The 115,343-nt window shown below is 70.4% G+C and carries 81 protein-coding genes, 1 tRNA gene, 6 pseudogenes and 1 riboswitch (1 of these 89 running past the window's edge); of the genes and pseudogenes, 38 read left to right on the top strand and 50 right to left on the bottom strand.

Annotated features, from left to right (window positions below; translation table 11 throughout):
* Window positions 1-770: the start of an aldehyde dehydrogenase family protein gene (locus IF11_RS0101775; RefSeq protein WP_078490320.1), read on the bottom strand. Its footprint begins 940 nt before the window's first position; the window shows 770 of its 1,710 coding nt (coding positions 1-770); it begins with the start codon at window positions 768-770; its stop codon lies off the left edge, out of view.
* Window positions 771-955: 185 nt separating this feature from the next.
* Here IF11_RS0101775 and IF11_RS0101770 point away from each other — a divergent pair, with 185 nt between their 5' ends.
* Window positions 956-1,963: a bifunctional lysylphosphatidylglycerol flippase/synthetase MprF gene (locus tag IF11_RS0101770; protein WP_030349569.1), complete on the top strand. Its 1,008-nt coding sequence runs from the start codon at window positions 956-958 to the stop codon at window positions 1,961-1,963.
* Here IF11_RS0101770 and IF11_RS0101765 read toward each other — a convergent pair.
* The 3 genes from IF11_RS0101765 to IF11_RS37595 all read right to left on the bottom strand — a co-directional run bounded on the left by IF11_RS0101765 (window position 1,947) and on the right by IF11_RS37595 (window position 4,184).
* Window positions 1,947-2,789, bottom strand: coding sequence for an AfsR/SARP family transcriptional regulator (locus IF11_RS0101765; protein ID WP_240627600.1), 843 nt, complete (start codon window positions 2,787-2,789; stop codon window positions 1,947-1,949). The genes IF11_RS0101770 and IF11_RS0101765 overlap by 17 nt on opposite strands.
* Before the next feature lie 424 nt (window positions 2,790-3,213).
* On the bottom strand, window positions 3,214-3,894 hold the full coding sequence (locus tag IF11_RS0101760; protein ID WP_030349567.1) for a response regulator: 681 nt from the start codon (window positions 3,892-3,894) through the stop codon (window positions 3,214-3,216).
* Window positions 3,891-4,184, bottom strand: a complete 294-nt coding sequence (locus IF11_RS37595) for a sensor histidine kinase (RefSeq protein ID WP_030349566.1) — start codon at window positions 4,182-4,184, stop codon at window positions 3,891-3,893. The genes IF11_RS0101760 and IF11_RS37595 overlap by 4 nt, the downstream gene beginning before the upstream one ends.
* Before the next feature lie 270 nt (window positions 4,185-4,454).
* On the opposite strand from IF11_RS37595, the gene IF11_RS0101750 reads away from it, so the two are divergent.
* On the top strand, window positions 4,455-4,814 hold the full coding sequence (locus IF11_RS0101750) for a hypothetical protein (RefSeq protein ID WP_051745334.1): 360 nt from the start codon (window positions 4,455-4,457) through the stop codon (window positions 4,812-4,814).
* Between the two features lie 24 nt (window positions 4,815-4,838).
* Here the strand turns inward: IF11_RS0101750 and IF11_RS0101745 are convergent, their stop codons facing one another.
* The 4 genes from IF11_RS0101745 to manD all read right to left on the bottom strand — a co-directional run bounded on the left by IF11_RS0101745 (window position 4,839) and on the right by manD (window position 10,086).
* Window positions 4,839-5,876, bottom strand: coding sequence for an L-idonate 5-dehydrogenase (locus IF11_RS0101745; RefSeq protein ID WP_030349564.1), 1,038 nt, complete (start codon window positions 5,874-5,876; stop codon window positions 4,839-4,841).
* Complete coding sequence (locus IF11_RS0101740; RefSeq protein WP_030349563.1) at window positions 5,873-7,300, bottom strand: MFS transporter; 1,428 nt, start codon at window positions 7,298-7,300, stop codon at window positions 5,873-5,875. Before IF11_RS0101740 ends, IF11_RS0101745 begins: the two co-directional genes overlap by 4 nt.
* Window positions 7,301-7,378: 78 nt before the next feature.
* Window positions 7,379-8,815: a mannitol dehydrogenase family protein gene (locus tag IF11_RS0101735; RefSeq protein WP_240627599.1), complete on the bottom strand. Its 1,437-nt coding sequence runs from the start codon at window positions 8,813-8,815 to the stop codon at window positions 7,379-7,381.
* A 62-nt stretch (window positions 8,816-8,877) separates the two neighbouring features.
* Complete coding sequence (manD, locus tag IF11_RS0101730) at window positions 8,878-10,086, bottom strand: D-mannonate dehydratase ManD (RefSeq protein WP_030349561.1); 1,209 nt, start codon at window positions 10,084-10,086, stop codon at window positions 8,878-8,880.
* A 309-nt stretch (window positions 10,087-10,395) separates the two neighbouring features.
* Between manD and IF11_RS0101725 the strand changes: the two genes are divergently transcribed.
* Window positions 10,396-11,118 carry a GntR family transcriptional regulator gene (locus IF11_RS0101725; RefSeq protein WP_030349560.1) on the top strand — a complete coding sequence of 241 codons (723 nt, stop codon included), beginning with the start codon at window positions 10,396-10,398 and terminating at the stop codon, window positions 11,116-11,118.
* Between the two features lie 121 nt (window positions 11,119-11,239).
* On the opposite strand, the gene IF11_RS0101720 is transcribed toward IF11_RS0101725, so the two are convergent.
* The 4 genes from IF11_RS0101720 to IF11_RS0101705 form a co-directional block, all read right to left on the bottom strand.
* Window positions 11,240-12,019 carry an ABC transporter ATP-binding protein gene (locus IF11_RS0101720; protein WP_030349559.1) on the bottom strand — a complete coding sequence of 260 codons (780 nt, stop codon included), beginning with the start codon at window positions 12,017-12,019 and terminating at the stop codon, window positions 11,240-11,242.
* Entirely contained in the window at window positions 12,016-13,029 is a 1,014-nt protein-coding gene (locus tag IF11_RS0101715) for a FecCD family ABC transporter permease (protein ID WP_037726793.1), read from the bottom strand. The genes IF11_RS0101720 and IF11_RS0101715 overlap by 4 nt, the downstream gene beginning before the upstream one ends.
* Complete coding sequence (locus IF11_RS0101710) at window positions 13,026-14,024, bottom strand: ABC transporter substrate-binding protein (RefSeq protein ID WP_051745418.1); 999 nt, start codon at window positions 14,022-14,024, stop codon at window positions 13,026-13,028. Before IF11_RS0101710 ends, IF11_RS0101715 begins: the two co-directional genes overlap by 4 nt.
* Window positions 14,025-14,096: 72 nt before the next feature.
* Window positions 14,097-14,290, bottom strand: a riboswitch (cobalamin riboswitch).
* Between the two features lie 36 nt (window positions 14,291-14,326).
* The gene (locus IF11_RS0101705) at window positions 14,327-15,064 is read right to left on the bottom strand and encodes a class I SAM-dependent methyltransferase (protein ID WP_030349556.1); all 738 of its coding nucleotides are present in this window, start codon (window positions 15,062-15,064) and stop codon (window positions 14,327-14,329) included.
* Between the two features lie 567 nt (window positions 15,065-15,631).
* On the opposite strand from IF11_RS0101705, the gene IF11_RS0101695 reads away from it, so the two are divergent.
* From IF11_RS0101695 to IF11_RS0101665, 6 genes are all read left to right on the top strand, one after another.
* Window positions 15,632-15,994, top strand: a complete 363-nt coding sequence (locus IF11_RS0101695; RefSeq protein ID WP_063759107.1) for a hypothetical protein — start codon at window positions 15,632-15,634, stop codon at window positions 15,992-15,994.
* Window positions 15,995-16,209: 215 nt separating this feature from the next.
* On the top strand, window positions 16,210-17,043 hold the full coding sequence (locus IF11_RS0101685; RefSeq protein ID WP_037726791.1) for a nucleotidyltransferase domain-containing protein: 834 nt from the start codon (window positions 16,210-16,212) through the stop codon (window positions 17,041-17,043).
* A 154-nt stretch (window positions 17,044-17,197) separates the two neighbouring features.
* Complete coding sequence (locus IF11_RS0101680; protein ID WP_037726838.1) at window positions 17,198-18,253, top strand: amidohydrolase family protein; 1,056 nt, start codon at window positions 17,198-17,200, stop codon at window positions 18,251-18,253.
* A 78-nt stretch (window positions 18,254-18,331) separates the two neighbouring features.
* Window positions 18,332-18,991 (top strand): class I SAM-dependent methyltransferase, encoded by a 660-nt coding sequence (locus IF11_RS0101675; protein WP_030349551.1) that lies wholly within the window; start codon window positions 18,332-18,334, stop codon window positions 18,989-18,991.
* A gap of 81 nt (window positions 18,992-19,072) precedes the next feature.
* Window positions 19,073-20,644, top strand: a complete 1,572-nt coding sequence (gene mptB, locus IF11_RS36265) for a polyprenol phosphomannose-dependent alpha 1,6 mannosyltransferase MptB (protein WP_051745332.1) — start codon at window positions 19,073-19,075, stop codon at window positions 20,642-20,644.
* A 274-nt stretch (window positions 20,645-20,918) separates the two neighbouring features.
* A complete protein-coding gene (locus tag IF11_RS0101665) occupies window positions 20,919-21,296 on the top strand; it encodes a hypothetical protein (protein WP_407706496.1) in 378 nt (125 codons plus the stop codon).
* Window positions 21,297-21,486: 190 nt separating this feature from the next.
* Here the strand turns inward: IF11_RS0101665 and IF11_RS0101660 are convergent, their stop codons facing one another.
* The 5 genes from IF11_RS0101660 to IF11_RS0101640 form a co-directional block, all read right to left on the bottom strand.
* Entirely contained in the window at window positions 21,487-23,676 is a 2,190-nt protein-coding gene (locus IF11_RS0101660) for an FUSC family protein (RefSeq protein ID WP_078490379.1), read from the bottom strand.
* 217 nt (window positions 23,677-23,893) lie between these two features.
* Window positions 23,894-25,186 (bottom strand): geranylgeranyl reductase family protein, encoded by a 1,293-nt coding sequence (locus IF11_RS0101655; RefSeq protein ID WP_030349547.1) that lies wholly within the window; start codon window positions 25,184-25,186, stop codon window positions 23,894-23,896.
* A 328-nt stretch (window positions 25,187-25,514) separates the two neighbouring features.
* A complete protein-coding gene (locus IF11_RS0101650) occupies window positions 25,515-26,387 on the bottom strand; it encodes a TauD/TfdA dioxygenase family protein (protein ID WP_030349546.1) in 873 nt (290 codons plus the stop codon).
* A gap of 209 nt (window positions 26,388-26,596) precedes the next feature.
* The gene (locus IF11_RS0101645) at window positions 26,597-35,959 is read right to left on the bottom strand and encodes a non-ribosomal peptide synthetase (protein WP_030349545.1); all 9,363 of its coding nucleotides are present in this window, start codon (window positions 35,957-35,959) and stop codon (window positions 26,597-26,599) included.
* Window positions 35,956-40,020, bottom strand: a complete 4,065-nt coding sequence (locus IF11_RS0101640) for a non-ribosomal peptide synthetase (protein ID WP_078490319.1) — start codon at window positions 40,018-40,020, stop codon at window positions 35,956-35,958. Before IF11_RS0101640 ends, IF11_RS0101645 begins: the two co-directional genes overlap by 4 nt.
* Window positions 40,021-40,636: 616 nt before the next feature.
* Between IF11_RS0101640 and IF11_RS0101635 the strand changes: the two genes are divergently transcribed.
* Window positions 40,637-41,095, top strand: coding sequence for a VOC family protein (locus IF11_RS0101635; protein WP_030349543.1), 459 nt, complete (start codon window positions 40,637-40,639; stop codon window positions 41,093-41,095).
* A 130-nt stretch (window positions 41,096-41,225) separates the two neighbouring features.
* Here the strand turns inward: IF11_RS0101635 and IF11_RS0101630 are convergent.
* A pseudogene (locus IF11_RS0101630) lies at window positions 41,226-41,855 on the bottom strand (aminotransferase class V-fold PLP-dependent enzyme); the annotation flags it as partial.
* Between the two features lie 178 nt (window positions 41,856-42,033).
* Between IF11_RS0101630 and IF11_RS0101625 the strand changes: the two are divergent.
* On the top strand, window positions 42,034-42,333 hold the full coding sequence (locus tag IF11_RS0101625) for a hypothetical protein (protein ID WP_030349541.1): 300 nt from the start codon (window positions 42,034-42,036) through the stop codon (window positions 42,331-42,333).
* Between the two features lie 34 nt (window positions 42,334-42,367).
* Here the strand turns inward: IF11_RS0101625 and IF11_RS0101620 are convergent, their stop codons facing one another.
* The 9 genes from IF11_RS0101620 to cseB all read right to left on the bottom strand — a co-directional run bounded on the left by IF11_RS0101620 (window position 42,368) and on the right by cseB (window position 53,190).
* Complete coding sequence (locus IF11_RS0101620; RefSeq protein WP_030349540.1) at window positions 42,368-43,408, bottom strand: glycosyltransferase family protein; 1,041 nt, start codon at window positions 43,406-43,408, stop codon at window positions 42,368-42,370.
* A 77-nt stretch (window positions 43,409-43,485) separates the two neighbouring features.
* Window positions 43,486-44,424 (bottom strand): hypothetical protein, encoded by a 939-nt coding sequence (locus IF11_RS0101615; protein WP_030349539.1) that lies wholly within the window; start codon window positions 44,422-44,424, stop codon window positions 43,486-43,488.
* The gene (locus tag IF11_RS0101610) at window positions 44,421-47,111 is read right to left on the bottom strand and encodes a PEP/pyruvate-binding domain-containing protein (protein WP_051745327.1); all 2,691 of its coding nucleotides are present in this window, start codon (window positions 47,109-47,111) and stop codon (window positions 44,421-44,423) included. Before IF11_RS0101610 ends, IF11_RS0101615 begins: the two co-directional genes overlap by 4 nt.
* Complete coding sequence (locus IF11_RS0101605; protein WP_157848399.1) at window positions 47,108-48,106, bottom strand: NAD-dependent epimerase/dehydratase family protein; 999 nt, start codon at window positions 48,104-48,106, stop codon at window positions 47,108-47,110. The genes IF11_RS0101610 and IF11_RS0101605 overlap by 4 nt, the downstream gene beginning before the upstream one ends.
* Window positions 48,103-48,750, bottom strand: a complete 648-nt coding sequence (locus IF11_RS0101600; RefSeq protein ID WP_051745325.1) for a methyltransferase family protein — start codon at window positions 48,748-48,750, stop codon at window positions 48,103-48,105. Before IF11_RS0101600 ends, IF11_RS0101605 begins: the two co-directional genes overlap by 4 nt.
* Window positions 48,747-49,616: an AfsA-related hotdog domain-containing protein gene (locus IF11_RS0101595; RefSeq protein WP_030349535.1), complete on the bottom strand. Its 870-nt coding sequence runs from the start codon at window positions 49,614-49,616 to the stop codon at window positions 48,747-48,749. The genes IF11_RS0101600 and IF11_RS0101595 overlap by 4 nt, the downstream gene beginning before the upstream one ends.
* 83 nt (window positions 49,617-49,699) lie before the next feature.
* Complete coding sequence (locus IF11_RS0101590) at window positions 49,700-50,926, bottom strand: cytochrome P450 family protein (protein WP_030349534.1); 1,227 nt, start codon at window positions 50,924-50,926, stop codon at window positions 49,700-49,702.
* 198 nt (window positions 50,927-51,124) lie between these two features.
* Entirely contained in the window at window positions 51,125-52,435 is a 1,311-nt protein-coding gene (locus IF11_RS0101585; protein WP_051745324.1) for a sensor histidine kinase, read from the bottom strand.
* Between the two features lie 2 nt (window positions 52,436-52,437).
* Complete coding sequence (cseB, locus tag IF11_RS0101580) at window positions 52,438-53,190, bottom strand: two-component system response regulator CseB (RefSeq protein WP_030349532.1); 753 nt, start codon at window positions 53,188-53,190, stop codon at window positions 52,438-52,440.
* Window positions 53,191-53,820: 630 nt separating this feature from the next.
* On the opposite strand from cseB, the gene IF11_RS0101575 reads away from it, so the two are divergent.
* Both IF11_RS0101575 and IF11_RS43080 read left to right on the top strand, forming a co-directional pair.
* A complete protein-coding gene (locus IF11_RS0101575; RefSeq protein WP_051745322.1) occupies window positions 53,821-54,402 on the top strand; it encodes a superoxide dismutase family protein in 582 nt (193 codons plus the stop codon).
* A gap of 217 nt (window positions 54,403-54,619) precedes the next feature.
* Window positions 54,620-55,177 (top strand): annotated as a pseudogene (locus IF11_RS43080) (DUF418 domain-containing protein); the annotation flags it as partial.
* A gap of 57 nt (window positions 55,178-55,234) precedes the next feature.
* Here IF11_RS43080 and IF11_RS0101565 read toward each other — a convergent pair.
* Complete coding sequence (locus IF11_RS0101565; RefSeq protein ID WP_030349529.1) at window positions 55,235-56,668, bottom strand: M20/M25/M40 family metallo-hydrolase; 1,434 nt, start codon at window positions 56,666-56,668, stop codon at window positions 55,235-55,237.
* Between the two features lie 115 nt (window positions 56,669-56,783).
* On the bottom strand, window positions 56,784-57,470 hold the full coding sequence (locus IF11_RS0101560; protein WP_030349528.1) for a TetR/AcrR family transcriptional regulator: 687 nt from the start codon (window positions 57,468-57,470) through the stop codon (window positions 56,784-56,786).
* 128 nt (window positions 57,471-57,598) lie between these two features.
* Between IF11_RS0101560 and IF11_RS0101555 the strand changes: the two genes are divergently transcribed.
* Window positions 57,599-58,549, top strand: a complete 951-nt coding sequence (locus IF11_RS0101555; protein ID WP_030349527.1) for an NAD(P)-dependent alcohol dehydrogenase — start codon at window positions 57,599-57,601, stop codon at window positions 58,547-58,549.
* Here IF11_RS0101555 and IF11_RS40645 read toward each other — a convergent pair.
* Window positions 58,537-58,701 (bottom strand): alpha/beta hydrolase, encoded by a 165-nt coding sequence (locus tag IF11_RS40645; protein WP_157848397.1) that lies wholly within the window; start codon window positions 58,699-58,701, stop codon window positions 58,537-58,539. The two genes, IF11_RS0101555 and IF11_RS40645, sit on opposite strands and share 13 nt — an antisense overlap.
* Here IF11_RS40645 and IF11_RS41815 point away from each other — a divergent pair.
* The 7 genes from IF11_RS41815 (at window position 58,639) to IF11_RS0101520 (ending at window position 66,789) form a co-directional block, all read left to right on the top strand.
* Window positions 58,639-58,884, top strand: coding sequence for an alpha/beta hydrolase (locus IF11_RS41815; protein ID WP_420894577.1), 246 nt, complete (start codon window positions 58,639-58,641; stop codon window positions 58,882-58,884). The genes IF11_RS40645 and IF11_RS41815 overlap by 63 nt on opposite strands.
* Before the next feature lie 93 nt (window positions 58,885-58,977).
* Complete coding sequence (locus IF11_RS0101545) at window positions 58,978-60,180, top strand: cytochrome P450 (RefSeq protein ID WP_030349526.1); 1,203 nt, start codon at window positions 58,978-58,980, stop codon at window positions 60,178-60,180.
* 82 nt (window positions 60,181-60,262) lie between these two features.
* The gene (locus tag IF11_RS0101540; protein ID WP_030349525.1) at window positions 60,263-60,529 is read left to right on the top strand and encodes a hypothetical protein; all 267 of its coding nucleotides are present in this window, start codon (window positions 60,263-60,265) and stop codon (window positions 60,527-60,529) included.
* A gap of 204 nt (window positions 60,530-60,733) precedes the next feature.
* A complete protein-coding gene (locus IF11_RS42865; RefSeq protein WP_157848396.1) occupies window positions 60,734-60,883 on the top strand; it encodes a hypothetical protein in 150 nt (49 codons plus the stop codon).
* 429 nt (window positions 60,884-61,312) lie between these two features.
* Window positions 61,313-65,209: a CHAT domain-containing protein gene (locus tag IF11_RS37590; RefSeq protein ID WP_051745321.1), complete on the top strand. Its 3,897-nt coding sequence runs from the start codon at window positions 61,313-61,315 to the stop codon at window positions 65,207-65,209.
* 31 nt (window positions 65,210-65,240) lie between these two features.
* Window positions 65,241-66,080 (top strand): hypothetical protein, encoded by an 840-nt coding sequence (locus IF11_RS37585; RefSeq protein WP_051745319.1) that lies wholly within the window; start codon window positions 65,241-65,243, stop codon window positions 66,078-66,080.
* A gap of 1 nt (window position 66,081) precedes the next feature.
* Entirely contained in the window at window positions 66,082-66,789 is a 708-nt protein-coding gene (locus tag IF11_RS0101520) for an RES family NAD+ phosphorylase (protein ID WP_051745317.1), read from the top strand.
* On the opposite strand, the gene IF11_RS0101515 is transcribed toward IF11_RS0101520, so the two are convergent.
* The 5 genes from IF11_RS0101515 to IF11_RS36260 form a co-directional block, all read right to left on the bottom strand.
* Window positions 66,774-67,106, bottom strand: a complete 333-nt coding sequence (locus IF11_RS0101515) for a hypothetical protein (protein ID WP_030349520.1) — start codon at window positions 67,104-67,106, stop codon at window positions 66,774-66,776. The two genes, IF11_RS0101520 and IF11_RS0101515, sit on opposite strands and share 16 nt — an antisense overlap.
* A gap of 184 nt (window positions 67,107-67,290) precedes the next feature.
* Window positions 67,291-68,457: a CaiB/BaiF CoA transferase family protein gene (locus tag IF11_RS0101510; protein WP_030349519.1), complete on the bottom strand. Its 1,167-nt coding sequence runs from the start codon at window positions 68,455-68,457 to the stop codon at window positions 67,291-67,293.
* Between the two features lie 129 nt (window positions 68,458-68,586).
* The gene (locus tag IF11_RS42685) at window positions 68,587-68,823 is read right to left on the bottom strand and encodes a DUF4387 family protein (RefSeq protein WP_063759106.1); all 237 of its coding nucleotides are present in this window, start codon (window positions 68,821-68,823) and stop codon (window positions 68,587-68,589) included.
* Window positions 68,824-68,905: 82 nt separating this feature from the next.
* Window positions 68,906-73,408: a caspase, EACC1-associated type gene (locus tag IF11_RS0101500; protein ID WP_030349518.1), complete on the bottom strand. Its 4,503-nt coding sequence runs from the start codon at window positions 73,406-73,408 to the stop codon at window positions 68,906-68,908.
* Window positions 73,409-73,432: 24 nt separating this feature from the next.
* Complete coding sequence (locus tag IF11_RS36260; protein ID WP_037726786.1) at window positions 73,433-73,876, bottom strand: effector-associated constant component EACC1; 444 nt, start codon at window positions 73,874-73,876, stop codon at window positions 73,433-73,435.
* Window positions 73,877-74,081: 205 nt separating this feature from the next.
* On the opposite strand from IF11_RS36260, the gene nhaA reads away from it, so the two are divergent.
* Window positions 74,082-75,917: a Na+/H+ antiporter NhaA gene (gene nhaA / locus IF11_RS0101490; RefSeq protein WP_051745416.1), complete on the top strand. Its 1,836-nt coding sequence runs from the start codon at window positions 74,082-74,084 to the stop codon at window positions 75,915-75,917.
* A 10-nt stretch (window positions 75,918-75,927) separates the two neighbouring features.
* Here the strand turns inward: nhaA and IF11_RS0101485 are convergent, their stop codons facing one another.
* Window positions 75,928-76,761, bottom strand: coding sequence for an alpha/beta fold hydrolase (locus IF11_RS0101485; RefSeq protein ID WP_030349516.1), 834 nt, complete (start codon window positions 76,759-76,761; stop codon window positions 75,928-75,930).
* A gap of 165 nt (window positions 76,762-76,926) precedes the next feature.
* Window positions 76,927-77,235, bottom strand: coding sequence for an STAS domain-containing protein (locus tag IF11_RS0101480; RefSeq protein WP_030349515.1), 309 nt, complete (start codon window positions 77,233-77,235; stop codon window positions 76,927-76,929).
* Window positions 77,236-77,568: 333 nt separating this feature from the next.
* On the opposite strand from IF11_RS0101480, the gene IF11_RS0101475 reads away from it, so the two are divergent.
* From IF11_RS0101475 to IF11_RS0101460, 4 genes are all read left to right on the top strand, one after another.
* The gene (locus IF11_RS0101475; protein WP_030349514.1) at window positions 77,569-78,036 is read left to right on the top strand and encodes an ATP-binding protein; all 468 of its coding nucleotides are present in this window, start codon (window positions 77,569-77,571) and stop codon (window positions 78,034-78,036) included.
* Window positions 78,037-78,221: 185 nt separating this feature from the next.
* Complete coding sequence (locus tag IF11_RS0101470) at window positions 78,222-79,421, top strand: Gfo/Idh/MocA family protein (RefSeq protein ID WP_037726783.1); 1,200 nt, start codon at window positions 78,222-78,224, stop codon at window positions 79,419-79,421.
* The gene (locus tag IF11_RS0101465) at window positions 79,418-80,398 is read left to right on the top strand and encodes a DUF6807 domain-containing protein (protein WP_106979076.1); all 981 of its coding nucleotides are present in this window, start codon (window positions 79,418-79,420) and stop codon (window positions 80,396-80,398) included. Before IF11_RS0101470 ends, IF11_RS0101465 begins: the two co-directional genes overlap by 4 nt.
* Window positions 80,392-81,141 (top strand): cupin domain-containing protein, encoded by a 750-nt coding sequence (locus IF11_RS0101460; RefSeq protein ID WP_030349511.1) that lies wholly within the window; start codon window positions 80,392-80,394, stop codon window positions 81,139-81,141. The genes IF11_RS0101465 and IF11_RS0101460 overlap by 7 nt, the downstream gene beginning before the upstream one ends.
* 89 nt (window positions 81,142-81,230) lie before the next feature.
* Here the strand turns inward: IF11_RS0101460 and IF11_RS0101455 are convergent, their stop codons facing one another.
* Window positions 81,231-83,582: a galactose-binding domain-containing protein gene (locus IF11_RS0101455; RefSeq protein WP_037726781.1), complete on the bottom strand. Its 2,352-nt coding sequence runs from the start codon at window positions 83,580-83,582 to the stop codon at window positions 81,231-81,233.
* Between the two features lie 242 nt (window positions 83,583-83,824).
* On the opposite strand from IF11_RS0101455, the gene IF11_RS0101450 reads away from it, so the two are divergent.
* Window positions 83,825-87,181, top strand: coding sequence for a family 78 glycoside hydrolase catalytic domain (locus IF11_RS0101450; RefSeq protein WP_078490313.1), 3,357 nt, complete (start codon window positions 83,825-83,827; stop codon window positions 87,179-87,181).
* Window positions 87,182-87,355: 174 nt separating this feature from the next.
* Here IF11_RS0101450 and cobF read toward each other — a convergent pair whose 3' ends face one another.
* Window positions 87,356-88,201 carry a precorrin-6A synthase (deacetylating) gene (gene cobF, locus IF11_RS0101445; protein ID WP_030349508.1) on the bottom strand — a complete coding sequence of 282 codons (846 nt, stop codon included), beginning with the start codon at window positions 88,199-88,201 and terminating at the stop codon, window positions 87,356-87,358.
* 187 nt (window positions 88,202-88,388) lie between these two features.
* On the opposite strand from cobF, the gene IF11_RS0101440 reads away from it, so the two are divergent.
* Genes IF11_RS0101440 through IF11_RS0101430 form a run of 3 tightly spaced genes read left to right on the top strand, consistent with a single transcriptional unit; the run spans window position 88,389 to window position 91,251 of the window.
* The gene (locus IF11_RS0101440) at window positions 88,389-89,108 is read left to right on the top strand and encodes a (Fe-S)-binding protein (RefSeq protein WP_030349507.1); all 720 of its coding nucleotides are present in this window, start codon (window positions 88,389-88,391) and stop codon (window positions 89,106-89,108) included.
* Window positions 89,105-90,544 carry a LutB/LldF family L-lactate oxidation iron-sulfur protein gene (locus IF11_RS0101435; protein ID WP_030349506.1) on the top strand — a complete coding sequence of 480 codons (1,440 nt, stop codon included), beginning with the start codon at window positions 89,105-89,107 and terminating at the stop codon, window positions 90,542-90,544. The genes IF11_RS0101440 and IF11_RS0101435 overlap by 4 nt, the downstream gene beginning before the upstream one ends.
* Window positions 90,541-91,251, top strand: a complete 711-nt coding sequence (locus IF11_RS0101430) for a LutC/YkgG family protein (protein WP_078490311.1) — start codon at window positions 90,541-90,543, stop codon at window positions 91,249-91,251. The genes IF11_RS0101435 and IF11_RS0101430 overlap by 4 nt, the downstream gene beginning before the upstream one ends.
* Here IF11_RS0101430 and IF11_RS0101425 read toward each other — a convergent pair.
* Entirely contained in the window at window positions 91,241-91,624 is a 384-nt protein-coding gene (locus IF11_RS0101425) for a DUF309 domain-containing protein (protein ID WP_157848395.1), read from the bottom strand. The genes IF11_RS0101430 and IF11_RS0101425 overlap by 11 nt on opposite strands.
* A gap of 202 nt (window positions 91,625-91,826) precedes the next feature.
* Here IF11_RS0101425 and IF11_RS0101420 point away from each other — a divergent pair.
* The 3 genes from IF11_RS0101420 to IF11_RS41515 all read left to right on the top strand — a co-directional run bounded on the left by IF11_RS0101420 (window position 91,827) and on the right by IF11_RS41515 (window position 94,294).
* Window positions 91,827-91,900: transfer RNA gene (locus tag IF11_RS0101420), tRNA-Pro, on the top strand.
* Window positions 91,901-92,558: 658 nt separating this feature from the next.
* Window positions 92,559-93,367 (top strand): IS5 family transposase gene (locus tag IF11_RS38325; RefSeq protein WP_106979086.1). Its coding sequence is split into 2 segments (ribosomal slippage): window positions 92,559-92,898 and window positions 92,898-93,367, totalling 810 coding nucleotides; the frame shifts between segments, so codons are not numbered across the junction.
* A gap of 549 nt (window positions 93,368-93,916) precedes the next feature.
* Window positions 93,917-94,294 carry a nuclear transport factor 2 family protein gene (locus IF11_RS41515; protein ID WP_030349501.1) on the top strand — a complete coding sequence of 126 codons (378 nt, stop codon included), beginning with the start codon at window positions 93,917-93,919 and terminating at the stop codon, window positions 94,292-94,294.
* Between the two features lie 154 nt (window positions 94,295-94,448).
* Here the strand turns inward: IF11_RS41515 and IF11_RS36255 are convergent.
* From IF11_RS36255 to IF11_RS0101385, 5 genes and pseudogenes are all read right to left on the bottom strand, one after another.
* Window positions 94,449-95,545, bottom strand: a pseudogene (locus tag IF11_RS36255) (IS630 family transposase).
* Between the two features lie 75 nt (window positions 95,546-95,620).
* Window positions 95,621-95,914, bottom strand: a pseudogene (locus IF11_RS38320) (IS30 family transposase); the annotation flags it as partial.
* Between the two features lie 274 nt (window positions 95,915-96,188).
* Window positions 96,189-96,473, bottom strand: a complete 285-nt coding sequence (locus IF11_RS40635) for a hypothetical protein (protein WP_133243345.1) — start codon at window positions 96,471-96,473, stop codon at window positions 96,189-96,191.
* A gap of 638 nt (window positions 96,474-97,111) precedes the next feature.
* The gene (locus IF11_RS0101390) at window positions 97,112-97,582 is read right to left on the bottom strand and encodes an NUDIX domain-containing protein (RefSeq protein WP_030349500.1); all 471 of its coding nucleotides are present in this window, start codon (window positions 97,580-97,582) and stop codon (window positions 97,112-97,114) included.
* Between the two features lie 2 nt (window positions 97,583-97,584).
* Window positions 97,585-98,304, bottom strand: coding sequence for a helix-turn-helix domain-containing protein (locus IF11_RS0101385; protein WP_030349499.1), 720 nt, complete (start codon window positions 98,302-98,304; stop codon window positions 97,585-97,587).
* Between the two features lie 283 nt (window positions 98,305-98,587).
* On the opposite strand from IF11_RS0101385, the gene IF11_RS0101380 reads away from it, so the two are divergent.
* From IF11_RS0101380 to IF11_RS36245, 5 genes and pseudogenes are all read left to right on the top strand, one after another.
* Window positions 98,588-98,830: a hypothetical protein gene (locus IF11_RS0101380; protein WP_051745414.1), complete on the top strand. Its 243-nt coding sequence runs from the start codon at window positions 98,588-98,590 to the stop codon at window positions 98,828-98,830.
* Window positions 98,818-99,063 carry a DUF7848 domain-containing protein gene (locus tag IF11_RS0101375; RefSeq protein ID WP_030349497.1) on the top strand — a complete coding sequence of 82 codons (246 nt, stop codon included), beginning with the start codon at window positions 98,818-98,820 and terminating at the stop codon, window positions 99,061-99,063. Before IF11_RS0101380 ends, IF11_RS0101375 begins: the two co-directional genes overlap by 13 nt.
* A gap of 128 nt (window positions 99,064-99,191) precedes the next feature.
* Window positions 99,192-100,562, top strand: coding sequence for a replication initiator (locus IF11_RS0101370; RefSeq protein WP_240627969.1), 1,371 nt, complete (start codon window positions 99,192-99,194; stop codon window positions 100,560-100,562).
* Window positions 100,562-100,786 carry a helix-turn-helix domain-containing protein gene (locus IF11_RS0101365; RefSeq protein WP_030349495.1) on the top strand — a complete coding sequence of 75 codons (225 nt, stop codon included), beginning with the start codon at window positions 100,562-100,564 and terminating at the stop codon, window positions 100,784-100,786. The genes IF11_RS0101370 and IF11_RS0101365 overlap by 1 nt, the downstream gene beginning before the upstream one ends.
* A pseudogene (locus IF11_RS36245) lies at window positions 100,786-102,069 on the top strand (tyrosine-type recombinase/integrase). The gene IF11_RS0101365 and the pseudogene IF11_RS36245 overlap by 1 nt, the downstream one beginning before the upstream one ends.
* Before the next feature lie 106 nt (window positions 102,070-102,175).
* On the opposite strand, the gene IF11_RS38310 reads toward IF11_RS36245, so the two are convergent.
* From IF11_RS38310 to IF11_RS41510, 5 genes and pseudogenes are all read right to left on the bottom strand, one after another.
* A complete protein-coding gene (locus IF11_RS38310; protein ID WP_078490308.1) occupies window positions 102,176-102,613 on the bottom strand; it encodes a DUF4259 domain-containing protein in 438 nt (145 codons plus the stop codon).
* A gap of 20 nt (window positions 102,614-102,633) precedes the next feature.
* Entirely contained in the window at window positions 102,634-113,202 is a 10,569-nt protein-coding gene (locus IF11_RS0101355) for a LamG-like jellyroll fold domain-containing protein (RefSeq protein WP_157848394.1), read from the bottom strand.
* A gap of 256 nt (window positions 113,203-113,458) precedes the next feature.
* Window positions 113,459-113,941, bottom strand: a complete 483-nt coding sequence (locus tag IF11_RS0101350) for a type 1 periplasmic-binding domain-containing protein (RefSeq protein ID WP_051745313.1) — start codon at window positions 113,939-113,941, stop codon at window positions 113,459-113,461.
* A gap of 116 nt (window positions 113,942-114,057) precedes the next feature.
* On the bottom strand, window positions 114,058-114,540 hold the full coding sequence (locus IF11_RS40630; protein WP_133243216.1) for a hypothetical protein: 483 nt from the start codon (window positions 114,538-114,540) through the stop codon (window positions 114,058-114,060).
* Window positions 114,541-115,178: 638 nt separating this feature from the next.
* Window positions 115,179-115,343 (bottom strand): annotated as a pseudogene (locus tag IF11_RS41510) (transposase); the annotation flags it as partial.

The following is a 115,343-nucleotide window of genomic DNA, read 5'->3' as shown; positions in this document are numbered from 1 at the left end:
AGGGTGCCCGGGGGAGCCCCCAGCTCCGCCAGTACCGGCGCCACCACCTCCTGCAGTACGTACATGACGCCGAGCGGGGCGCTGCGCGGCGCCCGTACGACCAGGGAGTTGCCCGCCATGATCGCGGTCACGCCGAGCAGCGCGCTGGAGAGCGGGGCGTTCTGCGGGGGATTGAGGCAGACCACACCGTCGGGGCGGCGGCGCACCGAGATCCGCCGCTCGCCGTGCCGGTACTCCTGGAGCATCTGGCTCCGGTAGAAGCCCAGCGACTCGGGCCCGAAGACCTCCAGCGCGCCGGACACCTGCCAGCGGGCCAGAGCCAGCGGGTGCCCCTCCTGGACGAGGACTTCGGTGATCCGCTCGGCCTGCTCGGCGAGCCTGCGGTACAGCAGCGTGCCGAACTGTTCGATCCGGGTCTCCGGGGGGAACGCCGCCCAGGGCGCGGCGGCCGCGGCCGCCGCTTCGAGCGCCAGATCCGTCGTCCGGCGGTCCGCCCTCGCCACCCGGCCCACGATGGTGGCCGGCAGATTCTCGGCGGGAATGCGGCCGCTCTCCAGCTTCCGCTTCATGGTGAGCGTGGAGAACGCGTCGTCGAGCAGGGCGTCCGAGTCGACCACGTACCCCCAGGTCCCGCTCGGAACGGCCTTTCCGTCAATGAGGGAAAGGTAGGTGGGGACTTCCGGACGAGGCGCTCCGGAATCTTCTTCTTCTGACGCCGAAGGCGTCGCGATATCGCTGCTCACGCAGCCCCTCCGCTCTCCATTTCCCATCAGCCGACGGGAATGTCCGCAGTTCCAAGTGGTGGCTTCGACCTTCACAGACCGCCCTGAAAATCCCCGGAGACGGCGCTGAGACGGCGCTGAGACGGCCGTTTCAGGGAAATGGAAGAGAGTCTGAGGAGCATGTCTCCGGGCACCCGGCCCGGAAACTCGACGCCTCAGGCAACGGGAGTGAGATGACCACGCGCAGCGGAGAGGTATCCGACGAAGAAGTGCTCGGAGTGCTGGAAAAGCTTCGCAAGGACGGCGATAACCCCAGCGCCTTCCTCGCGCTCAACTCCGGTAACGCGTACTTCACCGATCCGTCGGCGGACGGAGTCGTCGCCTATCGCGAGGCGGGCTCGTATCTGATCCAGTTCGGGGGCGTCTACGCCCCGCCGGAACAGCAGGAGACGCTGCTGCGGGCCTTCCTCGCGCACGCGCGCCGGCGGCGCCGCAAGGTCGTCGCCGTACAGGTCCTCTCGTCGGACGTCGAGCTGTACGTCCGGTGCGGTTTCACGGTCAATCAGGTGGGCTCGTCGTACTCGGTGCACCTGCCCGACTTCGCCCTGCGCGGAACGCGCTTCATGAAACTCCGCAACAAGATCTCGCGGGCCCGGCGCAGTGGTCTGGAGGTGACGGAGGTCTCCTATGAGGAGTGCGCGGCGGACATAGCCGGTATCGACGGCGCCTGGCTGCGGAGCAAGGGCCGTCATGTCAAGGAGATCGAGTTCCTGGTCGGCGAGTTGGGCGGGCCCGTACAGCACGCGCGCCGGCTGATGCTCGGGCGGCTCGACGGGGTGCCCATCGCCTATATCTCGTACTCACCCGCGTACGGATCGCGTCCCGGGTGGTTGCACGACCTCAGCCGCCGGCTCCCGGACGCGCCTCCCGGGGTGATGGAGGCGATCAACCTGACCGCGCTGGAGACGTTCCGTCAGGAGGGCGCGGAGTGGCTGCACTTCGGATTCACGCCGTTCACCGGGCTGTCCGCCGAGCACGATCCGGCCGAAGCCAGCGGCGCCACCCGCAGGATCATGCGGCTGCTGGCCGACCACGGCGACAAGGTCTATCCCGCGGCCAGCCAGCTCGCCTACAAGGAGAAGTGGGGCCCCCAGCTGGTGCTTCCCGAGTATCTGGCCTTCCACGGGCGGGCGCGGCTGGGTGCCATCTGGCAGATCCTGCGGGTCACGAAATCGGTATGACCTCTTCCCCGGCCCCCGATATGGACAGGTGGGGAGACTGCCGGAGGATGGCCTGGAATTTGTCTCTCAGTCCGTGTCCGGGCTGAAGTCCCAGATGCTGCGACAGGTACTCGCGGGTGCGGTGGTAGGTGTTGAGGGCATCGGCCTGCCGTCCTGACAGGTAGAGCGCGGTGATGAGCTGTTCGCAGAAGCGCTCGTGCAGCGGGTACCTGGCGTGCAGTTGCTCCAGCCCGGGGATGACGGCCCGGGGCTGGTCCAGCCGGAGCCGGATGTCGAAGAGCCTTTCGTACGCTCCCAGTCTGACCTCTTCCAGCTGGGTGTACGCCACTTGACAGATCATTCCGTGGCCGGCGTCGATCAGCGCCGGGCCTCGCCAGAGCGATACCGCCTCGTTCAGCAGATCAACGGCGCCTTTGGGGTTGTGCGCGCTCGCCGCTTCGGCGCGGGCCACCAGTTGGAGGAGCCGGGAAGCGTCGACATCCTCTTCGGTCAGTTCCAGTACGTATCCGGTCGGCGACGTCTGGATGACATTGCGCAGAGCTGCCTTCCCCCCGTGTGCGACCAATACCCGGCGCAGCCGGGCTATATGGCCGTGCAGTGAATTCTCGGCGCTGTTCGGTGGCTCTTCGCCCCATAGCTCGTCGATGAGTTCACTCCGAGAAACGGAGCGCCCCACCGATAATGCCAGGGCCGCTAGGATCGAGCGTAGTTTCTCTCCCGGTATCCGGACCTGAACCCCGTCATCGACTACTTCCATCGGTCCCAGAAGATTGATCTGCAATTGTGGTCCATTGCCTTTCTGATGCGACGGGGGGAGCAGGCGCATGGGCCGGCTCCCCCGGGGCCGACCCTGCGTACCTAGCGATAGTGACGTCCTACTCGTAGGTAAGAGGGCGCGGCACGGCGGGTCGGATGCGTAAGCGTTGAAACTTGGCTCGTTCTCGACGTTCCATGCCAGACATCACGCCAACGCGAGGTGAGTGCGCGCCAAGTCGCGCAAATCTTTCTCTTACGACGATAGAAAAAATTCCGAAGGATCGGTCGGGCGCCGTCTGTGGCCGAATCTGATGTTCCGCTTGGGTGACGCATCCCCGAACAGGCCCTGTTCCGTTGGGCTTCGCGCCGAGGTGGCCCGGGGCTGCCCGAAATGGCCGATGTTCATTGATCCGATTTTGTTCGGATCTTTGCCATACACATGCCGTATCGAGTGTCATCGACAAGCCGTCGTTTTCCGGTCGGCATGGATCCGGTCAGGACGACGGTGACACGAGCCCCGTCTCGTAGGCCAGGATCACAAGCTGCACGCGGTCGCGGGCGTCGAGCTTGGCGAGCAGACGGGGGAGATACGTCTTGGCGGTGGCGACGCTGATACAGAGCCGCTCGGCGATCTCGGTGTTCGACAGCCCGCCGCCGACCAGGGTCAGCACTTCGCGTTCCCGGTGGGTTATGCCGCCGAGTTCCGCCCTTCGCGGTGACATGGCCGCCGGGCGGCCGGCGAACTCCTTGATGAGACGGCGGGTGACGCTCGGCGCGATCAGGGCGTCTCCGGCGGCGACGGTACGTATCGCGGCGAGGATGTCGTCCAGGGCCATGTCCTTGACGAGGAACCCGGACGCGCCGGCGCGCAGCGCCCCGTACACCTCATCGTCGTCGTCGAAGGTCGTCAGGATGATGACAGGCGCGGAGCCGGTGGCCGTGGTGATCTGCCGGGTGGCCTCGATGCCGTCCATGCCGGGCATCCGGATGTCCATCACGACGATGCCGGACGCGAGTTCCCCGGCCAGCCCGACGGCTTCGGCGCCGTTCGACGCCTCGCCCACGACCTCGATGTCCGTGGTGTCGGTGATGACCATCTGGAGCGCGGCGCGCACCAGGGGCTGGTCGTCGACGAGCAGGACACGGATGGTCGGCCGGCTCGGATCCTCGGTCATCCGGCTCCGGCCTTCGGTTCCGCTCCGGTCTTCGCTTCCGCCGCGGTCCGGGCGGCGCGCGGTACCGGCAGCCGGGCCGCGACCAGGAAGCCGCCGCCGTGCCGCGTCCCGGCGGTGAAATCGCCGTGCAGCAGAGCGACCCGCTCGCGCATGCCGACCAGGCCGTACCCGGTGTCCGTACCGGCGTTGCCGCCCCTGCCGCGGTCCGAGACCTCGATGGCGAGCGCGTCGTCGAGATGGTCGACGCGCACCCGGCAGGACGTGGCCCCCGAGTGCCCGGAGTCGCCCAAGTACGTCCAGTACGAGGGCGATCCTCCGCCTTGCGATGCACGGCACCAGACGCCGCGGGCTGATCCACGAAGATCGACCGGACAGGGCCTAGGCGGGTACGTTCCCGGTCCCGGGCCGTACGCCTCTGCTCCTGGTCGGCCTGGCGCAGCGCGCCGAGCATCCGCCGCAGACCGGACAGCGTCTCGCGCCCGGCCTTCTCGACCGTCTTCGGCGCGTTCGTCGCCGGAGCCTCGTTCGCTCTGACCCAGGCGATTCTCGACGGCCGGGGCGTGGGCGTCCCGATCGGTGACCCGGGCGCCCTGCCCGTCGTGCTCGCGTCCGCCCTCCTCGCGCCGGTGTGCGCGCTCGCCGGTCTGGCGCTCGGTGCCGTCATCCGGCACACCGCGGCCACCATGACCGCCACCGTCGCGGTCCTTGTCCTGCTGCCCCTGGTCCTGACCGACGGCCGCCACTGGTCGGCGGTACTCGATCACGCCATGCCGTACCAGGCGTGGATCCGGCTCTCGGCGGTCGACCACTCGCGGTCCCCCTTCCCGTGGACGACCTCCGGAGCGTGGACCGTCTACGCGGTGTGGGCACTGGCCGCGGCCGTACTGGCTGTCGCCGGCGTGCACCGGCGCGACCAGTAACGGCAGCGGCTGTGGGGCCTCTTCTCACTCTTGAGGCGTCGCACCGCCCAGCCGCAGCATGACCTTGCTGCTTCCGCGCGCGGCGGCGACGGCCAGCGCCTCGTCCGCCCGGTCGAGGTCGAAGCGGTGGCTGATGACGGGGGACACGTCCAGTCCGTCCCGCATCGCGATCAGCGCGTCATCGATCTCCTCGACGAAGCGGTACGAGCCGATCCAGGTGATCTCCCTCGTCACCAGGTCCCCGAGGACGGCGGGCACGGCCGAGCCCGGCAGGTTTCCGACCTGTACGAGGGTGCCGCCGCGCGCGGTCGCCCGCAGGACCGGTCCGAGCGCGGCCGGGGCTCCCGAGGCGTCGAAGGAAACCTCGATGTCCTCGGGCAGTTCGGCGCCCGCGGAGACGTCGACCGTCCGGTCCGCGCCCATGGCGCGGGCGACGGCGAGCGACGTCTCGGAGATGTCCGACGCGATCACGGCGGCGGCCCCGCGATGTTTCGCCGCCGCCACGACCAGCGCTCCGATCGGGCCCGCGCCATTGACCAGCACGGTCCTGCCCCGCAGGTCTCCGGCGCGGTGTACGGCGTGCAGGGCCACGGCGAGGGGTTCGGCGAGGGCGCCGTGCTCCGTGGTCACCCCTTCGGGCAGCGGCCGTATCTGCGCCGCACGGACCACGCGGTACTCGCTGAACCCGCCGTCGGTGTGCGGGTCGAAGGCGGCCGACCCGAAGTACCGGATACGCCGGTGGAGGTTGGTGCGGCCGGCGATCCGGTCGGGCAGCCGTTCGTCCCCGACAGGCTCCGCCGGGTGGACGGTCACCGGCTGCCCTTCCGTCAGACCGCCGACACCCGCGCCGAGTCCGGCGATCCGGCCGGCGACCTCGTGTCCGAGCACCAGCGGGTGGCTGAGCGCGGCGGTCCCGGAGGCGCCGTGCTTCCAGTACGCGACATCGGAGCCGCAGATCCCGCCCCACTCCATGGCGACGAGGACTTCTCCCGCGCCCGGCACCGGACGGGCGCGCTCGTCGATCCGCAGATCGCCCGGACCATGGACGACGACTGCCCTCATACCGCGTCCTCCAGCCGTACCAGATCGCGTCCACGGGTCTCGGGAGCGAGGAACGCGGAGACCAGGGTGATGAGCGAGTAGACGACGAGCATCGCGGCGATCGGCCACCAGCTGCCGGTGACGGCGGTGAGCGACGCGGCGATGACCGGGCCGATGGCGGTGGCGAGGATGCCGCCGATCTCCTTGGACAGGGCGAGCTGGGTGAAGCGGGTGCGGGAGCCGAAGAGTTCGGCCATCGTGACGCTCTCCAGCGAGAACAGGCCCAGGACACCGACATTGAGTCCGAGGACCATGCCGAGCATCAGCGCGGGCGTACTGCCTGAGGTGATCAGCAGCATCATCGGGAAGGCGAAGGCCATGGTCAGCAGCGTGAGCGCGACATACATCGGGCGGCGGCCGAAGCGGTCCCCGAGCAGGCCGATCAGCGGGACGGTGACAAAGCCGAGCAGCGAGCCGTAGACGATGGCGTCGGTCGGGACCGCGCGGTCGGCGTGCAGGTTCGTGGCGATGTAGCCGACCAGGAAGGTCTGGATCAGGCCCGAGTTGCCCGCCTGGCCGAACCGCAGTCCGAGGGCGAGGAAGAACGCCTTGCCCTTGCGCTGCCGGATCCCGGCCTCCAGGACGCCCGCCCGCTTCTTCTCCGGGGAGGACTCGACCTGGGCCGACGTGGTGCGGGCCGATTCGACAAGGGCCGATTCGACCTCCGTACGGGACATCGCGACGCCGTCCACGACGTCCGGCCGCTCCTCGAAGACCGGGCTCTCCTTGAGGTTCCGGCGCAGCCAGACCGCGAAGATCATGAGCGCGAAGCTCAGCAGGAACGGCAGACGCCAGCCCCACGCGAGCAACTGCTCGTCGCTGAGTACGGCGAGCAGGATCGCCCACAGCCCGGACGCGGCCAGGGTGCCGGAGTTGGTGCCGAGCGACACCAGTGAAGCGACCAGGCCCCGGCGCTTGGCGGGGGCGTACTCGGCGAGCATGACGGTGGCCCCGGCGATCTCGGCGCCGGCCCCGAAGCCCTGGATGAGCCGCAGGACCACCAGCAGGATCGGGGCGAGGATGCCGATCGTCGCGTACGTGGGCAGCGCACCGATGAGTGTGGTCGACGCGCCCATCAGCAGAATGGTCAGGAAGAGCACCTTCTTGCGCCCGATCCGGTCGCCCATCCGGCCGAAGTAGACGGCTCCGGCGAGCCGGGCGACGTACCCGACACCGTAGGTCGCCATGGCGGCGATCAGCCCGATGGCCGGGCTGACATCGGGGAAGAAGATCTTGTTGAAGACGATGGCGGCGGCCAGCGAGTAGAGCTGGAAGTCCATGAACTCCATGGCCGTACCGAGCCAGCCGGAAACGGCGGCTCTGGTGAGATCGCGTGTGGTGCGCGCGGCGGGGCCCGTGGGCTCCGTACGCGTGGTGTCCGTCATGGTTGAACTCCGTTGTTCAGGGCCGTGCTTGTAGGTGTGCCGGTGCCTTGTGCGGGCTGGTGTCTTGTGTGTGTGACGTCAGAAATCGATGTGGCCGGCGCGCAGAGCGGGGAGCCGGGCGGCGACGCCGGAGACGAGCGTGTCGTCCTCGGCCAGGTCCACCGCTCCGAGGACCTGGAGCAGCCGACGGACCGTGTCATGGCGAGTCGTCGTCCCCTGCCAGCAATCGGCGAGCGCCGCCGCGGCGGGGTCCGTCGTACCGAACAACTGGCCGCCGTCCTCGCCGGAACGGGTGGCGTTCGCCCATGCGGCCAGCGCCAGTTCGAGGACCGGGGTACGCGACCGGGCCGCGCGCAGCGCGTCGAACCACCGCTCCGGGATCTTCAACGATCCGTCGGAGCCGATCTGCTGGAGTAGATGCCGCATGGCGGGGTTGCGGAACCGCTCGACGAGATCGCCCGCGTAGGCCGCCGGATCGGGGCCGCCGGCGGGCAGGGTCGGCCCGACCTCCGAACAGAGGGCCCGTACGAGCCGTTCGCCCCAGTCGGTCGCCAGGACGCCGGCGACGGTCGTGCGTCCCGCCGCGGCGCCGAGATAGGCGAGGGCGGAGTGCGCCCCGTTGAGCAGCCGCAACTTCGTGAGCTGGTACGGCACGACATCGGGGACGAACAGCGCGCCGTCGCGTTCCCACGGCGGCCGCGGCCCGGCGAAGGAGTCCTCCAGGACCCACTGCCGGTACGGTTCGCCGACGACCGGCACGGCGTCGCGTACGCCGAGCGCGGCATGGGCCGCGTGCCGGTCCGTGTCGGTCGTCGCGGGCACGATCCGGTCGACGACCGTCGAGGGGAAGGCGACCGAGGCCGCCATCCAGTCGAGCACGGCCCGCCGGTCGGGCCAGGACGACGCCTCGACGAAGCCGCGCACGACCGTGGCGAGCGCGGCGCCGTTCGCGGCCATGTTGTCGCAAGACACGACGGTGACCGGGGCGCCTCCTGACCGCATCCGCGCGGCGAGTCCGGCGGCGATCCGCCCGACGACCGTGGTGAGGTCCCCGGTCTCCCGCGCCGCCAGATCCGCGGCGATCTCCGGTGCCCGGGTGTCCAGTTCACCGGTGCCGGGGCGGCGATGGTGCCCCTTCTCGGTGATCGTCAACGTCAGCACCGTGACCTCCGGAGAGGCGAGCAGCGCGTCGACCCGCCCCGCGTCGGGCCCCATGGCGAGCGCCTCGACGACCGACCCCACCACGCGGGTGGCGGGCCCGTCCGGGCGGCGTTCGGTCACCGAGTAGAGGCAGTCCTGCGCGCGCATCGCCGCCACCACGCGCGCCGAGCGCGGGGCGACCGCGACGATCCCCCACGGCTCGCCGGAGCGGGCCGAGGCGTGCTCGGTGTAGACGGCCTGGTGCGCCCGGTGGAACGCCCCCAGGCCGAAGTGGACGATACGGGGCCGGAGTTCGCGGGGATCGACGGCCGGGCGCAGCTCGGGCGCGATCCGGCCGAGCGAGGCACGTCCCAACAGCGCCGGCCCTGTGCCTTCTGTGTGCCCCGTTCCGTCCGGCGGGGGCGGAGTCATGTCGCTCACCAGTCATGCACCGACCCGTCGAGCCGCCGCGCCACCGGCAGATAGCGCGCCTGGTACGGGAATCGCTCCGCCGCCTTCTCGTCGTACGCGACGCCGAGGCCGGGCTCCTCCGACGGGTGCAGCATGCCGTCCGCGAAGGTCACCCCACTGCGGAAGACCTCCGCGGTCTCGTCCGCGTGCCCCATGTACTCCTGGATGCCGAAGTTTGGGACGGTGATGTCCACATGCACCGCCGCGGCGAGCGAGACCGGCGAGAGGTCCGTCGCGCCGTGCGAGCCGGTCCGTACCTGATAGAGGGCGGCCAGGTCGAAGATCCGGCGCAGGTGCGTGATCCCGCCGGCGTGGACGACGGTGGTGCGTACGTAATCGATGAGCTGCTCGGTGATCAGGTGCTGCACATCCCAGATCGAGGTCAGCACCTCGCCCACCGCGATCGGCGTCGTCGTGTGCTGACGGATGAGCCGGAACGCCTCCTGGTTCTCGGCCGGCGTCGGATCCTCCATCCAGAACAGCCTGCTGTCCTCGACGCTCTTGCCGAAGCGGGCCGCCTCGATGGGGGTGAGCCGGTGGTGTACGTCGTGGAGCAGATGGAAGCCGAAGCCGAAGCGCTCGCGCACGGCCTCCAGATACGTCGGCGCGAACCGCAGATACGCCTCGGTGTCCCAGGGCTGCTCGTCGGGCAGCGAGGTGGCGGCCGGCTCGTACACCTTGCCCTTGCGGACCCCGTAACTGCCGCCGACATCCGGTACGGCGGCCTGCGCGCGTACCGCCTTGTAGCCGAGGTCCAGGAACCGTTCGACATCGTCGAGCAGGGACGGGACGTCCGTACCGCTGGCGTGCGAGTAGACCGTGACGCCGTCGCGCGAGCGGCCGCCGAGCAGTTGGTAGACCGGCAGGCCGGCGACCTTGCCCTTGATGTCCCACAGGGCCGTGTCGACGGCGGAGATCGCGGTCATCGTCACCGGGCCGCGACGCCAGTACGCACCGCGGTACAGGTACTGCCACATGTCCTCGATACGCGCCGGGTCCTTGCCGATCAGCAGCGGAACGAGGTGGTCCCGCAGATAGCTCGCGACGGCCAGTTCGCGGCCGTTCAGTGTGGCGTCGCCGAGGCCGGTCACACCGTCCGTCGTCGTGATGCGCAGGGTGACAAACGTCCGCCCCGGGGAGGCGACGAACACCTCTACGCGTTCGATCTTGCTCACAGGTCCACTCCTTCGGACGATCCGTACGGCACCGGTCGAGTGGGGCGCCCGAGATCGCCACTGATCGGCACGACTGGTATACAAGCATCGGTCGCGAAGGGATGCAATACTTGTGTGGTACCGACTGTGCGGCGTTCGGACGGAGGGTCGGCGGCGCGCCTGAGCGGGGCCTGAGCAGGGCCTGAGCGGGGCCGGTGCCTTGGCCGATACGGCGGGTCCGGGCGCCCGGGCGGCGCTGCGCCGCAGGTCAGCGGGGGCATATCGAACGGGAGGGCGTCGGCCGTGACAGCACCCCGATACGATGAGCGCATGCCTCGATCGAACCGGCAGCGGACCAGCCGCCGCGCCGTCTACGCGACGTTGCGCCGCAAGGTTCTGACTCTTGAGTTCCCCCCGGGCGCGGCCCTGTCGGAGAACGAACTCGCCGCGTCCCTCGGCGTGAGCCGCACGCCGGTCCGGGAGAGTCTGATCCTGCTGTCCGAGGAGGGCCTCGTCCAGGTCTTCCCCCAGGTGGGGTCCTTCGTCTCACGCGTCGACCCGGCCAAAGTGGCCGACGCGCAGTTCCTCAGGGAGGCCGTGGAACTGGCCTCACTGGAAGACCTCCCCGGCCTTCCCGCCGAACTCGACCCGGAACTGGTCGACGAACTGCGGCGCAACCTGGAGGAACAGCGGCGGCCCGGTCTCGGCCTGGAGGACTTCTTCGAGCTGGACGAGGCGTTCCACCAGACCCTCCTGCGCCTGAGCGGCCACGGCAGCGCCTGGGCGACCGTGGTCTCGGCCAAGGGCCACCTCGACCGCGCGCGCCGCCTCGGTCTCTACGACACCGCCACATCCTCGGGCTTCGCCGCGCAGCACGTCGAAATCCTCGACGCGGTCCTCGCCGGCGACATCCCCCTGGCCCGCACGGCCATGCGCACCCACCTGCGGGCGGTCTTCGACGACGTCGAGCGCATCAGGGCACGCTCACCGGAACTGTTCGCGACGGACTCGGGCACGGTTCCGGTGCGGCGCAACATCGTGGTGTGGGAGTGACCGAGCCGTAGGCGGCCGCGGTGTGACCGAGCCCGCACAGGCTCGGCCGCACCGATAGGGTCGCTCGGTCCCGGCCGTCACGCCGTCCCCGGGTGACGCTCCGCTTTCGCCCGGGTGCCGTTCAGCGGCGGCGGGCCGGGGTGCCCAGTACGCGTATGTGCGGTCGGCCGTCCTCGCCCGGCTCGGTGACCGCCACCTGCACGCCGTAGACGTCGGCGATCCGGTCCTCCGTCAGGACCTGCCGGGGTGTGCCCGCGGCGATGACCCGCCCGCGCTGGAGCATCACGATCCTGTCGCAGAACATCGCGGCGAGGTTGAGGTCGTGCAGGGCCACCACACTGGTGACGGCCAGTTCGGCGACCAGGTTCAGCAGATCGAGCTGGTGCTGGATGTCCAGATGGTTGGTCGGCTCGTCGAGCAGCAGTTCGCGCGGCTCCTGCGCGAGAGCGCGGGCGATCTGAACACGCTGACGTTCTCCGCCGGACAGCGTGCTCCACAGCTGGGACGCGTGGTCACGCAGACCGGTGCGCTCCAGCGCCGCCGTCACGGCCTCCTCGTCCGCCCGCGTCGGAGGGTGCCAGGCGCGCCGGTGGGGGATACGCCCGAGGCGTACGACGTCGGCGACGCTCAGTTCGACCAGGGTGTCCGCCTGCTGCTCGACCACGGCGACGCGGCGCGCGATGTCCCTGCGTCGCAATCCGTCGAGAGGACGGCCGTCGAGCGTGACGACGCCGTGGCTCGGGGCGAGAACGCCGGCGAGCAGACGTAGCAGAGTGGACTTCCCGGAGCCGTTCGGTCCGAGCAGACCGGTCATGGCCCCGGGCAGGGGCGCGAGACTGACCCCGTCGAGGATCAGCCGGCCGTCGGCGGTGCGGGAGACGCGGTCCGTGCTGAGCGTCATCGGTGTGTCCTCCGTGTCCGGTGGAGCACGAGGACGAAGACGGGCACGCCGATCAGTGAAGTCACCACGCCCACCGGGATTTCCTGAGGCTCCAGGGCAGTGCGGGCGAGCGTGTCGATCCAGACCAGAAACACGGCCCCGCCGAGCGCGGTGACCGGCAGCAGACGACGGTGGCCGGGGCCGACCAGGGCTCGGGCCGCGTGCGGCAGCACCAGACCGACGAAGCCGATGGCGCCGGCCGCACTCACCAGCGCGGCCGTGAGCAGGGCGGTGGCGCAGAGCAGGATCAGGCGGGTACGGGACACATCGACCCCGAGCGTCGCCGCGGCGTCCTGTCCGAACGCGAAGGCGTCGAGGGTTCCGGCGTACCCCAGGCAGACCGTCAGGGTCAGCGCGAGCACGGCCAAGCACAGCCACACATCGGCCCAGCCCGCGCCGCTGAGCGAACCGAGCAGCCAGAAGAGCACCCCTCGGGTCGTCTCGGCGTCGGCGGAGGTGACCACGATGAACGAGGTGAGCGCGGAGAACAACTGCATCGCCGCGACCCCGGACAACACCACCCTGTCCGCGCTGTCGCCGAGCGTCCGGCTCAGCAGGAGCATCAGGGCGAAGGAGCAGACGGCGCCGGCGAACGCGCCCGCCGAGAGCGACAGAGCTCCACCGCCCACGCCGAGAACGACCACAACGACGGCCCCGGTCGACGCCCCTGAGGAGACGCCGAGAACGAAGGGATCGGCGAGCGGATTGCGCAGCAGGGACTGCATCACCGTGCCGCACAGGGCCAGTCCGGCTCCGCACACCGCTGCCAGCAGCGTGCGCGGCAGTCTGAGGTTCCACACGATCCCGTCCCGGATCGGCGTCAGGCCGGAGACGTCGCCCGCCAGATGCGAGGCGAGGGCGGACCAGACCTCGTCGACGCCGATGTCCGCCGGGCCGATGGTGACGGCCACGGCGACGGAGACGACAAGCGCGGCCAGGCCGGCCGCGGTCCGCAGGAGCGTCGCGGTCACTTCGCCAGGCCGTACTCGCGTACGCCGGCCGCGACCTGCTCAACTCCCTCGACCGTGCGGATCGCCGGGTTCATGGCCTGCCCGCTGAGCAGGATGTACCGCTTGTTCCGTACGGCGTCCATGGTCTTCGTGACCGGGTTGGACTCCAGGAACTCGATCTTCTTCGCGGCACTCTCGGCGGTCTCCGACTTACGGGTCAGGTCGCCGATCACCAGGACGTCGGGGTTGCGGTCGGCCACGGTCTCCCAACTGATCTGCGGCCACTCCTCGGTGGTGTCGTCGAAGACGTTCTTCGCTCCGAGTTCCCCGGTGATGATGCCGGGGGCGCCGCAGCATCCCGCCATGTACGGGGACTCGGCGTTGGCGAACCAGTACAGCAGCGTGACGTCGGACGCGTCGAGATCCTTCGTGGCCTTGTTCACGCGGGACGTGAGCTGAGCGACGAGCTTCTCCCCTCGCTCCTCGACGCTGAAGATACGGGCCAGGTCCCGTACTTCGCCGTACACCGTCTCCATCGCCAGCGGTTCGGACCGGCTGCCGTCGCCGCCGCCACTGTTGTCCTTGCCCTCACAGTCGGACGGGGAGAGGTAGGTGGGAACGCCGAGCTTCTCGAACTGCTCGCGCGTGGCCACTCCGCCCTTTCCCAGCGTGGAGGCGAAGGAGGCCGCGACGAAGTCGGGTTCGGTGCCGAGGACACGCTCGAAGGAGGGGTAGTTCTCCGCCAGCCGTTCCACTCCTTCGTCGGCCTTCTCCAGACCCTTCATCACCGGGTCGGTCCAGGTGGCGGTGCCTACCATCCTGTCGGCGAGGCCGAGGGAGAACATGATCTCGGTCGTGCCCTGGTTCAGCGACACGGCCCGCTGAGGTACCGCACCACCCGTGTCCACGGTGCGCCCGCAGTTCTCCAGGGGACGGACCCTGTCGGAGGCCCCCGAAGTGGAGCCACCGGAGGTGCCACCGCAACCGGCCAGCAGGAGCACTCCGGAAAGGAGCATGGCGATGCGGGGGGCGGGACGCGCGAAGGTCACAGTCGTTCCTCAACGTCGAGGACCCGTTCGCGGGGTCCGTTCGTACGGTCCGCCAGCAGGTCTTCGGACTTGGGATCACTCGAACGGGGCGCCTTCCCGGACCATCGCTGGCCCAGTGACTTCAATGCCCCGCCCGTCACCCTTACCGCTGCGCGTCAGTTCCGGATTCGCACCGGATTCCCCGACTCCCGTCATACACGTACGAGAGTTCGACTGGCCTCGGCAAGCTATCACGACCGACTCATCCGCCAAGAAGGCCAGCGGTTCCTTCAGGTCGTGGTGGTGCGGCGGAACAGGGCTGTCCAGAGGAAGGGTTCGCCGAAGGAGGGAGACTCGGGTGGCTCGTCGTGCATACGGCGCAGTTCGACCTCCGTCAGGTCGGAGAAGATCCAGCGCAGAGACTCCGCCGTGTACGCGAGGCCGCCATGGAGGCGGGACTGGCGGTAGAAGTCGGAGTCGGGGAGTTCGGACCCCATCCCGCCGGCCGCGAAGCAGGTGAGGGCGAAATGGCCGCCGGGCGCGAGGGCGCGGTCGAGGAGGGCGAGGTAGCTGACGCGGCGGTGCGGCGGCAGGTGGTGGAAACAGCCGGAGTCGTAGATCAGATCGTACGGTCCGCCGAGCGCGGTGTCGGCGAGGGCGAAGGCGTCACCACAGTGGAACGAGACGTTGGCCCCTGCCTCCCGAGCGCGGTCCCCGGCCCAGGCGATGGCCGCCGGAGAGAGGTCCACGGCGTCCACTTCGAAGCCCAGCGAGGCGAGGTGGAGCGCGTTCCGTCCCGGCCCGCAGCCCAGGTCGAGGGCGCGGCCCGCGGTGATCAGGCCATGGTCGAGGTAGGAGACCAGGCTCTCGTCAGGCTTCGCCACGAAGAACGGCACCGGCTTGGAGCGATCCGCGTAGAAACCGTCCCACCAGGACGCCGCGTCGGCCGTCCAGCGGTCGGCCTCCGGCGCGAACAGGCCGTCAAGGAGCTTGAGTATGTCGTCCACCGTACGGATGTTCCGGTCCATCGGAACCCCTTCCCCGAGTCGGCCCCGATCGTAGGTCCGGCAGAGACGGAACCCCTGATCAGGTGGGGTGACCCGAGGCTGTCGTGGGCTCTGTGACGGGCTCCGCCGAGGGGGGAAAGGCAATCCCTCGCGGGTGAGGTCGAATTGCCCCCCTCGCCCCCGCGGCACGCCGTTACGGGGGTGAATACGGCCGCGTCGATCCGGGTTTCTGGACGTTCTCGCGGACCGGACCGTACCCAGCGAGCAGGTGGGTGCAGTGCGCGACTGTGTCGTCGTCAGGGGTTCGGGCATCGGGGTCTCCGGAGGTGCGGGGCTTCGGCCTGCCGGACGCGGCGGATGGAATCGGCCGGCCCGTTGGTGCCGAGCAGTTCCAGTGCGCCGGGCCAGTCGGTCAGGCCGTAGGGGCTGACGATGCGGCCGGCGCCCTTGCTGAGCAGCGCGACGCTGTGCGGGTCATGAAGGGACCGGCTGCCGGTTACCGTCCCTCCGCGCATAGGGGAACGCCCGTTCGGTGAAAGTCAGTTGGGGATTTCCGGCAGGGCCGAGGGTCGGTTTATGATCTTGGTTATGACTTCGCAAACCCCCGAGAAGAGCCCGTCCCGCAAGCAGCGACTCCAGGAGAAGCAGCGGCGCCAGCTGGCGGTCGTCGACACCATCGACAAGGCCGAGGCGAAGCTGCGGAAGGCCGAAGCGGAGCTGGCCGAGGCCGTGGCGGAAGCGGTCGAGGTCTTCGGGAGCGAGCAGGGCGCCTCCGAGGAACTCGGGCTCTCGGTCGACGCGATCCGCGGCTTCCTCAGCCTCGTGGAGGGCGGCGCGAGCGGTGCCGACGAGCCTGACGGGGCCGCGGAGACCGTAGAGACCGCCCCGGCCCAGATCCCTGCGAAGGCCAAGGTGGAGGCCAAACCGGAGCCGGAACCTGTGGCGGTGTAGCCGCGGGGTCAGACGCACCCGCAGTTGCTGCCGTACAGGATGAACCAGAGGGCCAGAACCAGAACAACGGTCAGCAGCGTCGCCCCCATCCGTCGCGCCCGAAGCGGTCCGGGGTGGCGCCAGGCCGTGATCCCGGCGACGGTGCCGATCAGCAGCAAGGCGACGGCCCGGAAATGCGCTCGGCACCGTGCGGCGACACAGGGCACAGTGACGCCATGACCGCACGAGGGCTGGACGACGACGGGACGATCGCGCGCGAAGGCGCCCTGGACCGGGTGACGGCGGCATTCACGCCCGTTGTCGAGTCCGCCCGCACGCGTATCACCGAGACCTTCGACCGCGCGCGGCTGCACAGCGCGTACATCTACGGCAGCATCCCACGCGGCACGGCCACCCCCGGAGTCTCCGACCTCGACCTGCAACTCGCCCTGCACCACGAGCCCACCGAAGCCGACCACGCCGACGCCGAAGCCATCGAGGCCGCACTCGACCATGCGTTCCCCCAGATCAACGGTGTCGGCATCCTGCTGACCAGCACACGCGTTCTGCTCAGCGACCTCGAACGCCATGACGCCGGGTTCTTCGTCGCCTGCCTGTGCACCCCACTGCTCGGTCCCGACCTCGCCGAACGACTTCCCCGCTACCGCCCCACAACCCTGCTCGCCCGCGAAACCAACGGCGACCTCGACCTCGCCCTGCAACGCTGGCGCCCCCGAGCCGCCGAAACCGCCACGGACGCCGACCGCCGGACCCTCAGCCGCGTCGTCGCCCGTCGTATCGTGCGCACAGGTTTCACTCTGATCATGCCCCGCTGGGGCGGCTGGACCAGTGACCTCAACGAGTCCGCCGAACTCTTCGGCCGCTACTACCCCGAGCGCGCCGACCAGATGCGCATCGCCGCGGCCACGGGCCGCACCCCCTCGGCCGATCCGGCCGTACTCCGCACGCTCATCGACGACCTGGGCCCCTGGCTCGCCGCCGAATACACAGCCACACACGGTACGAAGACGCCGCGCCACCCCACACATCGGCCGGCGGCATCGAGCTGACCGGTTGTCGCCCAGCGCCGTGGCTGGCTGACGGCACGCCTGGAGACCGTAACCCCCGGGCGGACGACGGGTGTTGCGGGGCAGCGGCCTTGGGCAGCGAGTTTCCGAAGTACGGTGAGGCCCGGCTTCATCGCGTAGGTTCGTAGCCGTGATCATGCGTATACGTGGTGTCGTGCTGCCCGAGCGCGCGGAGCGCACCTTCTGGGTCGACGGAGAGCGGCTGCGGACTGAGCCGCCTGCCGGCGCGGCGGCGAAGCGGGTGGAGACCGTGGTGGACGGCGGATGGCTCCTGCCGGGCCTTGTCGATGTCCATACGCATCCGGGGGCCGAGAGCCCGGACGACGCTTTTGACGAGGCGCTGTTGCGACAGCACTTGTCGGAGCACCGGGACGCGGGCGTGTTGTTGGTGCGGACACCGGGAACCGCGGAGCGGATGCCTGGCTGGGTCGACACGGAAACCGCGTTGCCGCGTGTCCGATCGGCGGGGCAATGGCTGGCGACGCCCGGCCGGTTCTTCCCCGGGGCAGGGCGGGACATTGGTGAGGACGGACTGGCGGCGGCAGCCGTTGAGGAGGCCACGGCCGCATCGGGCTGGTGCAAGGTCATTGGTGACTGGCGATGGGATGAGCCCGCCGTACCTCTGGATGTGCTGACGGCGACCGTGGACGCGGTGCATGCCGTCGGCGGACGGGTCGCCGTGCACTGCCAGACCAGCGAGGGCTCGCGAAACGCCGTCCTGGCCGGAGCCGACAGCCTCGAACACGGGATGCACCTCGATCCGGAGCTGTTGGACCTGATGGCCGGGCAGGGCACCGCTTACGTACCGACCCTGTCGGCGTTCGCCGGGAGTGCCGAGGTCTGGCGGGGGCGCGAATCCAGCGCACGGCGCTCGAACTGGCTCGACGGCTGGCAGGGGATGATCGACAACGTACGACTGGCGCACGAGGCCGGCGTCACCGTCCTCGCCGGAACGGACACCTTTCCGTGCGGCACGGTCGCCTCGGAGTCCCAATGGCTGCTGCGGGCGGGGATGCCGGCTGAAGAAGCGCTCGGGGCCGCCTCATGGACAGCACGGGACTGGTTGGGGCTGCCCGGCCTGGTCGATGGAGCGCCCGCCGATCTCGTCGCGTACGACCAGGACCCTGTCGCGGAGCCGGCGGCCCTCGGGCAACCGATGCGCGTGATTCTGCGGGGCCGCATCGTGCGCTGACCTCGTGTCCGCTCACGCCGTGTCCGCTCACTGTGCGGAAGTGTCCAGGCTGTCAGTGCCCCGTACTAGGGTCGCCGGATGACTGAGCCCTCCTACCTTGCGGCGGTCCGGGAGTCGTACGACACCGTCGCCGCCGACTACCTGAAACGCGTCAAGACTCCGGCGGAGCTGGATCCGTTGTCACGCGCGATGCTGGCCGTGTTCGCCGAAGTGGCGCAGGCGGCCGACCGCGGGCCGGTCGCAGACGTGGGATGCGGCCCCGGCCTGGTGACGGCGCATCTGGCGGACCTCGGGGTGTCCGCGTTCGGCATCGACCTGTCCCCGAAGATGATCGAGCTCGCCCGGCAGGCACATCCGAGGCTGGACTTCACTGTGGGATCGATGACCGCGCTGCCGATCCGGGACGAGGAGCTCGGCGGCATCCTGGCCTACTACTCCACCCACCACACGCCCCCGGAACTGTTGCCCGTCGTGTTCGCGGAATTCCATCGCACGCTCGCGCCCGGCGGCCGGCTGATGCTGGCCGGTTACGTGGGAGACGACGAGCACCTGCGTCCGGCGCAGGCGTATGGCGGCCATCCGGTGTCCTATGAGTCCCACTTGTTGCCGGCGGATCGCATCGTCGGGCTGTTGGACCGGGCCGGACTCGTCATCACCTCGCGACTGGTGCAGGAGCCCGACAGCGGAGCCAAGAGGACGGTCGCCACCTTTCTGGCGCGAAAACCCGAACGACCGTGACCATACGGGCACAGCCGGCCTCGCCTCGGTCGGTCTCCCTGGCACACGTGCCCGCGTACTCGTTCGATAGGTTGGCTGGTCATGTGGGCATTGAACGCCGGTGGGTACCGTCGGCTGGGCGCGGTCGGCTCCGTCGCGGCCGCTGTGGGCGGCTGGGTCGCCGGTACGCTGCCGGCCCGTGACCCGTGGGGCCTCTGGGTGCCCCATGGGTCGGTGGTGACCGTGGCGGGCGAGGTCCTGGCCTACGTCGGGCTGACGCTGCTGGTCGTCGCCTGGTGGCGGTACGGCAGGACCGGGGCCTCCACGCGGGACACGCTCGTCACCCTTGCCTGGTGGGCGACCCCGCTCGCGCTGGCGCCGCCGCTGTACAGCGCCGATGTGTACAGCTACATCGCCCAGGGCGCGATGGTCCTCGAAGGACACGACGTCTACAGCGCGGGGCCGTCCGTCCTCGACCCCGCCGGGCTCGGCGGCGACGCCGCCGCGAGCGTCGGAGGGAACTGGACCGACTCTCCCGCGCCGTACGGTCCGTTCTTCCTGATCCTCGCGCGCGGCGTGACCTGGGTGACGGGCGGGACGATCGTCCCCGCCGTACTGGGGATGCGTCTCATCGCCGTGGGCGCGCTGGTGCTGATCGTGTGGGCGCTGCGGCATCTCGCGCGGGAGCGCGGCACGAGCGAGAGCGGCGCGCTGTGGCTCGGGGTGCTCAATCCGCTGTTGCTCACGCATGTGATCGGCGGCATGCACAACGACGGGCTGATGATCGGTCTCATGCTCGCGGGCGTGGTGCTCGCCCTGCGCGGCAGGTGGATCGCGGGGGGCGCGCTCGTCGGGCTCGCCATGATGGTCAAGTCCCCGGCGGCGATGGCGTTGCTGTTCATCGGCGTGTTCGTGGGCAGGGCGGCGACCGGCCCGCTCGTACGACGGGTGGCGAGGGGTGTGGCGCCCGGCCTGGTCGCGGTGGCGGTCGCCGTCGCGGCGGCGCTGCTCGGCGGCACCGGGTTCGGCTGGCTCAGGACCCAGAGCGTCGCGGGCACCATACATACCGCGCTGTCGGCCACCAGCGATCTCGGTCTCGGCCTCGGCGAACTGCTGCACCTGCTGGTCGGGACCGATCCGGGCCCGGTCAAGACCGCCGTCCAGAACCTGGGGCTGGGGGTGGCGCTCGTACTGATCGCGTGCCTGGCGTGGCGGTCGGCGCGTGGGCGCGAGGGCTCGGCCCGCGGCGCGGCCGCTGCCCGGGCCGTGGAGCCCGCCCACGCCTCGGGCACCCACGCTTCGGACACCGCCCACGCTTCGGACACCGTGCGTGCCTCGGACGGCGGGCGCGCCTTGGATCCGGTTCATGCCCTTGGCCTGGCTCTGCTGGCCCTGGTCGCCCTCTCGCCCATGGTGCAGCCCTGGTACCTGCTGTGGGGCGTGACGGTGATCGCCGCCACCGCGCCGCACGGCCGCACCGCCACGGTGCTGACCGTGCTGTCGGCAGCGCTCGTGTACGAGACCCATCCCTCCGGGGCGACCCCGTGGTACGGCTTCGTGCTGGTGGGCGTCGTGTGCGTGATCGGCACACTTCTCGTACGCCGCGACTCGAACGCACCGGGCGAGGTCCGGGTGCCGGGTGACGAGCTTGCCGTAGGCGCTCACCGCACGTAGCCACTCGCGTTCCGCGCCACCTCAGCCCCGGCTCGGCCGACGGCCCGCTGCCGAGAGGCAGGCTCGCCTGCCGATGCGGGCCTCGCAGGCGCACGCCACCGGGTCGGTGCGTGTGACGTTCTCGGCCCGGCCTCCGCTTGGTTCCGGGAGGGGGCGATCCCCCCTTTCCGGGTGCCGTCGCGGTGGCCGGAAGCAGTGGCGTGGGAGGGGAGTTGCTGTGAATCCGGGTGAGGGCGGGAGACGGTTACCGACGGCGGGGGAGATGCGGTCGGGCGTGGCCGAGTTCGTGCGGCGGGTGACCGCGAGGAATCGGCTGCCACTGGACTATTCCGTGGCGAGCCTGCGCGTGGTGGACCGCGTCGTCGACGGGTTGCGCAGCGCCACGACCGACAGCAGAAGCGTTTCGGCGGAACTGTTCTGGCTCGGCGCCTACACGGGGGAAGTACTGGTGCGGCGGGCCGGCGCGGTGTGGGTGGACTTCGACGCCGAGCAGCGGAAGCTTTTCGGTCAGCCGACGGGCGTACGGATGCCTGACGGGAGGATCTGGAACCCGATCGGCAAGGTGGCCAAGCGATTCGAGATGGGCCGGGAGGAGTCCGTACAGCGGATGTATCTGCTGCTGCACGGACGTGGGCGGGCCGCGGTCGCGTGACGCCGGGGCCGGGGCGGCCGATGGCGTCACCGGCCTGCCTGCCTCGGCCGCTACCGCTCCAGGCGGGGCGGGTGGACCGCCACCCACGTGAGGAACGCGGATCCCCGCCCCCGGGTGACCCCGCCCCCGGGTGACCCCGCCCCCGGCTGACCCCGCCCCCGCCCTCACGCGCTGTCAGCCACGCGGGCCGTCAGTCGCGCGCCGACTTGCGCTCCGTACGGTCGGCGACCGGTACGCCGAGGGGGCGCGCGAGGCCCACCACGCCCTCGTCGAGGCGTTGCAGATGGCGCAGTACGCGCGCGGTCACCGTGTCCGCCGGCGGCGCGCCGGAGGCGTCGGTCTTGAGCAGGGAGGCGATGCTCGCGCCGGACTCGACCTCGCCCTCGGCTTTCCCGTCCTTGACGCGCGCGGCGAGCACTTCGATGTTGTGGGCGATACGCCGGCCCGCCCGCCCCAGTCGCGGGTCGGCCGTGACGGTCCTGCTCTGCGGTACCAACTCGGCCGTCGCCGCCAGGGAACGGGCGTGGTAGGCGCAGGTCTCCAGCAGCGCCACCAGATAGCGGACGGTCTGCCGCCGGACGCGCAGCGGGGAGAACGGATGCGTCAACGGCTTGGTGGAGTCGCGCAGATCGTCCAGCGCGGTGTCCAAGTCCCGCGCCTTGCTCAGCAGGTCGGACGCGGGGCCGCCGCTGAGCTGCTCCACCGCCGCCGACACCACATCGCCCAGCCGGTCCAGGACCGTGCCCAGCAGTTCGTCGGTCCGGCGGTCGGTGTGCACCGGCAGCACCAGTACGGCCGCGATGATGCCGCAGGCGGCGCCGAGCGCCGTCTCCTCGATACGCAGGACCAGCACGGCGAAGCTGTACTTGTTCAGCAGCGTGTAGAGCAGTCCCAGCATCGCCGTGACGAAGAAGGACATGAGCGCGTACGACAACGGAGCCGTGAAGAACATGGCGAAGATGAAGACCAGGACGAGCGTGAACGCCAGCCAGGTGTGGTGGCCGACCAGCCCCGCCAGCACGACACCGGCGACCACCCCGAGGACCGTACCGAGCACCCTCCGGTAGCCCTTGACCAGGATCTCCCCCGTGGACGCGGTGTTGAGGAAGACCACCCAGCAGGTCAGCACCGCCCAGTACCAGCGCTGCGTGGAGAGGAACTCACCGCCGACGATGGCCAGGACCGACCCGACCGAGACCTGGAACGCGGCCCGGGTGGTGGGGCGCTGAAGACCGGTGCGGTCCTCCTCCTCGGGCTCCTCGGGACCGGTGAGGGAGACGTCCTCGGCGTCGAACTCCTCGCGTGAACGCGTGGTCGCCGGTGAGTCGCTGGACTCGTCCTGCGGCCCGTCCAGCGCGAGCCGCAGACCCAGGACGGCGCGGGCGACCTCACCGATCCCGCGGAAGACGTCCTGGACCGCGTCCGAGGCGCGCGGCAGCCGCTCCTCGTCGCGGTAGCCGAGCAGCCTGTTGCGTACGTGCGCCAGCGCCGTACCGCGGTCGTCGGCCCCCGCGCGGGCCACCAGCAGGTGCAGCGCGTTCAGGTCCCGGCGCAGCGTCCCGATCACGTCGCCGTCGGCGGCCGTCACCAGATTCCCCGTGGCCGGCACGGGCGCGTTCGGCAGATGAAGCGTGAGGGTGTCCGCGCGCTCGGCGCTGCGGGCGTTCAACAGCAGTACGCCCAGCCGCTCCGTGGCGATCTCGGCGTCCGCGACCCGGCGTTGCAGCAGCGCCGCCGTGGCCGCGTCGCGCGTGCCCTCCTCCAGCCGGCTCTGGATCATCAGAGCCGCCTCGTGCAGCCGGGCGGTGCGCCGCCGCAGCTCGTCGAGGACCTTGTCCAGCTGCTCGGGGTCGGCGTCCAGCAGCTCGATCTGACTGCTCACGACCTGCGCGAGCCGCGCCCGGAAGGCATCGCGCAGCCGTTTCAGTACGCGCTGGGGCGTCTCCGGCACGACGGCGAACCGTACGATCGCGCTGCACGCGAAAGCGACGGCCAAGGTCGCCCACAGCACGGGCAGACCGGCGGCGCGGGCGCCCACGAACAGGGCGACGAAGTAGATCTGAAAGCCGATCAGGCCCAGGGCGGTACCGCGTTCGCCGAATCTGCGGCTGTAGACGGCGGCGAAGATCAGGGCGATGAAGACCGCGTCACCCGTGATGATCCGGGTACTGAGCAGCGCTCCCAGGGAGATCGCGGCGAGCGCGACCGGCAGGCCGAGAGCGAGCGTGACCGCCTGGCCGCGTACCTGCTTCTCCTTGATCGCGAAGGTGGAGACCATCGCCGTCATGGCGCCCGCGACCAGGTACGTGACGCCGGTGCCGAACAGGGCGAGGACGAGGAGGGTGAGCGCGATCGCCGCGACCGTCCGCAGCCCTGCCATCAGCCGCAGCAGACCCGGGTCCGACGCCGCGAGGCGATCCCAGATGCCGGTTCCGGCCCGTCGTGTCCCTGCCCTCACGCTGCCGGACTCTCCTGTTCTCCCGCCGAGTTCCGGGCTGTCGTCTTCGCTGTTGTCCGCGCTTCAGCATCGCACGAGCGGCGACGCCGGACGCGGTCGGCCGGAACCCGTCGCTCCGGTGTCGCTGACGGCCCCGTCCTCAGCGGCGTCGTACGGACGGTGCCGGGACCAGCCGGACGACGGTGTTGAGCAGATGGTCGATCACGTCCCGCGAGGGCTTGTCGGTGAGGTTGGAGAGCAGCCGGGCCAGGGTCTTGAGCAGAAACGGCGAGCCCATGACGTAGCGGTTGAGGACCGGCTGGAAGCCCGACCGGCTGAAGACGAGGTCGGCGGCGGCATTGCCGAGACGGTAGTAGCGCCCCCAGCGGCGGTTCATCTCCACGGGGTAGTTGAGCAGCACATGTTCACGCCTCGGCCCTTCGGGAAGGGCCAGCGCGAGCGCGGCCCTCTCGGCCGCGACCTCGCCGGCTTCCATGGCCTGCGCGATGCCTTCGCCGTTCCAGGGGCTGATCATGCCCCCCGAGTCGCCGACCAGCAGGAGCCCGCGCGTGTACAGCGGATGACGGTTGAAGCCGAGCGGCAGGGCCGCGCTTCTGACGGGGCCTTCGGCGTTCTCCTCACGCAGCCCCCACGCCTGGGGGGTACGGGCGAGCCAATGGTCCAGCGCGGCCCGCAGATCGGCGTTCCCGTACCGCCGGTGAGGCAGCGCGCCGAGACCGACATTGACCCGGCCGTCGCCCATCGGGAAGATCCAGCCGTAGCCGGGCAGGTAGTGATCGTTCCCCGGATAGCGCAGATCGGCCCACAGCTCCAGGTACTCGTCCTGGGAGCGTTCCGGGCTGCGGTAGTAACGGCGGGCGGCCGTCGCGATCTGCCTGTTCGGGTCCCGTTGCAGGCCCATGGCGAGGGCGAGTCGGGCGGAGGCGCCGTCGGCGGCGATGACGATCGGCGCGCGGTAGACCGCGGGCTCCCCGGCTCCGGCCGCCGCCCCATCAGCCGCTCCGGCCCCTGCGGTGACACCCGTCACCCGGCCGGCGTGATCGGTCACCGGGCTCGTCACCTTCACGCCTTCGCGCAGCCGTGCTCCGGCGGCGACCGCGCGCCGGGCCAGGATGTCGTCGAAATCGTGCCGGCTGCGCGAGAGACCGAAGTCCGGATAGCTCCCCAGGCCGGGCCAGTCGATATGGACCCGGTGCTCCCCGGCCACCCATCGCATCCCGCGTGAGCGCATCCACCCCGGAGCCTTGATGTCGATGCCCATCCGGATGAGCTGGTGCACCGCCCGCGGGGTCAGTCCGTCGCCGCACACCTTTTCGCGGGGGAAGCGGGTCTTCTCCAACAGCAGGACATCGACGCCCGCCGCCGCCAGATGGTAGGCGGCGGACGAGCCCGCCGGCCCAGCCCCCACCACGATCACCTCGGCTTCGTCCATCGGGAACCCCTTCCTGGGAGAACCGGTGCCGCACCGAAGAGGGCAGCCCTGCACGTCATCATCGGTCAGGACAAGCCGATGCGGAACCTGGCCCCCTCGGCGCGGAAGCCGCGAACACCCTTCAGAAAGGCTTTTCACTCCCGTGGATGGTGCCGTGGACAACAGAAGGAGTATGTCGCCGCGTGAAGTGGCGAACCCAGCCGCCCGCCCGGAAAGTCCGGGAGTCCGGGCGGCGGTTCCGAAGCGACTGACTCCGCCCCCGTCGGACACCCCTCGGGCCTGTCCGGCGGATCTCCGCCGGTCCGCGCAGATCCGCCGGACAGGACCACTAACCCTTGAGCGGGCCGCCGTTGATGGCGACCCGCTGCCCGTAGCGGGTGAACGGGTAGTAGTCGTACGTCGCGTGGTGCTGCACGCAGCGGTTGTCCCAGAACACCAGCGTGTTGGGGCTCCACCGGACGCGGCAGCTCAGCAGCGGCCGGTTCGGCACCACGTCGAACAGCATGTCGAGCACAGCCCGGCTCTCGTCGGACGACAGCTGCGGTATCCGCCCGGTATAAGCCCTGTTGACGTAGAGGATCGGCCGGTCGGTCTCGGGGTGACGCACCACCAGCGGGTGTTCGCTCTTGGGGATCACATATCCCGGCGGCGGGGTGTGGCCCTGAAAGGCGATGAGACCGTCATGGATGGCGGTCATGCCGTCCAGGAGTTCGCGCATGGCCGGCGAGAGCATCTCGTAGGCCAGATGCATATTGGCGAACAGCGTGTCGCCTCCACTGCCCGGCTCCGGTACGCGGGTGAGGTAGAGCATCGAGCCCAGCGACGGTTCCGCGTCGGCGGTGCCGTCGGCGTGCCAGCCGTTGCCCGCCACGTTCGCCGCCTCGGCGGTGGTGCTGATCTCCAGGATGTAGGGATCGCCTTCCTCCGGCGGCGGGTTCACCGGGCGCAGCTCGCCGAAGTGACCGGCGAAGCGCTTGTGGTCCTCCTGTGTGAGGATCTGGTCGCGGAAGACCAGGACATGGTGGTCGAGGAACGCCGTCTTCACCTCGCCCAGTTGCTCCGCCGACAGCTCCTTGGAGAGGTCGACGCCCGAGACCTCGGCGCCTATGACGGGTGTGAGGGAGTCGACCTCGATCGTCCGGTACTCCCTCGGGGGGCGTGAGGTGACGCGTTCCAGGGCGTCCAGTTCGTACTGCTCCACAACGTCCTCCTGTGAGGTGGGAAAACTGGTTTGGGTCTCCGCACGCGCTAAAGCCCGCGGGCCAGCAGGTCGGCGGGTCGGCGGGGCGGGCGGGGCGGACGGCGGGTGGGGTGAGTCGGCCGGTGTCGGTGGCCGGTCGGGCAGAGGCGCCCTCCCCGGCCGAGGGGCCGGCGGCGGGACCGAGACGCAACGTCTCCACGCCGACGCGATCAGCGGTGCTCGGGCGCGTCGTACGAGGCCGCGTTGATCGCCTCGGCCACCGCCCGCACATACGGCGGCCGGACGACGCCGTAGTGCGTGGTGTCGAGCCGGTGCCAGGAGGTGGGCTCCGGGAGGTACGGCCGCCAGAGCGCCCACTGTTCCTCCGGGGAGCCGAGCGACGGCATGCCCGCCACCGGCCGCTCCGCCAGCCACAGCCGGCTCGGCGTGACGGCGAGCCGCCGCACCCGGTGCTCGGCCATGCTGAGCAGATTGGCCCGGCAGCAGTGGGCGAGCCGCTCGGCATAGGCCCGCGCGTGCTCACCGGCCGACGCGCCCCCGCTGTCGCCGAGTTCGGCCGCGAACACCGCTTCGAGCTGCGTCTCGTCGTACGCCTGGAACAGCCCTCCGGCACCTGGCGGCGGCGGGTCGAGCAGATGCAGCGCCTCCACGGGCCGTCCGGCCGCCTCCGCCTCCGCGGCCATCTCGGCCGCCACCCAGGCACCGAACGACCAGCCGGCCAGCCGTGGGCGCCAGGCCGTGTCGGGGAAGCGCGCGAGCAGCGCGGCGCGGTACCGCCGGGCCCGTTCGGCCAGGGTCCAGGCCGGCGATACGGGCCGCCGCAGCGCGGGGTCGGCGATGAGACAGACGGTCAGCCGGGGGTCGAGGGCGGACACCAGTGAGCGGTACGCCTGGATGTCACCGCCGACGGGGTGCACCAGGCAGAGCACCTCGCGTCCGGTGCCCTCCTGCCAGACCTCCAGGGCCACGTCCTCCGCCACGACCGATCCGGCCGCTGCCTCGGCGGGGGTCGCCCGGTCGAGTCGTGTCAGGATCTCGTTGAGCGAGACCCGGTGGCTGAGCCACGACAGTTCGAGTTCGACACCGAAGTGCCGTTTGACCTCGCTGATCAGATCCAGCATCGTCAGCGAATCCGCGCCCAGGTCGTAGAGCGGTACGTCCGGGTCGAGTTGGTCGACGCCCACCCATTCGGACAACCGCTCGGTGAGAAGACCCGCCGCCGTGTCCGTGGCCCGGCCGAAATCCGCGACAGATGCCGCCGATGCCGCTGGTGCCGCGTAGAACACGCGGGACTCGTCCAGATTGGTCGTCGAGACGAGGAGCTGAGGCAATTGCAGCCCGACCGCTCGCGCGAACAGCCGCTTTCCCTCGTCCACCGTCAGACCGACCGACAGATGCGCCTGATGGCGGGCGTCGGACAGGGGCGCCCGCAGCGCCATCCCGGCCTCGCGCCACACATCCCAGTTGACGCTGATCCGCGCGGTGGTCTCGGCGTCGCCCGACCGGTGGTGGGCGAAACCGTCGAGAAGAGCGTTGGCGGCGGTGTAGTCGAACTGGCCGACGCCGCCGAGCAGCGCCGACATCGACGAACAGTAGACCGCGACCGTCGGCCGGTAACGCTCGATCAACTGCTCCATCAGCAGGGCGCCTTGTACCTTGGCCGCCGTTGCCTCCCGCATCGCGGTGGCGTCACGCCGTACGAGCAGACCGCCGGCCGCCACGCCGGCCGCGTGGACCACACAGTCGAGCCGCGCCGTCCGCCGGCCGATCCGGGACATGATCTCCTCGGGCGCCGACGCGCCGAGGTCCGCCTCGATCAGCTCGACCCGGTCGGTCCAGGGCGCCAGTTCCTCCGGGAGGCGGGAGGTTCTGGCCAGCAGCAGGACCCGGCCGTCGGTCCGCTCAAGGAGCCAGGCCGCGAGGGCGGTGCCGATGCCGCCCGTGCCGCCCAGAATCAGATGGACGCCCTCCTCGGCCGGCAGCGCCACGGGGGTGACGCCGGCCGGGGACACCGGCAGCGTGATCTGCTCCCACCAGTAGCCCTGGCGCAGTGCGAGCTGTCTCGGCAGCCGGGCCCCGGGGCCGGTGTTGGGACCGGCGTCCGTCTCGTCGTCCGTATCGGCGTCCGCGTCAGCCAGCAACGCGGCCAGTCGTGGAGCCCAGTCCGCCAGATCGGCGCCGGGGAGGTCCAGCCAGTGGCCGTCCACCGGACCTTCCTGCGGTGCCACCTCGACGGCACCGGCCAGCAGGTTCAGTTCCGGCCGCAGTACGGAGCCGTCGACGGGTTTGGCGCGGTACGACAGCCACCACGGTCGCACGTCCGGTGCCCCGGGCCCGTCGGCCACCGCCCGCACCAGCGCGGCCGGCGCGTCGAGGCACGCCCGCTGGGCGTGCGCCAGCGTGCCGGAACCGACCGGGCCCTCGACAGCGAGTGGCAGCGCGTGCAGCCAGTCGATGCCGTCCCGGCCCGCTTCGGCGAGGGCGTCGAGCAACTGGCGCACCGATACGTGGTCGGACGGGTCGACCTCGAATACGTCATCGCCCCGCCGGGCGAAGGCACCGGCCGCGCTGACCCGTACGACACGGGCGTAGACCGCCTCGAAGGCGCGGACCGTTTCGGGCGGCGCCGGACGGTCCGTCAGCACCGCCAGCAGACGGGAGGTACGCGACGCGGTTGCGGGGGCGGCGCGGCGCAGCCGTACCCAGTGGGGCTGACGCAGCCAGTCGGCCTCCGGAAGCCGTCGTGGTCCCTCGCCGCCCGCCGGATCGATCGGGCTCGCCGGCCGCGTGGCGCGCGCGAAGTCGTACTCCGCCAGCTCGAAGGCGGGCGGCGGGAAGTCCCAGGGCGCCTGCGCGGGCCCGGCCGGCCAGTCGATCCGCCGTCCGGCCCGCCACGCGTCGGCCAGGTCCTGCGCCGGCCGTCCCACCGCCGCGACCGATTCCCCGGCCGGCTCTTCAGTGACGGTGACGGCGACGGTGCCGGAGGCCGGAACCGCCGTACGCAGCCACTCCACCGCGGTCGACGCGTCCGGGCAGACCGCCGCGATCCGCAGGCGCCGCGCCGGCCGGCCCGCCTGGAGATGGCGCAGCACCGTCCCGTACGCCTCGGGACGGGCCGTCAGATAGTCGGCGATCCGGGCGGCGTCCATACGCAGACCGGCCTCGCTGCTGCTCGACAGCACCAGGCAGGGTTCGGTGGCGACCGGCGCGAAAGCACCATCCGGCTCATCGGCTTCGAGGAGCACATGGGCGTTGGTGCCACCGATGCCGAAACTGCTGACCGCCGCCACCCGGTCACGCCCGGCGGGCCAGGGCCGCGCCTCGGTCGGGATGTAGAACGGCGTCGGGTCAGGGCCGATCCGGGGATTGAGGGCGTGGAAATCGGCGTGCGGCGGAATGAGGCCGTGGTGCACGGCGAGCGTGGCACGCACCAGCCCGACCACGCCGGCTGCCGCTCCCAGATGACCTATCTGGCTCTTGACCGAGGTCAGCGCGCAGCGACCGGATTCCGCCAGGTCGAACGCCTGCCGCAGCGCGCCGACCTCGACCGGGTCGCCCAGCCGGGTGCCGGTGCCATGGGCCTCGACATAGCCGAGGTCGGCCCCGCTCCGGCCGCCGCGGCGCAGGGCGGCGCGGATCACCTCACGTTGACCGGAGAGCGAGGGCGCGCTGTAACCGAGCTTGTCGGAGCCGTCGTTGTTGAGAGCCGAGCCGGTGATCAGCGAGTAGACGGTGTCGCCGTCGCGCCTGGCCAGTCTCAGGGGCTTGAGCACCACCACGCCGACACCGCTGGCGCCGATGGTGCCGCTCGCGTCGTCGCTGAAGGCCCGGCAGTGGCCGTCCACGGAGAAGATGTGCTGCGGCCGGTAGCGGTATCCGTCGGTCAGCTCCGTATCGACCAGCACCCCGCCGGCCAGCATCACGTCGGCGTCTCCCTGGCGCAGCAGCCCGGCGGCGAGGTGGACGGCGACCAGTGAACTGGCGCACGCCGCCTGGGCGGTGAAGGCGGGCCCCGTCAGGCCCAGGTGGTAGGCGGCCTTCGTCGCGAGGAAGTCCTTCTCGTGGTGCAGGGCCAGCTGGAAGCCGTCGGGCAGCTGCCCGGGGTCGGCCTCGCGCAGCATGGCCTGGAAGTAGGTGTTCTCACCGGCACCGGCGATCAGCCCGACGCGCCGGGCGGAGGGGTCGGCGATTCCGGCGTGCGCCAGCGCGTCGGCACAGCTCATCAGCAGATGGCGCTGCTGGGGGTCCATCAGCCTGGCCTCCTGCCGGCTGATGCCGAAGTGGTCCGGGTCGAACGCCAGCAGACCGTCCATCTGGCTGCGCGCGCCGATGACGCCGTCGGGGGCGTCGAAGTGCTCGATACCGCTGCCGCCCGCCTTCACCATGTCCCAGAAGGCGGACAGGTCCGGGGCGCCGGGCAGCCGTACCGCCATGCCGATGACGGCGATCGGTTCGTCGCCCGCAGCCGCCGTGGTGGCGTGGTTCGTGTCGTACCGCGGTGCCCGCCCGTCGAGGAAGCGCGCCAGCGCGCGGAGCGTGACGTGTTCGAACAGGTCGGCGACGGTGAAGCGCAGGCCCAGTTCGGCGGTGCAGCGCAAGTGGAAGCGCATCAGTCCCAGGCTCGACGCGCCGGTGTCGAAGAAGGTCTGATCGGGGCCGATGGCCGAGCCGGTCACCGCCTCGAACGCCTCTGCCAGCCGGGCCTCTTGCGGCGAGAGCGGGTTCGACGGGACGCCCGCGGGGACGGCCGCCGCGTCGGGGTCACGGCGCAGCTCCTCGCCCGGAGCGCGCAGGGCGGCGGCGCGGTCCAGCTTGCCGCTGGGGGTACGCGGCAGGGCGGTCAGCAGCCGAAAGCGGTTGATCCGTACATGGGGCGGCAGAAGGGGCGCCAGATGGGCTGTAAGAGACCGGGCGGTCAGGGTCAGGTCCGGTGTCTGCCCCGGCGTCCGGTCGCGGTGCTGGAGGCAGGCCACCAGCTCGTCGCCGTCACGTACCACCACCGCCTGGACGATCTCCGGGTGGCGCAGCAGCGCCGCCTCGACCTCTCCCAGCTCCAGCCGGTGTCCGCTCAGCTTGATCTGATCGTCGTCCCGGCCCCGGTAGTGCAGCAGGCCCTCCCGGTCGAAGCTCGCGCGGTCGCCGCTGCGGTAGAAGAGCCCGAGGCCGGGCAACTCCACGAAGCGCGTGGTGTTGAGCTCCGTATCGCCCAGATAGCAGCGGGCGGCCATCGTGCCGCCGATCAGCAGGTCACCCGTGCGGCCGGGCGGCGCGGGCTCACCCGCCCCGTCCACCACCCGCAGCACCGCGCCCGCCACCGGCCGGCCGATGGCCGGGCGGTCCGGCCAGCGCGCCGGGTCGCCTTCGAGACAGAGGGCGCTCACCACATGCGTCTCGGTCGGACCGTAGTGATTGAACAGCCGCGCGCCCGGCATGCCCGCGAACCAGCGGCGGATCGCGTCGGTGCACACCAACTGCTCGCCCGCCGTCACCACCTCCCGCAGTCGCGAGGGGTATCTGCCCAGGTGTACGGCGTGCTCGGCGAGGAGCTGGAGCGCCACGTAGGGCATGAAGACGCGCTCCACACCGGCCGATTCCAGCTGATCGAGGAGCGCGGGGGCGTCCTGCCGCCAGCCGGGCCGCACCAGATGCAGACACCCCCCGGTCCACAGGGTGCCGAAGATCTCCTGGAAGGACACGTCGAAGGAGAGCATGGAGAACTGCTGGGTGGCGGCGGGCGCCGCCAGACCGCCCGACTCCGTCTGCCACTGCAACAGATTGCACAGGGTGCGGTCCGACACCCGCACACCCTTCGGGGTGCCGGTGGAGCCCGAGGTGAACAGGGTGTAGAGCGGACGGGCACCGTCGTGCGAGGCCGGGGCCGAAGCGGGCGGAGCGGCCGGAGCGGACGGGCCGCCGGTGGTCGACAGGGTGACGACGTGCCGTACGGTGCCGCCCGGATCGACGGCGTCGAACGCCGCGTCGCCGCCGGGCGGGAGCAGCACGCAGAGCGGCTCCACCTGCTCCAGGATCCGCCGCAGCAGCGCCGGGGGGTAGGACGGGTCGAGCGGCACGATGGTCAGGTTGAGCCGGGCCAGCGCCAGGAGCGCCACCACATGCTCGACCGAGGGTTCGAGGAACAGCGCGACATGGCACGGCCGGTCGCCCTCCTCCGGCAGCGCGTGGTCCGCCCGCAGCTCGGCGGCGAGCGCCGCCGCGCGTGCGTCGAGTTCGGCGTAGCTGATGGCGCCGTCGCCGCTCATCAGGGCCGGCGCGCCGGGCGTACGCGCGACCTGCCGCGCGAAGCCGTCCGCCACCGTCGTACAGATCAGGGGCACCGGCTCGGCGCGGCCGGGCTCGGGCAGCGCGCGGCGGTACGGAGCCGCCAGCTCGGCCGGGGTCGCGCTCGCCCCGACGGCGAGCAGATCCAGAGCGCGCCCGAACAGACCGGCCATCGCCTCGACTTCGGCGGCCTCGAAGTGGTCCTCGGCGTACTCCCACAGGCAGTCGAGACCATCCGGGTGCTCGACGACGGACAGCGTCATCGGGCACTTCGCCTCGGCCGGTGCCCACCACAGCGGCCGGGAGGTGCAGTCCGGCAGCGCCAGCGCGCCGAAGTCGGTGTTCTCCAGGACGAACAGGAAGTCGAACGGCGGCGCCCCGCCGGCGCCCGTCTCGCGGTCGGCCAGTACATCGGCCAGCGCCACGTCCTGCCGGTCGAGCACCTCCCGCGCACCGGCGCCCAGGCGCAGCAACTGGCCGCGCAGCTCCTCGCGCGGCGCGACGGTCAGCGGCAGCAGGACGGTATTGGCGAACATGCCGACACTGGCCTCGAACTCCCGCACCGGCCGGTTGGCCACGGGACCGGCGACGCGCGGACGGGTCAGGCCGGTCACCCCGTACAGACTCCACGCGAAGACCCCGAGCAGCAACTGAAAGCGTGTCAGGCCCAGTTCGACGCAGAGCCGGTCAACGGCGGCGCGGCGTACGGCGTCGAGCGAGGTGTGCAGCAGCCGCGCCCGCGAGGACGGCCGGGAGCCGGCCGGTGTCAGCGATTCGTCAGGCCCGACCGTCTCGTCCAGCCCGGCGTAGTGGGCGCGCAGCCCGGCGCGCTGGGCCAGGTAGGCGGGGCCGGCGAACCACTCGGCCTGCCAGGCGGCGTAGTCGAGCGGGGTGGGCGCCCCGGATCCGGACGGGGGTACGGGACCCATCGCCTCCGGTGCGTCCTCGCCCCGGAGAGCATCGGCGTACCCGGCCGATATATCCGCCAGCAGCACACTGAGCGACCAGCCGTCGACCGCGATGTGGTGCAGGTGCAGCGACAGCAGCCCGCCACCCTCGTGGGGCAGCCAACTCGCGCGCAGCATCCGGGGTTCGGCCAGATCGAAGGGACGGCCGAAGAACCGGTCGGCGAGGGCCCGCCCGCCCATGTCCTCGCCGTCCGCCTCCCCGTCCACACCGTCCTCACGGAGTGCTTCCGGCTCGGGGTCGGTCCACGGGTCGTACGGTTCGCCCACGATCTGGCGCAGCCCCTCGGGCGTCGCCTCGAAGCCCGTACGCAGCGCCGGGTGACGCTCCACCAGTCGCCGCAACGACCTCCGCAGCGCGACCGCGTCGACCGTCCCCTCCAGCCGGAAGACCTGTCCCACGTGGTAGGCCCGGGACCCCGGCGTCCGCTGTTGCAGGAGCCACAGGCGCTGCTGTTCGCTGGTGGCCGGAGCCGTACGCGCTCCCGTGGGGGCGGCCGGCACCGGATAGGGCGAGTCACCCGTGTTCCTGTTCCTGGCCCTGTCGATCGCCTCGGCGATCCCGGCGAGGTTCCCGTCGAGGACGAGTGCCTGGGGCAGCTCGGAGCCCCAGCGCCGCCGTACCTCGAAACGCAGCCGCAGGGCCTTGAGCGAGTCGCCGCCGACGGCGATCCAGCGGTCGTCGAGGCGCGCTTCCGGCACCCCCAGGATCTCGGCGGCCAGGCCCAGCACCTCGCGCTGCCAGGCGGTGGCGGCCGGTTCGTGGCCGTGCTGACTCCGCCAGGGGCGATGGCCGGCGCGCAGCAACGCGGCTTGGTCGACCTTGCCGTTGGCGTTACGGGGGAGCGCGTCCACGACATGGATGTGGTGCGGTCGCATGTACGCCGGCAGCCCGGCCGCGAGATGGCGGTCGAACTCCTCGAAGGACAGTTCCTCGCCCAGCACCACATAGGCCAGCAGCTCGTTGGGTCCGTGCTCGCCGTCGCGGCGGACGCCTACGTACGCCTGGCGTACGGCGGGGTGTGCGACGATCCGCCGTTCCAGCTCGCCGGGTTCGATCCGGAAGCCCCGGACCTTCACCTGGCGGTCGGCGCGGCCGACGTACTCGACCAGGCCGTCGGCGTCGGCGCGTACCAGGTCGCCGGTGCGGTAGTGGAGCGTACGGCCGCCGTCGTGCCAGGGGAGCCGGACGAAGCGGCGCGCCGTCTCCTCGGGCAGAGCGCGATAGCCGGCCGCGAGACCCTCGCCGGCCAGCAGGAGTTCGGCCGTCTCACCGGGCGCGGCCGTACGCGTGGTGCCGGGGACCACCAGCAGCACGTCCGTGCCCGGCAGCGCCCGGCCGATCGGCACCCGGTCCCCGTCGAAGTCGCGGGGGATGGGGTGGCACAGCGCGAAGGTGGTCGACTCCGTCGGTCCGTAGACGTTGTGGAGTTGGGTGGCGCTCGCCGTGTTGTGGCCGTACCAGCGGCGTATCAGACGGGCGTTGAGCTGCTCACCGCCCACCAGGACCTGCCCGACCCCGGCGAAGCAGTCGGGCACGGTGTCGACCACCGCGTTGAAGAGCGCCACCGTGACGAACGCTGTGTCGATACGCTCGCGCACCAGCGCCGCCGCCAGCTCGTGCGGTGTCTGGACGGCCTCGTCGCCGAGGATCACACAGCAGCCGCCGGTCAGCAGCGGTACCCAGACCTCGAAACTCAGCGCGTCGAACGCCGGGTTGGACAGACAGGCGAAGCGCGCGCCCGCCGCCTGCCGGATGTATCCGGGCCGGGCGAGGCGCAGGATGCCGGCGTCCCGTACCTCGACTCCCTTGGGACGGCCCGTCGTTCCCGAGGTGTAGAAGAGGAAGGAGACCGGTGCGCCGGTGAACGGCGGCTCGGGCTCGGTCTGTTCACCGTCTCCCGTCGTCAGGAGCCCGGCCACCGGGAGCGGTTGTACGGAGTCCGGCAGGGCGTCCGGGGCGGCCGTCCCGTCATGGATCACCGCCACACTGGCCGAGTCCGTCAGGATATGGCGGCGGCGCTCCGGCGGGCTCTGCGCGTCGAGCGGTACGACCCGGGCGCCGAGCCGCAGGATGCCGAGCATGGCGCAGACCAGCTGCCAGGAGCGTGGCAGCGCCAGGGCCACCGCCTGGCCGGGACGGACACCGGCGCGGCGCAGCGCTTCGGCCACCGCCGCGCCCGTGGCGTCGAGTTCGGCGTAGTCGAGCCGCCGGTCGCCGTCGACCAGCGCGATGGCCCCGGGGGTGCGCAGGGCCTGCTCGTACACCCCCTGTGCCACACCGGTCGCGGGCGAGGTCGCGGGGAGGCCCGTTCCGGATCGCATCATGCCTCCCGCGCGACGGACGGACCGGCCTGCCGCTCCGCACTCGGTTGTCCGACGGCAGGCTGGAGGGCGGCCGGTTGCAGGGCGCCCGGCGGGGCGGGTTCGCCGGACATCCGGGTCAGTTCGGCCGCGATCAGTCCGGCCACCCGCGGCACCTCGGCGCTCTCCAGCATGTCCCAGTGACCGCACTCCACCGGCTCGACCAACAGGCCCCCCTCGGCACGCCGTTGCCAGAACGCGCGTACGTCCGATCCGTCCTCACCGTCCGCGGTGGCCTGGACGAGAACCAGCCGGGCCGCCGACGCCGGTGTCCGGTAGTCACGGGCGGTCATCCGGTTGTGGTTGTAGATACGGAAGTACCGGTCGATCTGGTCGTCCTCGATGCCCGGGTACATCCCGTTGAACCTGACCAGCTTCTCCCGGAACTCGGCCGCGTCCACCGGCTCGATCGCGGCGCGCTCCGCCGCGTCCTCCGTGCCGTGCGTGTCGAGCAGGACCACGCTCAGCCGGGTGTGTCCCGCCGACGCCAGCCGGCGTCCCATCTCATGGGCGATCAGACCGCCGTACGAGAGTCCGCACAGGACCAGCGACTCGTCGGGGCGTGGATCGACGAGCTTCAGATACTCCTCCGCCATGGCCTCGACGGTGGGCAGCGGTATCTCGCCGGCGTTGATACCGGGGGACTGGATGCCGTGCACACCCACCGAACCGGGCAGCGCGGCGGCCAGCGGCAGATAGCAGAAGGCGGTCCCGCCGGCCGGGTGGACACAGACCACCCGCCGCTCCCCGTCGCCCGCGCGGAACTCGATCAGGTTGTCGCCCGGCTGCCCGGGCGCCGCACCCTTCCGCAGCCGCTCGGCCAGCGCCTCGACGGTCGGGTGCAGCATGAGGTCGCGGATCGGCAGGGTCTCGCCGAACTCCTCCTGGACGGCGTGGGCCACCTTGATGGCGGAGATCGAGGTGCCGCCCAGATCGAAGAAGTTGTCGGTGACGCCGATGGCGGGATGGAGCAGCAGCCGCGTCCAGATCCGGTGCAGTGCCATCTCCACGTGATCGCGCGGAGCGGCCGTGTTGACCTGGGCGGGCAGCGCGGACCGGGAGCGCTCCAGCAGCGCCGTACGGTCCAGCTTGCCGCTCCGGTTCAGCGGCAGGCGCGGGAGTTCGACGAAGACCGAGGGGATCATGTAGTCCGGCAGCCGCTCGGAGAGCGCCGCGCGCCACGCGTACGGGGGCCGGGCCGCCGCGTCGCCCCGGCCGATGCCCGCCACCAGACGCGGTCCGCCGGGGGCGTCGCGGTCGGCGAGTACGGCCGCCTCCCGTACACCGGGCAGCTCCAGCAGCGCCGCCTCCACCTCGCCCGGTTCGATACGGAAGCCCCGCAGCTTGATCTGGTCGTCAAGGCGGCCCACGTACATGGCGTTGCCGTCCGGCAGCCAGCGGGCCAGATCGCCCGTGCGGTACATGCGCTCGCCGGGCACGAAGGGGTCGGGGACGAACCGTTCGGCCGTCAGATCCGGGCGGCCCACATAACCACGGGCCAGGCTCGCGCCCGCGAGGCAGACCTCGCCCGCCACCCCGGGCGGCACCGGCCTCAGCCGCTCGTCCAGCAGATAGAGCCGGGTGCGGGGGAGCGGCCGGCCGATCGGGCAGGGCCGGTCCAGCGGCCGTGGGTCGGTGTAGGCGGTGCTGTAGAGCGTGGCCTCGGTCGGCCCGTACCCGTAGCAGATACGCAGGCCGGGCATGGCCTGCCCCATGCGGTACAGGGCCATCTCAGGAAGGGACTCCACTCCTGTCAGCAGCTGACGCAGGGCCAGTCCCTTCAAGCGGGCCTCGGGGGCCTCGTCGATCCACTTGACATAGGACGGCGGCAGGAACGCCGTCGCGATCCGGTGTTCACGCATCCAGCCCATCAGCGCTTCCGGGTCGCCGCGCAGTTCGTCGGGGACCAGATGCAGTACGGCGCCGGTAGTGAGGGGCAGCAGGAGTTCGTGCACCGACGCGTCGAAGCCGATGCTCGACCAGGCCGACGCCGCCTCGCCGGGGGCGTCCCCGAACCGGGCCAGCCACTGGTCGAACAGGTTGGTGACGGAGTCATGGGTCACCACCACGCCCTTGGGCCGGCCGGTGGAGCCGGAGGTGTAGATGACATACGCCGGGTCCGAGGGGCGGACCGCGATCCCGGGGGCGTCGTCGCGCTGCCCCTCGGCCTCGACGGCGGTCAGGGACCGCCAGTCCGCGCGCGGTGCGTCGGGGGAGTCGCTCAGCACCAGTACGGGTACGGCGTCCTCCACCATGGCGGCGAGACGCTCGGCGGGCTGGCCCGGATCGAGCGGCAGATAGGCGGCGCCCGCCGCGAGGATGCCGAGCACACCCACCACCAGCTCCGTCGACCGCCCCGCGTGCAGACCCACCACCTGGCCGGGGCCCGCGCCCCGGCTGATCAGGGCGTGGGCCAGCCGGTTGACGCGCCGCTCCAGCGTCGCGTAGTCGAGCCGCTCGCCCGCGTGGACGAGGGCGGCGCCGGTGGGGCGGGTCCGCACCTGGGCCTCGAAGCGCTCGATCAGGCCGCCGGGCCAGGGGGCCGGGGGCGTCCCGGTCTCCTCGGCGGTGCTCCAGTCCGCCAGCAGCTCCCGGCGCTCCCGCGCGTCCATGAGAGCGACGTCCGCGACCTCCCGGCCGGGCTCCTCGGCCAGCCGCGCCAGCATCCGCGGCAGATAGCGCGCGTACCGCTCGACCGTCTCGTGGTCGAACAGGGCACGGGCGTAGTCCAGATCACCGACGATCCGGCCGTCCTCCTCCGTCAGCGCGAGCACCAGATCGAACTTGGCCGGCGCGTGCGGGATGCCGAGCGGCTCCACCTCGACATCCGGCAGATCGAGCAGGCCCCTCAGCGAGGGAACCCAGGCGAACATGGTCTGGAACAGCGGGGTGTGGGCGGCGCTGCGCGGCGGATTGACGAGTTCCACCACGCGCTCGAAGGGCAGGTCGACATGGTCCAGGGCGCCGCGGAGGGTGCTGCGCACCCGCCCCAGCATGTCGGCCCCGGTCGGCGATCCCGAAAGATCGACCCGTAGCGCGAGGGTGTTGACGAAGAAGCCCATCAGTCCGGCGACATCACCGCGCCTGCGGTTCGCCGTGGGGGCTCCGACAACGATGTCGGACTGCCCGGTCAGACGCGACAGCAGCACGGACCAGCCGGTCAGCAGAGTCGAGTAGAGCGTGGTGCCGTGCCGCTGGGCGAGAGCCTTCAGAGCCGCGGTGAGTTCCTCGTCGAGCGAGACGCGCACCCGGCCGCCGCGGTAGTCCTGCTCGGCGGGGCGCGGCCGGTCGGTGGGCAGTTCGAGCAGGGGCGGGGCGTCGGCCAGGGTCCGCGCCCAGTACGCGCTCTGCCCGGCGGGCTCGTCGCCGGCCATCCATTCCCGCTGCCAGCGGGCATAGTCGGAGTACTGCCAGGTCAGCGGTGATAGCGCGGGCTCCTCGCCACGCAGCAACGCGGTATAGAGCAGGCCCAGTTCACGCAGCATGATGTTTCTGGACCAGCCGTCGAACACGATGTGATGCACCGTGATGAGCAGCACATGGTGGTGCGCGTCCAGTACGAGCAGCCGGCCACGGGCCAGCGGGCCCCGGCTCAGATCGAACGGAGCGGTGGATTCGTCGAGTTGCCGGGCGGCGAGCCGCGCGTCGGCGTCCGGAAGCCCGGTCAGGTCCTCCACCACGAGCGTGAAACCGGTGTCCGGCGGATCGATCCGCTGGTACGCCTCGCCCGCCGCGGGGACGAAGCGGGTACGCAGCGCCTCGTGCCGGGCGACCAGCGCGTCCAGCGCGCGGACCAGCACCGCGCGGTCCAGCGGACCCCGCAGCGCGAAGGCCACCGGCTCGTTGTACGCCGCGTTGGCGCCGTCCAGCTGCGCCAGCGCCCACAGCCGCTCCTGTGCGAGCGACAGTGCCGGAGGCGTCCCGCGCTCCGGGTGCGGCGCGCCGGCGTCCTGCGCCGGTATCGCGGGCTGCCGCGTCGTGGTGGTGGTCGTGGCCGTGGTGGGGGAGGTGCGTATCGCCGACAAGACCAGCCCTTTCCCGTGGGGGAGGCTCAGTGCGGAGGTGGGATCGCGGTGGGAGCGCCGGCGCAGGGAAGGCGGCGGACGTCGTTGTCACGCGGTGCTGTGCTGCGAGCCGGTGCGGGTACGGGTACGGGTACGGGTGCCTGTGCGGGGGAGCCGAAGTGCCGATGATCGATCCCCGTACGTGCCAACCCGTACGTGCCAACCCGTACGCGTGAGCCAGTACGCGTGAGCCCGTACGTATCAACCGGTACGAATCAACCGGGACGAGTCAGCCGGCCGGGCGCGGAATCGGGGCGTCTCATCCGTCCACCCGCGCCTCTTCACTCACCAGTTTGATCAGCATGGGCCTTCAATCACTCGCATCGCTCATGTCACTGGCACACCTGTTTGGATGATGATTGGACAAGTCTTCGATCATGTCAATGGCGGCCTGAGGCACGGCTGTTCAGCGCGAGTCGGCGCCACCGACGGTTCATACGAAGCGGACGGCGAGAATGTTCAGCCCCCGCGCTGACGCCCGGACGCGTCCGGACGCCGAGTTGCCCGGGGACCCCGGTGCCAGCAGGGTGGAGACGACTGCCCGGACTCCCCGCAGGCCGAAAAGAGGGCGACACCCATGGCGAAGCAAAAGGACCTGCCGGCCCCTGAGCAGGGGCTGGTCCTGACACACTTCCTGACCGTGCGGGACGTTCATGTCTCCAGCCGCTTCTACGCGGACATCCTCGGCGGCGAGGTGGTGCTCGCGGAGAACCCGGGCATCGTGAAGATCGCCAACGGCTGGATCATCATGAACCCGGGTGGCGGACCGACCCCGGACAAGCCCGAGGTCGTCCTCACCGCGCCCGAGCCCGGCGACCCCGTGTCGTCGTTCCTCAATGTGCGGGTCGCCGATCTGGCCGCGTTCTACGAACAGGCCACCGCCAAGGGCGCGCGGTTTCTGACCGAGCCGCTCGACCGCAAGGCCGAGCTCCGCTGCTATCTGCGCGATCCCGACGGCTATCTGGTGGAGGTGGGACAGGCGACCGGCATGCTGCACGGCGTGTTCGCCGATCCCTCCCCCGCCGACGGCGGCTGAGGGACAGCCACGCGTACGCCGCGAAGGACGCCGCCGACCGGCGCCCGGACCCCCTGGAGGAGCGCGGGCGCCGGCCGGGCGGGAGAGACGGCCCGGTGGATCACCCCATCCGGCTGACCAGCTGGCCGCGGACATGCACCCGCGCCCCGTACCGCCGTGCCAGCGGCAGCACCTCGTGCACCGGGTCGACGGCGCCCAGCCCCGTGGTGCCGGTGGTCACCACCACCGTGCCGATCCGGCCCGACTTGAGCAGGCCCTCCAGGGCGTCCAGGTCGATGCGCCCGTGCGCGTCCACCGGCACCCGCTGCCCCGGCACGCCCAGCACCTCGCACATCCGCTCATGCGTGTAGTGGCACTCCGCGCTGTAGGCCACTCCACGGTCCGGGTGCGACCGGCGGGCCACATAGAGCGCTTCGAGGTTCGCCATGGTGCCGCTGGTCGTCAGATGGCCGACATGCGCGTCCAGCCCGAACATCCCGGCCAGCGCGGCGACACACTCGCGCTCCATCCCGGTCGTCGCCGGACCGCCCTCGGCCGCGTGGTTGTTGGGGTTGAACAGCATCGCCGTCAGATAGCCGACCACCGCGGCCGGATGCGGCGGCTTCACCATCTGCCCGGCGTACCGCGGATGGAAGAACGGGTAGTTGTCCGCCATCCGCTTGGCGAAGAGGCCGAACGCGTCGGCGAACGCCTCGTCGTCGATCCGGTGCGCCGTATGCGCCTCGAAGGGACCGAACCGCTCGCCCCATCGCTCAGCCACATCCACCGCGCGCGGCAGCCAGTAGCGCAGATCCACGGTCGGCCTTCCCCAGGCATAGGTCTCGGACTCGGACGTACGTAGAACTACGTATACGGTCCGGCCCGCAAGCGCCGCGCAACGCTCGTCGACCCTGTCGGCCCCCGCCCCTCCGGGGAGAGCGGCACGTAGGCTCGATCCCATGGATGAGCTCGTGCCGCTCCTGATAGTCGCCGGCGCCCTTGCCGTGATCATGGGCTTCTTCACCTGGCTGGCATCCCTGGTGCGCCGCCGCGGTCTGGCCGGCACGGCCGTCCGCGGAGCCATCGCCTCGTACGACGAGGCGTTTTACGGGACCGCTCACGAGTCCCACTACGAGATCCAGGCGCAGGCGGAACGCAAGACGCCGGTCCCGTCGCCCGACGACCCGTTCAGACTGAGCCGCGGTGCGCCCGGCCGGCCCGGGCGGCGCGGTCTGCGTCGCCCGCGCCGGGGGCACTGAAAGCCGGCGACCCGACCATTTCAGTGCGGCGGGCTCAACTCGGCCTGTGCGCCGCCTCCATGGCCGCGACCTGCGACACGAAGAACGGCCGGTACTCCTCCGACCAGGCCAGGAAATGCGTGGCACGTGCCGGGCCGCCCGGCAGGGTCCGGGCCGCGTCGACCGCCTCCAGCAGCGCGTCCGTGGTCGTCTTGCGGTGGTAGCGCTCCAGCAGCCACTGGCGCCCCTCGGCGCGTACCCCGTCCTCCGGCCGCCGGACGAGCTCCAGGGCGCGGTCGGCCAGCAGGCCCGTACGCAGATCCGGTACGCGCCAGGCCGAGGGCGCCTCGAAGAGTTCCTCGCCGCCGCCCAGCGGATATCCGGTGACCAGACAGCCGCTCGCCAGCGCCTCGGCGACGGGCAGCCCGAACCCCTCTCCCTCCGGTGAGCCGAGCGCGACGAAGACCGACGTGTCGGCGAGGACCTCGGCGACCTGTTCGTGGCTCAGCCCCCGGATCGGCCGCAGTTCGACACCTTCGCAGCGCGGATCGGCGCGCAGCAGCCGTTCCAGCAGCAGCGACTCGGCGGGCCGGTTGCGCGGCATCCACGCGATGCTCGCCACCCGCCGCTCGGCGGGCCGGAACAGCTCGCCGTCGATGGGGTTCGGGATCAGCAGGGGCGTGGGCAGATACGGGTGCGCGCGGCCCAGGATGTCGACGCTCTCCCGGGAGATCGTCCAGATGCCGGGGTCGGGGGTGAAACCCGGATACCGGTCGACGGCACCGCTGGTGAGGAAGGTGAGGAAGTGCCCCTGGTTGAACACGACCTTGCGGGCGCCAGGCGCCGGGTCGTGGCCCGGCAGGACCGAGATCTCCGGGACGACCAGGAGGTCGTCCGCCGTCAGATCGATCTCCATGCCCGACAGCGTCGGTACGCCGCTGTCGTCGAACCACGCGTACCGGAAGCCGGGCGTCGGCGACCAGCGGTAGGCGTCCACCCCCGCCTCGGCGAGCAGCTTCACATGCGCCGACAGGATGCGCGCGCCACCCAGCGGGATGGGGTACTCGAAGTCGGCGTAGATCACACGTCCGTTCATGACACACCACACATTTCGACAGAAGGAACAGAAAAAAGAAGCGAGAGGGAGAAGCGCGGCCCGTGAGCGGGCCTGCCTCAGCCGAACCAGGGCGGCGCCCCGCCCATGAGCGCCGGCTGCACCGCGCCCGCCGCGAGAAAGGCCAGATACGCCGCGAACGCCGGCCCCCCGCCGGTATGCCGCGCCTCGCGGTGACCACGGAAGGCGAGGACGTTCCAGAGGACGAGCGCGAGCGGTACGGCCAGGACCGCCAGAGCGGCCGGCCGCACCTCGGCCGCGTCCGGCCCGAGGGCCACCGCGACGCGCAGCGCACAGGCGGCGAGCATCAGCGCCACGGCCGCGCCCAGGCTCCACGCGGCCCCGCGCGCCGACGAGTAGAGCTTCTCGCCGGGCAGGGCGAACCGCGCCCGTACCGTCTTGCGCGCGATCTCCCAGTGCAGATAGGCCAGTACGAAGGAGAGCACCACGAGCGCCGTCGGCAGAGCCGGCGTCCCGGCACCGCCGGACCGGGCCAACAGGGCGACGTAGCAGACCAGTCCGGTCTTGAGCTGGATGGTGACGACGATGTTTCCCCAGACGCTCTCGCGGAAGCGCTCGGAGACACTCTCCAGCAGGAGCAGGAACAGGCTGTACGCCATGATCAGCACCGCCGCCACGACCGCCGCCGCGCCCACGACCGCGCTCAGCGCCACGGCGGCCACCGCCGACCCCGCCAGATAGACCCGGACGGCCGCGACCTCCGTCTCGCCGGTCACCAGCGGACGGCCGGGGTTGAACTCCCGGTCGTAGTCCAGGTCCTTGACCTCATCGACCGCCCGCATGAAGAACAGGATCACGAACACGGCCAGCGCGCCGCACACCTGCTCGGCCACGCCCGGCCCCACCGCCGCGCCCGGCGGACGCAGCGGTACGAGCGCGCCCAGGATGCCCGCCGGCCACAGCACCACGTACGCCAGATAGCGGGGGGCGGGGAAGCGCCCGGAGAAGAACCGCCAGAACGCGCGCAGCGGATTCATCGCGGGGCCTCGTCCAGGATCACGACGCTGCCGGTGCCCCCGTCGACCTCGATCAGGCTCCCGTCGGGGATCCGCCGGGTCGCGTCGGGCACGCCGACGATCGTCGGTATGCCGAACTTCCTGCCGGTGATGGCGGTGTGCGACAGCAGGCTGCCGCGCTCGACGACGATCCCCTTCGAGGCGAGCATGAGATAGAGCCAGCCGGGGTCCGTCTCGCGGGTGATGAGGATGCTGTCGGCGGGGAAATCCCCGTCCAGGCCGGGGTTCGACAGCACGCGCGCGTATCCGCGGACCTTCCCCGGGCACGAGCCGAGCCCGCGCAGCGCGAGACCCCGTTCCGTATCGGCGGGCGAGACCTCCTCCTCCTGCGGTACGGACGTGGCCACCACATCGCCGGTGGCGAACTCGCGCAACGGCCGCAGCGCGCGGGACTTCTCCAGATCACGCCGCCTGATCGCGACCAGCCCCGCCAGATCACGGGTCGAGCCGGTCCCGTCCACGAAACCGAAGAGTTCGTCGAGGTCGAGGAAGAACACGTCCTCGGGGTCGGCCAGCACCTCGCGGCGGTGCAGCTCCACGCCCAGGGCGCGGATCACCTGCTTGCTGTAGCCGAACAGCTCGCTGCGCATGTACCGGCCCACCTCCCGGTAGTACAGGGTGGTGCGCAGCCGGTCGAACAGGCCGAGCAGGACGGCGCGCCGCAGCCGGGCGCGCGGCAGTTTGCCGTGCAGCAGCTCCTCACCGGCCAGCCGCGTGGCCCGTTCGACCTCCTCCATGTCCGCGACGGTCAGATCGCTCGCGGCGTACTGCTGGACGAGCCGGATCAGCTCCCACGGGGTGTCGCGGAGGTTGGCCTTCTCCAGCTTCAGTTCGGCGATGCCGCGGTCGCCGTACCGCTCGATGTGCCGGTGCACCTCCTCGGTGAAGTCCCGGGGGAGCTTCCCGGCCTCCAGGCGGTCCCAGATCGGCCGGGGCTGCCCGTCGAGGAACAGATCGTGGAGTCCGGCGTCGGCGCGTACCAGTTCGGCCAGCCGCACCGCGCTCAGCGCGATCTCCGCGCCCTTGAGCTGCCGGCCCCCGCACAGCAGCTGGCTGAAGAGGGTCTCCTGCTCATCGACGCCCCAGCGGTCCATGGCCAGCTCGACGGCTTTGTGGAACAGCACCATGAACTGGTAGTTGACCAGTGTGATGCCCCACAACTGGCCGGCCGTGCGCCAGGTGTGCCGGTAGTCGGCGACGAGCTTCAGCGGATGCTCGCTCGCGGTCGTACCGGTCCGCACCTCCCGCAGCAGTGCGCTCCACCGCTCCTGGAAGTCCGTGAAGTCGCGCGGCAGGGCCCGGTAGCCGCGTACCACCCGGCCCCAGCCGGTGACCAGCCGGACCGCCCGGCGCCCGCGCGCACGGAGGCCCGCGGGCTTCGCGGACTCGTGGTGGTAGAAGGTGTCGAGCTCGGCGACGAGACGTTCCCAGTCGCGCCGGACGCTGTCGAACATCGGCACGGCGGACAGCATCCTGATGAAGGAGTTGATGCTGTGGTAGATGCGGTTGTCGAGGAAGCCGAGCAGCCGGGTCATCGTCTCGTGCAGATCGTGCAGCTCGCTCTCGGGGACCCCGCTGCGGCGCAGATAGTCGTAGTTCAGCAGCCAGTAGAAGCGGCGGGCCACCGAGTACGTCATGGGGGTCGTCGTGTCCGGGAAGCTCTCTGACACATTCGCGCTGCTCCAGATGCGGTGCCGGTCGGCCTCGATGGTGACGGGGCGTGACTGCACCACATGCACGAGGCCGTCCTCGGTGATCGTCGCCTCGATGTCCTGCGGCTCACCGAAGACCTGCTCGATGTCGCGGCCGAGCGCGGCCAGCGACCGGGCCTCCTCGTCGCTCAGGACCGGGACGTCGACGCGTTCGCCCGCCACGGCGGTCTCGACGGTTCCGTGCCCGCGCTCGGCGTCGAGCGTGACCATCGTCGTCTTGCGCGCCACGACGCTCTCGACGTCCCCGGTGCGCGAGTGCACGAAGTAGTGGTCGACCGGGGCCTTTTCCTGGACGACGCCCTCGCCGATGCCCCAGCTCGCGCTGATGACCGTATCGCGCGCGTAACTGGTGGGATCGCAGGTGAACAGGACGAGGGAGCGCTCCCCGAACACCATCCGCTGGACGCCGACCGCCACCGACAGCCCGGAGAACGGCAGGCGCTGACGGTGCCGGTAGAGCAGCCCCTCCGGACTGAACGCCGACGCCCAGCACTTGAGCACCGCCTCCTTGACCCCGGACGGCGGGACGTAGAGGAAGCTGTCGCTCATGCCCGCGAACGGGTTCTGCGCAGAGTCCTCGCCCTGGCCGGGGGCGCCGATGACGGAGGCGCGCACCGCCAGCAGCGGACCGTCGGGGAAGTCGGCGGCCAGCCGCTCTTCGAGGGCCCGTTCCACCTCGGGGCCCAGTCCCGCGCCGGCGATGACGTCACGGATCCGGGCGCTGGTGGCACACACCCGCTCCCAGTCGTCCAGATCGGTCTCCCGTACCAGCGCGTCGATGGTGTCCGCGACCGGCGCCACCGCACGGTGAAAGGCCGCGCCGGTGAGGCAGAACAGTCCCGGGACCCGGACACCCCGCTCATGGAGGGTCTTCAGCCGGGCGAACTTCCAGCCGACGGCGTCGGGGGACATGGCTTCGCCGAGTGTCTCGATCATGAGGCTTCCTGTTCGGGTTCGTACGCCCGGTAGGAGCGCACCACCGTTTCCGGTGATTTCGCGGTGAGGGCGGTTCCGATCTCGCTCTCCAGGAGGCCGACATCGGCCCAGTGCGAGCGGGTGACCAGTTCGAGCCGCTCGCCGAGCCGGGACGCCCCGTGCCCGGGAAGGACGGCACACACGGCCCGCACCGGAGCGGCGGGCAGCCAGCGGACGGGCTCCGGGCCCGGCGGCGGCGCCAGCAGGTCGAACAGATCCTGGAGGGCGACGGGCCTGCGGTAGCCGACGTTCACCGCCGTACGTACGGGCGTACCGCGCGCGGCACGCTCCAGTACCCGGCGCGCGAGCTGGGCGATCACCGAGCCGTAGTCCTCGACATCGATCACGCTGAAGTGGGTCCGGTCCGCGCGCACCCGCAGGGGCAGGTGTCGAAGCCTGCGGATGCCGGGCAGGAAGGAGAGGTCGTCCCGGCCGGTGATGAACCGGGGCCGCAGCAGATACGCCGTTCCCCCGCAGCGCCGCATGCTCTCGGCCACTGCGCGCTCGGCGCCCAGCCGGGCCCGGCCCAGCTCCGTGGACGGCCGGACGGGCGCCGTCTCGGCCACCCTGATCTGCGCGCCCCTGCCGTAGACGGACATGGAGCTGCCGAGCAGCACGCCCTTCAGGGAGTCGGGGGCCGCGCCGAGCAGGGCGCGGGTGCCCGCCACATTCACGGCGTGCAGCACCTCCCGGTCGCGGCTCCGGTTCTCGTTGGCGAGATGGACCAGGACGTCCGTGCCCGGGGGCGGGAAGCCGACGGGCAGCCGCCCCGGGATCTCGCCCTGTACGTAGGTGACGAACGGGAGCCGGCGCGGCGGCGGCTGCCGCACCAGCGCGGTGACCGGCCAGGGCGACGACATCCCCGACAGGTGCCGCAGAAAGGCGCCGCCCGCATAACCGGTGGCCCCGGTCAGCGCGATCCTCGGCAGCCGGTCCGCGCCCCGCGCCTCCGTCACCACAGGAACGGCACCAGCCGTTTGCGGCCCGCCATGAAGTCGCGGTAGCCGGCGACGGTCGACATCACCTTCTCCTCGACGGAGATCCTGCGCACGACCGCGGGGACGAACAGCAGCAGCAACAGCGCGACGCTGAACGGATTGAGGAAATACGCCACCAGCCCGACATGGGCGAGGATCATCCCCGCGTACGCCGGATGCCTGAGCAGCCGGTACGGGCCGGAGGTGGCGACCCGGTGGTCGGCGTCCTTCCGTACCCGGTGCGAGTAGAACGCGCCGAGCGTACGGATCGAGACGAGCCGCAGCGCGATCCCGGCCAGCAGGAGCAGCAGCGGGCCGGCCGCCAGCAGAGGCGCTCCGTCCGGCAGCGGGCCGTAGAGGGCGGCCAGGACCGTCGCGAACCGTGACAGGCCGTAGAGGATCTCCGTGCCGTGGTCGTCCTCGGTGTCCCGCATCCGCGCCGTACGGAAGGTGATCCGCGCCTCCAGCAGGACCCAGCAGAGATAGACGCCGATCATCACGGCGGGCATCGGGAAGGCGGGGCTCGCGCTGTCCCCGGCGGCCCGGACGAGAGCGCCGGCGCCGGCCAGGAATCCGGTGACGAAGAAGAGGGCGGGGAACTTCTCGGTGATCCACTGCCTCATCGCGTAGCCTCTTCGCTGCTCTGCGCCTTGCGCATGCGTCGGTAGGCGGCCGGAGGGACGGCGCGCGCCTCCAGATGCATATGGCCGACCTGTGCCCCGCGCACCAGGACGTCGATATCGATCCCGCCACGGGCCCGCCCCTTCAACGGGCTGACGCGGCAGAGCAGTTCGGGGGCGGTGGGCCAGGTCCGGGTGTCGGAGAGCGACAGGCGGATCGCCATCAGGATGTACTGCCAGTCCGTGGGGATGTCCCACGCGGTGTGGGAAGTGGCGGTCGCGGTCTGCCGGATCGCCTCCACCAGCACCGTCGCGGGGTGCACATCCGGCCAGCGGTGGGCGGGCGGCCCGAGCATGACGGTGGTGTAGGCGTGCTCGCCGGTCCGCGTCAGCGGCCCGATCAGAACGTTGTCCTCGGACCGCTTGTGGACCAGCTCCGCGGGCGCGCGTGCCGGGCGGCTCTCCCCTCGGGGCTCCTCCTGGGGCTCCTCCGTGAAGAGTTCGCGTCGTGGGGCCGGCTCCAGCCGCAGCGAGCCCGAGCAGACGCTCGTGCCGTCCTGGCGTACGTCCACCGTGAGCGCGCGCCCGCCGGGCACGCCCTCCGCGAGATGGACGAACGCGTCGGAACTCCGCTCGCACAGACCGTTGAACGCCAGGTCGAGGGCGCGGACCCGCAGCGGCTCCGCGGCGCCCCGGCCGGTCCGCGCGGCCATGTCCTCCGCCTGACGCAGGGCGGTGTCCACGACCAGCATGCCCGGTATGTGGTCGAGGGGGTGATCGAAGAAGAAGGTATGGCTGTCGTCCGTACTGATCTTGCTGATCCGGCTACGGGCCGTGTCGCGCGCCGGGTTCACCGTATGGGTACTCATGGAGTGCTCCGGGGTGCTCGGGTGCTGGGGTGTTCGGGACAGAGACAGGAGAGGGGGGAGAGGGGGAGTGGAGTGGAGCGCGGTCACGCGGTCCAGCGCACCGGCAGCCGGCGCACCCCGCGGACGAGCATCCCCGGCAGGTACACAAGGGGCTCGGAGGTGTCGAGCCGCAGCTCGGGGCAGCGCTCCAGCAGGGCCCGGACCGCGACCCGGGCCTCCAGCCGGGCGAGCGGGGCACCCAGGCAGTAGTGGATGCCATGGCCGAAGGTGAGGTGTCCGCGCGCGGTGCGGGTGATGTCGAAGCGGTCGGCGTCCTCGAAGCGTTCGGCGTCGCGCCCGGCCGAGGCGAGCGACACGAGGACCGGATCGCCCTTCTCGAAGCGGGCGCCGCAGAAGTCCATGTCCTCGGTGGCGAACCGGTACGTCGAGTTCTCCACCGGACTGTCGTACCGCAGCGTCTCCTCGACCGCGTTGCCGGCGAGGGAGTAGTCGGACCGCAGCAGCGCGAGCTGGTCGGGATGGCGCAACAGCGCCAGCACCGTGTTGGAGATGAGCCCGACGGTGGTCTCGTGCCCGGCCGCGAGGAGCAGGAAGGCCATGCCGACGAGTTCGTCCGGGCTCAGCCTGTCCCCTTCCTCGTCGGTCGTGCGCAGGAGGGCGCTCAGCAGGTCGTCGCCCGGCTCGGCGCGCTTCTGCTCGATGAGGCCGGTGAGATAGGCGGTGACCGCCTGCACGGCCGCGACGGTCGCCTCCGGAGAGGTGGAGGCCACGATCTCGTTGGACCACACCTTGAAGGACTGCCGGTCCAGGTCCGGTACGCCCAGCAGCTCGCAGATCACCGACATGGAGAGCGGGAAGGAGAGGGCGGCGACCAGATCGGCCCGCGCGTCCGGGCCGGCGGTCATCGAGTCGAGGAGATCCGCGGTCAGTTCATGGACCCGGGGGGCCAGCGCCTCGATCCGCCGCGAGGTGAACTCGCGGGTCACCAGGGCGCGCAGGCGCGTGTGCTTGGGCGGATCGCTCTCGATCATGTTCTCGTTGATCGGCAGGGCGTCGGCCGGCCAGACCCCGGAGGAGCGCCAGTCCTTGCTGAAGCGCGCGTCGGCGAGGAGAAGGCGGCCCTCCTCATTGCGGACGACCAGCCACCAGTCCCGCTCCTGGCCGGGCAGGCGGACCCGGTGCACCGGTCCTTTCGCGCGCAACTCCGCGTACACGGGATAGGGGTTCTCGACGAAGCGCGCGCCGTACGCGGCGAGGTCGACCACGGTCTCGTCGGTCCTGGTCTCTTCTCGCGCGGCATTCACGTTCATTGCGGCGGTCCTTCCCTGGAACGTCGTCAGTTCAGGTGCGCTCCGCGGTCCATGGCCGACGAGGGGCCCGGCCAGCCGCGAAGTGATGCCATCCTGCGAGGCGAATGTGTCCGCCCCGGGCCGGGCGAGAGGTCGGGGCGGGCTCGGCTGTATGGCGACAGCTCGTCAGCCGGATGTCTGTACGGTGTCGACGGGGTGTCAGCCCGGTATCGGCTCCGCCGCCGGACCGCGCGGCAGCCGTACGACGACCACGGCGCCCCCGCCGTCCGGCGCGTTGCCGAACGTCAGCGTGGCGCCGACGACCTGCGCCTGTCCGAGCGCGATGGTCAGCCCGAGACCGTGTCCCGTACCGCGTTCACGGGCGCCCGTACGGAACCGCTGGGGGCCGTCGTCGAGCAGCCCGGCGGGGAAGCCGGGGCCGCTGTCGCGTACGGAGACCGTCGGCACGCCGGTGTCGGCGTCCATCCCCACCGTGACCGTCACCGGCGGCCGGCCGTGCCGGTACGCGTTGACGACGAGGTTGGCGACGATGCGCTCCAGCCTGCGGGGATCGGTCCACACCCGTACGTCCGCCGGGTCCGTCGCCCCGCGGACCAGCACCTCCGCCGGGACCGCGACCCGCTCCACGGTCTCTTCGAGCAGCTCCACCAGCGCGCAGTGCTGCGGGTCCGCGCGCTCCACTCCCGCGTCGAGCCGGGAGATCTCCAGAAGATCCTCCACCAGCGCGCACAGCGCGCGCACCCGGTCCCGTACGTAGCGCTCCGCCTCACCGTCCGGGAGGAGTTCGGCGGCGGTGATCAGGCCCATCAGCGGCGTACGCAGCTCATGGGCGACATCGGCCGTGAAGCGCTGCTCGCCGCGCAGCCGCGCCTGGAGCGAGGCCGCCATCGAGTCGACGGCGCCGGAGATCTCGGCTATCTCGTCGAACGGGCGGGGCCGCGCCGATATCCGGGCGTCCAGATCACCGGCCGCTATCCGCCGGGCGGTGCCCGCGGCCTTGCGCAGTCTGCGGCTCATCCCGCGGGCGACCAGAAAGACGGGCGGCATGACGACCACGGTCGTCAGCAGGCCCGCCCGCAGAATGCTCTTGTTGAACGCGTCCAGATTGCCCAGCGTGGTGCTCAACGAGAGCCGCACCGACAGGATCCGCGGGCCCGCGGGGCGCGCCGCCCACATCGCGGGGCCGTCGGGACCGTCCGCGTACTCCGTACCGTGCCGCCCCTCGCGCACCAGCGAGCGCAGCTCACGGGGCACCCCGGCCGCGTTCAGCTCGGCGCCCGTACCGCTCACCAGCCCCGTACGCGAGTACGACACGGCGGCCCGTTCGAGCGTGAGCATGGCGACCGAGCGGGATTGCTCCAACTCGAAGGCGCGCGAGGCCTGGTGGACCAGCACCACCAGGACGACAACGGCCAGACAGGTCGCCGCGGCCACCAGCCCGGCGATGCGCCACTGCAAGGACCGCGGCCGGAACCCGGAGGCAAGGGAGGACAGCCGACGCTCGGGCATCGTCAACGTCGCAGCTTGTATCCGAAGCCGCGTACGGTCTCGATCCGCTCGGCGTCGATCTTGGCGCGCAGCCGCTTCACATGCAGGTCGACCACCCGGGTGTCACCGTCCCAGGCGTGGTCCCACACCTTCCTCAGCAGCGTCCGCCGTTCCAGCACGACACCGGGCGAGGCGGCGAAGACGAGCAGCAGCCGCAGCTCCGTGGGGGTCAGCGCCACGATCTCGCCCGCGCGCCGTACCTCCATGCCGCAGGTGTCGATGGTCAGGTCGCCGAAGGCGAGGACGCCCCGGCCGTCCGCCGCCCCGGCGCGCGCCGGGGCGCCCTCCTCACGCACGGGCTCCTCACGGACAGACGTGAAGGAGGCGCGGCGCAGCAGCGACCGGATGCGCGCGACGAGCACCGCGCTCTCGCACGGCTTGACCACATAGTCGTCGGCGCCCGCCTCAAGACCCGAGATCATGTCCAGGTCGTCGCCGCGCGCCGTCACCATGAGGATCGGTGCGAGGCTGAACTCCCTGATTCTCCGGCACAGTCCGATACCGTCGAGTTCCGGCAGCATCACATCGAGCAGCAGCAGATCCGGGTGCGCGCTCCGGAAGAGTTCGAGGCCGGTGAGGCCGTCGGCCGCGGTGGAGACGGTGAAGCCGTAGCGCTGGAGCGCGATCCGGACGGTGTCGCGAATCACCGCGTCGTCCTCCACGAACAGGATGTGCGGTCCGGCGGGCTCGTCGAGGAGGGGGCGGGCGGTGGTCATGGCAGAGTCCTCGCTGTTCCGGCACGGGACGGCATGCCGTCGATGAACGTACGGGGGAGAGCGGACAGAGAGATACGGCCGGCCGCGGAGGGCGGAAGGCTCCCGGGGACGCCGTGCCGGGAGAGAACGACACTGGCAGGGGGCGAGCACGGCTCCAGTGCGGGAGAGGCCGGATCTCCGAGGACTGTCTCGTCCGGCCCCAGCGGGGCGAGGTCCGCCGGCGCCCGCAGGTCCGCGGCCGCACCCGCGTCCCGGACACCCGTGTCGGACGCGTATCCGGTCAGGGCCAGGCCCAGCACGATCGCCGCGGCGGCCGTGATGACGACAACCCAACTCCGCCCGGTCCCATGCGTCAGCGGTCGGCGACGGCCGTCTCCATAGCGACGCCGCGCCGCGCCCAAGCGTCGGAGAACGAAGTATGGGGAGCGCATTGAGCGGAGCCTAGCGGTAGGCCGATACCGGGGTCCTGCGCGCAAATAGCACGATCCGGATTAGGGAAAGGTACAGTCATCCGTCCCCGCGCCAGCCGACGGTCGGCCTTATTCGGCTGGATCCGTTCGGGTTCGCGCACATCCTCGGCCCGCCCTTCTCCGTTGACATGGTGATCAGACCCGTCGAAGGAGGCCGCTCGTGACGTTCCGTTCCAAGACTTCGGTTTCAGCCGTTCTCGCTGTCACCGCGCTGCTCGCGATGCCGCCCATGGTGGCATCGGCGCAGGGCGGCGGCTCCCCCACGGTGTGGGCGGAAGGCCGATTCCTGGCCCCGTCCCCGTACTTTCCGCCGGACGCGGTGACGTACGACAGGAAGGTGCCCGTGGGCGCGCATGTCACCGTCGTCGAGCGTACCGGCGCCAGGACCACCGGGGTCGGGCTCGCCGTGTCCGGCCTGGTCCCGAACCGTATGTACGGGGCGCATGTGCACACCAAGCCCTGTGGCCGCGCCCCGGAGGACGCGGGACCGCACTACCAGCACATCAAGGACCCGCACCAGCCCTCCACCGACCCCGCCTACGCGAACGCGGCCAATGAGGTCTGGCTGGACTTCACCACCGACGTCCTGGGCCGGGCCGTCGCCGAGTCCACGCACGACTGGGGCTTCCGGCGGGGCGAGGCGCGTTCCGTCGTGATCCACGACCACGGCACGATGACGGACCCGGGCGAGGCGGGGACCGCGGGGGCCAGGCTCGCCTGTCTTACGGTGCCCTTCGTCTGAGGCGGCCGAGAGGGCGCCACGCTGCGCGGGATGCCCCCTGAGGCTTTCCGGCCGCGTGCACAGCGCACCGGCCCGCGCGGCGGGGGGTGTTGTCACCGCGACGGCCGTGTCCGCCCGGCCGTCGACACCGCGGGCGGGACCCGTACATCTTTCGATGTAGCGGCTGTTCGTCTGCGGTCATGACGTGATCGGCCGGACGCGCCCGGACGATGAACGCATGACCGAGACCTTGCCCTCTCCGGCCACGACGCCCGGCCGGCCTGCCCGTCTTCCGCTGCTCGATGTGATGCGGGGCGTCGCGATCCTGGGCACGTTGATGACGAACGTCTGGATCTTCACGAGCCCCGGCGCGGAATGGGCCGTTCTCAGCAGCGGACAGGGCGAGTTGTCCTTCGCCTCGTTCCCGGAGGCGGCCGAGAGCACGGTGCGGCTGCTGGCCAATGGCAAGTTCCTGTCGCTGCTGACGATCCTGTTCGGTGTGGGCCTGGCCATCCAGTACAGCGCGGCGGTCCGGCGCGGCGAGCCCTGGCCTGGCCGGTACCGATGGCGGGCGCTGTTCCTGTTCGCCGAGGGGACGTTGCACTTCCTGCTCGTCTTCCTGTTACTGCTGGGCGTACGGCTCTTCCGCGCGGGCGCGTTCGGCTCCGACGCCACGGGACGCCGTATCCGCGCACGCCTCCTGGCGTGGGGCCTGGGCCTCGGACTCCCGCTCAGCGTCGCCCTGTCGCCGGCGGGCCCGGACCTCTTCTTCCTGGACCGGTATGTCGCGGGACCGAAGCCCCGGGGCGCGCCCCGGGGCTTCGCCCTGCGGTTGTCCCATGGACGGGGCCGGTCAGCGCTGAGGTACGGGGAAGGCCACCGGGCCCCGATGACCCGCCCGGTTCACCGCGCGGACGCCGAAGAAGACATTGTCCTTGGACAGGTCCACGGTATGGCTCGTCGCGCCACCCGCCCTGATCACATGCGTCCACTCCGGCTCGGTGGTCTCGCGCCACACCACCTCGTACCCGGCCAGATCGGGTTCGGTCCCCGGCTCCCACACCAGCTCGGTGGAGTTGGTCAGCGAGCTGGTGACGATCTTCACCCCGCGCGGAGCCGCCGGCGCCTGGGCGAGCGTCCACAGCACCGCGCCATTGACGCGGGCCACGCGGGCGATATAGCCGAAGTCGCAGAACTCGGGCAGATCTCCGTACTGCTGACCGTCCTCCACCCGGACGTCCTGGTGCTGATGCGCGAAGTCCTCGGCGGGCTCGGTGAACCGGGCCGCGCTGTAGCCGCGTTCGAGGAAGGGGATGTGGTCACCACCGCGCAGATAGCGGTCGCGGCGGTAGACCACCCGGACGTCCATGCCCGTGGCGTCGTTGCTCGCGACGTCCCGGACGAAGCGCGCGAGCTGGCGGGTCGCCGAGTCGTTCTCGCCACCGATCGAGCGGCGGGTGGCGGCCTCCTCCGGGGTCTCGGAGGTGGGCACGCCCTCGGCGAAGAGCCGCACGGTGTAAGGGTCGCGGCTGCCGTCGTCGGCCCGGGAACTGCCGACGATGTCATTCGTGAACATGGCCCGGACATCCGCGCCCGCCGCCTTGAACCGCTCCGCCATGTGCGCGGCCCCGTACAGCCCCTGCTCCTCACCGGCCACGGCGGCGAAGACGATGGTCGCGGCGGGCCGGCGTCTCGCCATCACACGCGCCAGCTCCATCGCCACCGCGACACCGGAGGCGTCGTCATCGGCGCCCGGCGCGTCGCTCACGGCGTCCATGACGTCGGTGGCACGCGAGTCGTAGTGGCCGGAGACGACATGGATACGGCCGGGGTCGACCGAACCACGCAGCGTCGCGACGACATTGGTGATCCGCGTCGCCACCGGGATCCGGGAGGCCGGCTCCTGCACATACGACTGGAGTTCGACGGTCATCCGGCCGCCGGAGGCCTCGGCGTACCGCTTCAGCTCGGCGTGGATCCAGTCCCGGGCGGCGCCGATCCCGCGCTCGGGATCGTCCTGTGAGGACAGTGTGTGCCGCGTCCCGAACGCGGCGAGCCGGCGTACGGTCGCCTCGATCCGGTCACGGTCGATCTCCTTGAGCAGCTCCCGCAACTCCCGGTCGGGGGACTGGGCGGTGACGGGACGGTCTCCGGCTCCCCGCCCGGTGGACGCGGCAGCGGGGGCGGCCGACGCCGTCGACGCCAGTGCGGGAACGCCCACCACGGCGGTCGCGACGGTGGCGGACAGGGCGGTCCTTCGAGGTATCCCGGCGGGGTGCTGCGACATGGCGAGTCCCTTCCACGGCTGCGTCAGTGATCCGGCGCTCCATGGTCATGGACAGGCCAACGCGGCACAAGGTCGGCAAGCGGCGATCGCGCCGTGCGACACGGCAGTTGGCGCCCTACGCCGTCGGTGGGCGGTGCACGTGGTGCAGGCCGAGCGGCGGCGCCGGCGGGAGCGGCTCGGCCGGGTCGGCGTGGTCCGCGCGGAACGCCTGGAGCAGATAGGCCACAAGACGCCGGGACGCGGCCAGGGCCGCCTCGGTCGATCCGGTGGCGATGCCGCCGTTGGCCATGAGGACCAGCGTGAGGTCCGCCTGCGCGAAATCGGAACGCAGCCGCCCGGCGTCCTTCGCCCGCCGGGTCAGCACCGCGAAACCGCGCTCCGCGCGTACGCGTTCCTCCTCGAAGGCGACCGCGTCGGGGAACGCGGAGAGGAACGCCGCGGTGAATCCCCGGTCGACGGCGTGCATGGCGCACACCTTCTCGATGACCGAGCAGAATCCGTGCCATGGATCGGGGTCGGCGAGTGCCTCGTCGACGACCGACACGCATGCGCTGAGCTGGTCGGCGAACACCTCGGTGACCAGCGCCTCCTTCGTAGGGAAGCGGCGGTAGAGCGTCGCGGCGCCGACCCCGGAGCGGCGGGCGATCTCGGACATCGGCACGTCGAGTCCGAGCGCGGCGAATGTCTCGCGGGCGGCGTCGAGGATGCGGTTGCGATTGTTCCGGGCGTCGGCGCGCAGCCCCCTCGCCGCCGCGGGGGCGCTGCTGGGAACGCGCGGTATCCGAGAGGACTCAACGGGCATGGCTCTCACTTTAGCCCAAGTGGAAGGTGTCTTTCACTTGGCGTGTTAGCGTGACAGGTAAGTGGAAGACCTCGTCCAGTTATCACTGCGCGAGCCCGACAGAGCGGATGTGGAAAACCTTGAGCGAGATGCGCGCGGCTCGGTACGACCGGTACGGACCGCCGGAGGTGCTGTACGAGGCGACGGTCCCGGTGCCCGTCGCCAAGCCGGAAGAAGCGCTGGTCCGCGTCCACGCCGCCAGCGTGAACGGGGGCGAACTCGCCATGCGCGCCGGAAAGCTGGCGCTTCTCGGCGGCCGGAATTTCCCGAAGAGCACGGGCATCGACTTCGCCGGCGAGGTCGTCACCCCGGCCTCCGGCCCGGCCGGGCCCAAGGCCGGCGACCGGGTGTGGGGGGTCATGCCGCTGCGGCGCATCGGAAGTGCCGCCGAATTCGTGGCGGTTGAGCCCCGGCGGCTGGCCCTCAGTCCCACCGGTCTCGACCTCGTGCCGGCCGCGGCGCTGCCGGGCGTCGGTACGACCGCGATCACCGCCCTGCGCGACAAGGCCCGTCTCCAGCCGGGCGAGAGGCTGCTCGTACGCGGGGCGAGCGGGGGAGTCGGCAGCGTCGCCGTCCAGCTCGGCCGGGCGCTCGGTGCCCGGGTCACCGCGCTCGCCGGTGCGAAGAACCTCGACTTCGTACGCGACCTCGGCGCCGAGGAGGCTTTCGACTACGCGACGACAGGACCGGCCGGCCTGGGCGCGTTCGATGTCGTACTGGACACCGTCGGCACCGGACTGGACCCGTACCGCCGCCTTCTCACGTCACGCGGGCGCATGGTGTCCATCTCCTTCGACCCCGGTCATGTCCTCGCCTCGGCCGCGTACCTCCTCGCGACCACCGTGTTCGGTCCGCGGCGCGTGCGGTTCTTCAGCGGCAACCCCACGCACAAGCTCCTCTCCGAGCTGACCGGTTATGTGGAGAGCGGGGCTCTGCGCCCTGTCGTGGACACGGTGTTTCCGCTCGCGGACATCGCCGGGGCGCACCGCGCGCTGGAGGTCGGCGGTGTCCGCGGCAAGCATGTCGTTCAGGTGGTGTGAACCGGGGAGCAGACGAGATCGGCCGCGGGCAGCGGCCCGCCGCGCAGATAGTCGCTGACGGCGCGGTCGGCGCAGGGGACCGGCCGCAGATCACCGAGTCCGCGCCGCGGCGCGACAACAACGTCCCCTACGAGGGAGCGCTGGCGCTGCACGCCCGGCTCACCGGCTCACGCCTGGTGACGGCCGACCTCCGCTCCCACGGAGCGTACGACGGTCACCTTCGACGCGCATCGTGTTCCTTCGGACCGGGCGGATCGTGGATCAGGCGGAAGAGCCGAGGACGACGCCAGGAGCGCGCTCAGCTCCCTGACATCCGGCCAGCCGGCCGAAGTTGACTGGTGCCAGCCCCATGGCCCCGGACGAGTAAGTCCGCCCGTCGCCGCGGGACCGTACTGGTCTTCGCTCCCGACGCCGGATACCGTCCTGGAATGCCTGACTTCGACCCCCGGTCGACCGCGTTCCTCGCCGACCCCTACCCCGCCTACGCCGAGTTGCGCGCCCGCGGCCGGGTGCACTACTACGAGCCGAGCGACCAATGGCTCGTCCCGCACCACGCGGACGTGTCGGCGCTGCTCAGGGACCGGCGGCTGGGCCGTTCCTACGGGCACCGGTTCAGCCACGAGGAGTTCGGGAAGACCGCGCCGCCCTCCGGCCATGAACCGTTCCACGAGCTGAACGACCACGGCATGCTGGAGCTGGAGCCACCGGACCACACCCGGATCCGGCGCCTGGTGTCGAAGGCGTTCACCCCGCGTACGGTCGAACAGCTCAAGCCGTACGTACGGCGGCTCGCCGCCGAGCTGGTCGAGGGGCTCGTGGAACGGGGCGGGGGCGACCTGCTGGAGTCCGTCGCGGAACCGCTGCCGGTCGCCGTCATCGCCGAGATGCTGGGCGTCCCCGAGGCGGACCGGCCGCTGCTGCGGCCGTGGTCGGCGGCGATCGTCGGCATGTACGAGCTGAACCCGTCGGAGGAGACCGCCCGCCGCGCGGTCGTCGCCTCCCAGGAGTTCTCCGCGTATCTGCGTGAACTCATCTCCGTACGGCGCGAGCGGCCGGGCGAGGACCTGATCTCGGGGCTCATCGCCGCCCACGACCACGGCGAGAAGCTGACCGAGGCCGAGATGGTCGCCACCTGCGCGCTGCTGCTGAACGCCGGGCACGAGGCGACCGTCAACGCCACCGTCAACGGGTGGTACGCGCTGTTCCGGCACCCCGGACAGCTCGCCGCCCTGCGCGCGGACCGGTCCCTGCTGCCCACCGCCGTCGAGGAGCTGATGCGCTACGACACGCCGCTCCAGCTCTTCGAGCGCTGGGTGCTCGACCCGGTCGAGATCGGCGGTACCACCGTGCCGCGCGGCGCCGAGGTCGCCCTGCTCTTCGGCTCCGCCAACCGAGACCCGGCGGTCTTCGCCGACCCGGACGGTCTGGACCTGTCCCGCCGGGACAACCCGCACATATCGTTCAGTGCGGGCATCCACTACTGCATCGGCGCGCCGCTGGCCCGGATCGAACTGGCCGCGTCCATGGCCGCGGTGCTGGAGCTGGCCCCCGGGCTGCGGCCGGCCGCCGAGCCCGTACGCAAGCCGAACTTCGTGATCCGGGGACTGGAAGGGCTGCCGGTCGCGGTCTGAGGTACGGCTTGTCGGCAGGGTCCCGCGGCGGGACTTCGGACTTACTCGTCCAGTGTCAGTGGTGGGTGGGACGCTGGCTGTCATGGACGAACTGATACGGCGGCGGGTGTACGGCGCCGACCACGACGACCCGGACCCGGGGCCCCGGCCCGGCCATGTCTACCGGGAGCTGGTCGCCGGCCCGCTGGACGGCCTGCTCCTCGATGTCACCGGCTGGACGGCCGGACAGCTGCGGGAAGGCGCCGCGCTGGCCACGGAGATCGGCGCGTACGGGCCGGGGGGCCGCGCGCTGTACGGTCCCGGCGCGGCCGACCCGCGGCTGTGGGAGTGGCAGGGCGACACCCCCTGACCCCGCCGGCGCGTCGCCGGACCGGGCGACCAGCACGCGCGCGCCGAGCGCAGGTCCGCGTGCGTGGCGGCGGTGGCGATCCATACGGGCTCGCCCGCCCGGATGACGTACTCACCCAGCCGCTGGTCCCTGAGCGGGAAGCGCGGCATGAAGTTGGCCAACGGAGGCTTCCGGAGGACGACATGGTTGACGGTCTCGCGGATCATGCCCGCCGACAGGCTCGCGCGCGCCCGGCCGTCGCCGGTGATGATCTCGACGACGGCGTTCGCGATGAGGATGCCCGCGTGGTCGGAGATCATCCCCATGAGCATGGTGAGTTCGTGGGCCAGCTCCGAGGAGGTCAGCAGAGGCTGAGGGGCCAGCATGTAAGAGGGAAAGTCCTCGCCCGGCCGGCGCCGCTTCTCCTCGGCGAGCGCGTCCATGGCGGTGTGAACTGCGCGGCCCTCAACAAGCACGTACGCGAGCCCGGTCCGGTGTGATCGCTCCCGGCCGCCCAGTCGCGATACACGGTGCTCCGGCAGGGCCTCCTTGCCAAGCCCGGCGACATCAAAGGCTTGGACAACAAATGGTCGGCGACGGCGTGCGTCCGGACCGCGCGGCGGACCGTCCCCGCCGGCCACCGGTCGCGTTCGGGGCGCGTTCCGGTTGTCTTCGGGGCGCTGCCCTCCGTACGGCCTTCCCGCACCGCAGAGTGGCGGTATCACCCCCCCCGGGCACGGGCAACGGCGTTACGGTGAAGAGTCATTGACGGAACGTCAGTGACGACCGGCAGGGAGGATCGCGATGACGGAGATCCACAGGATGGACCCGGTCGAGCGGGCGCGGCAACTCGCCGACTGGGGGATCGCGCTGTCCGACCGCTTCCTGGTGCTGGGAGACCGTACGGCCGGGGCCGATCCCCTCGCGCCCGACCGGGTACGGGAGAAGGCCGGTCAACTGGCCGTGCAGGAAGCGCGGGACGTTCTGATGGAGGCCGACCGGGAGCTGCCCCTCGACGATCCCCGTCGCCTCCGCCTGGACGTCAGGCTCGGCAGCGTACTGATGATCCGGCACGTCCGGTTCGGTGGTGAGGACGAGGAGCGGGAGATCGCGCTGACGGTGTTCCGGCGCGTCCACAACACCGCCCGGCCGGGCACCTGGGACCACGACTACGCCCAGCTGTGGCTCGGCTGGTTGCTCTTCTTCCCCGCGCTGCCCCGGCAGTTGAGACTCGGCGACCCTGTCGACTTCGAGTCGGCCCGGCGATGGATGCAGGCTCCGCCGAGCGATCCCGCGGTGCGGGCGCGGCTCACCGCCAACCTCGACGAGTCGATCGGCTATCTCCAGTACAGCAGCGTCTGCCCGCGGTGGCCGGAACCCGTCCGGGCCCCGCTGAAGCTCATGCTCGGGCTGGTGCCGGTCCTGCGCATGGCGCTCGGACAGCCCTTCGACCCGCTCTCGCTGATGAGATCGCTGCCCCTCTTCCAGCAGGGGATCGGGCTGATGCCCAAGGGTGCGGCGAACCGGACCGAGCTCCAGACCTTCGCGCACCTGGCCGCCCTGGAGGTGTCCCGCCACACCGACGGCGCCCCCGGTGAGACCGGCCCGGCGCTGGAGGCGGCGATCGACACCCTGCCCCCGGGACACCTCCTGCGGGACGCGCTGCTCGGCGAACTGGCACAGGAGTATCTGGAGCGGGCGTCGGACTCGGGTACCGACGAGGATCTGGGGGCCGCGTCCGCCGTCCTGGCCAGGGCGAGGGCGGAGATCACCACAGACAGCCCGTGGTACGACTCCGTGCTGGATCTGCTCGGCTCGCGGCAGTTCCTGGAGGCGCTGCGGCACCGCTCCCCGGAGCTGGTGGACGAGTCGGTCGTGGCCGGGGTGCGCGCGCTGCTGCGCTGGCGTCCCGAGGGCGCGCCCGCTCCCCGGGCCGTGCCGCTGAACGGCCTGTCCGAAGCGCTGGACGCCGCGGACGAGGTGCTGGAGCGTACGGCCGGGCTCGCCCCGGACGACACCCACCCCGGCATGGCCCATCTCCAGGTGGGCGGTTCGCTGATGCTCCGGGCCGTGATCTCCGGAGAGACGGAGGACAGCCGGCGCGCCCTGGCACATCTGCGGCGGGCCACCGAACTGATCCCGGCGGAGCACCCCGTCGCCCCGGCCGCACTGGCGATGCTCGGCGGCACGCTCGACTACCACTATCTGCGGCACGGCACGCGCCAGGACGCCGAGACGGGACGGATATTCCTGGACCACGCCACCGGCGCCGCGGTCGCGCACCGGCCGGTGAAGCGCCCCGCGAGGTATCAGAAGTTCGGCGAGACCTTCCGGGCCCTCGCCCTGGGGCTGCGTGCGCGTGAGGAAGGCGACGGCGCGGCCGAGGCGCTCGCCGAACTCCGTACCCTCGTCGGGAACGACGGCTCACGCCTGTGGCCCGCGTCCCTGAGCATCGCCACGGCCTTCGGCGTGCTCAGACAGGCCGTGACGAACCAGAACTGGGACGAACTGCCCGCCGCACTGGACCTCCTGGACGAGGCGGCCCTCGGCGACGACCTCGCCATCCCCTGGCTCCAGCCGGTGGCGGCGACGTTCGGCGGGCTGGCCGCCGTGGTGCGAGGGGCGGTCCGCGGGGACACCGCCGAGCTGCGGCGCGGGACGTCCCTGCTGGAAGAGCTCATGGCGGACGAGTCGCGGCTCCCCGCGGACATCCGCCTCCTGGGACACTCCGGCCTCGGCTCCGCCCGGCTGCTGCTGAACCTGCTCAACGACGATCCGGAGGTACTGGCGACGGCGCTGATCGACCTGGAACGCGCCCGGGAGCGGATGGGGCCCGATACGCCGCCCAGCGCGGCCGTGGCCGTACTGGACGGCCTCGCCGACGGATACCGGCGGCGCGGTGATCCCGCGGCGGGCGATGCCTCCGCCGCGGTCGACGCGGGTCTCGCCGTGATCCGGACCGTGGCCGCGGAGGTGATGCTCCAGCGCGGCGCCCACCACGGACTGCTCCCGGCCAGGGGCGCGGCGCGCAGGGCCGTACGCGTCGCGCACTGGAGCCTGGAGGACGGGCATCCGCGCACGGCCGTGGAGGCGCTCGAACTCGGGCGGGCGCTCGTACTGCGGGCCTCGACCACCGCGACCGACGTCCCGGACCGGCTGGTGGCGGCCGGCCGGGCGGACCTCGCCGACCGCTGGCGCGAGCACGTACTCGACAGCCCGGCGCCGGTGCTGCCTCCGGCGCCTCCCCTGGCTACTTCCGCTTCCGCGCCCGTGTCCGAGGGCGCACCGGACGCCGTCGTGACCGAGAGTCTGCGCAGTACGGTGCGGCTGCTCCTCGAACAGGGCATGCCCGGAGGGGAGATCCCCAGCGAGCTGCGGCGGGAGGCACTGGGCGTGCTCGCCGAACACGACGGCCGGCACAGCCTGCACGAAGCGCTCACCCCGGCCGCGCTCGGGAAGTCCCTCGCCGCCGTGGACGCCGACGCGCTGGTCTACCTGCTGGACGGGCCCGAGGACAGTGAGGCTCCCGGCGCCGCGCTGCTGGTGGATACGGACGGCCGCGTCGTACACGTACCCCTGCCCGGACTGGCGCAGCGGGCCTGCGGTCCGCTCCGCTCGTACATCTCCGCCCGCGCGGCGTTCTCCCGGGCCCGCGGCGCCGAGCGCGAGAGCGTCGGAACCGACTGGCGGGCGGCGCTGGAAGACCTCTGCGACTGGGCGTATCCGGCGGCCATGGGACCGGTGCTGGACGAGATCGCGACCTGGGACCGAGGCCAGGAGCGGGACCAGGACCGGGAGTGGGACAGCGGCCGGGCGCCGCATCTGGTGCTCGTGCCCTGCTCCACCCTCGGTGTGGTCACCTGGCACGCGGCCCGCACTCCGGTCCCCGGCACCGGTGACGCCGCGGGGCACCGGTATGTGATCCAGGACGCCGTCGTGTCCTACGCGGCCAGCGGCAGGCAGTTCGCGGAGGCGGCCGGACGCGACCAACTGCCGCCCGCCGAGGACCCCGTCATCGTTCTCGACCCCAGCGGCGACCTCCTGTGGCCGGTCCTGGAGGCGGAGGGCATCCGCGACGCCCACTACCCGCGGGCCCGCGTCCTGGGGGCGGAGACGGAGACGGCCGAGGAACACGCCCGACTGCCCGAGCGCGTACTCGCCTGCCTGCCCAGCAGGGGAGAGCCCGGGGCCTCCCTCCTCCATCTCGGCTGCCACGCCGACACACGAGAGGTCCCGCTCGATTCGGCCCTGCTCTTCGGCGAGACCAGGGAGAGCGAGCGTGTCGCGCGGACCGAGCTGACGCTCCCCATCTCCCGGGTGCTCGAACGGGCGGCGGGCCGCCGCCCCGGCAGTCCCGGCGGTCTGGTCGTACTCAACGCCTGCCTCAGCGACCTGAGCGAACGCGACCATGACGAGGCGCTCACGCTCGCCACCGCCTTCCTCACCGCGGGAGCGACCGGTGTCGTCGGCTCGCGCTGGAACGTGCCGGACCGGCCCGGCGGCCTGCTCATGACCGTGCTCCATCACCATCTGTCCCAGGGCGTCACCCCCGCACGCGCCCTGCGCGCCGCGCAGTTGTGGATGCTCGACCCGGAGCGCGCCCCCGTCCCCGGAATGAGCCGGCTGATGGCCGCGCAGGTGCCAGACACCGAACACCTCCACACCTACGCCTGGGCCGCGTACACCCACCAGGGACGCTGACCCCCCGACCGTCCAGCCGGAGTTGACGCCGATGAGCATGGAAGACCTGAACAGGATCGTCGCGGACCACCTGGCCGAGCTGGTCGCGCGGCTCGACGCCGACGGCCGGGCCGAAGTCGCCTCGATCCAGGCCCGGATGCGGGCCGCCAGTGACCCGAAACCGTACGCGAGGCGTCTCCTGCTCGCTCTCGCCGAGGCGCTGCCGCCCGACCACCCGGTGGCGCTGGCGATCCTGCGGCAGGCCAACTGGCGCGCTCCGGACGTACTGGACCGCGCGGCCATCGACGCCGAGGCGGCGGCCATCCTGTCCCTCGCGGGTCTCTCCTTCGAGCCCGAGGACGCCGCTACTCCCGAGGACGCCGCTACTACCGACGCCGGTACCCACACGGACGCCGGTACCCACACGGACGCCGGTACCCACACGAACTCCGGTACCCACACGAACTCCGGTACCCACACGAACTCCGGTACCCACACGAACTCCGGCACCACGGACGGCGGTAACACCGCCCCGGGACCCGCCGCGCTCATGGACCTCGTCCGGCGGCGCGTACTCGCGGCCACACCCGTGCTCAGCGACGACGAGGCACGCGCCCTGAGGCGGCATGGGGCGCCGCGCGACCTCATCCGGCTGGACAGGCCGGGCGGGGCGACGGCCTTCCCCCGCTTCCAGTTCGAGCCCTCGGGCCGCCCCCGGGAGGTGGTGGTACGGGTCAACCGGCTGCTCGGCGCCGACCGCGACCCGTGGGGCGTGACCGCCTGGTGGCTGGCCATGAACATCTGGCTGGGGGACCCGCCCGCGGAGCTGCTGGGCGCGGACCGCGACGACGACCTGGTGGCCTGCGCCGGCGCGATCCTGGGGGAGGACTGACATGACGGCGCAGGCCCTGCCGGACGTACCGGTCTTCCCCCACGCGCACACCGTCCCCGCCGGGACCGTGCTGTGGCGGGTCCATAAATCCAGCCGCGCGGTGACGGAGTTCAACCCCCGTCCCGCCGACCCCTACTTCGGCGGTTCACGCTTCGACGGCGTCAGCGAGAGCCCGTACCCGTTCCTGTACGCCGCCCCCGATCCGGCGACGGCGCTCGCGGAAGTGCTGCTGCGCGACCGGGACTTCGACATGAGGCTCGGGGTACGGGTGATCCTCGGCCATGAGGTCGCCGGGCGGACCCTGTCCGCGCTGGAGGTCACCGAGGATCTGCGGGTGGTGTCGCTGTGTTCGGCGGTGGAGCTGGCCGCGGTGTGCCAGGACGGCTGGCTCGTCGAGGCCGACGGCCCGCAGTACGCCTTCACCCGCCGCTGGGCCCGGTACTTGCGCGACCGCGCCCCATGGGGCCAGGGCCTGCGCTGGCAGGCGCGCCGCAACCGGCCCCTGGAGTCACTGATGCTCTTCGGTGACCGCCGCGCCCCCGACGCGCTGAAACCCTCGGCGACACCGGCCGTCCCGCTGGGAACGCCCGAGGGGATCGAGCACGTCAATGAACTGCTCGCACCCCTGCGGGCGGTGATCTTCCCGCCGGTCCCGCCGGTCCCGCTTCCCGTCGACGGCCCGCCGGACAGCGCCTACGCGGTCGGGTAGTCGGGCACCGGTACGGCCGAGACGACGCTGTCGATCGTCCGGTCCCGGAGCTGGACCACCAGCCGGTCGGCGGCCCGCAGCGATCCGACGAGGTCGGCGAGCGAGCACTGTGGCCGGGCGCCGTCCAGGCTCTCTTCGAGTTCGTCCATGATGCGCAAGGCGGTTTCCGCCAGCTCCACGAGCTCGGCGCGCAGGCGCGGGCCGGGGCCGCCGCACTGTTCGTCGGCGGGGAGTGACGTGACGAGCCGCTCAAGCGTCCGCGTCGACGCTATGAGCGCGTCGACCGCGGAAACGACATCCTCGGATGTTTCGTTCACAGCCGGTCCAACGAGTACGGGCGCCGCTCCGTCACGGGCCGCCGCCGGTACTGGCGCGTGCCGGTGCCGGGGTACGGACACAGCTGGACCGGATGGCGGCGCTCGCGCCGGAGCGGCCGGCCGGCGTCTTCGGCGGCCTCAGCCGCCGCGTCGGCTACGCGCCGGGCCCGCGTCCGTGGAGCGGTTACGTACGGATCCGCTGGAGGCCCGTTGCCGTCGCGTCCAGTTCGGCCAGGATGCGCTCGCGGTCCTCGTCCAGGGCCGGTACGCGATCCATCCTGGGCTCCCGGCCCGCGACGGTGACGGGTGGCAGGAGCGCGTCCAGCGGCCCCACCGGGGAGTCCACCGTGCGCCAGCGGTTCCGGGCGGCGAGCTGCGGGTGGTCCGCGAACTCCGTCACGTCCCGCAGCCGGGCATGGGCGATCCGGGCCGATTCGAGGCGCCGCTCGGCCTCGACGGCGCTCAGCGCGGCGAAGCGCTCCTCGATCCGGGTCCGCAGCGCGTCGCGGTTCTCCACCCGCAGGGAGTTCCGGGCGAAGCGCGGGTCGGTGGCGAGCTGGGGCGCGTCCAGGACCCGCGCGCAGAAGTCCTCCCACTCGCGCTCGTTCTGGACGCCGAGGAAGACACGTACCCCGTCGCGGGTCGCGTACGGGCCGTAGGGGGCGATGGCGGCGTGCTCGGCGCCCGAACGCGGCGGCTGGGCGCCGCCGTAGCGGGTGAAGTAGCCGGGGTAACCCATCCACTCCCCGAGCGCCTCCAGCATCGACACCTCGAAGGCGCTTCCCCGGCCGGTGCGTTCGCGTTCGTACAGCGCCGTGAGGATGCCGCTGTACGCGTACATCGCGGCGGCGATGTCGGCGACCGGGATACCGACCTTGGCCGGCGCCTCCGGCGTACCCGTCAGTGACATCGCCCCGGACTCACACTGCACCAGCAGGTCGTACGCCTTCTGGTCGGTATAGGGGCCGCCGGTGCCGTAGCCGGAGATGGCGCACACGACGAGCCGGGGGTTGGCACCGGTGAGGGTCGCGGCGTCCAGGCCAAGCCGCCCGGCCGCGCCCGGGGCGAGATTCTGTACGAACACATCGGCGCGGTCGACGAGCCGCCGGAGCACCGCGGCGTCCTCGGGCCGCTTCAGATCGAGGGCGATGGATTCCTTGCTGCGGTTGAGCCAGACGAAGTGGCTGGACATGCCCCGGACCGTCTCGTCGTAGCCACGCGCGAAGTCGCCGGTCCCCGGCCGCTCCACCTTGATGACGCGGGCGCCCAGGTCGGCGAGCTGACGGGTGGCGAACGGGGCCGCGACCGCCTGCTCGACAGAGATCACGGTGATGCCGTCCAGTGGGAGCACGGGAGGTCCTTTCGAACGGGGCCGGGCGGGTTCCGCCCGGCCGGGCCCGCCCCGGAGGCGGGGGAGGTCATACGATCGTCCTCCCCGTGACCGTACCCCGCCCCGACGATCACCCGACGGCCATGGCCGTCACACCGGCCTGTCGGGCTCCGGCAGCTCCATCGCCATCAGCGGCGCGTACTGCCGGCCCGCGTAGCGGTCGGAGTCGCGCGGACTGCCCTGGACCGTGGACCTCGGCAGCGACACCTTGACACAGTCAACGGCTGGACAGCGCGGAGTTCGGCGCGGAGGACCGCTACCTCCAGCACCGCCGCCTCGTACAGGCGCTGCGCGCCCACGACAGGGCGGCGGCCGAAGAGCTGGCACAGCACCATGTGGCGACGGCTCTGGCCGGCCTGCGCGCGGGGCGGGACTGAGCGGCCCTGAAAGGCTGTCAGGACGCCATGCCTCAGTCGCAGGAAGGCCGGTACGCGAGGTGCGGAAAGAGGCCCTCCCACTGGGGCTTGTCGACGCTCAACGGGTGCGTACGGCACAGCTCCTCATAGATGCGGTCGGTGTCCAGGCCGAGGAGATAGGTCTGGTCGCCGTGGTCCAGGATCTTGTTCTCCGGCACCACAGCCATGAGCGGCTGCTCGTCGGGGAAGAGTTCGACCTGCCGCGCCGTCGCGAGGGTGGCGAGGCTCGGCGTGCGCCACTGTCCGTCGGTTCCTATGCCCCAGATCCGGTACGGCGAGCTGGTCACCGCCCGGTCGCCGTCCGGGCTCAGATCCACTGACTCGATCGGTCTGTCGAACCGCAGGGTGCGTGTCCGTTCGGGCCGCCGGGGGTTCTTCACATCCCAGAACTGGGCCGTTCCGTCGCTGAGCACGGTCATCAAGGCGTCCTCGCCGACCGGGTAGTAGCCGCCGGCGGCGGCGGGCAGTCCACTGAGTTTCTGCGGCCGGTCGATATCCGTCAGGTCCCACAGCGATACCTCCTCCGCCGCGTTCTCGGTGATGAGCAGGCGTGACGCGTGGAGATACGCCGCGCTCGTCACCAGAGCGCCGTCCTTGATGCGCGCGGCCTTGCGGGGGTGCGCGGGGTCCTTGACGTCCCAGAGCCGCAGATGGGTCGAGTCCTCCACCGTCGCCATGGCGTCCGGACCCGTGAACCAGACTCCGCCGGAGTTGAAGGCCACTGGCGCCTCGACCACCGCACGCCGTACCGGAGCTCGTACGTCCGACACATCCCACAGCTCTATGCGACGGGCCTTCGCCTCCCCGATCGCCAGCAGCCGGCCGTCCGGGCTCACGCCGGTGACCACGTCCTCGGCCGTGAAGGGGATGTCCTTGCCATGCTTCGGACCGGCGCCCGAACCGAACTCCCACAGCCGGAAGACATGGTCCTTGGTGTTCTCCGTCCACCGGTGCCCCACCAGCACGTCCTGCCGCCTGCCGGGGAGGAAGTATCTGGCCTCCCACGGCTCGGGCACGGTGAACACGCGGCGGGGCCTGGACCTCTCGCTGACGTCCCACACATGCGACGTGCTGTTGTAATCCACATCGCTGGTCCTGGTGAGCAGCAGACCGCCGTCCTCGCTGATCGCGCTGGTCCCGGGGTCCGGGAACGCCGGGACCCCGTCGACCGCTGGGGCCGCCGGCCGCTCGGGCCAGAGCCGTACCGCGCCCCGCACATCGCCGGAGGCGATCAGTGTGCCGTCCGGGCTGTACGCCACGGCCTGGACCGGTTCCGCCGCGCTCAGGGCGCTCAGACCATTGCCGCTGTACAGCGAGGATTCCGGCTCGCCGATCCGCCGCAGACGCAGTTCGCCCGAACTGTCCGCCGCGGCGAGCATCGTGCCGTCCCGGCGGAAGCTGAGCGACGGCATACGGTCGCCGACCCCCCAGCTGTCCCCGAAGGAGTCCGCGGCGACCGGCCTGAGCCGCCGGCCCCCCTCCACCGCCCACCAGGCCAGCTTGCCCTGGCCGCCGGTGGCGGCCACCAGCGCGCGTCGCGGATGGAAGGCGATCGCCATCACCGAGTCGGTGGTGCCGGTCGAGAGCCGCACGGGCCGGCCGGGATCGCGTACGTCCCACAGTTTCACCTGGGCCGGAGTGGCGCTCTCCGCCCCGCTCCGGCCGTTCCCGGTGACCAGCAGCCGCCCGTCATTGCTGAAGGAGAGCGATATCAGCTCGACCGCCGCCACGGTCCGCTCCGCGCGCAGTTCGGGGCGGGCGGGTGCGGTGACGTCCCACAGCCGGAGCCGGCCCTTCTCACTGCCGCTCGCCAGCGTCCGGCCGTCCGGGCTGAAGGCCAGTGTGAACGCGATCCCCTCGGGTGTCCCGCGCTCGGCGAGCCGCCGCGGCTTCCGGGGGTCGGCGATGTCCCATACGGTCAGCCGTTTCCTCGTCTGCACGGCGAGGAGCCGCGACCGGGGATGGAACGCGATGACGGCCGCGTCGTCGAGGTCCAGCGCCGCCGCCTTGCGTGGCGCCGCCGGGCGGGCGATGTCCCACAGCTGCACCCGTCCGCCCCGATGGCCGGTGCCCAGCACTTTGCTGTCGGAGCTGAACGCCACATTGAGAACGGGCTCGTCGACGCCCCCTTTGAGGTCGGCCGGAGCCAGGGACATGTAGGAGGCGTAGAGGCTGGAGCGCGTCTCCGGGATCTCCGCGGTGCGGTACGCGGCCAGGCTCAGCCGGAACGCCGTCTGCGGATCGCGCTCCCGCATGATGTCGGCCTGCGTGGCCAGCTGTCCGGCGATCAGCACCGTTTCCCGCTCCGCCGTCTCCTGCTGCGACCGGCGGGCCATGACCGCCAGCGTGCTCGCCAGCAGGGCCAGCGCCAGGACGACCGCCACGCCCGTGGTCAGCAGGTTCCTCTTCCGCCGTTCCGCCCGGCCGCTGGCGCCGAGGAAGTCCCGCTCCACCGGCCGCATGGGCAGGGTGTGACCGTCGTCCTCCGTCAGGGAGCGGGCCGCCGCCAGATGCTCGCCCGCGTACAGACCGCTCGGGGGCCGTCCGGTCTCGGCCCAGGCGTCGGCCGCCTCGCCCAGTCGGCGGCGTACCAGCAGCCCGTCGAGATCCGTGTTGATCCAGTCCCGTAATCGCGGCCAGCCGTAGAGCAGCGAGTCGTGACAGAGCTGCGCCTCTCCGTCGTCCACGACCACGAGCCGCGCGTCCGTGAGCAGACCGAGCAGAGCCGTGCCCGTCCCCAACTCGTCCGTGCGGACCCGGCGCCGTACGGCCTTTCCCTGGCCGTCCACCAACCGCACCATGCGCAGGCACAGTTCACGCAGCTCACGGCGGCCCCCGGCGTCGAGTGAGCCATGGATCCGCTCGGCGACTCGCGCCACGGACGAGCCGATGCCTCCCGTCGCCTGGTACCCGCCGAAGGTCAGCAGCGAGCCGCGTCGGCCCGCCCAGGTCTCCTGGAGGGCGTGGGCCAGGAACGGAAGCGCGATGGCGTCACCGGCACCGCCCCGCGCCTCGTGCAGTTCACGCAGCAGCAGGTCGGACAGGCCGTCCTCCAGCCGCAGCCCCGCGTACGCGGCCGGCCGCTCGATGGCCGACCGCAGTTCGTCCTCGCTCATCGTGGGTACGGTGAACTGCCCCGCCCGTACGACACGCGACAACCGGGGATCGCGCAGACAGTGTCCGAAGTAGTCGGCGCGCAGTCCGAGTACGATCCGCGGCCCCGTGCCCGCGGCCCGGCCGGCGGAGCCCTCCTCACCCGCCACCGCGCGGATGAACAGCTCACGCTCCTCGGTGTCCTCGCAGTGCGTGAAGATCTCTTCCAACTGGTCGATCACCAGAATGCCGGGCCCCCGCCCGCCGTCGTCCGGCCCGATGAACCGCCCTGCCCCCAGGGCGTGTTCGACCTCGCCGAAGGGCCGGCCCACCGCCTCCGCCCACCGAGCGGTCACGGTATGGAACGGGCGGGAGCCGGGCGCCGCCACCAGCAGTACGGGCCCCGGCTCCGCCGCCCCGAGCGCCGCACCGAGACCGGCGCGCAGCAGCGAGGACTTTCCCACGCCCGACGGACCCACCAGCACCACGGGCCCGTCCGGCTCCGTACGCGTCACCCGGTCGAGCAGCGCCTCCGTCAACTCCTCGCGTCCGAAGAAGAGATGACGCTGCTCGGGCAGGAAGGGCCGCATCCCCGGGTACGGGCACGGACTCTCGTCCTGGACCCGGTCCGCGGGCTCCGGGTCCGGCTCGGCCGCCGGCGCGTAGCGCGGGTTGGCGGCGAGGACGAGATCGCCCATCCGCCCGACGGTGTCCGCGTGGGGACGGGCCGGCGCGCCCTGCAGCCGCCGGTCGAGATGGCGGTAGACATCGGCCAGCGTGAACCACTTCGGGCCGCCCGCGTCCCCCTCCCGCAGCAGGCGCAGCAGCTCGCCGCAGAACAGCGTGTCCCGCGCGCCCTCCGGGGCGAAGGCCGAGGCGTAGTGCGTGGCGGACGTCAGGAGGTAGCTGCCGTCCGGCCGCGCCGAGACATACGGGTCCCGGCGCGGCCCCTGCTGGGCGGCCTCCGCCAGCCCGGAGAAGCAGCAGTCGAGGATCACCACGGGCCGTACGGGGGCCGCGCTCAGCAGATTCCGGATCTCGGCGTAGGGGACGGCGTGGACGGTGCTGTGCGCCGAGGTGGTGCCGGTCGCGAGATACAGCTGGTCCCCGGGGCCCAGCAGACCGTGGCCGGCGAAGCAGAAGACGACGACTCCGCCCTCCGCCCGGTCGACGGCCGCCTCCACCGCCGCGAGTACGTCCGTCGGGCCGGCGGGATCGGTGATCAGCTGGACCTGATCCTCGGGCATGCCGCATACCGTGTGCAGCGCCGCGGCGAGACCGGCGGCGGAGCGTGTGGCACTCGGCAGATCCGTCAGCCGTGACCCTGCCTGGTAGCGCCCCGTACCGACCACGACGGCGTGACAGTCGGATCCGGTCAGATGTCTTCCGTATCCCTCGTCCACGCCTCAAGATCCCCCGTCCACGTCTCAGGTTCTGTCCGGCTCGGCAGGGGTGCCGCTCGCCGCGTCCCGGTCCGTACGGTCGTCCGTGGCGTCCGGGCGCCGCTGGATCGCCTGCGCGACGCGCTCCGCCAGCTCTCCGGAGCCCTCCGCGCTCAGATCACGCACCCGCTCGGAGGAGACGGTGACCTGCGTGCCGTCGGGCAGTGTGATCGTGACGGTCTGGTTGCCCCGGCGGTTCTGGAGCCAGGCCACCACCGCCGCGGCGAGCGCGGCGGTGAGCCCGCCGGGCGCCAGCAGCAGCGACACCAGCTCGCCCGCCGCCCCCATGGATCCGGGCGCGGGCTCGGCCGCGGGCTCCCGGGTGATCCGGTCCCGTAGCTCGGGATGGCGTCGCAGCCAGCGGCGCAGATCGCTCGACGCCCCGTCCGTGTCCTCGCCGGGGCCGCTCACGGCCAGCGTTACCTTCACACGCCCCTCCACGTATGCAGTAACTGCCCAGTCACACGAGGTTAGCAGCACCAAGTCCCTTGTGCGGAAGTCGAGTTCACCGATCCGGCGATCCATGGCGCGGCTCGGTCACTGAGCCGTCGGGCCGGGGCCGCAGGAGAATGGTGAGGTGACTGCGGACCCGTCGACCCCGAAGCTCTCCGGCCAGACCGAGCGCGGCGACGAGATGCGCACCCCGTTGCGCGACTTCCTGCGTACGGAGACGGGCAGCGCGGCCGTTCTGCTCGCCGCGGCCCTCGCGGCGCTCGTCTGGGCCAACGCGGGCCCGGGGACGTACGAGGAGTTCTGGCGGACGGTGTTCTCGGTCCGTATCGGCTCCGTCGGGATCTCGCTGGAGCTGCGCGAATGGGTGAACAGCGGACTCATGACGCTGTTCTTCTTCGTCGTCGGCCTGGAGGCCCGCCGCGAGTTCGACATGGGGGAACTGCGCGAACGGAAACGGGTCGCGCTCCCGATGCTCGCCGGCGTCAGCGGAATGCTCGTACCGGTCGCCATCTTCCTGGCCTTCAACGCCGGACACAGCTCGGTGCACGGCTGGGGCGCCGCCATGTCGACGGACACCGCGTTCGCACTGGGCATGCTCGCCGTCTTCGGCACCCGGCTGCCGCGCGGGCTGCGGGTCTTCATCCTGACGGTCGCCGTCGTGGACGACTTCGTGGCGCTCGGTGTGATCGCGATCGCCTACAGCGGGCGCATCCATGTGCTCGCGCTGGTCGTGGCCGTGCTGATCTTCGGGCTCGTCCTGCTGCTGCGGACCGTGGGAGTGCGCCGGGGCGCGGTGTACGGCGTGCTGGCGGTGGCCATCTGGGTGGCGATGCTGCAATCCGGGGTGGACCCGGTCGTGACCGGTCTGGCGATGGGGCTGCTGATCTTCGCGTACCCCGCCTCGCGCAGCGATCTCGAACGGGCGAGCGGACTGTTCCGGCTCTTCCGTGAGCAGCCGACCCCGGAGCTGGAACGAACCGCGCGGCTCGGGATCGCCTCGGCGATCTCGCCGAACGAGCGGCTCCAGCGGATGTACCACCCCTGGACGAGCTATGTGATCGTGCCCGTCTTCGCACTGGCCAACGCCGGTATCACTCTCAGCGGAAGCCAGCTGGCACGGGCCTTCGAGTCGCCGATCACCCTCGGCATCCTGTGCGGCTATGTGCTGGGCAAGCCCCTCGGTATCCTCGGCGCCGCGCTGCTGACGACCCGGCTGAGCCACGGCCGGCTGCGCCCGCCGGTCGGCTGGGGCGCCACCGCGGCCGGTGGCACCATCGCCGGAGTCGGCTTCACGGTCTCGCTGCTGATCGCCACCCTCGCCTTCGACAGCGAACAGCTGGAGCAGGCCAAGATCGGCATTCTCGCCGTGGTGATCTGCTCGTTCGCCGCCACCTGGCTCGTCACGCGCGTCATCGGAGCGCTGCCCCGGCAGCGCCGGATCCGGGCCCTGCTGGGCAACGCCGAGCAGATCGTCGATCTCTCCGAACCGGTGGACCCGGACCGCGACCATGTGCGCGGGCCGCGGGAGGCACCGGTGACCGTGGTCGAGTACGGCGATTTCGAATGCCCGTACTGCGGGCAGGCCGAGCCGGTGATCCGCGAGTTGCTCGCCGGTTTCGGGAACGTCCGGTACGTCTGGCGCCATCTCCCGCTCAACGACGTCCACCCGAACGCCCAGCTCGCGGCGGAGGCGGTCGAGGCCGCGGCGGACCAGGGCGCCTTCTGGAAAATGCACGATCTCCTGCTCGGCCGCCAGGACGCGCTGCGGGCCGCCGATCTGGTCGGCTACGCGGAGGAGCTGGGGCTCGACCGCGACCGGTTCCACCGGCATCTGCGGTCGCACAAGGGAGCCGCACGGGTCGCCGAGGATGTCGAAGGCGCCGATACGAGCGGTGTGTCGGGCACCCCCACGTTCTTCGTCAACGGGAAGCGCCACCACGGCGCGTACGACATCGACGCCCTCACCGTCGCCGTACGCGCCGCCAAGGCACGCTCCTTCCTGGGCGAGTCTTCCTGACCCGTGCCGGTCAGGTCTTGAGGAAGTCGAGCAGCGCTGGGTTGACGATCTCCGGATGGGTCCAGGCGATGTTGTGCGGGCCGTCCTCGACCGTCACGAACGTCAGGTCCTTGATCAGCCCGGGAAGCCGCTTGGCGGTGTTCGGGTACGGAAGGATGCGGTCGGCGGTCCCGTGGATCAGCAGGACCGGTACGTCGATCCCGGGCAGATCCTCGCGGAAGTCCGTCAGCCAGGTGTCGACACAGGCGTAGGCGGCATGGGCGGAGGCGGCGACGGCGGTGTTGAAGCTGCTCGCCCACGCCTGGTCGCTGACGCGGGTGCCGCGGTACACGTCGACGTTGTAGAAGTTGTCGAGGAAGTCCTTGAAATAGGCCGGCCGGTCGGTGACCACGGCGTCCTTGATCCCCTCGAAGACCGAGCGGTCGACGCCCTCGGGGTTGTCGTCGGTCTTGAGCAGGAACGGCGGGATGGCGCCCATCAGCACGGCCTTGCTGACCCGTCCCGAGCCGTACGTACCGAGATAGCGCGTGACCTCGCCGGTGCCCATGGAGAAGCCGGCCAGCACCACATCGGGTAGGCCGAGGTGGTCGAGGAGGGCGTTGAGGTCCGCGGCGAAGGTGTCGTAGTCATAGCCGACGACAGGCTGGCTGGAACGGCCGAAGCCGCGCCGGTCGTAGGTGATGACGCGATGCCCCGCCTCCAGCAGCACCCGCTCCTGCTTCTCCCACGAGTGTCCGTCGAGCGGGTAGCCGTGGACGAGGACCACGGGCTGTCCGCTGCCATGATCCTCGTAGTAGATGTCGATGGAGCCGGAGTTTTCCTGCCCGACGGTGACGAATGGCATGAGGGAACCCGCTTTCTTTTTTCCTTGGTTTCTCTGCTTTCTCTGCTTTCTGTGCGCAGGGCGATACCCCGCCTTCCCCTGCCTTCCATGAAACCCCGCCCTGTGTACCGTCGCCACCGGGGCAAGAGCGCCCGCCCGGCCGCCCTGGATGCGCCCCCGGCCGCCCTAGCCGGGCCCGCCGTCGCCCGGCAGCGGCTGACGTCCGGTCAGGATGACGCGTACCTCATCGGCCGCCGCGAGACGTCTGATCATCAGCAGCGCGGCCAGACTCGTCGGGTCGTCGCCCGTCATGGTGGGGCCGCAGTGCAGCTCCAGCCGGCTCACACCCCGGTGGGTACGCAGCAACTGCCGTACGGTGTCCACCACTTCGTAGGACGTCTCGTCGTCCATCTCGCCGTCGAGCCTGATCTCGACCGTGTCGGACCGGGGGGTGGTGACGACGATGGTCAGGGGATCAGGGGGAGAAGAGGTCATAGGGGCATACCGGGCGTCCTGGCGAGGTGATTTCCGGCACTGCGGCCCAGCACCGTGGTCGTACGCCAACGGTCCTCCTCCGGGGCGCGGGGCGCAATCCCCTCCAGGGAGGATCCACCCGCGAGTGAACCGGGCCTGACCTGGCCTTTGTTCACGGCACAGCGCGCGGCTGCTCACGGCGCAGCGCGCCGCCGAAGGCCGTGGCCGCCCGGCGTCCCGGCCGTACGTGACGCCCTTCACGAAACCGGTGGGCATACCGACGGCGTGTAAGGGCATAAGGGGATCCGAGAAGGGGGTCCCCTATCGCCCTCACCGGTGCGCGGGGCAGGAGCTATGAACGAACGGTCCATTATCGGTACCGCCCTCGCGGCCCTCGCGGATTCCGTGCGGCCACTGCGCAAGGCAGCCGAATTCAGCGGGGACCCCGGCTGTATCGCCGAGGCCAGGCAGCTCGCTGTCCGGTTTCTGCAGCAGCTGGAGGCGGAGTGGTTCGCCGTGCTCGGCGACCGTACGACCGGTGATCTGCTGCTGGTGGTCAGCGAGCTGGTCACCAACGCCGAGCGGCACAGCCATGGACCGTATCTGCTGGAGCTGGAGGGCACGGACCGGCAGGTGCTCGTGACGGTGTACGACAGCAGCTCGACCCTCCCGCACCGCTACGACCAGGACCCCGGCCGGCTGGGCGGTCACGGTCTGGAGATCGTTCACGCGCTGGCCGACCGCCTCGGCGCCGAGCGCGTCCCGGTCGGCAAGCGCGTCCAGGCCGTATTCGACCTGGAGCGCCGCCGGGTCTCGACCTGACGCCGGGTCTCGACCTGGCGCGGGGGCCCGGAAGGGCGCTCCAAGGGGCCGGCGGCCCGTCCGCCCCGCCCGATCCGACCCGTTGACATCGCTGAACGCCCACCCTACGTTTCTCGTGGAAAGCGCTTGCTATCCGGTGTCGCAAAAGATGGCAGGACGCAAAAGATCCAGGAGTGCGAAAGGGAGTGTTCGCGACGTCTCCGCGCAACCTGACAGACCGGCGGATCCGCGCCGCCGTCATCGGCACGGGAGGGATCGCCAGGGGAGCGCATCTCCCGGCCCTCCGCGCGCTGCGCGACGAGATCGAGATCGTCGCCGCCTTCGACATAGACGAGGAGGCCGTACGGGCGTTCTGCGCCGACGGCGGCGTCCCGCGTCCGTACACCGATCTCGACCGCATGCTCGACGAGCAGCGCCCCGACCTGGTCACGATCTGTACGCCGCCGGTCTTCCACCGCGAGCAGACCGTGGCCGCGCTGCGCTCCGGCGCCTGGGTGTGGTGCGAGAAGCCGCCGTGCCCCTCGCTCGCCGAGTTCGACGCCATCGAGGCGGCCGAGAGACAGGCGGCGGAGAGGCAGGCGGCGGAGGCGTCCGAGGAGGGCGCGGGCGGCGGTGGACCGTACGCCTCGATCGTCTTCCAGCACCGGTTCGGCTCCGGCGCTCGGCAGGTGCGCTCCCTGATCGCCGACCGGGCGATGGGCCGTCCGCTGGTCGCCCACTGCCAGACCACCTGGTACCGCGACACCGCCTACTACTCCGTGCCGTGGCGCGGCAACTGGGCCGGCGAGGGCGGCGGCCCCGCGATGGGCCATGGCATCCACCAGATGGATCTGCTGCTCGAACTGCTCGGGCCCTGGACCGAGGTACGCGCCATGGCGGGCCGGCTGGTGCACGACGTCGAGACCGAGGATGTGTCCACGGCGCTCGTACGCTTCGAGAGCGGTGCGCTGGCCACCGTCGTCAACAGCGTGCTCAGTCCCGACGAGGTCAGCCGCATCCGTATCGACTGCGAGCGCGCCACCGTCGAACTCACACATCTGTACGGCTACACCAACGACGACTGGCGGATCACCCCGGCCCCCGATGTGGACGCCGAGGAACTGGCCCGCTGGCGCGATCTGGGAGAGGACGTGCCCAGCTCGCATCTGGCCCAGCTCCGTTCGCTCGTCGCCGATCTGCGGGCCGGACGCCGGCCGCGCGCCAGTGGGGCCGACGGCCGCACCAGCCTCGAACTGATCACCGCGCTCTACAAGTCGGCGTTCACCGACACGACCGTCAGGGCCGGCGAGATCGGCCCCGGCGACCCCTTCCACACCGCCCTGCACGGCGGCGCCCCCGGCTGGGCACCACCGAGCCCCGTCCCCGTCACGGAGATCCCCGTATGACCCCATCAGGAACGCCGCACACCCTGGACGCGCCTGACACGGCGGCGGACATCACCGGGCCCGGACTGCGGCTGGCCCACACGCACGGCGACCGGATCGAGCTGCGCTCCGGCGCGGTCACCCTGCTCAGCTATGTCTACCGGCCCGAGTCGGCGTGGGAGGCCCCCAAGCCGTATCTGCATCCGCTGCGCACGCTGTCCGGCGGTGTGGTCACCGACTACCGCCCCAACGACCACCGCTGGCACAAGGGCCTCCAGCTCACCGCCTCCCATCTGTCGGGGCAGAATCTGTGGGGCGGCAACTCGTATGTGCACGGCGAGGGTTACCGCGCGCTGCCGGAGCGCGTCGGCTCGATGAGCCACGAGGGCTTCGACGAGGTGTCGGCCGACGGCGGGCGCGCCGTCATCGCCGAGCGGCTGGTGTGGCGCAACCACGACGGCGACGCGTGGGCCGACGAGTCACGCCGTGTCGAGATCCATGACATCGACACCGAGGCCGGTGCGTGGACGCTGACCTGGTCCGACGCCATCACCAACCGGCGCGACGAGCCGCTGCGCCTCGGCAGCCCCACCACCGCCGGGCGCGAGATGGCCGGCTACACCGGTCTCTTCTGGCGCGGGCCGCGTGCCTTCCGGGGCGGTCGGCTGCTCGGCCCCGAGCTGGAGGGCGAGGAGCTGATGGGGACCCAGGCCCCGTGGGTCGCGTACAGCGGTGAGTTCGACGGCATCGACGGACAGGCCACCCTCGTCTTCGCGCACGCGCCGGAGAACGATCACACCGGGGCCGGCGGGCAGCACCCCGCGCACTGGTTCGTACGCAGCGATCCGTTCGCGGCGGTCGCCCCCTCCTGGGCCTTCTACGAGGAACTGGTCCTCCAGCCGGGTGACACACTGACCCGCCGCTGGCGGGTGATCGTGGCCGACGGCCGCTGGGAGCGCGACGACATCGCCAACTACCTTGAGCGGCAGTCATGGTGAGCCCGGCGGCGGGGTTCGCCGGACTTCCGGGGGCGGTCGCGGTCTCGCATCTGAGTGTGTACGACTGGGAGTCCGCCGACGGAGCTTCCGGCGGCACCCCGCATCTGCATCTCACCTGCTCCGAGGCGTATGTGGTGACCGGGGGCCGGGGCGCCGTGCAGACGCTCAGCGCCGAGGGCCTCGACACCACACCACTGGCGCCGGGGTCGCTGGTGTGGTTCACACCCGGCACCATCCACCGGCTCGTCAACGAGGACGGGCTACGGATCGTCGTCCTGATGCAGAACAACGGTCTGCCCGAGGCCGGGGACGCCGTGCTGACCCTGCCGCCCGCGTACCTCACCGACCCGGACACCTACGCGCGGGCCGTGCGCATCCCGGACGCGGCGGAGCCCGAGCAGGCCGCCGCCGCGCGCCGCCGGCGTGATCTCGCGATCGAGGGGTTCACGGCGCTGCGTACCGCGTGGGAGGCGGGCGACGAGCGGCCCCTGCTCGACTTCCAGCGGTCGGCCGCCGCGCTCGTACGGCCCCGGGTGGCGGAGTGGCGGGCGCGCTGGGAGGAGGGCGCGGCCGAGGCGGCGCGGCAGACCGGAGCCCAGCTCGACCGGCTGGCCGCCGGTGACGCCACACATCTGGCCGAGGCGCGTCTGCACGCCCGACTCCCGGCGGCTCAGGGCAGGTTCGGCATGTGCGGGCGGCTGAATACGTACGACATCCACGGCCCGGACGGTCCCGACAGCTGACCGGTCCCGTACGCGGGGCCGTATGCGAGCCGTACGCGAGAACGCCCGGCCGGGATCTCCCGGCCGGGCGTTCCGTGTGTTGTCCGCGCTCAGCTGGTGTACGCCTCCAGCTCGGAGAGCTGCGCGGCCGGCCAGCCGGTGTTGCCCGTGACCGTCAGCCGCAGATAGCGGGTCGGGGTCCCGTCCAGGGTGACCGTCGCGGTGTTGCCGCTCGCCGGGTTGAAGGTGTAGCCCGCCGACGCCTTGAGGGTGCTGTACGAGGAGTTGTCGGTGCTCCCCGACACACTGAGCGTCTGCGTGCGGGTCGTCCACGCCGACGCCGGAGGCAGCTTCAGCACCACTCGCTTGACCGCCTTCGACGCGCCGAGGTCCACAGTGACGGTCCCCGGGAACGCGTTGTTGGTGCTCTCCCAGTACGTGTTGGGGTTGCCGTCGACCGCGTTGGCCGCGCCGTACACATCGGCGTGCCCGGACTCGGTGACCGGGCGGCCCTGCGCGAGATTGCCCGTGTCCGTCGGCGGGTCGGTGGGCGGGTCGGTGGGCGGGTCGGTGGGGCCGCCGGGCACCCCGCCGTTGGTCCACACCGGGTCGGGCCAAGTCCCCGTGCACGCGGGCGGGTTGGCGTACCAGCCCGAGTTCCCGGCGCCCTGGGTGATCTGGAAACCGCTGCCCACACAGTTGTGGATCGGGTTGGACTGCGCGATATGGGTGGCGGTCACATTGGTGAAGGAGGCCGTGCCCGGAGCCTGGATCTGGAGCGCGTACGTACCGGCGCCGTCTATCCGGACGTTGTTGAAGTGCAGCCCGTTCGTCGCTCCCTCGATCAGATGGATCGCGGCGTAGGAGCTGTCCAGGACCTCGCTGTCGGTGATGTTGATGGTGGCGTTGATCGGTTCGTTGAGACCGCTGAACCAGATCGCGCCGACGCCGAAGCGCCAGTTGTAGTCGTTGTTTCCGGCCCGGATCAGGGTGTTGCGCGCGGCGGTGGTGGTTCCGGAGACCGCCGTGCCCTGACCTGAGTTGACGCCGGGGTAGCGGTTGGCGATATGCAGCCCGCCGCCGTTGGTGATGGTGTCCGACATGACGTTGTCGGAGATGGTGATGTCCCTGCCGCCGTACGTGACGATGTTGTTCGCCAGGATCGGCAGGATCACGGTGTTGAACGTGAACTTGTTCTTCACGTTCGGGACGTTCTCGGCCCACATGGCCAGCCCGTCGTCACCGGTGTTGCGTACAAAGGTGTTGGTGACCGTCGAGTTGGTGACACCTATGTGGAAGTTGACGCCGTCCGCGGTCTGGTCGAGGATGCGGCTGTTCTTGATGGTGAAGTTGTCCATCGGGCCGTCCATCCAGGCGCCGCACTTGGTGTGCTGCATCCAGACGTTGTCGACGACCGAGTTGGACATGGCGCCACCGATGGCGTTGACCTGGTCGTTGTCCACGCGCTCACGGATGTCGCCCATGATGGCGAAGTCCTTGAGGGTGACATTGCTGCTGCCGCCCGCGTTGGCGTACTTGCCGTAGACACCGACGGCCTTGCTGCGGTCGGACGGATCACGTCCGGTCAGCACGCTGTACCAGGGACCCGCACCGCGCAGGGTCACCTTGTCGACGATGATGTGGTCGCGCACCTGGAAGGTGCCCTGCGGGATGTAGACCTCCTTGCCCTGCGTACGGCCCGCGTCGACCGCCGCCTGGATCTTGGCCGTCGAGTCGGCGGCGCCGCTCGGGTCCGCGCCGAAGTCGCTCACCACGTCGAGCGCGCCCGAGGGCTTGCCGATCGGCGCGGCCACCTGCTCGAAGTCGGCCAGGTCGATGGTGAACGTGGGTGACGCGGCGGTCGAGGAGACCTGGAGCCGGACCTTCGTACCGGCCGCCAGCGTCGACCCGAACATGGTGCGCGTCTCGTCGTAGAAGTGGTGCGGGTTGGTGTCACCCGGGTTGTTGTTGAACGGGTAACCGCCGTAGTACCAACCGTACTTGGAGGTCACCGGCACGCTCTTGAGGGAGGTGCCGTTGACCCGTAGATCGATGGTCGCGTCCCGGCCGGTGCCCGCCGCGTTGTCCGGCAGCGAGTAGCGGAACGACATCGCGTTCGCCGGGGCGGTGAGGGTGAACTCCACATACTCGCCGACCGCGTCGAGCGTCACGGCCTGCCGGCCGGAGGCTTCCGAAGGCAGCGTGCCATAGAGGCGGTTGGGGCCGATCAGGGAGCCGTTGGTGGCGGCGTACTCGGCTTCCTGCTCCTTGAACGGCACCGTGGCGCCGCGGCCGGGGACATCGATGGGGGAGGGGGCGGGGACCGCCGCCGCCTGGGCGGCGGGTGCGGTGGAGAGCACCACCGCCGCGGCCGTCCCGGCCACGGCGAGTGCGAGGGATACGGATGCGGAGATGCCGCGCCGGAGCAGGCGGCCTCGTGGGGGTCCGGTGGGGAGTGTCACAGATATACGTCCTTGCGGCTCGTGGGGACTCTGCGGACGCGAAAAGGTTAGAAGTTGGCTTACAAGAAGTCTATGAATCTGCGCAAATTTTGGAGACGGACGCAAAAATCCTCGACCCGGCGCGGGAGTTGAGGCCGGGGGCGGGGTGGTGCGGGACTGTCTCGCGGCCCGCCCGTACCAGGGGTCCCGCGCACACCTCTTGTAGCGCGGACGCGGTCGGCTCTACGATGCCTGACAGGGATATGAAACGTTTCAATTCAAGGGGAGCCGCGATGGGCATGGGCTGGACACGCCGAGGTCTTCTGCACACCTCCGTGGCGGGCGCAGGGGTGGGGATCGCGGGGCTCGCCGCCGCTTCCCCCGCCGCGGGCGCGCCGTCCGGCGGCTCGTCGGGAACGGGCGGGCGGCGAGGGCGGCTCCGGATCGCGACCGCCACGGTCGAGTACACCGAGCGGCTCCTCGGCACCGATGTCGCGGCCCCGCTGCTGTCCTGGGAGCTCAGCGGTGAGAAGGATGCCCGGGGCGCCCGCCAGAGTGCCTATCAGATCCGGGCCGCGACCGATCCGCGCGCGCTCGCGGCCGGCCGCGAACTCCTCTGGGACACCGGCCGCGTGGCCTCCGACCGCACCGTCGCCGTGCCCTACGCGGGCCCCGCGCTGCCGCCCCGTACCCGCTGCCACTGGCAGGTCCGTGTCTGGGACGGCGACGGACACGCCTCACCATGGAGCACGGCCGGCTGGTGGGAGACCGCGCTCGGCGCCGAACCGTGGCAGGCGCGCTGGATAGGCGCCGACCGGGCGCCGGAACCGCCCGGCTTCGACGGCGCGTCCTGGATCTGGACCGAGGGAGCGACCACCGGCAACGCCCCCGTCGGCGCCCGGTGGTTCCGTGGCGGACTCGAACTCCCGCCCGGCGTCAGGGGCGAGGACATCGCGCGGGCCACGCTCCTCGCCACGGCCGACGACGACTTCACCCTCCATCTCAACGGCCGGCAGACGCTCCACGCGCCCGAGCAGGTGGACGGCTGGCGCACCGGACGCGCGGCCGATGTCACCGAGGCCGTACGGTCCGCGGCCGACGACCGGATCGTCCTCGCCGCGCTCGCGGCCAACCGCGGCGCGGTCTCCGTCAACCCGGCGGGCCTGCTCGTACGGCTGCTCGTCGAAACCGCCCAGGGCGCCGGCCACGAACTGGTCACCGGCGCCGGCTGGCGCGCCGCAGACACCGGACAACAGGGCTGGGAGCAGCCGGACTTCGACGACAGCGGCTGGGCTCCGGCGGCCGTGCTCGCCCCCTATGGCCAGGGCCCATGGGGAAGAGGTGTCTCGATCGCCGCGCCCGAGGCGCCCGCGCCGCTGCTGCGCCGCGAGTTCACCGTACCCAAGCCGGTCAGCCGCGCCCGGCTCTACATCAGCGGACTCGCCTACTACACAGCCGAGTTGAACGGGAAGCGGGTCGGCAGTCAGGTGCTCGACCCGGCCTTCACCGACTACGACGAGACCGTGATGTACGCCGTCCACGATGTGACCTCGTTGCTGCGGCGCGGAGACAACGCGATCGGTGTGACCCTGGGCCGTGGTTTCTACGGCATGACCACCCCCAATGTCTGGAACTGGCACCAGCCGCCGTGGCACGGCGAACCCCGGCTGCTGTGCCGGCTGGAGGCCGAGCACCCCGACGGCTCCCGTACCACCGTCGTCTCCGACACCGACTGGCGCCTCACCGAAGGCCCCACGCTCACCAACTCCCTCTACGCGGGCGAGACATACGACGCGCGGCTGGCCCCCAAGGGCTGGACCTTGCCCGGGTTCGACGACAGCTCCTGGCGCTCCCTGAACCCCCAGACCGCACCCAAGGGCACCCTGCGCGCCCAGCCGCACGACCCCATCGAGATCATCGAGACCCTCACCCCGACCGCGATCACCGAGCTGCGGCCCGAGGTGTATGTCGTCGACATGGGTCGTACGACGGCGGGCTGGACCCAGCTGACCGTACGGGCTCCGGCCGGCACGGTCGTCCAGCTCGTCCACGGCGAGAAGCTCAAGGCGGACGGCAGCGTCCACGCCGAGACCGGGCATGTGCCGGGACGGTTCCAGCGCGACGAGTACATCTGCGCGGGTGGCGCCGGAACGGACGGCAGTAGGAACGACGACGGCGCGGCGGAGGTCTGGGAGCCGTCGTTCTCGTACAAGGGCTTCCGCTATGTCCAGGTCAGCGGATTGCCGAGCCGCCCGCGCCCCGCCGATCTGCTGGGCCGGGTCGTCCATACGAAGGTGGCCGAAGTCAGCTCCTTCGACTGCTCGGAGCCCTTCTACGAACAGCTCGACCGGGCGATGCGCCGCACCCTCCTCAACAATCTGCACGGCATCCCGACCGACACCCCCATGTACGAGAAGAACGGCTGGACGGGTGACGCGCAGCTCGGCGCGCCCATCATGGCGTACGCCTTCGGAGTCCACCGCTTCCTGTCGAAGTGGCTCGGGGATCTGGCGGACAGTCAGAACCCGGACGGCCAGCTGCCGGTGATCGTGCCCAGCGGCGGCTGGGGTTACGGCGACCTCGGGCCCTCCCCGGAGTGGACGACCGTATACCCCTTCCTGATACGGGAGATGTACCGGATCTACGGCGACGACCGGGTGGCCCGCGAGCACTGGTCCACCCTGACCACCTATCTGAACTGGGAGTTGGACCGGCTGGAGGGCGGTCTCGCCATCACCGCGCTCGGTGACTATCTGCCGCCGGGGTACGGCGGCAACCCGCCCGAGGACACCCGCCTCACGGCCACGGCGTATCTGCATCGCGCGCTGACACAGACGGCCGAACTGGGCGAACTGCTGGGCCACGGCGAGGTCGCGGACCGCTACCGCACGGCCGCGGCCGGGCTGAAGGACGCCTTCAACGCCACCTTCCTCGACCCCGCGTCCGGCCACTACCGGACCGCGAAGGACCCCGGTTACCGGCAGACCTCCAACGCCCTGCCGCTCGCCTTCGGTCTGGTCCCGAGCGGCGCCCGCGCGTCGGTGCTCGACAGCCTTGTCGCCGACATCGAAGACCGCGGCGACCATCTCAACACCGGGGCGCTGGGCACGAGCGTGCTGCTGCGCGTCCTGTGCGCGCACGGCCGCCCCGAGGTCGCACACGCCATCGCCACCCAGCGGACATACCCGAGCTGGGGCTACTGGTTCGACAACGGCGCCGACACCATGTGGGAGATGTGGCCCGTCGACTCACGCTCGCGCGACCACTACTTCCAGGGCACGGTCGTGCAGTGGCTGTACGAGAACGTGGCGGGACTGCGCCCCGGGGACGCGGGCTACCGCACCTTCACCGTACGGCCCGACGGCCGGACCGGAGTCACCTGGGCGCGCACCTCGATCCGTACGGTACGTGGCACCGCCTCGGTGGCCTGGTCCGCGATAGGCCGTGATCTGCGGCTCTCGGTGCGGGTGCCGGTCGGCGCGACGGCCGAGATCCATGTACCGGCCGAGCGCCCCGAGCTGGTGAAGGCGCCGGGCGGAGCGGAGTATCTCCGTACGGAACCGGGCTTCGTGGTGTACCGGGCGGGGCAGGGCGCCTGGGACTTCGTGGGGCGGAGCTGACGGGGAAGTGCCGACGTGCCTTTGAACGTTTCAGAACGGCCGGGCGTCGAGGCCCGGCCGGACCGGCGGTCCTCAGGGCCTGTCCCGCGGCGAGCCGCCGGACGGGCCCGGGTCCCGGCGCAGCAGATACGTGTCCATGCGCCGGGCGTCGAGGCCCGGCCGGACTGGCGGTCCTCAGGGTCTGTCCCGCGGCGAGCCGCCGGACGGGCCCGGGTCCCGGCGCAGCAGATACGTGTCCATGATCCAGCCCTTGCGGGCACGCGCCTCGGACCGCAACTCCCCGATCCGGTCGGCCACTTCGGAGAGCCGTCCGGAGACCAGGATCTCGTCGTCCGTGCCCACGTAGGCGCCCCAGTGGATGACCGGATCGGCCGCCAGCTGGTGCCGGAAGGACTCGTGCGCGTCCAGCATCACCACGACATCGTCCACGCCGCCGGGCCAGCCCTCGGCGAGCCGGCGGCCGGTGGTGATCTGGACGGGGCGGCCCACACGGGTCAGTGTGACGCGGTGCCTGGCCGCCAGCGCGGAGACACTGCTGATGCCTGGGATCACCTCGTACTCGAACCGGACCGAGCCGCGCGCCAGGATCTCGTCCAGGATGGGGAGCGTCGAGTCGTACAGGGAGGGATCGCCCCAGACGAGGAACGCCCCTGTCCTGTCCAGGTCGGGGCCCTCGGTCCCGTCAGGGCCGTCGCCGTCGCTCAGCTCGTCGATGATCGCGCGCTCGTAGAGGGCGGCGCGCCGGCTCCGCCAGTCGTCGACGGTCCCGGGATAGCCGGCGCCGTCGGCCGCGCGCTCCCGCTCCGGGTCGCGGACCTCGACCAGCCGATAGCCCCGGCCGCCGGCGGACTCACCGGCATGGCGGCGCAGGATCTCGTGCCGGAGCGCGATCAGATCGGACTTCTCGGCGCCCTTGTCGAGCAGGAAGAAGACATCCACGCGCCGGAGCGCCTTGACCGCCTGGACGGTCAGCTGGTCGGGGTCGCCCGCGCCGATACCGATGACATAGACCTTTCTCACCCCGCCGAGTCTGCCCCATGCCCCACGCCCGCCGCGTCATGCCCCGCGTTCGCCCCGTCATGTGCCGCGCCCGCCCCGTCTGCCCCGTCGCGGTACGGAGGAAGGTCATATCCATCGGATGTCTGATGATCCATCACCCTCTTCGAGGGGCTTCCGCGCACCCTCGCGCCCGACATATGCTCCGCCCATGCGCGCCGCCCTTTTCGTCACCTGTGTCAACGACGCCGTCTATCCGGCCACCGGTATCGCGACCGTACGGCTCCTCGAACGTCTGGGCGTCGACGTCGACTTTCCCGAGGCACAGACCTGCTGCGGCCAGCCCCAGTTCAATACGGGTTACCGGCGGGAGACCGAGCCGCTGGTACGGCGGATGACCCGGGCCTTCGAGGGGTACGACTATGTGGTCACCCCGTCCGGATCCTGCGCGGCCATGGTCCGCCACCACTACCCCAAGATCGGCGACGAGGCGGCGGCCTCGCTCGCCGCGCGGACGTACGAGCTGACCGAGTTCCTGGTCGACGTGGTGGGCGTGACGGATGTGGGGGCGCACTTCCCGCACACCGTCACCTACCACCCCTCCTGTCACGGTCTGCGGTTGCTGGGCCTGGGGGAGCGGCCGCGAAAGCTGCTGGAGTCGGTACGGGGACTGGAACTGCGGGAGCTGCCCGGTGCGGACGAGTGCTGTGGCTTCGGCGGCACCTTCGCCGTGAAGAACTCCGATGTTTCGGCAGCGATGGGCCAGGACAAGGTGAGCAACGCGGTCTCCACCGGGGCCGAGGTGCTGTGCGGCGCGGACAATTCCTGTCTGATGCATATCGGCGGAATCGTGAGCCGGGAGGGTGCCCCGCTGCGTCCCGTCCATCTCGCGGAGATTCTGGCGTCGACGGAAGAGGAGCCCTGGTCATGAGCGGTACGTATCTGGGGATGCCGGCGTTTCCGGTGGCGGCGAAGGAGGCGGTCGGCAACGAGACACTGCGCGGCAATCTCCGGCACGCCACCCACACCATCCGCGACAAGCGGGCCAAGGCCGTGGCGGAGCTGGACGACTGGGCGCTGCTGCGGGAGGCGGGCAAGCGGATCAAGGACCATACGCTGCGCCATCTGGACCGCTATCTGGTGCGGCTGGAGGAGTCGGTCACGGCGGCGGGCGGAGTGGTGCACTGGGCGGCCGACGCCGACGAGGCGAACCGGATCGTCGCGGAGCTGGTGAAGGCCACCGGCGAGACCGAGGTCGTCAAGGTCAAGTCGATGGCCACCCAGGAGATCGGGCTCAACGAGGCGCTGGAGGCCGAGGGGATCTCCGCGTACGAGACCGACCTCGCCGAGCTGATCGTCCAGCTCGGCGACGACCGGCCCTCCCATATCCTCGTCCCGGCCATCCACCGCAACCGGGGCGAGATCCGGGACATCTTCCGCGACCGGATGGGCGCCTGGGGCCGGCCGGCGCCCGACGGCCTCTCCGACACCCCCGGCGAACTCGCCGAGGCCGCGCGGCTGCATCTGCGGGAGAAGTTCCTGCGCGCCAAGGTCGGTATCTCGGGGGCGAACTTCATGGTCGCCGAGACCGGCACGCTCGTGGTCTTCGAATCCGAGGGCAACGGACGGATGTGTCTGACGCTTCCCGAGACGCTGATCTCCGTGGTGGGCATCGAGAAAGTGGTGCCGAGCTGGCGGGATCTGGAGGTCTTCCTCCAGACGCTGCCGCGCTCCTCGACGGCGGAACGGATGAATCCGTACACGAGCATGTGGACCGGCACCCATGACGCGGACGGCCCGAGCACCTTCCATCTGGTGCTGCTGGACAACGGCCGTACGAACACGCTGGCCGACGAGGTCGGCCGGCAGGCGCTGCGCTGTATCCGCTGCTCGGCCTGTCTGAATGTCTGCCCGGTGTACGAGCGGGCCGGCGGGCATGCGTACGGCTCGGTCTACCCGGGCCCGATCGGGGCGATCCTCAGCCCTCAACTGCGGGGCATCCAGAGCGAGATCGACGCGTCGCTGCCGTATGCCTCCTCGCTCTGCGGGGCCTGCTACGACGTGTGTCCGGTCGCCATCGACATCCCCGAGGTACTGGTCCATCTCCGCGAGCGGGTGGCGGACCAGGGCGGCAAGGGGCACCGGCTGGAGAAGGCCGCGATGAAGGCGGCGGGGTGGGTCTTCGACCATCCGCGGGTGATGGCGGCGGGGGAGCGGGCCGCGTCGAAGACGCGCCGGCTGCATCCCTCGAAGCTCCCGGGGGCGGGGGCGTGGACCGACTCGCGCGATCTGCCCGAACTGCCACCGGAGTCGTTCCGCGACTGGTGGAAGAAGCACCACAACGACCGTAAGGACACAGGGACATGAGCACCGGCGCAGGCGCGGCTTCGGGCACCGGTACCGGTAGGGGCGGCGGTACGGGCACCGGTACGAGCGGCGGATCCCGGGAGCGGATCCTCGCCCGGATCCGTGCCGCCGTCGCGGACGCCCCCGACGCCCCGGAAGCGGCGCGCGACTACCTGGAGACGCACACCCCCGACGAACGCGTCATCGACCTGCTCGCCGAGAACCTCGCCGACTACCGCGCGCTCGTCCACCGGACCGACAGCGAGGGACTCCCCACGCTCATCGCGCGCCTGCTGGCGGAACGCGGCGCCCGTACCGTCCTCGTACCCCCGCTGCTCCCGGCGTTCTGGCTCTCCGCGCTCTCCTCGGTGGGCACCGATCTGATCAGGGTGGAGGACGATCCCACCGCCACGGCCCGGGAACTCGACGTCGTGGACAGTGTGATCACCGGCTGCGCCCTGGCCATCGCGGAGACCGGCACACTCGTTCTCGACGCGGCCCCCGACCAGGGACGGCGCCGCATCACACTCGTCCCCGACCATCACATCTGTGTCGTACGCACCGCCGACCAGGTGGTCGGTTCCGTACCGCAGGCCATGCCCCTGCTCGACCCCACCCGTCCGCTGACCTGGATCTCCGGACCGTCCGCCACCAGCGACATCGAACTCGACCGGGTGGAGGGCGTACACGGTCCGCGCACGCTCGAAGTCATCCTGCTCACGGAGTGAGCGGCACCAGCCGGGGAGCCTCGCGGGCCGCGTCCACCTCTTCGCCGCCGGCCACCCGCTCCGCCAACTCCCGTGCCCAGGCGGTCAGTCCGGCCACACCGATACCGTACGGGTCACGGAACGGGGCGATCGCCTCCGCGCCACGCAACAGCAGCCGCGCCCCACCGGTCGCGTTCCCCCGGGCGGCGTGCGTCAGCCCGACCGCCAGCTGAGCCATCCCCTTCCACAGCCCCCGCTCCGCGTCGGGCCCCGACTTCCACGCGTCCTCGAACACCTCGTGCGCATGGAACGGCTTCCCCGCGTCAAGCAGCCGCTGCGCCTCCTGAAGCGTCTCCCCGGGCGTCCGGACCACCCCCTCGGGCTGCCGCTCCACCCCCGGAGCCCCATACGCCAACGGCCGCCCCAGCCCATCCCGCGGCCGCGCACTCCGCGCCCGCCCCTCGTCGTCACGATCCCGCCGGTTCTCCTTCATACCCCGATTGTCGCGCGGACGGGGCGCGTCTTCGCGCCGCTCGGAGTGAGGTAATGTTCTCTTGCGTGGCCAACCGGGGGATTCCCTCACTGAGGCCACACATCGGGACGTGGCGCAGCTTGGTAGCGCACTTGACTGGGGGTCAAGGGGTCGCAGGTTCAAATCCTGTCGTCCCGACAGTGATGTCGGATATTCTCGCAGCTCAGGGGCCATCTTCGGATGGCCCCTGAGACGTTTCACGGGAGCGCTTCGGGAGCGGGTGGGAGCACGGGCCGCTCCCACTCGCTTCCAACCCGCCGAAAGCTGGGAGCGGCGTCAATCTAGGGTTGACCGTGGGTCGCCCCATGGTGTCGCTCCCGGTGAAAATCTCGGCTGCTCGGAGCCGCTGCGCCGGTCATGTGCTCGGCTTTTCGAGCCCTTGTCCGGATTCTCGTCAAGGGGTCGTGCTCCCTATCTCGGTGCGCACCCCCTCCAGATTTTGAACGCGCCGAGTGGCATAGGGGCAGGTGGCGGGTGGCGCTGGTGGGGGAGAGAGGTGTCGTATGGGTTGACTTGACCAGTGGGAGGTCGTTGTTGGTGGCCGTAGGGCGCTGCTCGCGGCCACCTCCAACGTGCGTACTTCGGCTCGTTACCCGGCGGCGTCGCGGCTCGGGGCCGAGGCACAAGGCAGCTGGCCCGGGGGCGGGGATTCGTCAGGCAGGCAGACTTCAGACCGTGTTGGCGATCTTGTCCAGTAGGGCGGCGCTTGCAGGGATGTCGTGGCTTACTGATCGTTTCAGAATGAGTTGAGCTGCGGTTCTTGCGCTCGGTGATCTTGGGCGGCAGGGTGTCCAGGGTGCGTGCTGATCTTGTTCCTGACGACCTGTGGGAGCGGGTGGTTCCGCTGTTGCCACCTGCTCCCGAGCGACGCCGCCGCCATCCGGGGCGGTTGCGTGTTCCCGACCGAGCGGCACTCGCCGGCATCATGTACGTGCTGCGAACCGGTGTCGCCTGGCGTGATGTCCCCGCGCAGAGCGTGGGCTGCTCCGGGGTGACGGCTTGGCGCCGGCTGCGGGACTGGACCGAGGCCGGTGTCTGGCCGCACCTGCACGCCGTCCTGCTGAGCGAGTTGCGCCGCGCCGACCTACTGGACCTGGACGACTGTGCCGTGGACGGCTCGCACATCCGGGCGCTCAAAGGGGGGATCACGTCGGCCCCTCGCCCGTCGACCGCGCCCGCCCCGGCTCCAAGCACCATCTGATCGTCGACCGTCACGGAACCCCGATCGCCGTCACGCTCACCGGCGGCAACCGGCACGACGTCACACAACTGCTGCCCCTGCTGGACGCGGTCCCGCCGATCAGGGGCCTGCACGGACGCCCTCGCCGTAAGCCTCGACGCCTGTACGCCGACCGTGGCTACGACTTCGACAAGTACCGCCGCCTGCTGTGGAAGCGCGGTATCAAACCCATGATCGCCCGACGCGGCGTCGCCCACGGCTCCGGACTGGGCAAAGTGCGATGGGTGGTAGAGCGCGCCTTCGCCTGGCTGCACCAGTTCAAACGGCTCCGCACCCGCTACGAACGACGCGCCGATCTCCATCAGGGCCTGCTCGAACTGGCCTGCAGCCTTATATGCCTCCGCCGCCTCCGAACCTCATTCTGAAACGATCAGTTAGCCGGACCGCGCGGTGCGGCAGCTCAGCGAGACGCGAGGCCACCTCGGCATGCGTGTTCTCCCGGCCGCCGCCGTTCACGCCCTGGGCCTGTCCGAAGATGTCGAACACGGGTAGGTGTCGGACGCTTGCGTGCAAGACGAATCCGGGCATTCCTTTGCGGATCGACGGCCACTCGCCCCCCTTACGTCATTGAGTGCCATGTAGGCTGGCACAGATCAACTTGCCGCCGCAGGCGATCGCCGCTACCACAATAACGGGGATGGCAAGGGGCATCGATCGTGGACGCTGAAGCTCACGGGCTCCGCGCGCTGATCTACGACTTGGCTTCCGCCGGCCCAGCGTCTCGGTGCATGGCGGGGATTTTTGGCGTCGCGTCGCCTGCGTTGGCAGGCTCCGCCGGTGCCCGGAAATGCTGGCGGAGGGCTGGGACGTAGCCAGTCCCGACCCCCTAGTGCTGTGACCGGGATGGTTCACCGTGGTCGGGAGACGGCTCACGGGACGAGCGCGGTCCGCAAGGCGACTGGTATTACTGGTGCATGCAGAAAGAGACCGCGCGGTCCGCGATCGACACGTTCATCTCCGCGTTCAACGCCTCGGACGACAGCTATGTGACTGCGCTGCTCTCCCAGGCCCTGACCTCGGACGTGGTCTTCTGGGGACCGTTGGGCCGCAGTGAGGGGATCGAGGCGGTCGAGCGGTTCGTGCTGGACATCCGGCGCCACCCCGCGGGGACCGGCACGATGGTGCGCTGTTCGGCGGTGGACATGCCGGACGAGTGGGCCCGGTACCAGTGGGTCTTCACGACGCCGGATGGAGGCCCCCGCCTGGCGGGAACGGACGTCGTCCATCTGCGGCGGAGCCTCATCGACCAGGTCATCGTCTTCGCGGGGGAGATCGAGCCGTCCGCCTCCTGAGTCATTCTCCGCTGGCGCCGTCCTTCTCCTGCAACCGGCCCCGTTCGGGGCTCCGGGTCTGCCCAGCCGAGATCATCTTCACAACGCTTCGGTCGTCCGCGCTTGGCGACGAGCGGACCGATGCTGCGCTGTGGCTGTGTAAGTTCGCGGTTGGTCAGGCTGCGGTGTTGAGGGGGCGTCCGCCCCAACGGATGCCCTTCTCGCTTCGGATGCGGGCGCGTTCCTTGCGTTCGGCGGCCAGGACGTCGCGGTGGCGGGCGTTGGCGTTGCGCCAGCGTAGATAGGCGTGCAGGGCTCGTGTCTGCACGGTGTGGTTGGGGTGGTTGGAGCTGGCGATGGTGAACTGCCTCAGCGATCCGAAGTGGGCCTCGATGGGGTTGGCCCAAGAGGCGTAGGTCGGGGTGAAGCACAGCTCGGCCTTGTGCTTTGTAGCCCAGCGGCGGATGTGTCCAGGATCACGTAGATGGGGGCGCCGTCGGGCCGGGCGGCGCGGATCGACTTGAGCGCGGCCGGCGTGTTCGCGGCACCTTTCTTGCGGCGGTTGACGCCCCATAACATGTCGTCGCCGACCGAGTAGCAGCCGTGGAAGTACCGGACTCCATGGGTGCGGTGGTAGGTGGCCGGCACCCGGTCGGAGTGTTTCCGTTCGGCCCAGCCCGAGCCTGCGGTGGGCCGGATCCCGAGTGGGCCGAACTCGTCGAACGCGAAGACCCGGTCGGGGAAACGGTCCAGGACATGCTCGATCCGGTCCAGCTTCGCCTCGCGGTCGGGGTCGGTGGATTCCTTCCAGGTCTTGGTGCGCTGGAAGGTGACTCCACGGCGGGCGAGCAGGCCGCGTAACGCCTCGCGGGCGATACGGATCACTCGGCCGTGGACTGTGCGCGGGTAGGCGACGAGTTTGCGTAGCGACCAGCGAGTGAATGGCTGGCCGGGCTTGGTGGGGCGGGTGGTGGCCGTCTGGACGACGAAGTCCTCGTCGTCATCGCTGAGCAGGCGGGGACGGCCTCCCGCCCACCGAGGGTCCAGGCAGGCCAGGCCGATCTCGTTGAACCGGTGGATCACATCGCGCACGGTGTCCTCGTCGGCCGCCACCAGCTGGGCGATCACCGGCACCCGATTCCCGCCGGCCGAGGCCAGCAGCGTCATCGCGCACCGATAGCGCACTGAGTTGGTGCTGCCCCGGCGCACGATCTGCTGCAGCCGCCGCCCCTCCTGGTCGGTCAGTCTGCGCACACGGACAGGCTCGGCCACCGCGCCGCCAGCGGTCGGATCGGACGTCACCGCACATCCAACCGCCATGACGACCAACCCGGCGAACCTATGCGGTCACATGTCCCAGCCGAGCGTCTTCCGCGGCCTGGCTTTCAGCTCAGCCGCTACGGCGTCCAGGTCCTCCCTGGAGTACTTCGACAGGTTCGCGCCCTTCGGGAAGTACTGCCGCAGCAGGCCGTTGGTGTTCTCGTTCGATCCTCGCTGCTAGGGGCTGTGAGGATCGCAGAAGTACACCGGCACCCCTGATGTCTTCGAGATGGCGTGGTGGTGCGCCATCTCCGTGCCTTGGTCCCAGGTCAGCGACCGCTTCAAGGTGGCCGGCAGGCCCCTGACGGCCTCCAGGAGGGCGGTTTGCATGACTCCGGGGCTATGGCCGTGTGGCAGGATTACCCAGATTCGCCTTCGTTGACAGGGTGCAGCGCAGACCGCAACCTATCGATCGCCGCCTGCGCCTCCGCTCGCTCCTCGGCGTCCACCCAGCTTCGCCAGAACCAGCCTCTGCGGGCAGCGCCACTTCCAACGCCTGAATGGCAGACGAGGCGAGGGTAGACGCGACGCAGGCGATCAGCTCATCTCGTCAACTGAGCTGAGAACGCATCAACCTTGGGACTCCTACCCATTTCTATTCATACCCAGGACGCCACTCCAACTGTTGGAGGTCCGCGAGATTGCCCTGCGCCAGAATAGTCATCACGCGGACCATTTCAGCGCGCGAAACATCTGGCAAGTGGCGAGGATCGACATCACTGCTGTCGAGATTCTCGAGCACCAGACTTCCGCTTTGAAAGGCGGAGACACTCCAGGACGATTCATCATCTGTGACCGAGACATCCGGATGCTCATCATCGAGCGGTCCTTCGAGCTCGGCAACGAGTGCGGGGATTCCTCCCTCGCTTCCGTCATCCATTTCGCCACCTCTATGCGTGAATGTGATGGACACTGCCACTTCACTTTCTGTTGCGCGGGGCGCCGTTGGGGATCGCCCACTCTGAGTAGCCGCCAGAGCTACCAGGATGCAGTAGATTTTGCCAGAGGGATCCGGGATCGTGCTGGGAACGCGGTACGAGGCGCATCACGCCCTGTCGGCCGTTGGCATTCGAAGCGGGCTCATGTTGCCAGGTCCAGCCAGTGGGGGTCCGTCTGCCTCCACTAGAGGAAACGGCTGCACCGATGCCGGGAATTGTTTGTTCCATCGACTGAGCGAAGCTTGCGTCCGACTGAAGTGTTGCATCGAGGGCCTCGTTCGCCCTTCTGAAGTGCGTTCCTCGTGACCGGCCGAAATCAGCTGCATCAAGAGTCATCTCGAACGCCACGGAATAAGCCTTGGGGCCGCCTCCGCAACCGCACGCCTCACCAGCGGAGTTGACACCCGAGTTGCAGTTATGGACGAGGACCGGCGTGACGCCCGCCAGCACATAGTACGTGTGCTACGCGAGCCCCTCTACCTGCTTTTTCGCAGGTCAAGCGAGGTTTGCTGGTCCGGTGAGGTGCGTGGGTGTCCGTGGTTGTGCGGGGTTGTTGCCGTCACTACTGCCGTCAGACGGTTCAGCCCAGGTACGGCTTCTCGCGGTGTTCCAAGAAGTGCTGGAGCCTGAGCCGTTGAGTGTGGTGCATCGGCAACTGCTCAATCTCTTCGGGCGGTACAAACCGGAGTTCGGTGGACTCGTCGGAGATTGCCAGCCGGCCGCCGGTGATGCGGGCGGTGAAGCAGATGTTGAACTGGCGGCGGACCTCGCCGTCGGTGTAGGCGATGATGTGTTTCGGGTCGGTGTAGGTGCCGACCAGGCCGGTGATCTCGACGTCGAGGCCAGTCTCTTCCTTGACTTCGCGGACGGCTGTGCTGGGCAGGGAGTCGGTGAGGTCCATGCCGCCGCCGGGCAGGGCCCATAGGTCGTTGTCGCGTCGGCGCTGGAGGAGGATGCGGCCGTGGTCGTCGGTGACGACGGCGGAGGCGGCGGCGACCATGCTGTTCGGCTTGGGCGCGTTCGGGTCGTCGTAGTATTCGGTTCGCGCCACGGTCAGCCTTCCTCTCGTACGGGGGTTGCCGTCGCCCACACGGCGTCGAAGCTGTCGGCGTAGGTGTCGAACATGCCGCCCCTCTCGTGTCGGCGAAGGTGCCACACCGGGGCGGCGTAGGCGTTGACGCCCCAGACGTGTGCGTTGACGAGTTGCTGGTCGTCGGCGCGGTAGAGGGAGTTGTAGAGCGTGGTGGCGTGGGTGCGGACTTCGATGCCGGGGGTGCCGGCGAGAGGCCTGTAGTGCATGAGTGCGAGGCGGCAGCGGGATTCGATGCCGTGGCCGAACCGCTCTTCCTGGCCGCGGGCTTGGACGGTGTCGCTGTCGGGGTCCCCGATCGCGACGCGGACGGTGCAGCCTTCGGCGGCGCGCTCGGTGAGGAGTTCGTTCAGCCGCGGGTAAGCCTCGTGGAGGAATACGGCCGCGTAGACGAGGATGTCGATCCGTTCCCGGGCTTGAGCCATGAGGTCGGTGAACGCCGAGACGGGGATGTCGGCCCGCTGTTCGTAGAGCGCCACCAACTCAGGGCTGATGGCGCGGGCGGGGCGGGCTTGGCGGAGCGCCGGCCAGAGTGCGTGCACGTCTTCTCCCAGGGCTTTGGCCGCCTGGAGGGCGGTGGCACGACGTGGGATGCGCCCGAGGTTCACCCAGCGCTCGACCGACTTGGGGTCGACCTCGACCTGCTGAGCGAGTGCGGCGTACGTCCAGCCTCCGGCTGCCATGACGGCTCGTAGTCTCTCGTTCGGCACGAGTCTCCCTCTTCGTCTCAGGACGGCACCAGGGACGTTCTACACGGTGCGGGACGTCCCGAAGTGGGGTTTGGTGGAGGTTCCTTCGTCCCGGTGACCGGCGTGAGGATCGGGTGCCGACCCTGCGGCACCAACAGGCCCAGGGGCACGCATCAACGCCGCCGAGGAGCGTCACCGTGCGAAAGAGCACCACCCCATGTGTTCCCGCCCTGCGACTGGACGCCCTGTCGCGCACCGCCTCGCCGGGGTGGTCACGATGACGGCCCCCACCCCTGATACCGACGGGCACACCGTCTCGCCCGATGCCGGCGCCCTGGTGGTCGACCGACGGAACGGCAAGGTGGGCGTGGTCATGGGGCATGTGGGGCCGTACGTGCAGCTTCGGCCACCGCGCGGTGGCCGGGAATGGGACGTGCCGCCCGAGGACGTACGTGCGCCGACTCCGGCGGAGGAGCTGAGCGCCAAGGTGGCCGTGGCCAACCGGAGGTGGGGACGGTGACCCCTCGCTCGGTCCTGCGCTACGAGACCTGGACTCTCCAGCCCGACCGCGAGCCGGACGCGGAGCCGGTCCAGTACGCGATGCAATGCGCCGTGGACGGAGAGACCTCACCGACGAGCGAGGACTTCGCCGAACCGCAGAACTGGGTGCTGCGCCACTGCGGCCAAAACCCGTCCCACCACACCTACCGGGAGATCATCACCCGGCCCTGGCGGGCCTGGCGACAGATGTGACCCGTCCTGCTCGCCCAGGCGCCGCCCCGCGCTGACCCACCCGACTCCCGTCCCTGCCGGGCGTGACCGATCGAGGCTCCCCCGTCCTCATCAGCCCCGGCAGGGACGGGCGCTCACATGCCGGGCCCATGACCACGGGGTTCTGGCCTCAGCCACAGAAAGTCAGCCACACCGAACCCATCCGCCTGACCGGCCACATCACCACCGTCGACACCACGACCGCTGAGGTGCTGCGCTCCTACATCACCTCCGCCGAACCCACGGGCAGCCTGCTCACCACGTGCGGCAACCGCCGCGCCTCCCGCTGCCCGGCCTGCTCCCGCCTCTACGCCGCCGACACCTACCACCTCATCCGCGCCGGCCTGTCCGGTGGCAAGACCGTGCCCGACACCGTCCGCACCCACCCCCGCGTCTTTGCCACCCTCACCCCGCCGTCCTTCGGCCCCGTCCACAATCGCCTCACCACCCCTGGCGGTGACATCCGCCCCTGCCGCTGCCGCAAGCTCCACGAACCCACGGACGCCCTGATTGGGACGCCACTGAACCCCGAGACGTACGACTACACGGGCGCAATCCTCTTCAACGCTCATGCCTCCGCGCTCTGGGCCCGCTTCACCACCTACCTGCGCCGCGAACTCGCCGCCGGGCTCGGCATGACCCAGAAGGCCGCCCACGCTGTCCTGCGGATCTCCTTCGCCAAGGTCGCCGAGTACCAAAAGCGCGGCCTGGTCCACTTCCACGCCGTCATCCGACTCGACGGCCCCAACGGCACCAGCCAGCCCCCACCCCCGTACGCCACCGTCGCTGTGCTCGCCGACGCCGTACGCGCCGACGCCTCACGGGTCCGTATGACGGTTGAGTCGGACGCGGTCGGGGAACGCGAACTCGCCTGGGGCGAACAGCTCGACGTCCGCGAGATCGCCGCCTTCGGCACCGACGCCGAACTGACCGACCAGGCCGTCGCCGCCTACGTGGCGAAGTACGCCACCAAGTCCGCCGACGCCTCCGGCACCCTCGACCGCTCCCTGTTCTGCCGCCCCTGCCAGGGACGCGGCGCCACCCTCCTGCCCCACGGAACGCCGCTCCCGTGCACCGCGTGCGACGGCACCGGGCAGGCTCTGCCGCTGTCCCGGCTCGCCGTCGCCCGGCATGTGCGACGGATGATCCGCACCTGCTGGGAGCTGGGCAGGCTGCCGGAGTTCGTCCACCTCAAGCTCCGGAAGTGGGCGCACATGCTCGGCTTCCGGGGCCACTTCTCCACCAAGTCCCGCAGTTACTCCACCACCCTCGCCGCGCTCCGCGAGATCCGCCGGGCCTGGCGTACCGAACAGGCCCGCGCCCACACCGGCCTGCCCGAGTCCGACCCGGCGACCACGCTCGTCGTCGGCCACTGGGACTACCTCGGCTCGGGCTACAGCCCTGGCGCGCGACTCCTCGCCGCTGACGTGTGGCACCGCAATGAATTGGAACGGCAGTTCACGGCCGAAGGCGGTAGCTGATGACCACGCCTCCCGCTGCGGTCCTTCACCCCGCGCTGAGTCCGGCGCAGCAACTGCTGACGGTGCCCCAGGTGATGGCCCGCCTCCAGCTCAGCCGCTCCGCCGTCTACGACCTGCTCCGCACCGGCCAACTCGCCTCGATCACCCTCGGCCGCGCCCGCCGCATCCCCACCCACGCCCTCACCGACTTCATCCGCACACGCCTCGAACAGGAAGCTGCCTGATGACCATGCCGCGCCCCACATCGACCCGCCGCAGCCGCTCCCGCGCCAATGGAGACGGCACCATCTACCAGCGCAAGGACGGCCGGTGGGAGGCCGCCGGATACGTTCTCGCCCCCGGCAATATCCGCAAACGCGTCCGCGTCTACGGCGCAGGTCGGAAGGAAGCCCTGGGCAAGCTCACCGAGAAGATCGCCGCGAGCAACCTCGGCCTGCCCGTCGCGGCATCCGACTGCACCCTGGGCGACTACCTGACGTACTGGCTGAACGGCATTGCCGTCCACCAGGTCCGGGAGAACACCCACACCCGCTACGCCGCCTGCATCCGCCTCCACCTCATCCCCGGCCTCGGCGCGAAGAAGCTCGCCCGGCTCACCGCCCGCGACGTCCGCACCTTCCTCGACCACCTCCGCAGCACCTGCCAGTGCTGCATCCAGGGACGCGACACCGCCCGGCGCTCCTGCTGCGCCATAGGCCAGTGCTGCAACAAGCACCTGTCGTCGCTGACCGTGACCTACATCCACTCGGTCCTCAAGTCCGCCCTGGAGCACGCCGTCCGCGAAGACGACCTGCCCCGCAACGTCGCCCGCAACGTCAAGACCCCCGCGCCCCGGCCCAGGCGCTTCAAGCCCTTCACCGCGAGCGAGGCCCGGCAGTTCCTCCAGGCCGCCAGCAGTGACCGGCTCCACGCGCTGTATGAACTCGCCCTGCGCACCGGCCTCCGCAAGGGCGAACTCCTCGGCCTGCACTAGGAAGACCTCGACCTCGACGGCGGCACGGCCACCATCCACCGCTCCCTCCAGCGCACCCCCACTGGCGGCCTCACCGTCCTGCACACCAAGACCCGCGCCTCCGAGCGCCGCATCGCCCTGCCCACCGAATGCATCAGCTCCCTCAAGATCCACCGGGAAAGGCAGCATGACGAACGTCAGGCTGCGGGATCAGGCTGGGCGGACAACGGCCTCGTGTTCGCCACGCCCTCCGGCAGCCCCCTCGATCCCGCCAACCTCACACGCCGCTTTCGCCGCCTCCTCGACCGCGCCGGACTCCGAGCAATCCGCTTCCACGATCTTCGGCACTCGACCGCCACCCTGCTCCTGGAACAGGGCATCGACCTCGTAGTGATCAAAGAACTGCTTGGCCACGCCCACATCGGCGTCACCGCCGGCGTCTACGCCCACGTACGACTCCGCCTCCAACGCGAAGCCATCAACACGCTCGGCGACACCCTCAGCCCCGGCCGCGACGACCCCGACGGCACCCCCGTCGGAGCCATCGTCCGCTGACGTTGCCGTCAGCGTTGCCGTCAAACAGCTGAAGGGCCCCGCCGAAATGAGATTTCGGCGGGGCCCTTCAGTCGCATTGGAGCCTGACCTCGATATTAGCCACCGGCTATCGAGATCCACCTTCCCCGATGGGGCTCAGCACAGCCCGCAAGCGGTCAATCGCGGCCTGAGCCTCAGCCCTTTCCTCGACATCCACCCAGCTTCGCCAGAACCATCCGTCAGTAGGCAATGCCACTTCCAGCGCGTGAATGGCAGATGACGCCAGGGCGGGCGTGATTGGCTTCTCTAGCCATTCCGTAATGCTCGGATATTCCTCGTTCCAGGATAGAGATTGCCCAGCAGGAACATTTGCCGCGACCACCGCAGCAGCAGCCATCACTTCTTCTGGAAGCACCGACGAGGACGAGCCCCCGCCCCCCTCAACGGCGGAACGGAATGTGCTCTCCATGACTGCTAGCCGCTCCGGAGCGGACTGTTCTTCCAGCTCATCGAGGAAGTCCTCAGCTGTATCACTGTCGAACGGACCTGAACCCCAGGTTCCCATCACTAACTCCAGTTAGAGGCTTACGGTAGATATCCGCCGATTGGGACTTCGATCTCTGGGTCTCTCCGGTTAAGGAGAGTTCCACCTCTCGCCTTAACACCCTCCATCATGGTCTGCTCCATTCGGCGGATCGCCGTCTTGCTTGTCCCAGCGGGCAGAGTGAAGTAGGTGACATTAACTACGTCGTCCGATGTGTATCCAGCCTTGCGAACCGCATGTTTGGACCGCATCGACTTATTCACTCGTTCTCTAATACTTGACGTCGAGCTTCCCACATACTTCGTTCCGTCATTTAGGTGGATTGTGTAAATGCCCGGCTCGGTCGGTACATCGAATTTCGTACCCGGTCCGCAATTTGAGTTGTGAACGAGTACCGGAGTATCGCCTGCCAGCACATAGTACGTGTGGAGGTCTTCGACGCTGAGGTCGTAGGTGGTGCGCTGTGCCGTGTACGCCTTGATGTCGAGGATCGTGGTTCGTTTACCTGAGGCGTTCTGGAGTTGCTGGCCCGGCCTCAGGTCTGCGGCCTGGGTCCAGGTGTTGCGGGTGGCTTCGTAGAACTGGTGGTGTTTGGTGGTCTGGATCGTCTTGGGGCCGGACTTGGTGGCGACGGTGACGTCGACGTAGTCCTTGTCGGTCTTGGTGACGATGACCGCCTTGACGCGGTGTTTCTCCTTGGTTTTCTTGCCGGGTTCGGCGGTCAGGACGTAGTCGCCGGCTTTGATCTCGCTGATGGGTTTGGTGGTGCCGCTGGCGAGGAGGACGCTCGTCAGGCCGGTGAAGCTGTGCGGGACTCGCGCGCAGGTGCTCGGGGCCCGGGGTGTGTTGTCGGGCTCGGGCTGTTGTTTGGCCTTCGGGCCGAATCTGGCGGCCGCGGCGCCGAAGACCCCGCCCGTCGCCGCGCCGACCGCTGTGGCCTTGGCGGCGCCGCTGGCGCTGCAGCCTTCTTCGCTCGCCGCGCAGGAGATGCCGTAGCCGACCGCGCCTTCCGCCGCGCCCCCCGTGGCGCCCATGACCCCGCCCTGGAGGGCCCTGCCGCCTACACCGGCCAGAAGCCGACCCGCCGCGCCGGCGGCCAGGCCGCCCGCGGCGCCGCCGAGTGCGCCGGTGGCCGCGCCGATGGTGACCGCGCCCAGGAAGCCGCCGACCGATTTGGGGCCGTCGTTCATCATGTAGCCGACACCGCCGGCCGCCGCGCCCGCCAGGGCCGCGCAGCCGATCGCGCCGACCCCGGCGGTGAGGGCGGTGCAGCCCGCGAAGACCGCCACGCCCACCGCCACCGAAGCGATCGTCGCGGCGTGCTGCTTCACGAAATGGGCTGACGCCTTCGCCGCCTTCTTGACCGCCCGGCCGACCTTCTTCGCCGCCTTGACGACCTTCTTCGCCACATGCTTGACGGCCTTGGCGACCTTCCGGACCGTCTTCTTGACGTGCTTGACGACCTTATGGGCGTAATGCTTGACGCGTTTGTAGGTGCGTTTGACGTATCTCTTGACCTTGTGGACGCTGTCCGCCACATAGTGCACCGCCTTGCGCACCACGCGCTTGGCCCTCTTGACGACCTTCTTGACCGCCTGCTTGACCGCCTTCGCGGCCTTCTTGACGGCCTTCGCCGCCTTCTTCACCGTCCTTTTGGTTTTCTTCCACGCCGACTTGACGACCTTCTTGACCTTCTTCTTGACCTTTTTGATGGCCTTGTCCACGAAGCTCGGCCAGTGCCCGGTCGGGTCGGTCGCCGTCATCGGGTTGTCGTCGCCGTACGCGTACCGGTTCGCGGACACCGACGCCGGGAGCGCGTCCATTCCCACCGTGTCGCGGCTGTTGAACTGGCCCGACTGCGGCGAATACCAGCGGGCGGCCATATTCACCTTGGCCGTCTCCGGATCCGTCCACCCCGACTGGTAACCCAGCCGCCCGAGCATCCCCACCGACTCGGTGACCATCCCGAAGGGCGAATACGACGACGAACCCGTCAGCGCCTCACCGGAACCGGTGAACTGCGCCACCACGTCGTCATGCAGATCCGTCAACGCCAGCACCGAAGACACAGCCGTCTTCACCCCGAGCAGGGCACCGTCCGCATTCCGGCTGTAGGACGTCACGCCGTCCGAGGCCACATCATTGCCGGCACCGCTGTACTGGAACGAGAACAGCGAAGTGCCGGTCCCGTCCGTCGCGTTCAGCACCCGGTCCAGACCGTCGTACGTGTACGTACGGTCGCCCTCCTGGATCACCCGGTCGAAGGCATCAGCCTTCACCGTGGTCAGCTTCCCACCCTCGTCCGTGATCCCGCTCAACGTGCCCCGGGCCGTGTACGTGTACGTGTTGTGCCCGTCCGACGTCAGCCGGTTGCGCGCGTCGTACGTGTACGTGTCGCCGCCCACCCGCGTACGGTTGCCGGACGCGTCATACCCGTACTGCTCCGTCGCCGTCCCGTTGTTCCAGGACGTCAGACGGTTCGCCCAGTCATAGCTGTACGTGTGCGTACCCGCACCAGCGACACCCGTCGTCGTCTTCGACGTCTCGTTGTTGTTCTCGTCGTACCCGTAGGCGATCGACGACAGGACCTTGCCGCTCGGCGAGGTCAGCTTGTCGCTCGTCAGCCGCTCCAGGGCGTCATAGCCGAAAGTCCGCTTCGACTTGCCGCTCCCGTAATCCACCTCCGTGACATTGCTGTTGACGTCGTACCCGTAGGTCAGGTCCGAGCCCGTGGCACCGTCCCTGACCGTCTTGAGCCGGCCCGCGGTGTCATATCCGTACGCGGAGGTGCCGGAGGCGTCCGTCCTCGTGGTCATCGCCCCGTCCGCGTTGTACGCGAAGGACGAATCCCCTGAAGGGCCGGAGGCCGACAGCAGCAGACCGCGGTCGTCGTAGCCGAAGGTGTTCTTGTCCTCACCTGCCCCCGCGACCGCGACGACCCGGTCGTCGGAGTCGTACGCGTACGTGCGGTCGACCGTCGTGACCGCGGTGCCCGAACCGCTCTGCCGGGTCAGCCGTCCCTTCGTGTCGTACTCGTTGGTGACGGTGACCCCGCTCGGCAAACGCGCCTCGGTCGCCTGCCCGTTGGCGTCGTACACCATGGTGAACGTGCGGTTGGAGAGCGGGGTGTGCCCCGGCGTCGACGGCTCGATCTCGGACTCCGGGAGCCCCCAGCTGTTGTATGTGGTCAGGAAGGGATTGTTCCGGCCGTCGGTGAACCGCGTTCGGTTGCCCGCCGCGTCATAGCCGAAGGTCGTCGTGATCGACTCGGTCGCGGAGACCGGCTGCACCGCCTTGGTGACCAGCCCGGTACGGTCCACGGTCAAGGTCGAGGTGTGACCGCGGTAGTCGGTCACCGACAGCGGGTTGCCCGCGCGGTCGTACGTGGCGCTGCTGGTGCGGAGCGTCTTGCCCGTGGCGTCCAGATCGCTGGTCGCGGTGAGCTGTCCGAACCCGTCGTAGGTGTTCTTGGTGCTGGTGCCGTCCGGGTCCGTGGAGTTCAGGACCTGGCCGTCCATGTCGTAGGTGAACTTCGAGGTGTTGCCCGCGCTGTCGGTCACCTCGGTGGTCTCGCCCAGCGCGTTGTACTTGTACGACTCGGCGACACCGGTCGGGCTCACGGTCCGGGACAGTTCACCGCCCGGGGCGTTGTATTCGTTGATCGCCGTGTACGCCCGCTGCACGGGCTGGCGCACGATGTCCGTGCTGGTGACCGGGCGGCCCAGGTAGTCCCATGTGGTTTCCTCGCGGGCGCCGTTGGGCCGGGTCGCGGAGAGCTGGTCGCCGTTGGTGTCGTACGCGTACTTCGTCGTGTCGCCGCCCGGCTCCACGACCGAGGCCAGGTCGCCGAGTTGGGTGTACGAGTATGTGGTGCGATTGCCGAGCGCGTCGACTTCGGCGGTGACCTGGCCGAGCTTGTTGTACTCGTTCCAGAAGGTGGCCGTGATGGGCGCGGTGGCCCCGGGCGGGGTGTAGTTCGGGAGTGTGGTCGAGGATTCCTGGCCCTCGGCGTCGTAGGCCGTGACCGTGACATTGCCGAGTGGGTCGGAGCTCTCGGTGTTCTCGCCGAAGGTGTTGTAGCCGGTCATCGAGACCGGGCGGACGGAGACCGGGGTGCCACCGTTCTGTTCGGCGTCGACGGCCGGTTCGGTGACCGTGGTCTGCTGGGCAGCCTCGTCGTAACCGTAGTCGGTGGTACTGCCGTTGGCATCGGTGAAGGATGTCGGCAGGCCCCGCTGGTCCAGCTTCCAGGTGGTGCTACGCACGGAGCTGCCGGCCGCCGGGAAGGTGCCCCCTCGGACCGCCGAGACCTGCGCCGTGGTGAGCGCCTCGCTGTAGACCTGGACGTCGTCGATCGCGCCGCTGGTGTTCTCGCTGGAGGCGCCATTCATGCGCAGGCGGCCTATCTGGAGCGCTCCCGTGGATTCCCAGGGGGTGGTGAACGCGGCGGGGGTGCCGGACGCGACGCCGTTCACGTACAGCCTCACCTGGCCGGCGTCCTTGTCGTACACGCCCGTTAGATGCGTCCAGGTCCCGGTGGTCACCGCCGCCGTACCCGAGTACGCCCGGATGATGCCCGGGCTGGCGACATCCGCGGAGTGCCGGTTGAAGGACCAGCCGTATGTCGTGGAGAAGTAGAGCTGGAAGCCGCTCGCGTTCTTGCCCTCCTGGGCCACGAAGGTGTTGTTGGCCGTTTTCGCGTTCAGCTTGACCCAGGCGGAGACGGTGAAGCTGCCGCTGGTGTTGACGACCGGACCGGTCGTCTGCGCGTACGCGTTGGCCGTGCCGTCGAAGTCCGCGCTGCCGCCGCGGTCGGGGTTCCACTTCACTCCGGTACCGAGGGTTCCGGAGTGGTTGGCGCCGGAGGAGTCGGCGGCGGAGACGCCCGTCGTCTCGTCCAGCTTGTAGCGGGCCACCGGGGCGGTCGTACCGTCGTGGACGGTACTGCCGGTGACATTGCCCAGGTTGTCGTACGTCGTGTCCGCCGTGCTGATGTCACCGGTCGCCGGGTCGGTCTCGGTCTCCGAGACCACATTGTCGTCCGGGTCGTAGGAGACCTTCGTCGAGCGCCTGGCGCCGGCCGGGTCGAGCACCGATGAGGTGGTGCGGTCGGCCGCGTCCACCGCGAAGGTGGTTCTGGTCTGGCCGTCGTCGGTCACCTGCTCGATCAGGTTTCCGGCCGCGTCATAGGTGTTGGCCTGCTCGGTGAACGATGCGCCGCTCGCCGGGTCCTTGCGCACTACCGAGGCCGACAGTCCGTCGTCGGTGTAGGTGTACGCGGTCGTCCAGCCCATCGCGTCGGTGACCGAGGCGAGCCGCCCGGCCGGGTCGTACGCCCGCGACTCCTGCACCAGCGTGGCCGGGGACGACGGGTTGTCCGGGTCGCCGGTGTAGTTGAGCAGGTTTGTGGTGAGAGGACGTCCCTCGGCATCGAACGTGTACGTGTTGACGTTCCCCGCGGGGTCCGTCTCCTTGGTCTTGTTGCCGTAGACGTCGTACTCGAACGCGGTGGTGTCACCGCCCGGATCGGTCCTGGTCGCCTGCCGGTTGTACGCGTCGTACGTGAGGGACGTCGTACGCGCCGCGTCACCGCCGGTCAGGTCCGCGACGGTCTGTTCGGTGACGTTGCCGTCCGCGTCGTACACCGTCGTCGACCGCGCGGTGTGGACAGCGCCCGTGACCCGGTTGGTGACCGGTGGGCTGGTCTCGGTGCGGACCTGGTCGTTCTTGTCGTAGGTCAGGGTGGTGGTGAGTCCGCCCGGCTGGGCGTCGGATATCTCGGTCTCGGTGAGCTGCCGGCCCAGCGCGTCGTAGGTGTAGCTCAGCTTGGCGCCGTTGGCATCGGTGACCTCGGCGAGATCACCGTTGGCGAAGTAGGTGTACGTCGTCCGCTTGCCGCCCGGCGTGACCACGTCCGCGACCAGTCCGGCCGGAGCCTTGGCCGTACCGCCTTCCGCGGCCGGGGTGCTGGTGGTGGTGTAGCTGGTGGTGGCGGTCCGGCCGGCCGGATGCCCGGCCACCGGCGGCGTGGTCACCGAGGTAACGTTGCCGCCGCTGTCGTAGGTGTAGCTGGTCAGATAGGTGTTGTCCGCCGGTTCCGACGAACGGCCGTCCCGCTCGGTGAGTACCAGGTCGTTGCGCGGATCCATAGGCGGGAACGCCGTGGTCGCGTCCGGGAAGTAGGTGGAGTACTCGGTGGAGCACTTATTGGCCGTGGTGTCCTGGCAGGTGGTCTCGGAGACCGTGTTGCCGCGGATGTCGTGCCCTGTGATGGCGCGATTGCCATTGGCGTCGGTCACGGTGTGCAGGAAGCCGGCCGTGTCGTAGCCGTACGTGGACCGCTTGCCGTTGGTGTCGACCGCCGCGAGGAGACGGTTGCCCAGCTCCGCGTCGTACACGTACGTCAGCGTCTTGTCGGTGGGATCGGTGAGCTTCACCGTACGCACCGGGGCGACGCCGGAGGACGCCTTGTACGCGGACCAGTGCTGCTCGACCTGGTCGGCGGCGAGCGGGTCCGCGTACACGGCCACATCGGCGATGGAACCGGTGAAGTAGCTGATGTCGCCCGGGGAGCTGATCCAGGATCGGGTGAAGCCGGCGCCGATGAACGTACGGGTGTTGGACTGGTCCTTGGCCGCGCCGCTGTAGTCGGCCTGCTTCACACCGTCGACGTACAGCGTCTGGGTGGAGCCGGAGGCGGAGAGCACCGCGTGGTGCCAGGCATTGTTATTGACCACGGCCTTGGAGCCGAAGTCGGTGCTGCCGCTGCCGCTGACGCTCCACCAGTGGCCGCGGAGCTTGCCGTCCGCGCCCACATACAGGACGGGGTTCCAGCTGCCGCCGACGCCTTCGGGGTCATTCGGCGCCCGGCTCTGGTCGGCGATCAGCACACCGGGCTTGCTGGTCTTGAACCACAGCTCCACGGCGCGGTCCTGCTTGCCGTGCCAGGGCGCGTAGGGCACTTCCGCGAACGAGCTGGTGCCGTTGAACGAGGCTGCGGTCGCGTCGCCCGTCCCGAACGGGCCGGCGACTCCCTGGGTGACGGTGTTGTACGTACCGAATCCGGTGTGGATCTCGTTGGCGGCCTGCGGTGCGCCCTGTGTGTCGTCAAGGCGCCAGTAGCCGGCGGGCGCGGAGCCCATCACGGCCGACCGGTAGACCTGCGAGGAGCCGGTGACGGTGGAGGAATTGAGCTTCCAGGTGCCTCCGTCGCCGTCGGTGGCCTGGAGGACCAGGTCGTCGGTGGTGCCGTAGGCGACCGAGGACTGGGTCTTGCCGCCCGGAGTGGTGATCTTGTTGAGCAGGCCGGCGGACCGTTTGGCCGCCTGGTACTGGGCGGTGATGACGTCCTGGCCGAGCGGCTCGGAGTAGATCGCGACCTCGGCGAGCTGGCCGCTGTAGTGCCCGAGCTTGTCGTTCGCGTTCATCGCGGGCCAGCCGTCGGTGTTCACCCCGGCGCCGAGCGAGAGATAGGGCTGCTCCCAGTCGTTGATCGTGCCGGTCAGCGTGCCCTGGGCAACGCCGTCCAGATACAGGGTCTGGCTGTTGGCCACACCGGTCAGGACGGCCTGATGCCATTGGCCGTTGTTGACAGAGGCACTGGAGGTGATGGTGGTGTTGCAGCCCGGCGACATGGCCAGACAGCCGCGAAGCTTGCCGTCGGTGCCGACATACACGGCGGGGGTGTTCTTGGTCGTCGTACCGACCGGGTCGGAGACGCTCAACGGCTTGTCGCCGTAGTAGAAGAGGACACCGCCCGCCTGGGTGGTCTTGAACCACAGCGACACCGACATGTACGAGGGCGTGGCGCCCGGAGCACTCGGTATCTCCACGTACGAGGTGGTGCCGTTGAAGGTGGCGGTCTTCTGCGTCGAGCCCGCGAGGACGGCCGAACCGCCCAGGGTCACATTGCGGTAGAGGCCGTTGTACCGCCCCTGGTTGCTGTCCACCGCGTCCTTGGCGACGGTCTCGCCCGTGGCCTCACCGAGGCGCCAGTAGGCGAACGGGTCGGCGTCGAGGACCGTAGTGCGGTAGTGGTTGCCTGTGGCATAGCCGTACGTCGTGCACTTGGCCGGGTCGGCAGGCGGGCACACCGAGCTGAGCTGGTCGCCCGAGTAACCGTACGTCCAGGTCTGTACGGTACTCGCGTCGCCCGCTTTGGACGGGTCGGTGGCGACGGTCGCCACGTGCGGGGCCGTGGCGCCGGTCGGAGTCTGCCAGGTGAGGGTCAGGGACCGGTTCGACGTGGTGTTGGTGATCTTGGTCAGTTGGTTTGAGGTGTAGCTGAAGGTCTCGGTACGGCCCGCGTAGTCCTTGATGCCGGATATTGCGCGTACCGCGGCCTTCGCCGTGGGCTGCGTGAAGGTGTAGACCGTGAAGTCCTTGTCGGTGAGCGTGTAGCCACCGGTGACGGTCTGGAGCCGCGCGTACCGGCCCGGCGGGGGGACGAACGTACCGTTGGCGTTGCGGCCGAAGGCGACCTGCTCCCCGCCTGGATAGGTGATCACGACGCTGGTGACCGCGCCCGCCCCGTCCTTGGCCTCGACGGCCTTCATGTCGACCACCGTCGACCAGCCGGCGCCGAACGCGCTGTCGACTCGCGGATCGAGGCTGTTGTACGAACGCTCCACGGAGAGGGAAGGACCGACGACCTGCACCTCGGCGTCGGTGTCCTCGGTGGTGTAGTTGCCGTCGCTCGGGTCGAATTCGTGACCGTCCGTGTTCTGGGCCAGGCCCGAGGTGACCGGCGGCTGCGGCACGGCGGTGGAGAAGCGGCTGGAGTGCGTCACCTCCTCGTAGCCGTCGCTGACACCGACGTACCAGACGTAGTTCTTGCTCCAGGTGAGCTTGCCGGCGGGTATCTTCCAGGAGCCCTTGGCGATGGCACCGGAGGTGGCGACCGGTGTGGTGCTGTCGCTGTCGGCGTCGTACACCTCGAAGGTGTACGACAGGGCCGACGGCCACTTGTCGGCATCGCTCGCGTAGACGAGCAGCTCGGGCTGGAGGGTGTTGGCCGGGAAGTTCTCCGGCGGATACTGGGCGTTGACCTGCGGCTTGGTGTTGGGCGCATATGTCAGGTCGAGGGCCGGACGCCATCCCGGAGTCGCCGAGTTGTCGGAGTGGAACTTCTTCCAGTGCGCGCCGTCGGTGGTCGGGGCGGTCAGCGCGAGACCGTAGTTGGCGCCGCCCGTGGCGACCCAGTCGAACCAGCCGGTGGAGAGCGTTACCGGCATTTTGACGCCAACGGACGTGGAGCCGGTGTCATTCGTGCAGGAAGCGCCGGGCGCCGGTGTGGCCGTGCCGATCGCCACGTCGTAGGACGGACCGGGATAGCTGGTGACCCCGGAAGGCGTCCATGACTGATTGACCGGGTGGACCGAGAACGGCATGGCCGTGCAGCTCGCGGACCAGAGCGCGTACACATTGAGGGTCGCGGCGGAGACCCGCTGCCCCTTCAGCGTGGTGCCGAGCGAGCTGAACTGGAGAAACGAATTGGCCTTGTTCGTACCCGAGTCGTATGAACCGACCTTGATCTGGTCCTCGGTGGAGTGATCGCCCGGGATGGTGTTCTGGGCGTACGTGGAGTTGCTCGCGACGATCGTCGGATCGACGGTCACCGGGTAGACCCGCTCAGGGTCGACGAGCCAGGCGCGGTCGGCGGTCAGCCGCAGCGCGGGCGTACCACCCACCGTCGTTATGTCGTAGGTGAGTTCGCGGGATTGGGCGGTGTCACCGGAGCGGGGATCGACTTTGGAGTCGGCCATGTACGCGTGCGGGATGGTGGCGGTCACCGCATCGTCGGCGTCGATGAACTCCACGTCGCCGTCGTCCGTGAGACGCGGGGTCAGCCCCTTGACGTCCAGCGGGAAGAGCCAGGAGTTGGCGGCGTCCGGCGAACGCAGAACAAGGTTTTCCTTGGAGCCGTCCGTAAGTGGGACGAGTTCAAGGTCGGTGCCGGGCAGAACGTCCGCGTAGGTCAGGGCACCATTGGGGTCCACTCTCGGAACGACGCTCGCGGCGTCGCGCAGCGAGTACGCGAGTGAGCGGCCTCCGCCGAAGTCGACGGAGGCGAGCTGCTGATCGGCGGCGTCCGAAGCGAAATCGATGGCGAGCGAGTTGGCGCGCTCCTCGAATCTGCCGTCCGCGTTCTGTACGAGACTGGTGTCCACCGGCTGCCACCCGCCGTCGCTGGACGCGAAGTTGGTGCGGCCGGTGTAGTGCCGGACGGTGGTCGAGCCGTCGGCGTTGACGTAGTAGTCGGATGTCGCGGTCGACTTCTTGGCGTCGCGCTTGCTGGTCTTCGCGTTGAAGCTCTCCGCGTTGCCGACGGCCCGCGCCCGGGTCGTGACCTTCTCGGGCGCGTCCACGGGTCTCTCGTACAGGTCGAGTTCGCCCCTGCCCTTGCCCGGGGCGTGGCCGACCACACGATCGGTACGGGTGGAGTCGGCCGAGGCGAAGTGGCTCTTGCCACGGGCGGTTCCGCTCTGCTGGTCGGGGGTGTCCAGAGGAGACTTGTTCATCCATGTCCACAGGCCTGACAGGGAGAGTTCCGGCATGCTGAGCGCCGGAAGCGTGGCACCCTCGGCCGCCGCTGTCTCGGTGGTGAGCATGAAGGAGAACGAGACGAGGACGGAAAGAGCCGTCGCCCTCGCTCTGCGCCGACCGGTGCGACCGGGCGGGAACAGGCGGGAACCACGGACCCGGCGAGCGCGCATGGGGAAGGGCCTTTACTCACGAAACGGTTACAGGATCTGCGCAATCTTGACCGTCATGGCCCTGCCAACCCAGCTTTCACCATGGCATTTTATTTGATCTTTACCCGTCATGAGAGGCTCAGGGCGCCACTTCCACCCGTTTTACCGTCGGTTAGCGGCCTTTGACTACCTGTTGGATGGCGTCCACCACCGTCTCCTCAAGCCCCTCTCCGGACTTGGCCACGACGACATTGGCGGCGTCACTTGAGCCGTCGACCACGACGAACCGAATGTTCGGATGCCGCGCCGCCCCAGCCTCCGTGACCTCGACCTGCGGACCGCCCACCGCCAGTACCACCCCGCACTGACGCTGCATCAGGGTGTTGAAGAACGGCCGTGCGTTTGCCACTGACTGTTCGCCCGTCACCGGTACGTAGTTGACACGGGCGCGCGTATCAAGCGATGCCTTCTGCATCGCCTGCCACACCGGCGCGGCGGGGGTTCCGGAGGCAATTCCCTGATCACCCGTCAGCAGGCAGGCGTCCTCATCCTCGTACTGACGCGCTCGCGGGTCCGGCGCCCCCGCCGGGTCGCTACCGCCGAGCAACTGAAAGGCCAGCAGTCCAAGTAGCCCAAGCGCAGTCGCACCTGCCACAACCCACCGCCCTCTCCCCCTGAACGCGCCGACCACCCGGGCGATCTGCGGCCGGAGCCACTCACCGCGGCGCGGCGGAGCCTGCTCGGCCCTGTTTCTCCATGCACGCCGGGTCTTCACGCTGACTCACCGGTGCCCTTCGGGCTCGGGGTATAGCTGAGCAGGCAATGCAGCGTGGCCCCGACGGTGGAGAGAAGCAGAAGCAGGAAATCGGCCACGAACAGCAGACCGTGGGTTTCCTCAGGCGTCACTGCTATCTGCACAACCCAGCCGACCGTCACCACGGTGAATACGGCGCACGCGATCCAGTGGGCGCGCCCGCGCCGACGCAACGCGATGACGAGGGACGGCACGACCCCCAACACTCCGAGGCTTACCACCGGCACAGCGGCCAGCAGCGTTCTGGAAGCAACCGACTTCAAAGCAAGGCTCCTGCGGACAGGGCCAGTTGGAATGGCAGCGGCGACAGACTTCACCATGGTTTCCTCTCGAACGCGTACAGGTCCGGCGGAGCCGTACCATACATGCCGCCAAAGTGCGTTGGCCTTGTTGGCCCGGGTGCGGATGGTCTGCGCGGATGGCTCGAACTCTTTGGCCAACTCCTCCGGGGTGCGGTCGGCTCGGACCAGCTCCACGAACTGGCGACAGAAATCCCGCAGCGATACCTGTGCGGCAGTGCCCAGGGGCTGTCCAGCCGGGGGCCGGCCATGGCGTCGACACGTCGCACGTAGCGTGCGAGCCATGACCGCGGGTGGGGACCAGTTGGGGACCACACGGTGTGCGCGATGGTGCACGAGGGAGTCTGCAGCGCACAACATGCACCCTGATTAAGTCTGCTACATCCAGAAAATGGCCCCGACCCTCACTCCTGGGGGTCAAGGGGTCGCAGGTTCAAATCCTGTCGTCCCGACAGCGATGTCGGATATTCTCGCAGCTCAGGGGCCGTCTTCGGATGGCCCCTGACGGGTTTTCCGGGAGCGCTTTGGGAGCGAGTGGGAGCACGGGCCGCTCCCACTCGCTCCCAACCCTGCGCCTGCCGGAAACCTCATCCGTGCAGTTCAGGCGGCGTGTCGGTACTCGTGGATGACTTCGCCGAGGCGGTCTGTGCGGTGTATGTCCGGGCGGGTGATCTGTCCGGGGTTCAGCGGTTCGGGGACGGCGCGCAGGGGTGCCGCCTGGTTCATCGCCTGGTGGGGCCGGTGCGCGTTGTGGTGCTGCTCGAACTCGCGGAGCGCGCGTCGGCCCGGGTGGTGGCGGCCCGGTTGGGCGCGGGGTCGATGCTTTCGGCTTGGAGGACCTCCCAGACGGTGGAGGCGGCGACTGTGATGCCGGGAGTGGCGAGTTCGCCGTGCACCCTGCGGTAGCCCCACGACGGGTTCTCCCGGACCAGGCGCAGGATCAG

The sequence above is a fragment of the Streptomyces scopuliridis RB72 genome (assembly GCF_000718095.1).
Lineage (GTDB): Bacteria > Actinomycetota > Actinomycetes > Streptomycetales > Streptomycetaceae > Streptomyces > Streptomyces scopuliridis.
Note: the sequence above shows the minus strand (reverse complement) of the source record. Positions and strands in the feature narration are given on the sequence as shown.

What these genes read in the sequence shown, in the direction of transcription:
- IF11_RS0101760 (WP_030349567.1), bottom strand. Translation starts at nt 3,894, where the DNA reads ATGACCGAGGATCCGAGCCGGCCGACCATCCGTGTCCTGCTCGTCGAC.
- IF11_RS0101595 (WP_030349535.1), bottom strand. Translation starts at nt 49,616, where the DNA reads ATGAGTACCCATACGGTGAACCCGGCGCGCGACACGGCCCGTAGCCGG.
- IF11_RS0101585 (WP_051745324.1), bottom strand. Translation starts at nt 52,435, where the DNA reads ATGCCCGAGCGTCGGCTGTCCTCCCTTGCCTCCGGGTTCCGGCCGCGG.
- IF11_RS0101555 (WP_030349527.1), top strand. Translation starts at nt 57,599, where the DNA reads ATGCGCGCGGCTCGGTACGACCGGTACGGACCGCCGGAGGTGCTGTAC.
- IF11_RS41515 (WP_030349501.1), top strand. Translation starts at nt 93,917, where the DNA reads ATGCAGAAAGAGACCGCGCGGTCCGCGATCGACACGTTCATCTCCGCG.
- IF11_RS0101450 (WP_078490313.1), top strand. Translation starts at nt 83,825, where the DNA reads ATGAAACGTTTCAATTCAAGGGGAGCCGCGATGGGCATGGGCTGGACA.
- mptB (WP_051745332.1), top strand. Translation starts at nt 19,073, where the DNA reads ATGTGGGCATTGAACGCCGGTGGGTACCGTCGGCTGGGCGCGGTCGGC.
- IF11_RS38310 (WP_078490308.1), bottom strand. Translation starts at nt 102,613, where the DNA reads ATGGGAACCTGGGGTTCAGGTCCGTTCGACAGTGATACAGCTGAGGAC.
- IF11_RS42865 (WP_157848396.1), top strand. Translation starts at nt 60,734, where the DNA reads ATGCCCGCCGACAGGCTCGCGCGCGCCCGGCCGTCGCCGGTGATGATC.
- IF11_RS0101430 (WP_078490311.1), top strand. Translation starts at nt 90,541, where the DNA reads ATGAGCACCGGCGCAGGCGCGGCTTCGGGCACCGGTACCGGTAGGGGC.
- IF11_RS0101745 (WP_030349564.1), bottom strand. Translation starts at nt 5,876, where the DNA reads ATGAGGGCAGTCGTCGTCCATGGTCCGGGCGATCTGCGGATCGACGAG.
- IF11_RS40635 (WP_133243345.1), bottom strand. Translation starts at nt 96,473, where the DNA reads ATGGATGACGGAAGCGAGGGAGGAATCCCCGCACTCGTTGCCGAGCTC.
- IF11_RS37585 (WP_051745319.1), top strand. Translation starts at nt 65,241, where the DNA reads ATGAGCATGGAAGACCTGAACAGGATCGTCGCGGACCACCTGGCCGAG.
- IF11_RS0101370 (WP_240627969.1), top strand. Translation starts at nt 99,192, where the DNA reads ATGACCACGGGGTTCTGGCCTCAGCCACAGAAAGTCAGCCACACCGAA.
- IF11_RS0101655 (WP_030349547.1), bottom strand. Translation starts at nt 25,186, where the DNA reads ATGGACGAAGCCGAGGTGATCGTGGTGGGGGCTGGGCCGGCGGGCTCG.
- IF11_RS0101725 (WP_030349560.1), top strand. Translation starts at nt 10,396, where the DNA reads ATGCCTCGATCGAACCGGCAGCGGACCAGCCGCCGCGCCGTCTACGCG.
- IF11_RS0101485 (WP_030349516.1), bottom strand. Translation starts at nt 76,761, where the DNA reads ATGCCATTCGTCACCGTCGGGCAGGAAAACTCCGGCTCCATCGACATC.
- IF11_RS0101615 (WP_030349539.1), bottom strand. Translation starts at nt 44,424, where the DNA reads ATGAATCCGCTGCGCGCGTTCTGGCGGTTCTTCTCCGGGCGCTTCCCC.
- IF11_RS0101635 (WP_030349543.1), top strand. Translation starts at nt 40,637, where the DNA reads ATGGCGAAGCAAAAGGACCTGCCGGCCCCTGAGCAGGGGCTGGTCCTG.
- IF11_RS0101355 (WP_157848394.1), bottom strand. Translation starts at nt 113,202, where the DNA reads ATGCTCACCACCGAGACAGCGGCGGCCGAGGGTGCCACGCTTCCGGCG.
- IF11_RS0101565 (WP_030349529.1), bottom strand. Translation starts at nt 56,668, where the DNA reads ATGTCGCAGCACCCCGCCGGGATACCTCGAAGGACCGCCCTGTCCGCC.
- IF11_RS0101365 (WP_030349495.1), top strand. Translation starts at nt 100,562, where the DNA reads ATGACCACGCCTCCCGCTGCGGTCCTTCACCCCGCGCTGAGTCCGGCG.
- IF11_RS0101680 (WP_037726838.1), top strand. Translation starts at nt 17,198, where the DNA reads ATGCGTATACGTGGTGTCGTGCTGCCCGAGCGCGCGGAGCGCACCTTC.
- IF11_RS0101645 (WP_030349545.1), bottom strand. Translation starts at nt 35,959, where the DNA reads ATGATGCGATCCGGAACGGGCCTCCCCGCGACCTCGCCCGCGACCGGT.
- IF11_RS0101600 (WP_051745325.1), bottom strand. Translation starts at nt 48,750, where the DNA reads ATGAGGCAGTGGATCACCGAGAAGTTCCCCGCCCTCTTCTTCGTCACC.
- IF11_RS0101765 (WP_240627600.1), bottom strand. Translation starts at nt 2,789, where the DNA reads ATGCGCCTGCTCCCCCCGTCGCATCAGAAAGGCAATGGACCACAATTG.
- IF11_RS0101740 (WP_030349563.1), bottom strand. Translation starts at nt 7,300, where the DNA reads ATGACGGACACCACGCGTACGGAGCCCACGGGCCCCGCCGCGCGCACC.
- IF11_RS0101620 (WP_030349540.1), bottom strand. Translation starts at nt 43,408, where the DNA reads ATGAACGGACGTGTGATCTACGCCGACTTCGAGTACCCCATCCCGCTG.
- IF11_RS0101720 (WP_030349559.1), bottom strand. Translation starts at nt 12,019, where the DNA reads ATGACGCTCAGCACGGACCGCGTCTCCCGCACCGCCGACGGCCGGCTG.
- IF11_RS0101675 (WP_030349551.1), top strand. Translation starts at nt 18,332, where the DNA reads ATGACTGAGCCCTCCTACCTTGCGGCGGTCCGGGAGTCGTACGACACC.
- IF11_RS0101480 (WP_030349515.1), bottom strand. Translation starts at nt 77,235, where the DNA reads ATGACCTCTTCTCCCCCTGATCCCCTGACCATCGTCGTCACCACCCCC.
- IF11_RS0101660 (WP_078490379.1), bottom strand. Translation starts at nt 23,676, where the DNA reads ATGGCAGGGCTGCGGACGGTCGCGGCGATCGCGCTCACCCTCCTCGTC.
- IF11_RS0101705 (WP_030349556.1), bottom strand. Translation starts at nt 15,064, where the DNA reads ATGGACCGGAACATCCGTACGGTGGACGACATACTCAAGCTCCTTGAC.
- IF11_RS0101710 (WP_051745418.1), bottom strand. Translation starts at nt 14,024, where the DNA reads ATGCTCCTTTCCGGAGTGCTCCTGCTGGCCGGTTGCGGTGGCACCTCC.
- cseB (WP_030349532.1), bottom strand. Translation starts at nt 53,190, where the DNA reads ATGACCACCGCCCGCCCCCTCCTCGACGAGCCCGCCGGACCGCACATC.
- IF11_RS0101590 (WP_030349534.1), bottom strand. Translation starts at nt 50,926, where the DNA reads ATGAACGTGAATGCCGCGCGAGAAGAGACCAGGACCGACGAGACCGTG.
- IF11_RS0101465 (WP_106979076.1), top strand. Translation starts at nt 79,418, where the DNA reads ATGACCCCATCAGGAACGCCGCACACCCTGGACGCGCCTGACACGGCG.
- IF11_RS37590 (WP_051745321.1), top strand. Translation starts at nt 61,313, where the DNA reads ATGACGGAGATCCACAGGATGGACCCGGTCGAGCGGGCGCGGCAACTC.
- IF11_RS0101560 (WP_030349528.1), bottom strand. Translation starts at nt 57,470, where the DNA reads ATGCCCGTTGAGTCCTCTCGGATACCGCGCGTTCCCAGCAGCGCCCCC.
- IF11_RS0101540 (WP_030349525.1), top strand. Translation starts at nt 60,263, where the DNA reads ATGGACGAACTGATACGGCGGCGGGTGTACGGCGCCGACCACGACGAC.
- IF11_RS0101380 (WP_051745414.1), top strand. Translation starts at nt 98,588, where the DNA reads ATGACGGCCCCCACCCCTGATACCGACGGGCACACCGTCTCGCCCGAT.
- IF11_RS0101435 (WP_030349506.1), top strand. Translation starts at nt 89,105, where the DNA reads ATGAGCGGTACGTATCTGGGGATGCCGGCGTTTCCGGTGGCGGCGAAG.
- IF11_RS0101695 (WP_063759107.1), top strand. Translation starts at nt 15,632, where the DNA reads ATGACTTCGCAAACCCCCGAGAAGAGCCCGTCCCGCAAGCAGCGACTC.
- IF11_RS0101545 (WP_030349526.1), top strand. Translation starts at nt 58,978, where the DNA reads ATGCCTGACTTCGACCCCCGGTCGACCGCGTTCCTCGCCGACCCCTAC.
- IF11_RS0101460 (WP_030349511.1), top strand. Translation starts at nt 80,392, where the DNA reads ATGGTGAGCCCGGCGGCGGGGTTCGCCGGACTTCCGGGGGCGGTCGCG.
- IF11_RS0101685 (WP_037726791.1), top strand. Translation starts at nt 16,210, where the DNA reads ATGACCGCACGAGGGCTGGACGACGACGGGACGATCGCGCGCGAAGGC.
- IF11_RS0101770 (WP_030349569.1), top strand. Translation starts at nt 956, where the DNA reads ATGACCACGCGCAGCGGAGAGGTATCCGACGAAGAAGTGCTCGGAGTG.
- IF11_RS0101520 (WP_051745317.1), top strand. Translation starts at nt 66,082, where the DNA reads ATGACGGCGCAGGCCCTGCCGGACGTACCGGTCTTCCCCCACGCGCAC.
- IF11_RS0101440 (WP_030349507.1), top strand. Translation starts at nt 88,389, where the DNA reads ATGCGCGCCGCCCTTTTCGTCACCTGTGTCAACGACGCCGTCTATCCG.
- IF11_RS0101625 (WP_030349541.1), top strand. Translation starts at nt 42,034, where the DNA reads ATGGATGAGCTCGTGCCGCTCCTGATAGTCGCCGGCGCCCTTGCCGTG.
- IF11_RS0101475 (WP_030349514.1), top strand. Translation starts at nt 77,569, where the DNA reads ATGAACGAACGGTCCATTATCGGTACCGCCCTCGCGGCCCTCGCGGAT.
- nhaA (WP_051745416.1), top strand. Translation starts at nt 74,082, where the DNA reads ATGCGCACCCCGTTGCGCGACTTCCTGCGTACGGAGACGGGCAGCGCG.
- IF11_RS0101610 (WP_051745327.1), bottom strand. Translation starts at nt 47,111, where the DNA reads ATGATCGAGACACTCGGCGAAGCCATGTCCCCCGACGCCGTCGGCTGG.
- IF11_RS0101385 (WP_030349499.1), bottom strand. Translation starts at nt 98,304, where the DNA reads ATGGCAGCCGGAGGCTGGACGTACGCCGCACTCGCTCAGCAGGTCGAG.